Origin of the sequence: Enterococcus sp. DIV1094, from assembly GCF_017316305.2 — a bacterium.
GTDB classification, from domain to species: Bacteria; Bacillota; Bacilli; order Lactobacillales; family Enterococcaceae; genus Enterococcus_B; species Enterococcus_B mangumiae.
Genome location: NZ_CP147250.1, coordinates 2620758 through 2736100, shown reverse-complemented (window position 1 = coordinate 2736100; position 115343 = coordinate 2620758). Strand labels below are relative to the sequence as shown.

Here is a 115343-nt window from a genome sequence, read left to right as displayed (position 1 = left end):
ATAATAGCAAGAAATTGATTTTTTAAATTAGAGCTCTTTAGCTTTTTTAAATCTGCTTTAGCTGAGATTTTAACTACTACCTTATAACTTCCCATCAAAGGTCATCCCAATCAATCTCATCTACATTTGTAAATCCCGTATCGTCTTGTTCTCTTTTCTTTACGATATCAAGTGTACCCGTTTGTTCTAAAAGTAGCGTTTCTTTGATTGCTCGCCAATCTTCTAAACCAATCAAGACCGCGTTATTCTCACTACGCTCACTAATAATCTCGATTTCTGTATGATTTTCATTCACTTCTTTTAACAATTGATAAAATTTCTTACGGGCAGCACTCGGATTTAAAGTAGTATTAGACATTTTAATCCTCCTTTTTTGCATTTATCACCTACATTTTAACGTACTCAATTAAGTACGTCAATTATAAACCTATTCTTATAGCAAGCAAAATAAATTTACACCACAAAAAAGACTCTTCTAGAACTAAATGCTTCTAGAAAAGCCTTTTTAAAAATCAATGATCACTCACTCAAAAATTGTTCAATCTTTTCGCGGTTCATTTGTTTATCTAAGACGAGGATACTACCAGCGTAATCACTCTGTCCATAACTCCAAGTATTATCTGCTGGAACACTTAAACGATCGATTCCACCAGCACCACGTAAGATAGAAAAACTATTTTTGACTAAAAAAGTCATCGGTACATCTGTGGAAGTATAGCCGATTGCTTTTCCAGCGGCATACGGTGCACGGATCAAGTTCAATGGGTTTTTCAGTTGACCAAAAATCGCATCCATCACTTGTTGCTGTCTTCTGACACGACCGAAGTCCCCTTCTTCATCCATACGGAAACGTGCATATTGCAACAGCACGTGACCGTCCATCCGTTGTTTACCTTTGGCGATATCGACACCATCTAGATTCAAGTCTTTTTCAGCGTCGATCGACACACCATTCATGAACATCGCATCGATCACTTTTTCAAATGATTTGAAATCGACTTTCATATAGTATTGACAGTTCAACCCAAAGTTTTCTAATAAAGTCTGGCGAACCAACTCAGCGCCACCGTAGGCATACGCCGCATTGATTTTATTGTCTCCAACACCTGGGATCGTCACGAAGCTATCACGCATGAATGAGATCAATTTTGGTTTGCGGGCAGGCCCATCTAATTGTAGGACCATGATCGTATCTGCTCGCCCTGCGTCTTCGCCCCTTGTATCGCTACCTAAAATCAGGATGTTATGCGCGCCACTTGTTGATTGGGCACCATTGAATGTTTCTGAAGTCGCTGGTTCAAGTGACTGATCATTTTCGGCTACGAATTTCCCAACGAAAAATGAAATCAGCGAAAAGACAAATAAAATCAATAAGATCCCTAAGATGATCTTCCACCAAGAACGTTTTTTACGTGGCTTATTGGATGGTTTCTTTTTAAAGAACCCTTTTTTCTGTGGTTGTTGCCCTGAATGAACGTGTTCTTCGTAAGGTGTTGGTCTTCGAGGGTCACTGGTTCTTTCTTCGTAAGAACCTTCATACGAAGCGTTTGGTTCTTCTCCAAGATCTTCCTGTTTCTTATTGGTGCGTCGCCAAGATAACGGCGATGATTTTTCATTGATTGGTTTTGCTTTTTTATGGATGTTCTTATAACGATCCATCCGACTCATTGTAGTTCCTCCCTTTGTTCAACTCAGTAAAATCATACGATACTTCGTTATAAAAAACAGTAAGGTTAGCGTAAATTTAACTAAAAGCTAACGAATCCTCTGAGTATACGCTTATCATTCTTTTGAATCGAGTAAAGGTTGGATCTTTTCAATTGGCATTGTTTGGCCTGTCCATAGTTCAAAAGCGATTGCGCCTTGATATAGTAACATGCCTAAGCCATTTCTGGTCAAACATCCCTGTGCTTTGGCTTCTTTTAAAAAGCGTGTTTCTCTTGGAGAATAAATCAAATCAAACACTGCGATTTTGGGATGGAGCAACTGAGGATCGATCGGTACCATTTCTTTTTTCTCCCCCATGCCCATGTCGGTACCATTGATCAAAAGATCCGTGTCTTCTAGATCTTTTTTCAACTGTTCAGTGTCTGCATAATCCTTGATGGTGATGTGACAACCTGTTTGTTCGGCAATTTTTTGGAAAGTCGAAGCGACACTCGCAAAAGTTGCGTTCTTTCGTTTATAGATGACGATTTCTTTTGCTTGATCTAACGCTGCTTGAACAACGATTGCTTTTGCTGCACCACCAGCACCTAACATAGTCACTTTTTTATCTTTTATCGCTATTCCTGCTTCATTGACAGAACGCATAAACCCCATACCATCGGTGTTGTAACCTATCAAACGGTTGTCTCGATGCACGATCGTATTGACCGCGCCAATCAACTGCGCTTCTTGACTTAACTCGTCTAAATAAGGAATGACCGCTATTTTATTAGGCATTGAAAGATTGACGCCTAACATGTTGAATGTGCGAATGCTTTCGACTGCCTGCTTGAGATTCGTTTGATCGACTGTGAATGCCAAGTAAATGGCATCGATCGAACGAGCTTGAAAGGCTGTATTGTGCATCAATGGCGATAAGCTATGGGACACGGGAGATGCAAAAATCCCTGCTATTCTTGTTTTTCCTGAAATCATGAAAATCCTCCTACAATACGCTAAAAATGCCGCGTCCATTCGTAGAAACTACGAAAGAACAAGCGGCATCAATCATTTTTTATTAAATCTTGACTTTACAAATTTTGATTGTTATTATACCTGCTACCCACAAGTATAAAGTGAAGGAAACAAACTTGTCAAACACAGATGCATCAGCAAAATAACTAATCGATCACTTCTTCAAAGAAGTGTAGGAGATCATTCATTGATAATGCTTGTTTTTCTTCTTTTGCTAAGTCTTTGACGATCCGTCCTTTTTGTAAGACGATCAATCGATTCCCGTATTTTAACGCATCTTCCATCCGGTGTGTGATCATCAAACAGGTTAACTTTTGCTCAGTGATCCGTTGGTTTGTCAGTTCCATTAATAGCTTAGCTGTTTTTGGATCGAGTGCCGCCGTATGCTCATCAAGTAAAAGCAATTCTGGTGCTTTGATCGTTGCCATCAGTAAGCTTAATGCTTGTCGCTGCCCGCCAGATAATTCGCCAGCAGGGGTGTCTAAATGTTGTTCCAAGCCATTTCCTACTTCTTGACAAAGTTTATAAAAAACTTCTTTTTGATTTTTTAATTGGCGTAAACGAAGTGTTCGTTTTTCGCCGCGCTTTTGTGCTAACAATAGATTTTCTGCCACTGTCATCCGTGGGGCAGTTCCCATTTTCGGATCTTGGAACACCCGTGATAGAAATAAAGCTCGTGCTTCTTCTGACAGCTTAGTGATTGGCTGATCTTTGAAATACACGCCACCTTGACTTAATTGCAGTGTGCCCGCAATCGTATTGAACAAGGTACTTTTACCTGCGCCATTTCCGCCAAGTACAGTGATAAAATCCCCTTCATTGATGGTCAATTGGATCTCATCCAATAATACTTTTTCTTCGTGCATCCCATTATTGACTACTTTTCTACCATTTTTGATCGTTAAGATTGCTGTCATCATTAGACCTCCTTTTCAAATCCTGTTTTTAATTTCAATGCTTGTTTTACTTGAGGAATCATCAAGCAAGCCGCTAAGATGATCGCTGAGAATAATTTCAAGTAGGTTGTGTCAAAGCCTAATTTGATGACAGCTAAAATCAATAATTGATAAATGATACTTCCGACAACGATCGCTAATAATCGCTCGATCAATGTCAATTCTTGGAAAATCACTTCACCGATGATGATCGAAGCTAAACCGATCACGATCACGCCGATCCCTTTATTGACATCTGCATAGCCATCGTTTTGGGCGATCAATGCGCCTGATAATGCAATCACGCCATTGGATAACGTCAAGCCTAAGATCTTCATACGATCGGTCTTGATCCCTAACGAACGGGCCATTGTTTCGTTATCCCCTGTTGCGATATAACCTTGCCCTAGATCTGTATTAAAGAAGAAAATCAACACGCTGATCAATAATCCGAGAGATAAGAGTCCTAATAACACAGTATCAAAGTAATTCGGTAAATGAAGTCCGTGAAATACATCCTGTAAAACGGGATGATTCAACAACGAAAGATTCGGTGTGCGCATCACGAACAAGATCACTGAGTTCAATCCTGACATCACTAGGATGCCGGCTAAGATGACTGGGATTTTCCCTTTCGTATACAGCAAGCCAGTCACAAGTCCTGCGGCCATTCCTGCTAACACACCTAAAATCGTCGCAAGTATCGGACTAACACCATGCGTGATTGCTGTCACACAGACAGCACCACCGAGAGGAAACGAGCCTTCTGTTGTCATATCCGGAAAATCTAAGATCCGGTAAGTCATAAAAATTCCTAAACCTAAGATGGCCCATAACATGCCTTGAGAAATTGCGGATACGATCATTGTTCTTCCTCCTTGATCTCTGTCAGTACTTTTGCGTCTTTTTTGATTGATTCAGGGATCGTGATCCCTAATAATTCTGCTTGTTTTTCATTGACGATGATATCGCCTTTATCGAACACGTACACAGGTGTTATTGCTGGTTCTTTTCCATTTGCTAAAGCCGCTGCCATTTTACCTGTTTGAACACCTAGATCGTATTGATTGATTCCGATCGTCGCTAATCCTCCTTGTTCGACCATTGTGTCCACTGAAGGAATTACAGGGATATTTGCTTTATTTGCTTCTTTGATGACGGTTTGCATTGCATTGGCAATCGTATTATCTAAAGGTACATAGATAACATCCACCGACTGGCTCATCACTTGGACAGTCTGGGCGATCTCATTCGTAGAAGGAACAGCATATTTTACTGGTGTCAGTCCTTTTGCTTTCGCAGCTTCTTCTGCTTGGCTGACTTGATAGCGAGAATTATCTTCTGAAGAAGCATATAAAATTCCGATTGTTTTTGCCTCCGGTAATAGCTCTGTGGCTAATTGGATCTGTGCTTCAACAGGTGGTTGGTCAGAGACTCCTGTGATGTTTCCACCCGGTGCTTCTAAGCTTTGGACTAATCCTGCACCGACAGGATCAGTCACCGCACCTAAGGCGATTGGAATATCTTTGGTCGTGTTTGCTAATGCTTGTGCGGCTGGTGTTGCAATTCCTACGAGCGCATCAGGATTTCCTTGTACCAACTGCTGACTCATCGTTGCCAGTTTACTTTGGTCGGCTTGACCATTTTGGAATTGGATTTCTAAATTTCGTCCTTCTTCCAAGCCTGACTCTTTTAAGCCATCTTTGATACCTCGGTAGATCTCATCTAACGCAGGGTGGCTAACAAACTGTAAAACCCCCACTACTTTTTTATCAGTTGTGCGATTTCCTTCAACTGCTGGTTGATCATTGATTTTTTCATAAACGAACGTTCCGGTCAAGTATATAAGTATAAGTGCGATCACTGCAATCAAGCGTTTATTTTTCATTTTTATTTCCCCTTTTTTATTATGTAATTTTTAAAAATAAATCGGCTGTTTTGTAACTTCGAGCGAATGAACAAAAAAAGACAATCACCGCTTGTACGGTCATTGTCTTTTACCAACAAAAAACCGCATAGATGTCTCTATGCGGTCGTCAAATTCATGTCCAGCATAGATACAAACTTTAGAATCGTACATTGTTGTACTCTAAAAAGTTGTATCTACGAAAAAGTTCGCCCTTGATACAACTTATCTACGCCAGTTACGCCAATTATTTTTATTTTCTGATAAAAATTGTTTTGATAAGTTCATCTTGGACCATCCTTTCCTTCAAGTGTTATCCTAAGTCTAATCGAATTTTATTTATCCGTCAACTGATTTTTTTATTATTTTCTTTTTTGTTATTTTTCACTAAGCTCAACTTGTTACTTACTCTGTCGTACTCAACGTGGTACGATCTGTGGATTGTGCCGTTTCTTCCTCATTTGCTAACTCTTTTTCCAGTTGCTTGATATTGATCAATGGCAAACGATTCAGTGCAGGAATCAATGTTCTTTCCAGGTCTTCTTTGTTTTCATCAGAAAGGACTAAACGATTCCTTTCTTCTCCTCTTTCAAAGAAAACGATAGTGATTTCATCTTTGTTGATCCCGTATTGTTGTTCTAATTCTGACGTGTCATAAACCAACGGATAAAAAAAGATCGTTCGATTCAATTCACTGCTTTGTTGTGGGTCTTCGAAGATATCGATCACTTGTTGGTAAAGCTCTCCTTTTGGCAGAGTGAACATCACAGAGACTGCCCGACTGTCGGTGATCTCCTGATGCGCAGATGAAAATGGTAAAGGCTGAAGCTTTTCAGAATCAATCGAAGAATAGATCAACGTATCCACTTGTGCTTCTTTGATTTTACTCGGCAAAAAGAACATCGCAGCCGTCAAAAGTAAGGAACACACTAAAAGAAGTCCGATCCGTCTGAAATATTTTTGAGGATGTTGCTCAAAATCCTCTGATAAATTAGTGTAACTTCTGATGATTTTATCCTTTATCTCTACGATCAATCGCTGCATCCTCTATTCCCCCACGTGTCCTTTATCTAATTATACCTAAAATCAATCGAAAGAACGAAATAAAACACTAGTTTTTCATGGAATTCCTGCATTTTTTCTCTATTTAACGAAAGAAATCATCTGGTCCATTGGTCTTTCCTTTCTTTTTTCGTTATAATAAGTGTACTTATGAATAGAAAAGAGGAATGAATCATGTCCTTTGATGGTGTATTTACCCATGCAATGATCCATGAATTGCGCGAAACACTATTATCTGGTCGAATCTCAAAGATCCACCAGCCTTATGAAAATGAAATCATTTTGGTGATTCGTTCTCGTGGAAAGAACCACCGATTGTTGTTATCTGCTCATCCGAGCTATGCCCGTGTCCAGATCACAGAAATCGATTATCAAAATCCAGAAAATCCTCCAAACTTTGTGATGATGTTACGTAAACATCTTGATGGTGCGATTTTGGAAAGTATCGAACAAATCAAAAATGACCGTGTGATCCACTTTCATTTCTCAAAAAGAGATGAATTAGGTGATTTACAAAATATCGTCTTGATCGTTGAGTTGATGGGTCGCCATAGCACCATCGTCTTAGTGAATCAACAATCCCAAAAGATTTTAGATGCGATCAAACACATCGGCAGCTCACAAAATACGTACCGTTCCTTACTTCCTGGAGTCGAATACGTGGCGCCACCTGAACAAGCTGTGCTTAATCCTTTTCAAGCAACAAAAGAGCAAGTTTTTGAACGTCTATCAAAAGTCGAGCCAAATGCTAAAGCCATACAGCAAGTATTCCAAGGACTGGGTCACGACACAGCATTGGAATTGAGCGAACGGATCAACCAGCGCCCAAATGAAAAAATGGCTGTCTGGGAAGAATTCTTTGCGGCTGTTGACCAACCGCTACCTACACACTATGAATTAGGTACAAAAGAATACTTCACACCGTTTGCTTATCAATCGTTTGCAAAACAAGCTGCTTCTATGCAGGAGTACCCTACTTTGAGTGCATTGCTAGATGCGTTTTATCAAGAGAAAGCGGAAAAAGATCGTGCCAAACAACAAGGGGGCGAATTGATCCGTAAAATCGAAAATGAATTGAAACGCAATCGCAATAAGTTGAAAAAACGCGAACAGACATTGCTTGACTCTGAAAATGCGGAAGAGTTTCGCCGAAATGGGGAGTTATTGACGACATTCATGACCCAAGTACCCCGTGGTGCGACCGAAGTGACCTTGGCGAACTACTATGAAGAAAACCAGCCTGTCCGTATTGCCCTTGATCCGGCATTGACACCGAATCAAAATGCTCAAAAATACTTTCATCGTTACCAAAAGCTTAAAAATGCAGTCAAATTGATTGGCAAGCAAATCGAAGAAGCAAAAAGTGAGATCGACTACCTTGAATCGGTTCTTTCACAATTGGAGATTGCGGGACCAATGGATATTGAAGTGATCAAAGAAGAACTGTTAGCAGAAGGCTATTTGAAAAAGAAAACAAGTAAAAAGCAAAAGAAAGCAAAACCTTCGCAACCTGACCGCTACATTTCTTCTGACGGCACTGAGATCTTAGTTGGTAAAAACAATCTACAAAATGATCAATTGACGATGAAGACTGCTAGAAAAACCGATCACTGGCTTCATGCGCAAAACATCCCAGGCTCTCACGTGATTATCAAAAGTGACCAACCTTCTGATGAAACCATCACAGAAGCTGCTGAATTGGCTGCTTACTATTCGAAATATCGTCATTCAGCCCAAGTACCTGTGGATCTAGTGCAAGTCAAACATATCCGTAAACCGAATGGCGCAAAACCTGGGTATGTGATTTACGAAAACCAAAAAACGATCATTGTAACACCAGAAGAAGAGAAAATCCAAGCAATGAAAAAGGAATAATCTTTTTTCGTTAAAAAACCGATCGCCAAGAAGTGATTACTTCTTGGCGATCGGTTTATTTTTTGATGATAAAAATGGCTTGAATTAAAATTGATAGCCTGTCGCAATGATTTCTTTTGTTCCAGTTGTGCGGTCGAAGGCTTCTAAAACAAACCCTGAACCATAATCGACACGATAAGTGCCTCCGCCCATTCTACGACCAGTTACATTGGCGTCAACTCGTCTCCAGTTATTACGGCTTTCAGAGATGTAACGGTTCCAATAGCTATCCGAGAGTACTTGGCGATCACCGACGACCGTCCCTACGCCATATGTATGGATACGTCCAGCAGCATCTTTTTTATATGGGATATCTGCTCGGATCTGTTGCTCTAAATTGACCGTCCCTGTTGCTTCTCCGGTATAGAATACCCAATTGACTTCAACAGTATGACCAGGCCTTACATTGATTGCTTGACCGGGAACCGTCCAATTTTTTTGTACTTCTCGCGTCTGTGAAGTGGTTGAACTAAAGTTGTAATTCAGTTCGACACCCATCGTTGCAGAACCAAACATGGGTACACGGATCTCTGCGCTAGTGGATGTTGCTACTCCAGCGGACTGTGTAGTCGAAGTTGTTGTTGAGTCGATATACGTTTCCGAATATGAAGGTGTCGTAAACGTTTGATCTTGGTTCGTACTATTATGGAAAACACTTGTGTTGACAGTTCTTGAACGCTGTCTAGTGCCCATATCATTATTGACACCTACCGAATATGCTTGACTAGAAACATTTCTTGGATTGTATTCATCCCCAGTAAGTCTTTCATTCACACCAATATCTCCCCATTGATACATTTGATAGGATAAAGCGTACGAAATGGTACTCATCCGATCGATCGTGCTTTGGTTGACCGATTTTAGATATCCTTCTCCGATTGGCGGAAGCGACTCACCGGCTTCTACCATCGGTTCTCCTGTAAATAAGCCTAAACTCGCCGCTCCGACGACACCCAACATCACCTTTGTTACTTTTTTCATTTTCTTACCCCCTTTTTTTCCAATCGTTGAGCGAATATATTCCTCAAACGATTGGCTACTTTTAGTATGAAACATTTCTTTTGATCCATCTCATTGTGTACCTTACTGCAACAATTTTTTATCTGCATATTGATCTGCGTAAAAATAAGCCTGAAAACCAATTATTTGGCATTCAAGCTTACCTTTTGTTCATTTCTATTGGATATTACTTCCTCTGCTCCATCACTCGTTGGATACTTGCGATAAACTTCTTGCCGATCTCACTTAACGGCTGTTTTGCGGAATAAATCACGTAAAGCTCATTCAGCGGACTATCCGCCAATGGGATCAATCGTAAATATTCTTTGATTTCACCAATTACGATACCCGATCCTGAGGCATAGGCGTCTGTCTCTAACACAATATTCATCAGTGTGCCTCGATCACTTGTATAAATCACTGATTCTTGTTCAGGGATCTCAATCAAGTCTTCATAAAAATAAGGAAAATTATTACCATCCTGAGTAAAACGAACTTGCGGAAAAGCAGCGAGTTCTTCAATATTTATTTCTTCTTGTTGCGCGAGTGGATGCCGCTGTCTTAGAAAAATATGTGTTTTGAATGTCCCTAGAGATTGAGCGATCAACTCTCCTTGTTCTAAGTAGCGCTTGATCCCTGTGCGATTATGGTCATTCATATATAAAATCCCTAATTCGCTTTGTTGTTGTTGCACCTCTTCGATCACGTTTGCAGTCGTCGTTTCCATGATACGAAATTGTTTGACTTCTGCTTTGAACGTCTCGATCAGTTGTGCAGTTAGCGGACCTAAGAAATCATAGTGCTGGGAAGCAATCGAAAAGCTCTCTCGTTTTTCACTTTTTTGATAATAATTCTCCAATGAATCTAATTGAACTAAGATCCGTTCCGCACGCTTTAAAAAAATCTGTCCTTCTTCTGTTAGATAGGCTCCTCGATTCGTGCGGGTAAATAAATTGATACTCAACTCATTTTCCAATTCTTTGATCGCTGCAGAAAGGCTCGGCTGAGAAACAAATAACTTTTTCGCCGCTTTTCGAAAGCTTCCGTTATTCGCTACTGCAGTGACATATTTCAATTGTTGGATATTCATTTCGTCCCCTTGTAATAATAAATTTTTCGATTCTTCACTGGTTGTAACGGACGATTATTGGGTTGTGCGTATTGTCCTTTGAACGGAATCAAGAAATCTCGATTCAATCGACCAACTTGGTCCATGACGAACCATTGGATCGGACCACTTGTTGGTGGTGTTGTTAAGGAACCAACATAGTGATAATGACTCTTTTGTTCAGGGAAAAAGACAGATGCATCTGTCCAATGCTCATGTGCATCAAGATCCCACTCATCACCATTCTGGCGGTCGTATAACCAGCCTTCTTCTTTTGTTAAATGATACATGACACCAACGACTAAGTTTTCTTGTCGTTCATTGGTGTGTACAAAATGAAATTCGATATCTTCTTGTTTTCCATTGATGATATGTTCTGATGGCATATGAAAATGGATGTCGGTCAAATAGTATGTTTCTTCATTGAAAAGGACATAACTGATTTGATCATATGGCACAAGATGGATCGTATTCTTGAACTCCTTATCCGTGAATCGTTGTTTCTGATAGTGAAAAGAAAGCGTCTCTTTCGTATTACTGCTCTCTTCACATGTTGTCAGAGGAATGGGCGATTGTAATTCAAACTCGGCTCCTTTTGCAAACCAATCACATAATCCTGCCCAATGTTCCGGTCCTCTTTCACCAGAATAACCCCATTCAACATCCATATTCTTCTTCAACTAAAATTCCTCCTGAACCAGTTACCTACACGGCACCTCGACTATTCTTTTTCTTTTTTGACAATGCTTGAAACAGCTGCTAAGAAATCTTCTTTTCCATAGAATTCTTGATTGAGTAATTCTGGAAAAATCTCTTTGAAAAAATATTGGACGGATGGACGATGGTCAAAACCTTTGATCGTTGTGACCGCCTCAATAAACATTTCTTTATAGACTTTCTCCGGATTATTTTTACTGATCTCATCAAATGATTCATACAAAAGATCGATTTTATCTGAAACAGCGAGTAATTCACCTTCGACTGTATCGTCTTTGCCTTCGAACAAACGCCGGCGATAAACGTCTTGTAAAGCTTCAGGGATTTCTTGATTGATAAACTCATCCGTCATCTTTTCTTCGACGGTCTGCAGCATCCCTCTCAACTCTTTACTTGCATATTTCACTGGTGTTTTGATGTCACCGATAAAACGTTCGGTATAATCATGGTTCAAGGCTTTTTCATATAAGAGCTTCCAGTCGATCGTTTGTCCGTGGAGTTCTTCAATGTCACCCAATACTTGTGCAATCGAAGCTACACGATAAGAGTGCGCGGCGACGGTATGTTCCGTGTGTTTGAAAAATCCCGGAGCTCTGGTGATTCTTTCCAAGTTATTTAACCCTAAAATAAATTCATTCAATCCCATAAAGAATCCTCCTCTTTGAGATGACTTTTCCGATAATCTTATCATTAAATAACTGGAATTCGCAAATTTTCAGCTTATTATCTTAACAAGTTTTCATGTGCAAAAGAATAGTTGTCGCTATGTATCTTCAGGTTTTCACTATATCTCAAACAGAAAAAGGGCTGAAACAACATCCGTTTTTCCGCCCTTTTTAATCTGATCTCTAAGCTGTTGCCCAGTTCTCAGGATCTTTTTTCCATTCTTTCAACAAAGCAAGCTCTTCTTCGTTGATTGTTTTATTTTCTAATGCAAATTCGATCAATACAGAATAATTCGTCAAGGTGATCAATGGTAGACCCGCTTGTTCAAAGTTCGCTTTTCCTTTTGGCAACTCATACGTAAAGATTGCTGCAACACCTAAAACGTCCGCACCTTCTCTTTTAGCTGCTTCAGCCGCTTCTAATACACTTCCGCCTGTTGAGATCAAATCTTCGATGACGACCATTTTTTGACCTTCAAAGATGCGCCCTTCGATTTGATTCCCTTTACCGTGTGCTTTCGCTTTACTGCGAATATACACCATCGGTAAGTCTAGGATTTCTGCTACCCAAGCGGCATGAGGAATACCAGCAGTTGCTGTACCGGCGATCACTTCAACATCTGGGAATTCTTGTTTGATTTTTTCAGCTAATCCTTGAGCGATTTCTTTTCTGACTTTGGGATAGCTCATCGTAATACGGTTATCGCAATAGATCGGGCTTTTGATTCCACTTGCCCAAGTGAAAGGTTGGCTTGGACTTAAGAAAACAGCTTCGATTTCTAGCAAGTCTTTAGCAATAGTTTGTTCAATGTTCATAGATTAACGACTCCATTCTGCTTTGATTGTTTGGTACGCTTGGTAAGGATCTTCTGCTTGTGTGATTGGTCGTCCAACAACGATGAAGGTCGAACCGATTTCTTTTGCCCGCGCTGGTGTCACGATCCTTGTTTGGTCGCCTGCGACTGTTCCCTCTGGACGAATACCAGGGGTCAAACAAACAAATTCTTCCCCCGCTTTTTCTTTGATCGATGAGACTTCTAAAGCAGAAGAAACGACACCGTCTAACCCTGCTGCTTTGGCACAAGCGGCATAGTGGATCACACTTTGCTCCAATGGTACTTCGATCAGTTGGTCATGATGCATTTCTTCTTCGCTCGTTGAAGTCAGCTGAGTGATTGCTAAGAGTAAAGGACGTTTCTTTCCTTCTGGTGTGCCATCAGTCAATCCACGCATGGCTGCTTCCATCATACGGATTCCGCCAGCCGCATGCACACAGGTAATATCTACACCTAATTTTGCCAAACCGCCCATGGCTTTTTCGACAGTATTCGGAATGTCATGCAATTTCAAATCTAAGAAAACATCGTGACCGGCATCTTTTAGCCAGCGGACAATGATTGGTCCTTCTTGGTAAAAGAGTTCCATGCCGATCTTAACAAATAACTTTTCGTCTTCTGGGAAACGTTGCATAAATGTTTCTACTTCTTCCCATGATGAAAAATCTAAAGCAATAATTGGTCGTTGATTCATTGATTTCTACCTTCTCTCACTTCTTTGATCAGTTGCTCTAAAGACTCGATGCCTAATTCATTCATTCGTTCGGGTAACTCAGCGATCAGTTTCGGACAAATGTAAGGATCCGTAAAGTTCGCCGTTCCGACAGCGACTGCGCTAGCACCTGCCATATACATTTCTAGTACATCATCCACGGTTTGCACTCCGCCCATCCCGATGATCGGTAGATTGGAGACACCCGCAACTTGGTGGATCAAGCGGATCGCTACTGGTTTGATTGCCGGTCCTGAAAGACCGCCTGTTTGATTGGCAAGGATCGGTTTTCTTGTTTTCAGATCGATACGCATCCCTAATAAGGTATTGATCATCGTGAAACCATCCGCACCGCCTGCCTCGATGGCTTGCGCCACTGGAATGATATCCGTGACATTCGGTGACAACTTGACATAGACAGGTACGTTCGCTACCTTTTTCACCGATTGGGTCAACTGGAAAGCAACGTCTGGATCGGTACCAAAAGCAATCCCTCCGTGTTTGACATTCGGACATGAGATATTTAATTCGATGGCGTGGACATTCGGAGCATCTCCGATTTTGCCACAGACTTCGACATAATCTTCTTCGCAAGCACCTGCCACATTCGCAATGATCGGCAAATCTTTGTACACAGCTAATTCAGGTAACGTTTTGTCTAAGACTACTTCCATCCCAGGATTTTGTAACCCGATCGCATTAAGCATGCCAGAAGGCGTTTCGGCTACACGTGGTGTAGGATTTCCAAAGCGGGCTTTAGGGGTTGTCGCCTTGATCATGATCGCACCTAGCTGATTCAGATCATAATATTTTCCGTATTCTTTTCCAAAGCCGAAGCAGCCACTTGCTGGCATGATTGGATTCTTCAAGTTCAATCCCGGAAGATTGACGGCTAAACGATTACTCATAAAATCACCTCTCCTGCTTGGAAAATCGGTCCTTCATCGCAGACTTTCAAGCTTTTCGTTCCTGTTTCATCGCCTGGGACATGGCAGACACAAGCGTAACATGCGCCAACGCCACATGCCATGCGAGACTCTAATGACAATTGGACATTCGGATGACCTGCAAAAAGCTGTTCCACTGTCTTTAGTAACCCGTTTGAACCACACGCAAAAACGGCTGTCGGCTTTTCTTTTGTCGCAAGTAAAAGATTTCCAACATTGCCATGGATCCCATAGGTGCCATCATCGGTTGCGATCCTCGTATCGCCCAACTCTAGGAATTCCTCTTCGTAATACATCACTTCTTGTGAGGCAAATCCTAAGAAGTGAATCGTTTTGACGCCTCGTTGTTTCAATTGCTTAGATAATTCGTAGAGGGGCGGAACACCGATCCCTCCACCAACGATGAACACTTCATCTTCTTCCTTCAATCCAGAAAGATCGAAGCCATTTCCTAATGGCCCCAAGACATCTAAAGAATCGCCAGCAGTCAACGCTGCGAAATGCTTTGTTCCGTCACCTTCAACACGGTAGATGATACGACAAGTTTGTTGTGATTGATCGATCTGGTTGATACTGATTGGTCGGCGCAACAACAAATCTGCTCGGGGTGCCCGAATATGAAGGAATTGTCCAGGTTGTTTCATTTCTTTGACCAACTCACCTGTTAGTGTCATTTCATAGATTCGTGGTGCTAGTTGCCGCTGTTGAACGATTTTCATTACTTCTTGCTTCATCTCTACACTCCTATTTTTGGGACTTTCCGCTATTTCGTTATACTGCTAACTACTTCTTTTTGTGGGTCATGTCATCAAACATCAGTTCCAAGCCACCACAGGGACTAACTAGAAAAAAATCTTTTTTCATTTATTTATTGGAGGGCAAATTGCCCTCCTCTTGTATTTAGATTGCTTGTGTTGAAAAGGCGCGTGATTCCATCACACGAACGATTGCATCCGCCGTATCAAGTGAAGTGAACAGTGGCGTGCCATGCTCAACTGCTTCGCGTCGAATGATAAAGCCGTCTTTTGAAGCATTTCCTCGGTCTTTATCGATCGTATTGACGACCACTTGTGCTTTGCCTTCTCGGATCAGGTCAACCACGTTTTTCTCTGTTGCTTCTTCGGAGATCTTAGCGACTGGCGTTACTACAAGGCCATGTTTCTCAAAGAATGCCGCGGTATTTTTTGTTGCTAGCAAGCTATAGCCGATTTCTGCAAAGCGTTTCGCTAAGCCTAATGCTTCTTCTTTAGTTTCATCGGCGATCGTGAACAAGACAGCGCCATAATCAGGCAAACGTAAGCCAGAAGCTTCAAACGCTTTGTACAACGCTTTGTCTAGGTTTTGATCTGAACCCATGACTTCTCCTGTTGATTTCATTTCAGGTCCAAGATATGTGTCAACTTTGTGCAGCTTAGTAAATGAAAAGACCGGTGCTTTGACATGGACGTTTGCTGTTTCTGGATATAAGCCATCTTCATAGCCTAAATCTTTTAATTTTTCGCCTAAGATGGCCTTCGTTGCGATCTGCGCCATTGGGATATTCGTGACTTTGCTCAAGAAAGGAACCGTACGACTTGCGCGCGGATTCACTTCGATCACGTATACTTGATTTTCATGGATCACGAATTGGATGTTCATCATCCCGACACAATTCAAGCCACGTGCTAAACGAATCGTATAATCTTCGATCGTTTGCTTGATTTCGTCAGAAAGAGCTTGCGGCGGATAAACTGCCATCGAGTCTCCTGAATGGACACCCGCACGTTCGATGTGTTCCATGATTCCTGGGATCAAGACTGTTTCCCCATCACAGATCGCATCGACTTCGCACTCACTACCGATCAAATAGCGATCGACTAACACTGGATGTTCTGGTGAAGCTTTCACCGCATTCTCCATATAGTCTTCTAAGTCACGTTGGTTTTCGACGATCTCCATCGCACGTCCGCCTAAAACATAGCTTGGACGGACTAACACTGGATAACCGATTTTATTTGCGACAGCAACTGCTTCTTCTTTGCTTGTTGCGGTATCTCCTAGTGGTTGAGGAACACCTAATTCTTGTAAAGCTTGTTCGAATAAGTCACGGTTTTCTGCACGATCAAGGTCTTCGATCGTTGTTCCTAAGATTTTTACGCCTGCTTTTGCTAAAGGTTCAGCGAGATTGATGGCCGTTTGTCCACCAAATTGGACAATGACACCGATCGGCTGCTCTAATTCGATGACATTCATGACATCTTCAAAAGTTAACGGCTCAAAGTAAAGTTTATCAGAAATCGAGAAATCTGTCGAAACGGTTTCAGGATTACTATTCATAATGATTGCTTCATAGCCTGCTTGTTGGATCGCTTTGACGGAGTGGACAGTCGCATAGTCAAATTCGACCCCTTGTCCGATGCGGATCGGGCCAGAGCCTAGGACTAACACAGACGGTTTTTCTGAACGATGACTTTCGTTTTCGATTTCATATGTGCTATAGAAATAAGGCGTATGCGATTCAAATTCTGCTGCACAAGTATCGACCATTTTGTATACTGGTTGGATACTGTTTTCTGTACGAAGTTGGCGAATCGCATCAGGTGTCGTTTTCCACATTTCAGCGATTTTTCGATCAGTAAACCCATTTTGTTTCACAAAATGAAGGATGTCCAATTGATTTGGATTTTCGGAAAGCTCCTTTTCAAGCTCAATGATATGCAATAATTTGTCTAAGAAGAACAAATCGATTTTCGTCAAGTCTGCTAATTCTTGGATTGGGTAGCTGCGACGGATTGCTTCGGCTAAGTAGAATAACCGATCATCTTGCGCACGAACGATTTTCTCCATTAAAAGTTCTTCACTGACTTCTTTCAATTCAGGCAATTCAAGGTGGTGCGCACCGATTTCTAATGAGCGGACTGCTTTAAGTAAAGATTCTTCGATGTTACGGCCGATCGCCATGACTTCTCCTGTCGCCTTCATCTGTGTCCCTAAAACACGTTCCCCGTTTTCAAATTTATCAAACGGCCAGCGTGGGATTTTTGCTACCACATAGTCCAATGCTGGTTCAAATTCAGCGTAAGTTGTTCCTGTGACTGGATTTTTCATTTCATCCAATGTCAAACCTAATGCGATTTTAGCGGCTAGTTTCGCAATTGGATAACCGGTCGCTTTACTTGCTAAGGCAGAGGAGCGTGAAACACGAGGATTCACTTCGATGACATAGTAGTTGAAGCTATGAGGATCAAGTGCTAATTGAACATTACAACCACCTTCGATTTTCAATGCGCGAATGATCGACAGTGACGCATCTCTTAACATCTGGTATTCATGGTCTGCTAAGGTTTGACTTGGAGCAAAAACGATCGAATCTCCTGTATGGATACCCACTGGATCGAAGTTTTCCATGTTACAAACAACGATTGCATTGTCTGCCGAGTCACGCATCACTTCGTATTCGATTTCTTTGAAACCTGCAATACTGCGCTCGATCAAACATTGTGTCACTGGGGATAAACTCAAGCCATTTTCCGCGATTTGACGCAGCTCTGCTTCGTTATCACACATCCCACCGCCAGTACCGCCTAATGTGAAGGCTGGTCGTACGATGATTGGATAACCGATTTTGTTGGCAAAAGTCACTGCTTCTTCCACCGTCGTCACGATTTCTGATTCGGGGATTGGTTGATCCAACTCTTCCATCAATTTTTTGAACAAGTCGCGATCTTCTGCTTGGTCGATCGCACTTAATTTCGTCCCTAATAATTCGATCCCTAATTCGTCTAAGATTCCTGACTCAGCTAATTCCATCGCCATATTCAGACCTGTTTGCCCACCTAAAGTTGGTAAGATCGCATCCGGACGTTCTTTTCGTAGAATGCGTGAAACAAATTCTAATGTGATCGGCTCAAGGTATACTTGATCAGCAATTTCTTTATCGGTCATGATCGTTGCTGGATTAGAATTGACTAAAACGACCTCATAGCCTTCTTCCTTTAAAGCAAGACAAGCCTGTGTGCCTGCGTAGTCAAACTCTGCAGCTTGACCAATGATGATCGGACCAGAGCCGATCACCATGATTTTGTTGATATCTGTGCGTTTTGGCATTAGAATTGCTCCTTTCCAGCATCCATCATTTCCATAAATTCATCGAACAAATGTAGCGCATCATGCGGCCCAGGAGCAGCATCCGGATGGAATTGGACACTGAACGCTGGATAGCGACGATGTCTAACCCCTTCAACAGTGCCATCATTGACTTCCACATGTGTGACTAGTAAGTGTTCTGGATCGATCGTTTGTTCATCGACCGCATAGCCATGATTTTGGGAGGTAAAATCGATTCTTCCAGTAGCTACCTCACGAACAGGATGGTTCAACCCGCGGTGTCCAAATTTCATCTTGTAAGTGTCAGCGCCATTTGCTAGGGCAAACAGTTGATGGCCTAAACAGATGCCAAAAATCGGAATCTTTCCTTGGATTTGTCGGATCATTTCAATGGCTTCTGGTACATCTTTCGGATCACCAGGGCCGTTCGTCAACATGACACCGTCTGGCGATAACGAAAGGATCGTTTCCGCATCCGTATTATATGGTAACACGGTCAAGTTACAGTCACGCTTACTCAATTCACGTAAAATACTGTGCTTCAACCCGAAATCAATGACTGCTACATTTCTGCCTGTTCCTGGACTAGGGTATGGTTTGTTTGTTGAAACTTGTTGTACTTGGTTTGTTGCCAAGACGGTTGCTTTTAGTTGGTCGTAAGCATGTTCAAATGAATCACCTGCATCCACGATACTTGCTTTCATTGTACCGACTTCACGGATCTTACGTGTCAATGCCCGTGTATCGATACCTGAGATACCAGGGATTCCCTTTTGTTTCAAGAATTCGTCTAATGTCATTTGATTGCGCCAGTTAGATGCCACACGTGCATGTTCTTTGACGACTACCCCTTTACACGTTGGTGCAATTGATTCGTAATCATCACGATTGACGCCGTAGTTTCCTACCATCGGATAAGTAAATGTGATGATTTGACCGTTAAAACTTTGGTCTGTGATCGTTTCTTGATACCCTGTCATACTTGTAGTAAAGACGATTTCTCCAAACACATTGCCTGTCGCGCCAAATGATTTTCCTTTAAATACTGTGCCATCTTCTAAAATCAGCAACCGTTCCATCCAGTTATTCCCCCTTATGCCAAACAAGTTTCCCGTCGACAAATGTCATTAATGTTTCTCCTTTGATCTCCCAACCAACAAAAGGTGTGTTTTCGCCTTTTGATAAGAAATCTTTTTTGTCGATCACCGCTGTATGCGCGATGTCATACACTGCCAAATCTGCTGGCGCACCGATCGTTAACGTGCCCACTTCTAACCCGAAAATTTCAGCTGGTTTGACTGCCATCCAATCGATGACTTGCTCTAGCGTGAATTTTCCTGTTTCAACAAAATGGGTATACACTAATTGGAAAGCTGTTTCACTTCCAACGATCCCAAATGGTGATTGTAAGAAACTTTGACTTTTCTCTTCTAAGCCATGTGGTGCATGATCAGTTGCGATACAATCGATCGTGCCATCAAGCAACCCTTCGATCAGTGCTTCACGATCGGCTTTTCCTCTCAACGGCGGATTCATTTTCCAAAAACCAAAATCTTCTGGAATATCTTCATCGATCAAGATCAGATGATGGGGAGAAACTTCTGCAGTGACATGGATGCCGGCTTTCTTAGCATCGCGGATCACTCGCACACTTTCTTTTGTTGATACATGGCAGACATGATAATGAACACCTGTCGCTTCTGCTAACAGAAGGTCACGCGCAATCTGTGAAGATTCAGTCACACTCAAAATACCTGGTAGTCCTAACTCTTCCGCTTTTTCTCCCGCATGCATCACACCGCCAAATAATAATGACTCGTCTTCCGTATGAGCAACGAGCGCTTTCTTGTTTTTTGCTGCTTCTTTCATCGCTAAGTACATCGTGCCAGCTGTTTGGACACCCACACCATCATTGGTGAATGCAAATGCGCCCTCGTTGATCAAGGCTTTTTGATCAACTAATTCTTCACTTCGTAGATTTTCAGTGATCGGTGCATATTGTAAGACTTTCACCACTGCATCACGTTTGATGATGTCGTAGATATTTTTTAATTTTTCAGGAGTATCTGGAACTGGGTCCAGATTTGGCATCGCACAAACAGTAGTAAAGCCGCCACGTGCTGCGGCTTTCGTTCCTGCTTCGATCGTTTCTTTATAAGTAAATCCAGGTTCTCTCAAATGGACATGTACATCGACTAAACCAGGAGTGATCAGTTGTCCTTTTGCATCAAACACTTCATCAAATTCGATCTCAGGAAAACCTGTGCCGATTGCTTTGATCTTTCCTTCTTCGATCCAAATTTCTGCTGGGATTGTTTCATTTCTTTTTGTGTTGATTTGACCGTTTTTAATGAGTGTTTTCATGTTTCTTCCTCCTCTTATGTTTATGCTTTTCCACTTAATACAGCTTCTAAGATCGCCATTCGTACAAATACACCGTTGCTCATTTGTTGTACGATCCGTGATTGTAATCCTTCAACTAATGAATCTGCCAGTTCGACATCGCGATTTACTGGAGCTGGGTGCATGATGATTGCATGCTTTTGCATTTTCTTCGCGCGTTCTACCGTCAATCCGTATTCTTGGTGATAACCTTCTTTTGAAAAACTTTCTTTTCCATCATGACGCTCATGTTGTACACGCAACATCATCATGACATCGACTTGATCCAGTAACTCATCTAGTGGTAGATAGTGACCGTAAACTTCAAATTCGTCGTCATACCATTCTCTTGGTCCAGAGAAGAAGACTTGGGCACCAAGACGTTTCAACATTTGCATGTTTGATTTTGCGACACGAGAATGTGTGATGTCGCCGACGATCGCAATTTTCAACCCGTCGAAATGTCCAAATTCTTCATAGATCGTCATCAAATCAAGTAAGCACTGTGTTGGGTGTTGTCCGCTACCGTCACCACCATTGATAATCGAGCATTGGATCGTTTTACTTTGGATCAGTTCATCGTAGTAGTTCTCGTCTCCATGACGGATCACAGCTACATCTACACCAAGTGCAGACATCGTTAAAACAGTATCGTATAATGTTTCGCCTTTTGTGACCGAGCTTGTACTTGCTTCAAACTCGATGACTTCAAGCCCAAGTTTCTTTTCTGCTACGTCAAAGCTTTTATGGGTTCTCGTGCTGTTTTCAAAGAACAGATTCGTGGCAAAATACTGAGGTTTTTGCGGTGTCCAGTTAGCTCCTTGCTTAAATTCTTGCCCGCGACGGATCAACCCCATTACTTCTTGGTCCGTCAATGCTTCTACCGTTAATAAGTGTTTTAAACTGATGCGTTCTGATTTGATGATCATGCGATGTCCTCCTTAATTTTCTTCGCTTCGTGAAGTTTCTGGTAAGATAAGATTCAAAATAATTCCTAAGACTGTTGCGAGTGCCATTGCAGATAAGGTGAATGTTCCTACTTCAAGGACTAATCCCCCGATACCTACGACTAAGATGACTGAAGCAATCAATAGATTTTTCTTTTTGTCAAAATCGATTTTGTTTTCGACTAAGATTTTCATTCCGCTTGCGGCGATTACACCGAACAAGATGAAACTGATACCTGAAATAACAGGGCCAGGGATACTTAAAATCAGAGCGCTTAGTTTGCCAACGAAGCCAAGAACGACTGCGAAAACCGCTGCGCCTCCGATGACGAACACACTGTGTACGCGTGTGATTGCCAAGACACCGATATTTTCACCATAACTTGTTACTGGAGGTCCACCGACAAAAGCGGCAACTAATTGCGCCAATCCATCCCCTGTCAATGTGCGATGCAATCCTGGGTCTTCGAAGAAATTCCGTCTAGTCAATTTGTTCAAGACCATCAAGTGCCCGATATGTTCGGTCATCGTGACAAAAGCGATTGGTGCCATGGTAGTGATTGCTCCGATATAAAGTTTTGGTTGATACTGTACAAATGGAATCTCAAAGTTCGGTAGTGCGAACCACGGTGCGTCAATGATCGGTTGTGTGTCGACGATCCCAAAGAGCAGAGCGACGATGTAACCTGAAACGATCCCTAACAAGATCGGTAATAATCCTAAGAAACCACGTAGGAACATGTTGAAGAAAATCGTCAATCCTAAAGTGATCAGAGCAACTAGCAGATATTTGAAATCATAGTTGTCTTGATTGAACATCGCGTTGTTTGCTGCATTTGCGGCTAAACCTAATCCGATCACCATAATGACTGGTCCCACGACGATTGGCGGTAAGATCTTGTCCAACCAAGCTGAACCGATTTTTTTGATGATCCAAGCGACGATCAGATAGACCAGAGCGGTTGTCATCGCCCCTTGTGCGATTGCTGGAAAGCCATCTGTTTTCATCAGCATTTGCATCGCTGCGATAAAAGCAAAGCTGCTTCCTAAATATGCTGGGATCTTTCCTTTTGTCGTGATCAGATAAACCAGTGTACCTAACCCTGAGCTGACTAAGGCAATCCCTGGGTCGATCCCGACTAAGATCGGTACTAAGACGGTTGCGCCAAACATCGTGAACAGATGCTGTAAACTCAATCCGACCCAGTGTCCAATGGTTGGTCGATCATGGATGTCTAATACCACGCTATCGTTGTGAAACTTTTTTTCTTCTGACATATTGCCTTACCCCTCTACTTTTCCTCTTTTAAGATCATGATGCGATCTTGTCCATCTAATTCTTGCATCTCTACTAAGATTTCTTCTTTTTTGGCAGTTGGGATGTTCTTCCCTACATAATCTGCGCGGATCGGTAATTCGCGGTGTCCGCGATCAACGAGTACTGCTAATGAGATTTTTCTTGGACGACCAAAGTCCATGACCGCATCCATTGCCGCACGGATCGTGCGTCCTGTGTAGAGTACGTCGTCGATCAAGATGACTTCTTTTCCTTCTAGGTTGACCGGAATATCTGACGAATGTAATTCTGGTTCTTGGGCGATTTCTTTTTTGTCATCTCGGTACAAGGTAATATCAAGTTCTCCCACAGGTACTTCAATGTTTTCTAGTTGTTTCAACCGTTCGGCGATTCGAGCAGCAATATAGATCCCTCTCGTTTTGATACCGACTAAAACGATCTCCTCAATGCTTTGGTTTCTTTCAATGATTTCATAGGTGATACGCGTAAGAGCTCGTTTCATCGTTACTTGATCCACTACTTCTTTAGCTTGCATCTTTTTCCCTCCAATTTTTTACACAAAAAAACTCCTGCCCTAAGAGGACAGGAGGAATGTTTTAGACTGAGTGTATACTGCTACACTGGTCGCTTTGAGTATGCGACGTCATTGAGTAAGACTCGCTATGGCGCACCACAGGTCTTCTTACTCACACCCTTCTTAGCCTCACGGGACTAAACTTAAAGGACTTCTATTAAGTTTTTCTTTTATTGGTTATAACTATACCGTTAAGTGTTTTAAAAAGCAACATCTTTTCTCAACTTCTCTAAAGTTTTTTCAAAAACTTCTGGCAGTGGGGCTTCAAACACTAGATTTTCTTTTGTTACAGGATGTGTAAAACCTAACAGCTTAGCATGTAGGAACTGTCCATTTCCCTTCAACGTTTTCTTCGGTCCATAGACAGGGTCTCCTGCTAATGGATAACCGATGTACTTCATGTGGACACGGATCTGATGCGTACGACCAGTTTCCAGTTGTAATTCCACTAACGTAAAGTTTTCAAAACGTTCTAAAACAGTAAAATGAGTGACAGCGGGTTTTCCGTCTTCACGGATGGCTTGCATTTTTCGATCGACTTTGGAACGACCGATCGGTGCATTGATCGTTCCTTTCTCGTGAGGAATGACACCATGAACTAAAGCAACGTATTTTCTAAGAGAAGTTTTATCTTTTAATTGTTGTGCTAGAGATTCATGGGCTTGATCATTTTTAGCGATCATCAATAAGCCAGAAGTATCTTTATCGATACGATGAACGATACCGGGTCTAATCACTCCATTGATCGATGACAGACTTTTCATGTGATACATCAATGCGTTGACAAGTGTGCCGTGCGTATGCCCCGCCGAAGGATGAACGACCATTCCTTGTGGTTTATTGACGACAGCGACATCATCATCTTCATAGACGATCTCAATCGGTAAATCTTCAGCCAAAATCTCAAGCTCTTCAGGCTCTGGTACTTCCACGACAATCTCATCAGCCGATTTTACTTTATAATTTGCTTTGACAGGTTCACCATTTACAGCTACCGCACCGTCTTTTAACCATTGTTGGACTTGCGAACGACTGTAATCAGCAAATAAATTCGTGAGGACTTTGTCGATCCGTCCTGTTTCTTGTTGGATAGTTGCTTTTAATTGTGTCATTTTTTTCGTTGTTCCTTTTCATCTAAAATAATGTAAATCAATACGCAGATCACACCGATCACCAATGAAACATCGGCTACGTTGAAAATCGGGAAATTCATGAAATCAGTTTGGAACATGTCGACCACATACCCTAAGCGGACACGATCGATAAAGTTGCCGATTGCGCCAGCTAGGATCAATGTCAGACCGACCATGAACCAACGGCTCCCATTGTTACGGTTTTTGATCATCAACGTCAAGACCACGACAACGGCAATGATCGTCACGACAGTAAAGAACCACATTTTTCCTTCTAACAAACTCCATGCTGCGCCAAAATTACGAATATGATTCAGCGATAAGATGCCAGGAATCACGGACTTTGTTTCGCCTAAAGCAAAGTTCTCGACGATCAACCATTTTACCCATTGATCCAAACCGACGATCAATGCACTTATAATCCAATATATCACTAACAAATAATCATTCCTTTTCTACTTCATGATAAATATCTCTCGGGCGAATGATCCCCAACAAGTTTCCGTTAGGGTCACCATTTTTGGTGATCAGCACGGCTTCGAGTGTTCCTTGCTCACCAAACATTCTTTCTACTTCAGCAATCGTTGTCTGAGCTGAGACAAAGTGGTAATTGGTGTATTTACCATCTTGTATGATCAGATCTGCGGCAGTTTTTCCTTGTAGATCGATCACACCTTGATGGCTTTCTTTTGCCAACCAAAAGCCTAACATCCGCAAAGTTACGAGCCCCTTGAACGTTCCTTTGTGATAAAGCGGAAATTGAGAATAGCGCTTTTGTGCCACTGTCTCCAACAAACGAGGCAACGGGATATCCCATTCAAAACCAGTCACATGCTTTGCGAAACGTGGCAACACGGTTTCAGGGCGAATCAGTTCTTGCTCGATTTTCTGGATGCGATTTGTCGCCCAGTCATTGGGTTCAGCAATAATGAAGTCTACCGCGATGCGGTCATGCACGATCGCATTACGCAATTGCGCCAATTGTAAGAGGTCATCTTCGTATTTACGCACACTTTGATGTTGTTTTTGTGCTAACCGTCGAACGAGTTCGGTAAATCCCATGTTTCGTGGATTCCCCATCTCTTCTTGGAGCCATTTTTCGATTCGATTAAAGCTGCTTAAAAAAAGATCAGAATTCTTCATCAACAGTCTCCTTGATTGTATATGCTTTATTTTTGATGAACAAAAAGAAGCCGATCATCATGAATACGATCATGACACTATAGCCTATATTCTGGAAAAATACCGCACTGATCCCTGAGAATAAAAAAAGGAAAGGATAGAGTTGAATCAACAGAATATTCATGGTGATCGTATATCCTTTCTTTGGCTCAGTAATAACGTACTTAGGACTTTTCAGCCAAAAAAAGGAAGCTTGCATCGTAAATGGGGATTGGACAGTCACTTTAGTTGACTGATTATGAGACAAACTGATTTTTCGGTCGTCGATACGCAAGGTGATCGGACTACCCATTCCGTAAAAACCAGTATTTCTAGTGAATTTTACTTCCATTTTTGCTCCTCCTATTATGCGGTAGTCTCTCTTAAAATACAAGCGGAATCTGTAGGACCAACGAGTGTTAGGTAAAAACATTTGTTAGCTTTGTCGTGGCTCATTCCAGATCATCATCGATCTTATTTTCTAACCTTTTCTGACTCAAGCGATTGACAGAAAAAACAACAAACAATAATCCAGCCATAAAAATGACCGATGATAAAAAGGTAATCCCTACTACAGCTAACAAGTGAGGATCTAGGTAGCCAGAGTAAAGATGTTGATATAAGGAATAGTTTCTGATACCGGTCCCTAAAGCAACGAGGAGACTCCCACCAACAATCGATACGGCTTGTAATATTTTAGCATGTTTCGAAGTATCGATGATCTCATGTCCGATCAATGCCCCACGAATCAATAAATAAAGGACTGCGGCTCCTAAGATAAGAAGCTCGGCAAGAGAATCAGACACAGGCAGATCCAACAGATAACTCTTTACAAATAAAGAGATACCTAATAGCACTAATAGCAGTAAAAAGGCTTCACTTTGTATTTTATTATTTATTTGGATGATACGCTCATCTTTAGGCTTATTCTTTTTCATCTTGATCCTCCCAAAATAGTTCATCTAGTGTTTGATTCAATTCATGGCAGATCGCCAGACATAGCTTAAGCGTAGGATTGTACTTTCCCGCTTCGATCAACCCGATTGTTTGACGTGTGACACCCACACGCTGGGCTAACTCTTCTTGGCTCAATTCACTTGCTAAACGTGCCAATTTCATTCGAATATTTTTCACGTTGATGGCTACCCTCCATTCTCAGCTCTTATCGATAGTGTAAACTATAAATTGCTTTATGTAAAATATATATTGCAAAAAATCGTTAGAATAATTACTCAAAAGAACCAATCGTCGAAAAAAAAAGCAATAGCCACAAATATTGAAGAACAATTTTTGTGGCTATCCCTTTATTTCTAATGGTTAAATACTTCTATTTTTACTTTTCAACGATATTGCAAATTCAACTCACTTCGTTTTTGTTTCACTGGTGTTGTTCTCTGTCCTTCATTCAGGAAGATACTCGCTTTCGTGCTAAAACCGACAAGTTTCTGGATACGCGGTTTCCCTTTTTTCGACTTGCTCTGATTTTTCTTGCTTTGTTTTGGCGTTGCCGGCTTAAGATTCGCCTTTTTGGTATTTACCTGTTGAGTCTTGGTTGTAGAATCAGGAGAGAGAGTTGTGCTATCTGGCTGTTTTTGCGGGACTTTCAACTCCGGACTCTTTTCTACCGTATAGAATGACCCTGATTTCATCAATGCGACCGCAATGAATGTTTCTCCAGTTATTTTTATTTCACTCTGTTCACTACTTACATCTCGTTTAAACACTTTTGGCCGTTGATTGAATTTATTCCCCTTTGCCACATCTCTAATCATGATCATCAATGTTTCTGCATCAAGCATTTGGATATTCATGCTTAGCATTGCATCCGTTTTTTCTGCAAGGATCACTGCCTCATTCGATAACATGGGCGATCCTTGAACATCGGCTAATTGATCGACATAACTGTCAAAGTATCTTGTTTTGAAAAAACCTTCAAATCTTCTGAAATATTGATCGCGAACATCTTGTCCACATTTTGAAAAACCTTTGGCTACATAGGGATACCCTGATACAACATCATATGCCATTGAAACGACATGGGCTGTTTCATGCATCAAGGTTTCTTTGGGATCTATCGCTAACTGAAGGTTCGGTAGATGATCTGGATCAATATGGTTCGTATCAGCAATAAAGATGATTCGACATTCTGGATCACGAGTCATCATGAATGCACTGGTACGGGGGATAGCTTCAACCTTTGTATAATAAGCTTGTCTCGCTTCATTTTTTTCTAATTTTGTAGAGACGATCCAAATATTCTCAAATCCCCAATCCGCTGACTGTCGGAGGAACCGTTCCCCTTTTTCTGATACAGACAATAAGCGTTTAAAGATTTCTCTTAAATATGGCTCTCGATTTTTGATCTGATACATGTCAAACATCTCAACTGCGTACTGTCCTTCCGGCGTTCCAGCAATCTTGTCTAGTTTCAACAACTCAATACATCGTTCTTTTGTACGTTGGAAATACTCGATCGCTTCATAGAACGCTTCTGAAACTTTCTTAAAAAACGGTTGTAGATACTCTGGCGCCTTGTTCGGATTCAAACCAGAAAAAGTTTGGTAATCAACTGGCTGCAAATGATACATGTGTGCAATCGCCTCAGAAATTCCTTTTCTCTCTTTTTCTTCATCCAGTGAGACTACGATTTTTGGCTCTGGGATAAAAGTAGAGAGTTTCTTGCATACGACATTTCGATCGACCGGCCTTTTTAGGGGTTCAACAACTAATATTTCTGCTTGTCGAAACTCATTCCACTCTTTCCATCTTGCTGGCGTATTTGGAAGCGGGGGATAGGACTTCGTTTCGCGGGATGTTCCAGCACTACCACTTGAGGTTCCTGGAATCAAGTCGTCACTTGTACCGGCTCTTCTGATATGGCTTTGCAACTCAAACGCCAGCTTCTCTCTCTCAGTCTCGAATCTAAACGAACGTTCATTCAAATCAAATCGTAAAACCGTCAGCGGTTCAAGGATATCCTTTTTAACTAAATGGTACCGATTCTCTTCTTTATTCAGTAAGATCAGCGGGATATAGCGATCATTGATTTTTATATAAGACCGACCTTCAGCACTCCACATCAAGCCTCTTTCATCGGGAGCCGAAAGCGTAGCCACATCCCACAAAGTTTCAAATTGATTGAGGCGATGTGTCACTTCGGTTTCGACAGATTTCGAAATCACTGGTGAGGTCACTGGTTCAAAATACCATTCAATCCCGTTGAAATTGACAGGTAAAAGCTTCTCTCCATCAAAAATATCGTAGCGAACACCATGTTTTTCGAGTACCTGTATGTGAACAGGAACGATCTGTCCATCCATTTTGATCGCGGAAATTCGTTGTCCATCCTTTTTTTTGTAGGTATATACTTTTCCCTCTCCATAAAGTTTTGGATATAAGTTGGGTTCTTCTACAAATATCTGATCGACATCTAAGCTCCTGGACAGTCGCTGGATCACGACTTTTTGTCTTGGAGTAAAAGTTGCTGGTCCTTCAAACTCTCGTAGCTGCTCACCGCGCAAAGTAAAGTACTTTCCGGACACATCCCCATTTTTAAGATCGTTCACTTTTAAATACAAGTTATTTTGCATACGTTTCACTCGAACTTCTGGACCGTCTTTCGACAAGCGAGCAGTCACAAAATTTTGCGTCACATCAGGCTGTTGTTTTTTTAATAGGTCGAGCTTTGTCAACACTGCTTTTAGTTCTTTACTTACAAATTCTTCATTTTTTAAAGCCACTAAGCGTTTCAAAATGAATTGCCCGCCTCCTATGATCATTTCCACTCCAGGATCAAAAGTACGTATCGCAGTTGCGAACAGCCCTCTAAGCTCTGGCAACGTAGGGAGAAAGCGAGTGCCTGTTTTCAACGTCGTACTTAACCCACTTTTAACAACCGACTTTGCGACTCCTAAGGCAAATCTCATACTAAAAGATGTGACTTGTCCTAAAACTGGAATGAGTGATACAGCATCGAGCAGACAATTAGGGACCGCTTCTTCTGCATTATGTGCCGAAACACCAACAACGCAATCATAAAAAGGAATCACATGTTTTAAGACATCCCAAACTTTCGTCGCTACTGTCTGTTCATTTCCTGATGCATATAGTTGTCGATAGAGCACATCCTTATGCTCCAAACTGATTTGATTGGCTAGCGTTGTATTTCCTTCGCCATGAGAATACTCTTTGTCCATATGCACTTGGGTTGTAAACGTGTAATCCTTTTTCCCGATGCGGATCTTATCTCCATTTTTTCGGAATTGTCCGTCCCAAAGATCTTTGCGATCCATCAGACCATAGATAAGATACAAAAAAGGATCTTGATCGACTCGATAAAATTTATATCCTCCTTCATCCAGACGCTTCAGCGCATACCATCGTTCCTCATTTCCATTTTTAGCGACGAACAGATCCGTTTGATTCAAGTTAAGTTTCGTATCTAATAGCTCCTCTTGTTTATATAATAAAAAGGGCGGGACTGAGCGCATATTTTTAGGAGGATCATACTGACGAACTTCACTTTTGAATTGAGCAGAAGCTGCGTAAATGTGACTATTGGGAGAAAATAGAAAAGCGAGTTCCTGTTGCGGGATCGATTGGATCGAAAGCTGGATCAAAAATTGATTGAGCAAGTGATAGGATTCTGCGACATCTTTTGTTAGCCGAGTATACCACCTTTCAAGATCCGGTGGCGTCCATTGTCCAGGACAAGGATTGCCCCCAGCTAAATACACTTGCCCTGCCGCCATGCTGACCCTGATTCCCAATCGATTGCACTCTGCCAGTACCTCATCAACTAGCGCTAGTTTTCGCCGCCAGTCAATGACTGCTTGTTGATAGGTAGCGGTCAGGTCATTAAGGATCGCTTGTGTTTTCATCAGCTGGAAATACCCTCTTTGTGAATAGCTGATAAAGGTCGTGAGTGCGACTTCGATATAGTTGTCATTCACAAGAGCCGCTCGCATTTTATCAGGTTCAAGTTGTGCGACAGTCACTAATGCTGGTGTCAAAAGAAACGATAACTCTTCAAAGTGGTGGACGCCTTTGAGACTGAGCGTCTCTAAAAAAAATTCTCCTAGTAAACGAGTCTCAGTTTGGTTAAACTTTTTAGAAAATCCTAGATCTGCCAATAAGCTCGCACCTGTTAATTGTGTCAGTGAACTATAGTCAGAAATCAATAAATTGTCTGGGAGATTACTTGATTTCAGCAAGTAATGAGGCAATGCTCGGTTAGATAAGGTTGCCCAAAGCCGTTTCAAATTTCGTTCTGCGTCTATGGATGCCTTGCTATCCTGTTGGGAAGAAAAATTGATCCGCCCAGTTTTTTTCAATTCTTCAAATGTAAACAAGCGCCTGAGATGACCAAGCGTAAAAGCGGATGGGTCAGGTACATCAACGATATTTTTTGCAATATATGCTTCAATCGAACTGCCCAACACATTTTCAAATGCCCACTTCATCACTGTTTTTTCGGCACTCGCATCTGAAAGCACTTCTTCTGGTGCACCACCATACAGTTTCAATTCTTTTAAAATCACAGAAGCGACTGCTTGGATCTTTTCAGGCATCACACTCGTTCGTTCACCCGACTCGATGAACCATTTTCCCATCGCACTTAAAACATCTTCTTTCGTCACCTCGCCAACGAGCAAGCCTTTCTCTCGAAAAAAAGCTTCGACTTGTTTCATTACTTTCGCACTACGCCACTGCTCGTTGTTTGTTGTATTTTTAGCTTCTTCTCCTATTGTGGTTTCTGTTTGGTTCATTACGTTCATCATAGGCGCCGGAGAAGTTGGCATGCTTGTGATGATCTGTTCGTCGCTCACAGGACGTGGCACGACAGTCAATAAGGATTCGTCGGTTTCAATCAGATCCCACAACCATTTGACAAAAGTGATTTCAGCATGTTCATTTGAAATGACGCCATCGAGTTTTTCATCAAGGATCACTTGGGCAATTTGTTTTACTTTGACCATATCGATGATTTTTTGGGTCGCTCCTTCAAGTAACACCCAGTTGGAAACAGCCTCAGCAAAAAGATTCGGATTTGTCGTATTACACGCAATCCCCTTGTCAGTTAAAAAATTTGCCACTCTTTGCTGTATGATTTCTTGATTTTCAATTGTTGTCTGTTGTTCTGGCGTTTTTTCTGGTTGGAAAGGTGTCTTTATCGAAGAAGACAAGCCATTTTCACGTAGGAACAATTCAATTTTTTGTTTTACTTGTTTTTCTCGTTCCTTCTCTTGCTCTTTTTTGATTTTATTGATATCGATGCCCCAATTTTTTTTCTTTGTTTTCTGGTATACATACCCGAGCTGTGCATTATTTTCTTCCCATTGCAACAAAATCGCTCGTGCCTCACTCACTGTCAAGGGTTTCTCTGTCGCTCCATGTGCTTGCCGTAACATCGTTGCTGCGGTTATCTGTCTTCGAACGATTTCTTCATATCGTTTTCCATTTAAGATCCATTTACGCATCTCGATGACTAGCTGAGCTGGTGTCGGTTGATCCAAATAGATTCGTTGCTTGCTTAAAAAATCTTGGGCGACATTATTCACTTCTACAGTTTTTGCTCGCATGTTAAAAAGTTGTTTCTGGTGATAGATCGGTGGAATCTTTGTATTCTTGGAAATACTCGCCGGGCGCTCATGGATAAAATCTTTATAGATTTGCTTATTTACCTTCATTTGTTGCAAAAAACGAGTAACTGAGGGAGTTTCTGCTGGAGACAGATGATATATGTGAGATTGCTCGTTCACCTCTTTGTATGGATACCCCATTAGTAGCGTATTTGTTTTCCATTGCTTATAGATTGCTTGCAATTGGCTGTTCGACAAAAACTCCCCTATCCGAACATCTTCTACCCCATAACTTTCCAATATGAGATAAGCGAGGTATTGTGCTCTTTGAGATTGTGTATTATCTTCATTCCCCCAATTTCTACCCGCCCATCTTTGGACCACTTCAATCAGTTCGAGGTCATTTGCTGACGACTGAAGTAAATTTTGGTCAACGAAAAAGGTTTTAAGCATCACATTGGCAGAAGCAGTCTGATTTTTTCTATCATAAAGCAACTCGTCATAACGAAAATTAGGTAATACAGACAAATTTCCCGCAGGTCTTTTATTTTGAGAAATGGCATCAATGATCTGAATAACTTGTTCATATTCTGAATCCTTAGCGAAAATAACTGGTGAACTCTGAAGATGTTCAGCGGCGGCCGAACGATCTGGTTGGCTATTCACCGGCGCCGCCTCTGCACCCCTTCCAACTAATGGATCATATTTTTTAATGAAATCATCGAATTTTTTTGACAATCTGTTGCCTAATTCCAATAGTTTAGCCAGCGCTCCTGGTTCAATTTCAGTGATGTCTGGTTTGTCTGCCGCCGACTCTGTTGTTAATGGATCGAAAGGAGTTGTCACTCTCGGGTTGTTGAAGTGCTCATTGGTTTGCTTGTCCGTTGAGTCATACGTGTCAAGATTGACCGAAAACGTTTGACCCATCCATTCAAAAAAATGATCCATTACTGAATAGCCATTTTTATCCGCTTGTTGTTCTGTAAAGGTAGTATTTTCTGGTTGGCTAAAAAATGATGTAAAAAGCTCAGTCATTTCATTCCAAAAAGCTTCAATAATAGGAGTGTCTTGCTGATCCACTTGTTTTCTTGCTTGATTTATCGTCGTGAGATTTACGGGCTGATCAAAATCACCCATTGTTGCTTGAAACATCTTTCTCATCTTTACCGCTGCTTCTTCAGCGGTGAAAAGGTGTGTGCTATTTTTGTTTTGACGATGCGTAAAATGGAATTTTTGAAAACCTGCAGGTACCTTTATCGGCTGTTCATTCTTTTTTTGTGCTTTTGCTACAGCAATCTGACAAACGGTTTTAAAGTGGGCTTGTGTCTGATTCGCACCGTTAAAAAGTCCTAGTGAGTTTTGATGAAACACCTCACTTGTGGTCGTACAATTCTCTAAATGTGAAATACTGTACGCCATTTTATGTATTCCTATGCTCCATTGGTGTGCCTTTTCAACCAAGTAAATGAGTGGATTTGAAGGCAGTGGTGCCTGAATCGTTTGAGTCATGTTCCTAGGAGTATTCTGCGGTAGAGGTTGTACAAACCGGCGTGGATTAGCAGTTGAGCTTGACGCTAAAGATTGCACGCTGATTTCTTCGCCTTGCTGTCGTGCTTCCACAAAAGTATCCACTTCAAAAGCAGCTTTCGTTTCTTGTACCGCACGTTGACGATTCGGCAGATTCGCATCAACTATTCGGAAATTTTGCCCAATACTTAACAGGTACAGCATTCCTGCTGGCGTCCATATGCCTCGTCCAACAGGGTAATGCCCAAGTATTTGAGCAAGCAGATGTAGTCTCCTTTGTTGCTCTTTTTGAGTGAGGTGCTTTCGGGATTTGCTGTTGAATAGACCGGTTTTTTTTCGATGTTCTTCTATAGGCATCTTCAAACTCCTTTATTAAAATTTGTACAGGTCCACTAAAAGATTGATCAGATGTGTGCTTGATTTAGCACTTTTTTAATTCAGCTAGCTAGTATTCAATTTTAAATATTCAACCCAACTAATTTCTTTTGTTTCTGTCGCTTTGTCTGAGACACATTTTGTGCCTTGCTTCTACCAATACCTTTATTGACAAGCGTAGTGAAACTTTGCAAAAGTGACGGATTAGGACTTGTTGGCTTAGAAACTCCAGTTGATGGATTTGCTTGTTCCAATCGACTATTTTTAGCAGGTCCTAGACTGACTTCCCCTTCTTGTAAGTTCAAGTCACTTCGTTTCATTCTTGGGTGTTGTGGAGGCTTCATCTCTTGCGGTTGATCCAAGCGCATTTCTGTATTACTTCCTGATTGCATATCTACAGGAACGGAAAATGCGGTTGTCGTAGCTATAGACTCAAGCGTGCTTCCTAAAGTAGTTTCTTTCGTCACTTCCAACTCAATATGTCTTCCTATCGTTGCAAAATCGCCGCTTGCTACCAATGACATGCTTATGAGGAAATTGCCATCTCCAAGTTTCTCAATTGGTTCATCGGTCGAACGTTTTTGGCGTAAGATTGCTTGTTCAAAACTATAGCCATAGGCAATATCTCTTAGAAGTGTAGCAACGTATTCCGCGTCAGTCATCAAATAATTCGCAAACAACATCGGATCCTTGCCTAAATTTTCAAAAACCGTCATCATCGATAAGCCTTCTATTTTTAGATCATCGGCCACCGCATAACCGAACTTATAAAAACCATCCGATCCGAAATCCTTAAAATAACGAGAAAAGAAGTCTATTTGTGCATCCTTCCCTCTTTTTCTAAATCCACGAGCAGCCATTCCATAAGAAATAATATCATTAGCCATTGAAGAAAGATGAGATGCCTCATGCAACAAAGTTTCTGATACAGGTGGGGCTAATTCAGCTTCTGGCCAAACATTAGGATTCTTATTGAAAGAATCAGCCATGATGATGATTCGATTTTCAGCATCTTGTCTAATGACAAATCCATACGTTGAAGAACGTTGCTTATTTGCTGAATAGAATACCTGTGTAACCGGATCTTTTTGAAAGTCCGTGGAAGCAATCAAAATATTCTTAAATCCCCAATCTGCTGATTGTTGAAGAAACAATTTGTTTCTTTCTGCAATCGTCAAAAGCCTTTTGACTACTTCTCTCAATACTGCCTGTTCCTCTGGCTTCCCATATAATACAAACATATTCGATAAGTAAGTCCCTCGCTCTGTACTACTTATTTGCTTTAACTTCAGCATTTTCTTACATTCTTTGATGACATTATCTAAAATTTCCAAAGACACAGTATACTCTTTTGCAAGTGTCTTTTGAAACTGTTTGAGATGTTCAGGCATCTTATTAGCATCTAAACCAGCATAAACACGCACTTTATTTTTCAGATCATCCGGTAAACAATGCTGGATACCTTGCGTGATACTTTTTAAGGTCTCAGCTTCATTTGTCATGATTTTTTTCCGTTCTATCGGAATAAACTTAGTCAATCGAGGAAGTATAACTTGATTCGATTCTGCTCGATAGTTGATGCTAAGGTCAGTGATTTCGATGGCATTCATTCTCGCTTTCCATTCCTGCCATCGATTAGGTGATCTTGGTAACCAGAGATATGGTGGGTATAAGGGATTATTTATGGTCTGGTAAACTAGCGCAGTTTGGGCAGAACCTGTTCCTCCTCTTGATCCTCTTGATGTACTCGCTCCTTCATCGAAACCACCAGCCATCAACATGCCCTCGGGACGTTCAACAATCTTTTTCTCCAAATCAGTTTCAAAACGAAATTGATTGATTTCCGGATCAAATCGCAAGATTGTCTTTTCCAAAAATATATCTTTTTTCACTAATTGATATTGGTTAGTCTCTTTATCTACTAAAACTAAAGGAATATAACGATTTTGAAATTTAATGTATGATCGCCCTTCCTTACTCCACATCAAACCTTTTGCATCTGGGGCCGAAAGAGTCGCCGGGTCAGTCAATGCCTCATAGTGTGACTGCCATTTCGCAAGGTTACGTCCCACAGCTTCATGAAGTCTTGGAGATATCTCTCCTTCAAAATACCATTCGATTCCATTATAGTTTACCGGTAATACATGATTGCCAGCTAATACATCATACCGCGCACCATGTTTTTCTATCACTTGGGTTCTAACAGGAACAAGTTTTCCGTTCATTTCAATTGCCGTCTTTTGTTGTCTCATACCGTTTTTCAGTATATCCATGACTGCGCCTTCGCCATAGCCTTTAGGGTAGTAATTCATTTTCTTAAAAATCGTTTCGTCTGGCTGGAGTTCGATCTTTACAGAATCAATAAGTTCCTTTTCTCTCTCTGTAAACGAAACAGAACCTTCAAACTCCCTCAATTGGTCGCCTCTCAAAGTAAAGTATCTTCCATAAACATCGCCTTTTTTATAATCTGATACTTTGACATATAAATCATTCTTTATTTTTTTCACCAGAACTTGCGGACCATTTTCTGGTAAACGTGCTTCGATCGTTGATTTCGATAGTTGGGGCACTGGTTCCGCCCTGACATGTATTTCTAATTTTTCTAACACTTGCTTGAACTGGATGTTTTTTGTGATAGCAGGCAAATTTTTTAGTTTCACTAAATTATGGATGACTATGCGTCCACCACCTATGGCTAAATCGATCCCTGGGTCAATGTAACGTACGCCACTCATTAAAAGACTTCTAACTTCAGAAAGTTTGGGCATTATTTTCGCACTATTTTTTACTAACCCTGTTAATCCACCTCTTGCGAGAACTCTTGCTAATCCTAAAGCAAATCGGGCACTCATGGAACTGATTTGACCTAATACTGGGAAAGCTAAAATAGCATCAATACTACAATTAAAAGCCGCACTTTCCGTATCTTTGTTGATGATCCCAACGACACAATCATAAAATGGGATGATATGGCTAACAACATTCCAGGTTTTACTTGCCATCGTCTGGTCATTACCTGATTCATATAATTGGGTATATAATGCATCTTTATGTTTCATGCTAATAAGATTGCATAAGTCTTCCCTCTGATCACCATGGGATAATTGATTATCTTGATTGATTTGTAGCATAAAAGAATAGGAATAATCACCGATTCGAACCTTCTCCCCTTCTTTTCTATACTTCTTCCACCAAAGTGATTTTAGATCGATTAAATCGTTCTTTAAAAATAGAAGGGGATCTCTATCCACACGATAAACAGTGTAACCACCGTCTTTATCTAACCTCTTCAACGCATACACCCGTTCTTCATTGCCACGAATGGCGACAAAGATATCTGTTTGTTTTTGGGTTAAGATCAAATCATCCCTTGTTTCTTTTCTCTTGGCTATCAGAAGGGACGGAAGTGATCCGATCGGTTTTGAGGCAAGAGCCGCTTCATCTCTAAACTCAGCCTTTCCTTCATAGATTCGAGTCTCAGGAGAAAACATAAAATCTAACTCTGCTTGACCAATCGAATGAACGGATAAACTGATCAATTTTCGATTAAATAAATGATAAGACTCCGCCACATCACTTGTTAACTCTCTGTACCACGGTTCAATGCTACGAGGAATCCACGGTCCTGGACAGGGATTCCCTCCAGCTAAATATATTTCTCCTGCCAATGGAGGAATTCTTATCCCGAGTCTTTCACATTCCTTTAGCACCTCTTTCACTAACGCCTGTTTTCGGCGAAAGTTGATCACTGCTGTCTGGTAGCCTCCATAGAATCGATTGACTTCTTCTTGATGTTCCATGATCGCAAAATAACCTCTCTGGAAATAACCAATGAACATACTGATCGCGACTTCCTTATAGTTTCCTTCCGCCATAGCTGTTCTCAAGGCTGGTGCATCCAACTGAGCAGTAGTAAATAGTGCCGGTAGTAAAAGATGATTATATTCTTCTATATCTTTCACCCCGCGTTCACTGACTGACTCAAAGAAAAGTTGGCCCAACGTACGTACCTCTTTTTGCTCGAATTTTTTGAGAATACCTGAAGCTGCCAATATTCTTGAACCTGCCAGATGTAGCAACGAACGATAATTGGAAATCAACAGATCGTCAGGCATTTCACTGGATTGGAGAAAATAATTTGGCAGTATTTGGTCCAAAGAAACATTCCATAAATAACCTATTTTAGACTCAAATTCTCTTTGTTTGCTCGGATCACTATATTTGTGAAGAGTGAGTTGCCCGTCCTTCACCAACTCATTCAGACTGAATGATTTTCTAAGCTGACCGATCGTAAAACTCGCAGGATTAGGATGGTCAATAATTTTTTTCGCTGCATACGCATCAATTGAACTACCCAAGACAGTCTCCAACACCCATTTCATCACTGTTTTTTTTGCATTATAATCCGAGATCAGCTCATCCTCTGCTCCGCCGTATAATTTCGACTCTTTCAAGATGATCGTTGCTACAGCTTGAAATTTTTCGGGTCTGATTTCTCCCTTTTCTTTGTTTTCCACAAACCATTTTGCCAAACCACTTATGATCTCTTCTTTTGTTGTGTGATCGATCACTATTTTGTTTTCACGTAAATGTTCTTTCATTTTCTCAAACACTTGCTGACTGATCAAAATATTTTCTTTATCTTTTAAACTAAGATTTTCAATTTTTGGTTGCTTATCAGGCACACTGGTTACATCTTGCTTTTCCAAATCTTGTTTTTCTATTTTTTTCTCTAGCCATCCTGTAAAGGTTAGTTCTGCTTCCTCGTTTGAAATAAGTCCGTTATTTTCCTCGCCAAGCATCGCTTGAGCAATTTGCTTTAATTTGACCGGGTCGACTACTTTTTGATTTGCTCCCTCAAGCATCGTCCAATTAGAAACTTTATCAACAAACGCTTGAGGTTTTGTTGGATCACAAACGATTCCTTTTGTTTTCAAAAAAGCGACAATACGTTTATCAATCACTTCTTCTCGTTCGCTAAGAATACTTGGTTTCGTTCCTTCTTCAACTACACTAGTGGTTTCATTCGAATGAACGATCCGATTTTCTTTAAGAAAAGATAGGACCTTTTGTTCCTCTGTCCGGTCTGATTTATCTTTGAGAGTATCTGGTGAAATCGCATCGATGGTAGTATCTTTGTAGTTATATCCTACTTGTGCATTATTGTTCTCCCACTGAAGTATGACTGCTCGTGCATCGTTTGTTCCCAAAATCGTCATATTCGATCCAAATGCTGTTAGCAACTCCTTAGCGGCTAATGCTTCTCTACTTACGATCTCTTCATATTTTTGCGTTTTAAATAGCCATTTTCTCATCCATCTCACCAGTTCACTCGGAGTTGGGTCTTTTAACGTACTGTCTTGTGTTTGCGCAAATTTGGTCATCTCTTGATTTACTTTTTCTGTTTTCTCCCGATCATTAAAAAGATCGCGATTGTAAATAATAGATGTGATCGTTTGATTTTTTGGCACAGTGGCAGCAACATCATTTAAGAAGTCCGCAAAAATTTGATTACACACCATTGTTTCTGTCCGATAATAAGAACCAACAGGTGTTTCCTTCTCGGAGAACTGAATGGGTTTTGACTTATCTTCATAGGTATAATTTTCCAAGTGTACATTGGCTTTTAACTGCATGAAAGTTGCTTGTAGTTGTGCCGTAGTTAACGCATCCCCTAGTCTGACATTTTTTAAGCCATAGTACCTTCGAATGAGATAGACAGCAAATTGGTTTTTAGACGAGTCTTGCGAAATATCATTTTTATGACGGATTCCTGCCCAATTCTCTAGTGCTGTGATGACTTCCATATCACTAGCAGTTCGATCAAGAACTTTTTGTTTTACTAAAAATACTTTCAATTTATTGATGACGTCTTCTGTTTTATGTTTATTTCTATACAAAGAAAGATCGTAAAAAAAATTTGGTAAAGGTTCTTGATAGCGTTCAGCTGGGACACGATTTTGTTCAATATCTTCCGCGATCTTTCTTGCTACCGCTAGCTTGGAAGAATCAGAAGCCTTCTTGTTGCTTGGCACTGGTTGATTTTCTGTGACTGCTTTACTCCCTTCTCCCCCTCTATTATTGAAACGAGGATCATTGATTGGCCTTGCCTCAGCTCCACGTATAGTCAATGGGTCCCTTTTCTTGATAAAGTCAGTAACTATCTCGTCCAATTTACTAAACAACTGCCAAAATTGGGTCGCAAATCCTACCTCTTCTTTATTTAAAATAGAGGCTTCACTTGAAAACTCAGTCGATTGAAAAGAAGGTGGAATATTGGTATTGATCGAAGACTTTCCTGGATAATCTGCTTCTTTTTCATAGATCATACTGCGGGCAACCTTGTCTAAAAAGCGGCTGATCACTGAATCGCCATTTAAACTTTCTTGTTTTTCTGTATAGATTGGTTGGTCAAATTGCCTGAAAAACGTAGTAAAAGCGTTCGTTAATCCGCCAAAAAAGTCGGCTTCCTCTGGACGGGTATTTGTTGTATTTCCTGTCGTCTGTTGACTCGTCTGATTCACTGTTTTTTCATATGCTTGTTGAAAAATATTTTTCAGCTTTACCGCTGAATCTTCAAATGAGAATTGGTTTTCGGAACTTCCGTCGCTATTTCTTTTGAACGAAAATTGTTGGATATTATTCGGGTGAGCTATTCGTTGTTGATTGATTTCTTGGGATTCAGCAATGGCAACTTTACAAACGGTTTTAAAATGAGCTTGGGTATGGTCAGGTGATTCCCAAAACCTCAATTTTGGGAGGGAGGAAACAGTTTTATTAGTTGTACAGTCATAAACTTCCGCAATTTGGTGTGCTTTTTTATGGATATTCAAACTCCAGTCATGAACAATATCAACTAAATCAATCGTCATATTTTGGGGATGAACGGGTAGTTGAAGTGGAAAAATTGCAGTGCTATTTTCCGGCAAAGCCGGACTGATCAACGTAGTATCAACAGTCGAGTTCGAAGCAAGTGCATAGAGCATTTCCGGACGCATGCCTTGTTGTTTTACTTCAACAGTGGTTTCTGCCTCAAAGACAGCTCTGTGATCATGTGGTGCTTGCTTCAGGTCGGGCGTTTCTCCAATCATGGCTTGCCTTTTTTTTGGCGCTTCTCCTTGGACGACTACATTTCCTAAGATACTAGAAACATATAAAGATAATAACAATGGCGAGTGAAGAATATCTGGGGTAGGACCACGACCAGTCACCCAACGAGAAATCTCATTGACCTCCTCTTGAAAAATCCGCTGATTCTCTTTCTCATTCTGCTTATTGTTGAATTGACCATTCCGTTGTCGATTACTTTGATTATCAATTGGCATAGCTCTCTCTCCTTCTTTATATCCCTTCGATTTCACCCTACAGACATCAACAAAATTTTATGCCACCATTATACATGTCACTTCATTAGCCTTCGTGACTAGTTTTTTTAAAATAATAAAAACTTGAACTTTTAATCTTTTTGGTATATATCGACAATATAAAAAAAGACGTATCATCTAAAAAATAGTGGATCTATTTTTTAGGTGATACGTCTTCGGATAGAAATAATTTTAGTAATGACTATTTCAAATTTTTATGTTTCTTGACTAGAATAAACCGATGACTTCCCCTTCGTTCGTCACGTTCATATTCAATGCTGCTGGTTTTTTTGGCAAGCCTGGCATTGTCATCACATCACCAGTCAAGGCCACTAAAAAGCCCGCACCTAGCTTAGGTACAAATTCACGAATCGTGATCGTGAAATCTTCTGGAGCACCGAGTAAAGCCGGATCATCAGAAAAAGAATACTGGGTTTTCGCCATACAGATCGGTAAATCAGACCAACCATGTTTTTCAAACTCAGCCATTTGATTTTCTGCTTTCTTACTAAAAGAAACATCCTTGCCACCGTAGATTTTTTGTACGACTGCTTTTGCTTTTGTTTGGATCGAATCGTTCTTTTGGTAGAGCGGTACATAGTTAGACTCTTGTGTTTCAATCAGTTCCACAACACTTTGTGCTAATTCGACACCGCCTTTTGCACCATTCGCCCATACACTTGCACGTTTTGCTACGACTCCTTCTTTTTCACACAGATCGGTCAATAACGCTAATTCCGCTTCTGTATCAGTGACGAACTCGTTGACTGCGACAATCACTGGAATATTGTAGCTTTGCATGTTACGGATATGCCTTTTTAAGTTAGCAAAGCCTTTTTCTAACGCAAGCAAGTTTTCTGTTTGTAATTCCCCTTTATCTAGTCCTCCATGCATCTTCAAAGCACGGATCGTTGCGACGATCACGATGGCATCTGGTGCGCTGTTCAAATTAGGTACTTTGATATCCAGGAATTTTTCGCCACCTAGATCTGCCCCAAAACCAGCTTCAGTCACTACATAATCACCAAGTTTTAATGCTGTTTTGGTTGCGAGTACACTATTACAGCCATGAGCGATATTGGCAAAAGGTCCTCCATGGATCAGTGCTGGCGTACCGTAGATCGTTTGTACGAGATTAGGTTTGATTGCATCTTTTAATAACAATGCCAATGAACCTTCTGCATGCAAGTCACCGGCTGTCACAGGACGGCGATCATAGGTATAGCCAACCACGATCCGTGCCAAGCGTGCTTTCAAATCATCTAGATCCGCAGCTAAACATAGGATCGCCATGATCTCGCTGGCTACGGTAATATCAAACCCGTCTTCTCTTGGTACTCCTTGAACAGGGCCGCCTAAGCCGACGATCACATTTCTTAAAGCACGATCATTTAAATCGACTACACGCTTCCAAATGACACGTCTAGGATCGATCCCAAGCTCATTCCCTTGATGAATATGATTATCTAATAAAGCAGATAACGCATTATTGGCAGATGTGATCGCATGCATATCCCCAGTAAAATGCAAATTAATATCTTCCATTGGTAAGACTTGCGCATAACCACCGCCAGCTGCACCTCCTTTGATACCCATCACAGGTCCTAAAGATGGTTCACGTAAAGCGATAACTGCTTTTTTATCCAACTGGTTCAATGCATCCCCTAACCCGACTGTCACCGTCGACTTGCCTTCGCCAGCTGGTGTTGGATTGATTGAAGTGACTAAAATCAGATGGCCATCTTCTTTTTCCGAAAAGTCCTTGATTGCCGAAAAATTGATTTTAGCCTTATATTTTCCGTATAATTCTAGTGCATCTTCAGCGATCCCAATGCTACCTGCTACCTCAATTATCGGTTTTAGCTGTGTTTCTTGTGAAATTTCTAAATCACTTTTCATTAAAACGCTCCTTTTCACGAACTATTCGCGCAAATAATTATTTTTCGTTAAGTTATATTCATTATACTCGTTTTTATTCCAAAAAAAAACAAAAAAAGCCGATTTTTAATTTATTTGACGTACTTGCTAATTCTCTTTATAATATAGGCTATGATCAGACATAGAAAGGTCGTGAGTGTTTTGACCACAGGAATGGTGAAATGGTTCGATAACAAAAAAGGATATGGCTTTATTAGTTATGATGAAACAGAAGAGATCTTCGTACATTTTACTGCGATCGAAGAAGAAGGATTCAAAACACTTGAGGAAAACCAAGTGGTAGAATTTACCGTCATTGAAGGTAATCGAGGTGCTCAAGCGGCCCATGTCAAAAAGATCAATGAGCAAGTATAGCCAAACAAATAAGCTATCCCGATATACTTTTATCGGAATAGCTTTTTTATTTTTTGCAAGTGATCTTAGAAATAAGAAGCTATTTGCACGCTTGCCATTGCTTTTTACTCAACTAGATCTTTCGTCTTGTTTAGTAATGAAGAAGGTTTGATTGCTTCTTCCATCGGGTGTTTCAAGTGTTCAAGCAACTTCTGTTGTGCTTTCCGATTGACGAAAATCACAAACGGCTCTTTACCCGTGGCAAATGATAAAGATACTTTACGCTTTTGTACGCGGACTTCTTTGATTTCATCGATCGATATATCACGATCTCTCCAAAAAGCAGCATATTTTATTCTTATGGCGTCTTTCTTTAAAACAAATGAGCGTCTCAGTCCTAACAATAGGAAAACAAAGAATACACCCATTATGATATTGCTTTTCCAATAGGGCCTTGTATTTTCTAACGATAAAATCAAACTTAAAAACAAAATAATAAATGTTGATGACCAATAGATGATCGACTGTGCCGTTTCCGGCTGCCAGCGAATATTTTTTTTCATTCTTCAACCTCGTGTCTTTATCTGTAATGGTATAATAAGTCGAACCTACTATCTATTTTGAAGGGAGTATTTTTCCTTATGTTAAAAGTATACATTGACGCATCAACAAAAGGCAACCCTGGACCTAGTGGTGGAGGAATATTGATCGTCTCTGATCAGCAACAAGAACAGTTATCTATCCCTTTATCCTTTGGTTCCAACCATCAAGCCGAGTTTGAAGTCTTTTTAAAAACTTTAGAAATTCTAAAGAATAGACAGCTGACCGAAGAAATCATTCTCTGCTATTCCGATAGTAAAGTGTTAGTTTCAACGATTGATAAAGATCATACTTCCAACAAAGATTTTTTGCCTTATTTAGAAAAAATACAAAGTCTATTAAAAGATTTTTCAATGTTGATCATTCAGTGGATTCCTGAAAGTAAAAATAAAGGCGCAGACAATTTAGCAAGACAAGCTTTACAAAAAGCTTTATAATTAAAAAAGATTTTTAAAGCCCACTTGGAAAAAATCGTTCAGATTTTCTCCAAGTGGGCTTTTTTAAATGTTTAAAAAAGCAAATAGTTATGATCGAATGTGATATCTAACTGATACTCGCCGATCCTCTTTTCGATTTGGATACGCATCGTTCGTTCTAGTTCCTCATCGGACAATCGTATCCCTTCAGGAATAACGACATCGAATTGGAGAATCTGTCCTTTGTGGATCATGCGAAAATCATGGATTTTCAAGCCTTCTGCTGTCTCATGGATAATTTTCTTCAGTTCATTAAGGATCTCTTGATAGTTCTCATTGCCAACTGGCACAGGATCTAAGTGACAGACTAACTCGACACCTAAAGACTTTTTAAAATCTTTCTCGATGATGTCCATGATCTTGTGCGCTTCATTCAGATCCAGTCGATCATCGACTTCGACATGCACAGAGGCAAAGCGCTGATTTGGTCCATAGTTATGCACTAATAAGTCATGATAACCGAGTATTTTCTTATACCCGTTCAGTTGCTCCTCCATCGCCTGGATCTGCTCGACAGTTGGCCGACTACCTAATAACTCATATACGAATTCTTTTAACATCATCACTCCGCTATATAAAATATAGAGTGCTAATAAGAAACCGATATAGCCATCGACACGCCAATTTGTCAGCCACTCAACAGAAGCGGAAAGCAAAACAGCGAATGTCGTATACACATCATTGTAACTGTCCTTGGCAGTCGCATGTAGCGTTTCCGAATCGATCGTGGTTGCAGTTCTCTTATACATACGTCCTTGAATAAATTTCAAAGCGATCGAAAAGACTAAGACTAAAAAAATCACTGGTGATAACGCAATATTTTCAGGGTGGATGATTTTCTCGATCGAAGAATGCAAGAACTGAAACCCAACATACGTGATGATGAGAGAGACAAATAGTCCACTGATATATTCAAATCGTTCATGACCGTAAGGATGTTCAGGATCTGCTGGTTTCGCTGCGATCTTGAACCCAATCAAGGTCAAGACAGAAGAAGCTGTATCTGACAAACTATTGATGGCGTCTGCCATGATCGAAACACTTCCAGAGAGCAGTCCGATCATCAATTTCGCCACGAATAAGATCACATTTGTCAGTAGTCCCCATATCCCTGCCATCAATGCTTTTTTTGTACGTTCTTTTGCTGTGAGTGTTTCTTGTTTCTTTACCAAGTTTGTGACTCCTTTTATCTGTGATTGCTCGACCTCATTCAGGTTTCAAAGGTGTGGCTGCAAATAATGCTTTAGCGAGTAAAGGTGTGATGATCCCAGCTCCGATTGCTTCTGGAATCCCATTGATCGCTGCAATCCCAGCAAGTGTATTGAATAAAACGGAAGAATCGACACCATATGCTTGAGCTGTGGCATTGGTATAGAACAAGCCCATAAAGCCTAAGACAAGGACGGTATTGACTAATGAGCCTAAAACACCTGCCACAATGGATGGCATAACGATCTTAGCTGTTCGTTTGTACAACCAATGGAATACCAAGCCAGCAACCAGACCTACCAAGACTCTTGGTAAGACTGAAATGATTGGATTCGTGAAAACTAATGTATCAAACGGGGTCGTTGGCATGGCATACGCACGAATGATTGTCGCAATTCCCCAAAACAAACCGATCAACATGCCATCTTTCGGGCCTAATACGACGGCTGCTACGATCACAGTGATATGGATGATCGTCAGACTGATAAAACCTAATGGAATAAAACCTAACCATGGAACCATTGATTGGACAATAATGATAGCTAATAAAATGGCACGAAGTACTAGCCGAAATGTTTTGTTTTTACTGTTCATTGTATCTCCCCCTGTTTGCTTTACTCTAATCCTATAGCGTTTTACTGATTTGTCAATAAATGTGTATATCGTGTCAAAAAGCTGGCTCGATGAAAAATAAGCAACGAGCTTAGGATCTTGTCCCAAACTCGTTTGCCTATCTATACTAATTGAAATGCATGGTTGATCTTATTTGTTTTCCAACCATGATTTTGCTTCATCCAAAGCATCAGGGATACCAGCAGGGTTTTTCCCACCTGCTTGTGCCATATCTGGACGACCACCGCCGCCACCGCCCACTTTCGGTGCGATTGCTTTGATTAGATCGCCGGCTTTCAAACCTTCTGCATTTGCTTCAGGTGTCATTGCAGCCAACAAGCTGACTTTGCCTTCTTGTTCATTTGCCAATACAAGAATATCTGAAACAGCTTTTTGTTTCCATTGGTCTGCCAATTGACGCAATTGATTCATATCTTTGACTTTTACTTGTGCAGTAATGATCGTTTTTCCATTGATCGTCTCTGGATTTTTGAAAATATCCCCTGCTTGTTGGTTTGCTAGTTTGCTTGCCAACTGCTCATTTTCTTTTTGAAGTTCTTTCAATTGCTGTTGCAATTGTTCTGTTTTTGCCACAACTTCTTTCAATTGCGGTGATTTCACGATTGCCGCAACTTCTTTTAGTTGTTGTTCTTCACTTTCCAACAATTCATACGCTTCTTTGCTTGTTACAGCTTCGATACGACGAACGCCTGCACCGATCCCAGATTCGGAAACGATTTTAAAGATCCCGATATTTTCAGTATTGCCAACGTGCGTACCACCACATAATTCGATTGACCAACCGCCGATGTTCACCACGCGGACTTCATTGCCATATTTTTCACCAAATAAAGCCATCGCGCCCATGTTTTTCGCCGTATCAATGTCTGTCTCAATTGTTTCGACAGGGATCGCTTCCCAGATTTTTTCATTCACGATTTTTTCCATTTGTGCTAACTCATCGCTCGTGATTTGACCAAAATGCGTAAAGTCAAAACGTAAGTGACCTGGTGCAACTAATGACCCTGCTTGATTTGCGTGATCGCCTAGTACTTCTTTTAATGCTTTATGCAATAAGTGTGTTGCTGTATGGTTTTTGATGATTCGATTACGTCTAGGTTCGTCGATCAATAAATGATATGTGTTTCCTTCTTTGATACTTGAAAGAATTTCCACTGTATGCAAGAATTGTCCATTTGGTGCTTTACGAACGTCAGTAACATTTGCAACTGTCTCACCAGAGGCATCGATGATCCAACCTTGGTCCGCTACTTGTCCACCCATTTCAGCATAGAAAGGTGTTTGGTCAAAAATCAGTTGTGCTTCACCTTCAGAAAGTTCATTGACGATTGCTTCGTTTTGAATAAGCACTAATAATTCACTGTCTGATTCGATATGATCATAACCGATAAATTTGCTTTCGACTTTAATATCTGTCAATAGAGCAGATTGTACGCCCATAGATGTTTCTGTATGACGAGCTGCACGCGCACGATCTCGTTGTGCTTGCATTTCTGTTTCAAAGCCTTCATGATCGACAGTCAAGCCTTCGTCTTCGGCTACTTCTTCTGTCAATTCAACCGGGAATCCATAAGTATCATATAGCTTAAAGATATCTTTTCCGGCAAGCGTTGTGCCATTTGCTTGTTTCACGTCCTTGATCACTTGATTCAAGATTTCAAGACCTTCATTGATCGTTTCGTTGAAACGTTCTTCTTCTGTACGAACTACTTTTTCAATAAATTCTTTTTGTTCCAACACTTCTGGATAATAGCTTTCCATGATTTCACCAACAACTGGTACTAAACGATACAAGAAAGCTTGTTCAATGCCTAGTTTTTTACCATGCATCACTGCTCGGCGCAACAAGCGACGTAACACATAGCCACGACCTTCATTTGAAGGTAATGCACCGTCACCGATAGCAAAAGATAATGCACGAATATGGTCAGCGATCACCTTGTATGAAATATCAGTCAACGCATCTTCCCCGTATTTCACTTTATTGCTCAATTGCTCAACTGCATGGATGATCGGCATAAATAGATCTGTTTCAAAGTTCGTTGGTGCATCTTGAACGATCGAAACCATCCGTTCTAAGCCCATGCCCGTATCAATGTTTTTATGTGGAAGAGGTTCAAACGTATTATCTGGTTTGTGATTGAACTCTGAAAATACTAAGTTCCAGATTTCAAGGTATCGTTCGTTTTCGCCACCAGGGTAATTTTCAGGATCGTCCTCTGCTAAGTCGTTGTATGCTTCGCCACGATCGTAAAAAATCTCTGTATCTGGTCCACATGGTCCAGCACCGATATCCCAAAAGTTGTCTTCCACATCCACGATATGATCAAGTGATAATCCAACTTCTTCATGCCAGATCCGTTTTGCTTCTGTATCTTTTGGATAAACAGTTACATATAATTTTTCTGGATCAAACGCCATCCATTTTGGACTAGTCAAAAATTCCCATGCCCAATGGATTGCTTCTTCTTTGAAATAATCACCGATCGAAAAGTTCCCTAGCATTTCAAACATTGTATGGTGACGAGCAGTTTTCCCTACATTTTCGATGTCATTCGTACGAATCGATTTTTGTGCATTCGTGATTCTTGGATTGTCTGGTACAACTGATCCATCAAAATATTTTTTTAACGTTGCTACGCCTGAATTGATCCATAATAAAGTAGGATCATTGACTGGTACTAGTGAAGCACTCGGTTCGATCGTATGTCCTTTTTCTTGGAAAAAATCCAGAAACATTTGACGTACTTCAGCACTACTTAATTTTTTCATTCCTTTTACCTTCTTTCTAAATGATAAACGACAAAAAACATCATTACAGCCAAGGACGAAAACTCGCGGTACCACCTTGATTGCAATGATGTTTACTCATTACCTCTTAAACTCGTTAACGCTGAGTCGCGTTGATATTTCTATCAAAGAAAAAAGGGAGCAGTTTGAACAGTGACTATTCTTTTTTCAGCCTAGAAAGAATTTTCTGTGAGTCTGTCTAAAACAAACTATGTCCTTTTTTGTACTTTATTAGTATACGTATTCTTGATGAAGGTGTCAATCCTCCTTTTTTATTTTTTGGTTGTTTGCTCCTTGATTTTTCCTTGGTATAATCAAAAAAGAGAGAACGAGGAGGCAAACGAATGGAATCTTATTTTGGGACAGAGGAATGGATAAAAGCTGCTAGTTACACGTTACGTTATGCCATCTTCGTTTTAGAACAAGAAATACCTGCACATTTAGAATTTGACGGCAAAGATGCGTATTACCCTAACCTTGTACGATTTCATCAAGAACAACCGATCGCTACCTTACGTTATCAAAAACTAAACGATGCGAAAGTCCAATTTGACCGTTTCTGTGTCGCAAAAGATTGGCGTAAACGCGGTATTGGTCGAGAAATGCTCCAAACGGCAGAAAAACGAACAAAAAGTGATGCTTTTCAGGAAGTTTATCTAGTTGCAGAAATGGCGGCAGTTCCTTTTTATGAAAAGCAAGGGTATCAGCCTTTCTCAGACCCACTGATCGAAGACGGCATCCTTTGCCAACAAATGCGAAAAAAGCTTCATCACTAACAAAAAAGCGTCAAAAACCAAGAAATAGTTTTTCTATTTCGGTTTTTGACGCTTATAGTCATTCGTTTGATTGGACCAAGACTACTTTTATTGATTTGAGTTCTTTTTGTTTTTTCTGGCTGTACGCGTTTGTTGACGTCTTTCAATCTTGCGGTCTTTTTTATTTTTCTCCGCAATCGCCCAGTCAATTTTTTTCTTATAACCAGGTTTGATTTTTTTCTTTTTCTTCTTCACTAAACCAATCAATGTTGGATCAAGTGTGTCTTTTGATTTTTCACGTTTTGTCCGACGGTTACGGTCATACGTTTTAACGATCTCGCCATTTTTGATTTCCATTGGCTCGAAGACGACACCGATTTTTTCGATTCCTGCGATCAATTCTTCATCACTTGGTGAATACAACGTGATTGCTGTTCCTTTTAAGCCATTTCTGCCGGTACGACCGACACGATGGATAAAGAAGTCAAGATCTTCTGGGATCTCCGCATTGATGACATGAGAAACGCCTTCAATATCGATCCCACGAGCAGCTAAGTCAGTCGCAACGACATATTGATATTCTAAGTTTTGGACTTGACGCATCACACGCTTGCGTTCACGAGGGGTGATGTCTCCATGGATCTTCGCAACTTTCAATCCTTGATTTTTCAAGTAATCCGCGATTTCATCAACATGTTGCTTCGTATTTGCAAACACGATCGCTAAATAAGGATGGCCAATCGTCAAAAGTTGATAGATTGTTTGATTCTTGTCTTTCCCTTTTGTTGAAACTAACCAATTCTCAATATCTTCAGAAATCACAGCTTTTGGTTTGATTTCTTCGATGATCGGATTTTCCATATATTTACGTAAGAATGGGCGTAATTTTTCTGGGATCGTTGCTGAGAAAACTAAAAACTGTAATTTTTCAGGCAAGCGGCTAGCGATTTGATCGACTTCATTCAAGAAGCCCATATCTAAAGTCATATCCGCCTCATCTACGATAAAAGCAAACGCAGTATGGATCTTCAACGCTTGCTCATTCATCATATCAAGGATACGTCCTGGTGTACCTACGACGATTTGTGGTTGTTGGTGGTTCAAGCGACTTAATTGACGTTGTTTGTCTGTTCCGCCGACAAAATTCGATACACGGATCTCTGGATCAGAAAATTTTGCGATTTGAACAGCAGCTTCATAGATCTGTGTGGCTAATTCACGACTTGGCGCAGTGATGACCACTTGGACTTCTTCTTTGGTTGCATTGATTTTTTGAAATAGAGGCAAAAGAAACGTATGCGTTTTTCCTGAACCAGTTTGTGATTGCCCAATAATATTTTTCCCTTTTAAAATCAAAGGAATCAAACGTTCCTGTACTTCTGTTGGTTCTTGGAAACCTTTTTCTGCTAACGCTTCGTTGATAAACGGTTGAAAATTGAATTGTTTAAAATGACTCATTTCGACACCTCTTCTCTTTGTATTTTTCACGACTTTGGAATTATAACATAAATTTGCTTATTTTGCTTGAAAAGGTCAAGCTTTTCTCTCTTTGATCGTACTGATCGTATAGGTGTGACTTGCTTTTTCATAGAATAAAACGCGCTTCTTACGAATAAATGATAAAAATAGATTCAGACCGAAAACGATTTGTGCAACAAAGATACATAAGAAAATAAATACCGCGCTCATCTGTGTGACACCAGTCGCTTCATTGATGACTGGCCCAACAACTTGCCCTAACCAACTCAAACCGAAAAATAAGAAATAGAGATACGCGTACCTGATGAACAACGCGCGAAAACTGATCCGTTCCTTGCCTTCTTCGACTAATTTGATCCGTACGATTTTCTTCCCAAGTGTCCGTCCATTTGTTAAAAAAGGAAGAATCATGAAATACAAGAAAACTTGGATGAATACCCACCAACTGTATGAGGTAAATTCGCCACTCCCAATCGATAGACGGCCCACCACTCCTAGGATCGACGTACAAATGGACAGAACGAACCAATCGATCAAATAGGCAACTAAGCGACGTGTCAATGAAACTGTCTTTCCTTTTTCATATGATACTTCATCCATCCTTGCTCGTGTAGGCAACATAAACGTGAAAATCGGTGTCACGATGAAGCCAAGCATCCCTCCAAAGGTGTTTGTCAGTAAATCATTGACATCAAACAAACGATATGGGCGTGGATAAATAAAATATAACCCGGTTAATTGTGTCAATTCAAAAAAGAGCGAAAGACAAAAGCTTGCGATGACTGTTTTCACAAAAGACAGTCGAAAATAATATCTTAAATAGATCCCAAAAGGTAAAAGTAAAAAGACATTGAATAATGGCTCTAAAAAAACACTTTGTCTCATAGCCGGTAAATACGTACTTGGATCAGACAACACAAGAACAGTATTCGCTCTGAAATTGTACCAAGTTGCAAACAACTGCAATTCCATTTTCGGACCAGTCATTTGCGCCACTGCTTCTTTGGTCGGCAACGGTAAAATCACTAAAAAGTACGCACACAATAGATAAAAAACAAATGAATACAAAATCACTGCTCTTGTCAGGAGAAATGTCCCGTATTTTCGGTATTCATAAATAAAAAAGACAGCAGAAATCGCTAATGCGAGAAATGGAAATACGAGTAACGCAAAACGAATCGGCTCGATATAGCTTGCCATAAATATAAATCCTCCTTTGAATACAGTCATATTATCAGCATTGCTTCAAGAAACGCAAGTATTGACTAAATTATTTTTAAATTTCATCCACTTGAAGTATGATTGATATAAGGAGGCGATCTATTATGCTTAACATTTATTTTGTATTCGGTGTTCCAGCATTCCTACTCATTCTATATTTATTATTTGCTTTGATCCGCAAACGGACATCGATCCACTATTTGGGTTTTATCCTATTGATCATTGCCGGTTTTATGCTGGTTTTCAATTTACAGACATGGCAACAAGCACTTACTGAGCTTGCGCATACATCAAGCACAGAACTTTCCGCAGAACTTGGCTATTCTGTGTATTTGATTTGGGTGCCTATCACTATTGCGGGCTGTTTAGTCCTACTAAATGTCATCCGAGCTTGGCTACGTATCCAACAATTGCGAAAAAAAGAACGTTGAACTACATTACTGATGACAAATATAACTGAACGATCATCTAGCTTGCTTCCATCAAAGAAAATAAGGCGAAGAATCCAGGAAATAGCAACTATTTCTGGATCCTTCACCTTATTTTTATCTCGTTGATCGTATGGACAACTTTTTAGACAAAATGTCTAGCCTATCAATACCCAGACACTGTTCGTACTTGGATTTGCATTGACATTCCACCATCTTGCTTCATAAATCTTCCCTTGATAACGCACTCGTTCCCCACCAACATAACTGCGGCTGCTATTCCATTCAACCATTGATAGTGGACTTGTTCTTTCCCATGCCGCCGAAGTATCCGGGCGATCACCTCGAACCCACCATTTTGCACGATACTCGATTCCTTGATAGATAACTGTATCTCCAGCAACGTAGATTTGGTCACTTCTCCAAGTATCTTGGCTCGCTGCTTCTTCATTTGTTTTTACTGCTAATGGCTGGCTTTTTCCTGACTCATTCCCAGCTGCATCATAAGCACTCACTTGATAGGTATAAGTGGTATTGCTCGTCAAAGATTGATCGGTAAATGATGTGCCACTGATCGATTGGATACGGACACCATCACGATAAATGTGATAGCCCGTCACTGCTACGTTATCTGTAGCTGTTTGCCAGTTCAGCTGGATGCTATTCGTTGTGATCGTACCAGCTGTCAGACTACTCGGAACAGTTGGTGCCTGTGTATCAGCTTGCTCTTCACGTCTAGTGACGACCGTTAAAAATTGGCTTCTGCCCGATTCATTCCCTGCTTCATCAAACGCACTCACTTGATAAGCATAAGCTGTATTACTCACTAACTGTAAATCTAAATGTTCTAAACGATCGACAGTCGCTACTCTCACTGTATTACGATAAATATGGTAACCTTTCACGCCCACATCATCCGTTGCTTGGTTCCATTTCAGTTTCACTGAATTCGTCGTCACTTCTTCGGCGACCAACCCATTTGGTACACTTGGTGCTTGCGTATCCGTACTTTCGCCTTTTGTACGTAAAGTCATTGCATTACTTTTTGCTGACTCATTGCCTGCTTCATCGTAGGCGCTGACTTCGTAGGAATAAGCGGTGTCACTTGCTAAGTTTTGATCGGTAAATTCTGTTCCTTCAACAGAAGTAACTTTTTTCCCATCACGATAGATATGGTAGCCTTTAACTTTGATATTATCTGAGGCTTGATTCCATCTGATCGTTGCAGAATTCGTTGTGACTTCACTTGCTGTTAATCCTGTTGGAACCGTTGGTGCTTGGGTATCTTTGTTCTCTTCACCATCGATATTTCCGACTTCACCAGTCATTTCATCCCGGTACTCCCAAATCTTTTTGGTCAAGTTGGGTAGTTTCTCTAATTCTGCACGACTCTCTGGTGTGACTTCAATTCCCCAAGCCTCAAAGAACGGTAATAAGTTCTTGCCGCTTATTTTTGAAGCGGACGTAACGAAATATTGGCGTTTCGCTTGTTCAGATGGAAGAGAACGGGCTTCTTCTCGATAAAATTTATGTAAATTGGGATAAAAATCTTCTCCAAAAGCTAATTCTAATTGCCAGAACATTCCTAATCTAGTCCATATTCCTTGATTATCAAAATGCTTTTGCCCTGAACTATTCAAGTAATTAAAAATCGTAGAATACGTGTTTTCTTGTTCTAATCGACTGCGCACACCAAGTGCTTTTTGAGCCCTCAACGAAAAAATATTGACAGTGACTTCATCCAAACCTCGCCAATCCATGCGTGTCATTTGATAAATGTGTCCTAATTCATGCCAAATTCCCCATTGGTTTGCATTTAATGGATCAAGAACAACTTGCATCCCACCTTGTTGATGGTAACCAGTATGTTGGAAAAAAGCGTACATATACCAGCTATCTTGTGCTGTTTCACGCATATGTTGACCTAGATTGATTGGTAAACGATGTTGAGGGCCGCTGCCATCTAATCCGGATGTTTGATCGTGCAACTCAATTACTTTCAGATGACTTCTCAAAATCAGTTCAGGATCCTTCACCAAATTGATTGTTCGGTTTGAGCCTGTCAAGATAAGGCGATCAGCTACTAATTCATATCCTTGTGCATCTGGATGATTGGCTAAAATCGATGCCCATTCTTGTGTCGTAGTTTCGCCCAAAATAAACCGAGGGATCGTGACTCCTCCTCTAATCTCTACACTTAATTTTCCTTGAGCAGTTCTAGCTGTCTCATTTCTAAGATGAATGACACCTTCTTGATTTGTTGCAATGACATTTCTTCCTCTGCGCAATTGACCAATTTGATTCCAACCTTCAAAATTATCTTTTAATGCGGTACCAGAAATCGAATAAATAGGCAGTGCTGTCTGATCAGTCGTTTCATCAACATAGATCTCAATCGTATCCCCTGCACGTTTATAAATACCTGTTGATTGATTCGAACTCGGACCAAATTTGTTATCTAATACTGACATACGATAACTCATTAAATTTTCTGATTGTTTCAATTCTAACTTTCGAGAAACATTCTGGTTTTTATGTAAAGTTGAATAAAGTTCAGTTTTTATTTATACTGAATCATCCATCACAGACTCCACCGTATTAACATCTGATAAAATAACCATACTAAACAACAAACTACTTAAAATTATTGCTTTACCCTTTTTCAAAATAACACCTCTTCATTATTTTCTATTAATAACATAACTATAACACGTTGGATAAAAAGGTTTATTTTAGTTATTTCTCATGTAAGGAAAAATTGAAACCACAAAAATAATATTCTGTGCTTTGTTAACGAAATATATAGATTTTTTGATAATATAAATAAAAAAAGACTGAAACGTCTTCGGGAAAACGTTCCAGTCATGTATCATTCCATTAGCGATCACGCCAAGTTTGACGATCAGGTGAGTCAACTTCAACAAACCACTCTTCGTAAAACTCCTTCAAAAAGTCACGCATGAAGGCTTCACGTCGCTTCGCTTCTTGTTTAGCATACCTTGTATTCATTTGATCTGACAGTAACAACAATTTTTCGTAAAAGTGATTGATGACTGTCGATCCTTTCCGATAATCTTGTTTCTTCGTATAATTGATCGGTTGGATCGCAGGATCGAAAATCGGATGTCCGTGAAAGCCACCATAGTAGGCGGTTCGTAAGATGCCTATTGCTCCCAGAGCTTCTAAACGATCTGCATCTTGCACGATTTTCCCTTCTAAGGACAAATCGACCTGACCAGACAACCCTTTTGAAAAAGACATATTCTCGATGATATGAAAGATATGTTGGATCTCTGATTCTGCTAGTTCAATACTCGTTAAAAATCCTTTAAGATGTGCTTTTGCTTGTTCTTCATCTTCGACCACCTTGTCATCGATCGTATCGTGTAAATAGGCGGAAGCAATAGTGATAAAAGAATCAGCTTGCGGTTCTGTTTCTAAGATTTGACGAGCCAATTCAACGACTCGTTTTGTATGATCGACCCCATGCCCTGAATGATCCAAGGACAGTTGTTCCATACTATAGTTTGCTATTTTACTTAATTTATCCACTTCCGCATCCACCTTTTACTAGGAAATTTCTTAGGCTTCTTCGATACCGTATACGCTAAAATAAAGTTTTCTCATAAAATCGATCAAGTATTGCGGATTCAACGGTTCTCCTGTTGCATCTAAAATCAATTGATTTGGTTTTCTTGACGCGCCGTACTGATGGATTTTCTCTGTCATCCACTCTTTGATTGGAGAATAATCGTCAGAAGCAAGAATCTCATCGACTGAGAGATCTTTTTTCATCGCATGCACTAATTGTGCAGCATACATGAATCCTAACGCATAGGAAGGGAAGTAACCAAAACTTGCACCTGACCAATGGACATCTTGTAAGATTCCTTCTAAATCATTTGTCGGACGGATACCTAGATATTCTTCATATTTTTGATTCCATACTTCTGGTAATTTCTCAACTGCTAATCCTTCGTTGAAGATCATTTTTTCAATCTCATAACGAATGATGATATGCAATGGATACGTCAAGCTGTCCGCCTCAATTCGGATCAAGCTTGCTTTTGTGTGTTGTAGTGAACGATAGAAATCATCAAAAGAGATATCATCAAATGTGCCTTCTGCGCATTCTTGGAAGAATGGATATTGTTTCTCCCAGAAACTGCGGTTGCTACCAACGATGATCTCATTGAATAGTGATTGCGATTCATGGATACCCATTGACGTGCCTTCGCCCACTGGTGTATATAGATATTTTTCATCGATATTTTGTTCATACATCCCGTGGCCAGCTTCATGGATGCCCCCAAATGTCGCCATCTTGAAGTCTTCTTCATTCCAACGAGTCGTGATTCGCACGTCGTTACGGTTAACACCGATCATAAATGGATGGATCGTATCATCTAAGCGACCTCTAGAAAAATCATACCCTAATTGTTCAATGACGCTGACAACAAAGCGTTTTTGCTGTTCCTTTGTCATTTTACGTGAAAGGAAATCTGTTGCGGGCGCTGTTCCTTTTTCAACTAACGCCTGGCGGATGGAAATGATTCCCTCTTTTACTTGATCGAACACTTGATCCAAGATCTCTACTGTCATTCCTGGTTCATATTGGTTCAATAAAACATCATAGTCTGTTTTTTCATCCTTACGCCAGTAAGGAATCAACTGTTTTGTGATCTCGATATTTCTAGTCAACGCTGCTTCAAAATCAGCAAATTGTTTCGACTCACGAGATTCTTGCCATTTTGAATGAGCTTTTGACGTCGCAGAAGTCAATTCTTTCATTAATTCTTCAGGTACTTTGTGCTCTAATTCATAGTCTTCTTTGACTTTCTCAAAGACATCTCGACCAACTTCAGATAATTCGTCAGGGTGTGCTGAAAAATACTCGATTGCTTCGGCGATTTTAGGGCCTACTTTTTTTGAGAAGTAAAGTCCGTATAGATAGCTGTTGACTTCACTACGGTCTTCACTTGATTTTTCTGGCATGCCTGTTTGAATATCCCAATCAAGTACTGTTAGTGCTTGACTCATTAAATCGATCTCTTTAACTTCTTTCAAAAATTCCTTTTCGTTCATCCAAAAAATCCTCCAACTTATCCTAATTATCATTTATCCAATTGTTATATCTTACTTATATTTCCTTGCATCGATTAATTCAAACCGTTCAACAGCAAGGGGCATCTCTTCATAAAATTCTTTTCCAATTTGAGGCATCAACTCTTTAAAAAACTTTTTATGCACTTGATACCAGTAATCATAGCTCAAATCACCCTCACCCTCAGCACGGGCAATTTCTTCTGTTACTTCATTCATCGGCATTATCGTCATATCTGTATATTTTATGATACCTACAGGCTCGTCTTTACGATTTAAAACAATGGTATAACTGCCGATTTTAGACAGAGGGTCTTCACCGTAATACAGGCATTCATCGTAGGATGAACATGACGCTGTTTTGATCCCTTTTAAAATCAAGGCCGCCAACTCATCTGCCATCGGTGTTCCCTCCCAGCCCCACTGCTCTGCTGTCACATGTGTTGGAGGGGTTTCACCTTGCCAAAATTCTTCCCAATACTTTTTTGCTTGTTCATTCATTTTTATATCCTCCAAAAATCATCGGTTTTAAAGATTTTAAAGTCCCTAACCCGATTTTTCGGTGTCCATACTTATACCTTAGTTATTCGTTTTCTGTTCGTTCTTTTCTTGGTAGTCGCGTTCCCCAATATTGGAATAGATCCGTGCGCAAAGCACCATTGTATAACTTGCGTTTCTTTGTTGCTTTTTGTCCATAAAACTCTTCAAATGCCAGATCACTTGTCAAGATGTACTTGCTCCAAGTCTTCAATGGACGGAAAACTTCGCCCATTTCTTTGTACAAACGACGAACGGATTCTTCTTCACCTAAACGCTCACCGTAAGGAGGATTCGCAACGATCACACCGTATTCTTTTTCTGTTTTGAAGTCTTTCACTGCCCTTTGTTGGAAAGTGATGGAATCGCCCAAACCGATCTCTTCAGCGTTGGCTCTTGCGATACCGATCATTTGACCATTGATATCCGAACCAGTGATGTCTAATTCGATATCATAATCTGCCTGTTCTTCCGCTGCTGCACGAACAGCTTCCATTACAGACGCATCGAACCAATCCCATGTTTCACAAACGAACTCACGGTTGAATCCAGGAGCGATATTATGCCCGATAAGTGCCGCTTCAATACAAAGCGTTCCTGAACCACAAACTGGATCATAAAACGGGCGATCTTTTCGCCAATTTGTCAACATCACTAAAGCCGCTGCCATATTTTCTTTCAATGGTGCCCCACCTTTTTCTAAACGATAGCCACGTTTAAATAAGCTTGGGCCAGTAGTGTCAAGGGTAACTAACACATGATCTTTTAGCAAAGCAACTTCTAATTGGAAATGCGCGCCTGTTTCCGTCAACGGAACAGTTGCCGGACGATGATAATAAGTCCGCAGTCTTTCAACGATTGCTTTTTTAGTGATCGCTTGACAGTCTGGTGTACTATAAAGCGTCGATTTGATCGATTTCCCAGCTACAGGGAATGACGCATCTAAAGGAAGATAATCTTCCCATGGTAACGCTTTGACTTGCTCGAATAGTTCGTCAAAAGTCCGTGCATCAAATTCACCAACAACGATCTTGATGCGATCAGCTGTTCTTAACCATAGATTGACTGTTGCGATCGTTTCCATTGTTCCTTTAAAACGCGCACGTCCATTTTCTACTTGGCATTCGATCCCTAAGTCTCTTAGTTCTTTGCCGACTAATGCTTCTAAGCCGCTTGCCGCTGTCGCGATTAAATTAAATTCTCTATTTTTATCCATTTTACTCTCCTTATATCAAAAAAGAGTCTGGGAAATGAGTAAAATCCCAGACTTCCAATCCCCTAAATCCAACCTTTTCTATTTAAAAGCCACGATCTAGGAAAAAATATTTTAACGCTGATTTTTGAAGGCAAATCGCCTATCGCTTTGTTCCCTGAATATCGTGGTTTTCTATAAGCCATGTTCTGTACTTTGTTTTTCCAGGGAGAAAAAACAAAGCGGTAACCATCTATCTGCAGATCAACTGCCCTTTTGTCTCGTTCTGATTCCCCGACAAAAAGCGCCCCTACCGTTGTTTGGGTTGCTCGCTCGAGGGGTTTACCGCGTTCCACCGAACAAGTTTCCTCGTTCGCTTCGTCACTGTGGCACTTTCAAGGATACTGAAGCATAGCCTAAGCCTTAGCTTGTTTTCCTGCCGTTACTCTAAAAGAGTACCTTAGCTTATTTTTTCGCTAAGCACGAACACTACAGGCATCACAGCCTGTGCGAGCATGGACTTTCCTCAGCCTGGTCAAAGCCAGACCGCGATTACCCGAAAACCACAATCTATTCATTGTTTAGAACTGACGTGTTGCTTCGTTGTCATGTTCATTTGTTGATGTGTAATTGTTTGGATTAGGTGTTGCTGGTGGAACATTTCCTGCTTGTGCATCTAGTTTTTTACCAAATACTTCACGTTCAAGATTTGATAGACGTTTTAAAATATCAAAATTCGTTACTGCCGCACTTTTCGGTGTTTCTGCTTGTTGTGTGCGTGTTGGAGCTGCTCCTTGGTTTTTAGATAATTGAGCGACTTTTGCACTTAATTTATCGTTTTCTTCTTGTAAAGCAAGGAGTTGTTTGCTGTAAGTCTCGTAATCTTTGATGATATTGTCTAAGAATTCATCCACTTCGATCGGATCATATCCGCGCATTTTTGTTTTGAATTCTTGTTGTAAAATGTCTTTAGGACTATAAATCAAATTCGCCATATTTACACCTCTAGTTCTCATTTACGTATTCACGTTTCTACTTTTTTATTGTATCGGAAAAGACTTGATAAATCAAACACTATATTATTTATTCACTAAAATTTTGCAAATCGTCCATACTGACTGTTCGAATCTCATAAGGATGACCTTCTTGATATTTTAGTGCATCCTTCAAAAAATAGTCCGTTTTCCCAGGATATTCGGGGTCATAGATCAACAACGTTCCATCCGTATGCTGCAAAAGAAATTGCGTATGATTTCTCAATTGACTAGGCGATTGATACGGTTGATGACTGACCGCTTCACGATAGTCAGAAAGCTGTTCTACCAACCTTTTCTTTTCCTGATTATTCTCATTCCAACCACTTCCAAACTCTGCAAACGGGTAGATGATCCCCAGCTTCAAATCAGGGTAATCCATCTTCATTTCGGCAACGACTTCACCTGTCCATAATTCAACGCCAAGATTCCCGCTAATGATCACCCATTCCAATCCTTCCTCCACTAATTGAGTCAATTCATTTTTTAAAACTTTTTTAATAACTGTCATTTTAGGGTCATTATCTTTGAATATTCCTAATTCAAAACTTCGATAACCAGAGATATACATCACTTTTATACTATCCATTCCAGTTTCCTTTTCTTTCTCTGTGCTTTTTTGCTATAATGTGGCCTAGGAGAGTGATTCGATCATGGTGTTACGCTATCCAAATGGCCGTCCTTATATCAAGGATGCCTCGTCCAAAGAAAAAAAACAAGCAAAAAGGAACCCAAACACGGAGTTTGGCAATCGTGGGATGCGATTTGAAGAAGCCATCAATGAAAGCAACGAGTATTATCTGGCACATCAAATGGCAGTCATCCATAAGAAGCCAACACCGGTTCAAATCGTAAAAGTTGATTACCCTCGACGAAGTGCCGCTGTGATCAAAGAAGCTTATTTCGCTCAAGCCTCAACAACTGATTATAATGGTGTCTATCGAGGTTTCTATTTGGATTTTGAAGCAAAAGAGACGAAAAACAAGACTTCGTTTCCATTTAAAAATTTTCATCCCCATCAAATCTCACATATGGAAGCTTGCCAAAAACAAGGAGGAATCTGTTTTGTTCTATTATGGTTTTCTACCTTGCATCGTTGTTTCTACTTAGATAGTACTTATTTAGTACACTATTGGCATGAACAACAGGCACAAGGAAGGAAATCCTTGCCGCTTTCATTGATCGAAAAACTAGGTATCGAGATTCCAACTGGTTACGCCCCTCGCGTACCTTATTTGCAAGCAATCGATCAGTACTTAGAATCTAATGAAGGAGAACCAACGAATGCCAACTAATCAAACGAGATCTTCTAAACGAAGTACCTCCTCTTCTTCTGCAAAAAATGCAAAGAAAAGAGGAAAACAACCGACAAAAAAAGGCACTGGAAAAGATCGTAAAGGATTGATCACACGTATCCTTTTGATAGGTCTTTCCTTAATATGTGTCGCTTTTCTTGCAGGCGTCGGACTTTTTTGGTTTTATGCCAAAGATGCCCCTGAGTTGACCGATGAAAAACTGGATGCCACGGTTTCATCAAAACTGTTTACTAAAGATGGTGAACTCTTTGAAGATCTAGGGGCAGAAAAACGAGAAAAGATTTCTGCCAATGAACTACCAAAAACACTTGAAGATGCCATCGTTTCAGTCGAAGACCGACGATTTTATAAACATATCGGTGTTGACCCTGTTCGGATCATCGGTGCCGCATTATCAAACTTTACTTCTGGCGGGCTACAAGGTGGTAGTACATTGACACAGCAGCTGATCAAGCTCTCATTCTTCTCTACCAGTACCGAAGACCAAACGATCAGACGTAAAGCCCAAGAAGCTTGGATGGCTGTCAGACTGGAACAAACGAAATCAAAACAAGAAATACTGACTTATTACGTCAATAAAGTCTATATGTCTAACGGTCTTTACGGGATGGAAACAGCCGCTCAATCCTATTTCGGAAAAAGCTTAGGAGAATTGGATCTACCGCAAACCGCTCTTTTAGCAGGAATGCCTCAAGCTCCTTCTGCCTATGATCCTTATCAGTTTCCAGAGCAAGCCAAAAAACGCCGTGACACAGTATTGTATACGATGCTCCAAAACGAAAAAATCTCTCAAACAGAATATGACACAGCAATCAATACACCGATCACAGACGGGTTACAAGAATTAACACAAGAAGACTCCAATGCACGAATCGTTGACAATTACGTCAAAGAGGTCATCAATGAAGTCCATGCGAAAACAGATAAGAATGTTTATACTGACGGTTTAGATATTTACACAAACCTAGACTTAAATGCACAAAAACACTTATACGATGTTGTGAATACTGATCAATACGTGACTTTCCCTGACGATCAAATGCAAGTTGCGACTACGTTGATCGATGTCAATACCGGACAAGTCAAAGCACAGATCGGTGGACGAAACATCCCAGATGATGTCGCTTTAGGAAACAACTTAGCTGTCAATACTTCTCGTGACTTTGGGTCTACGATGAAGCCAATCACTGACTATGCACCAGCATTTGAAGAATTGAACTATTCAACAGGTAAATTGATCGCCGATGCACCTTACAATTATGAAGGAACCACGATTCCTGTCTCCAACTGGGACAATCGTTACATGGGCATGATCACTTTACGTCAAGCACTATACCTCTCAAGAAACGTTCCTGCTGTCAAACTTTTCAATGAAGTAGGCGCAGATAAAGTTGCTGAATTCTTGAGTAATTTAGGGATCGAATACAGCACGATCCACCAATCAAATGCGATTTCAAGTAATACAGAACAACAAGATGGGACAAAATACGGTGCTTCTTCTGAAAAAATGGCTGCGGCCTACGCTGCTTTGGCAAACGGTGGTACTTATTATAAACCACAATACGTCAATCGGATCGTCTTCCAAGATGGCACAGAAGAAACCTTCGAACCAGAAGGAACAAGAGCCATGTCCGAAGAAACAGCGTATATGGTTACCGACATCTTGAAGGACACGATCACTCGCGGAACCGGTACGAATGCCGCAATTCCAGGATTGATCCAAGCAGGTAAAACAGGTACATCTAATTATACAGACGAGGAATATGCAAAATTAGGTACGACAACTGGTGTTTATCCTGATATTTTATTTGCAGGTTATACACCGAACTATGCGATCTCCGTTTGGACAGGCTATAACGACAAAATGACACCGATCACTTCCAATGCAACAGATGTCGCTTCCGATGTCTATCGTGAGTTGATGCAGTTTGTCTCGGCAAATGTAACAAATACGGATTGGACGATGCCAAGTGGCTTGTACCGTTCTGGTGGCGAACTATTCTTTAGAAATCAATCGTCATCATCTGGTAATACAAACGCTACTGTGCCATCTGTAACGATTCCTTCTTCATCTGAAGTCGTTCCAGTAAGCCCGGTTCCTGAGTCTTCAACTAGTGAAACCGTTCCTGAGACATCAACAAGCTCAACGACTCAACCTAGCACTGAAGAATCGACACCACCAAGCAGTGAACCAACAGAACCTAGCAGCGAACCATCAACAGAACCACCAGCATCTTCTAGCGAGGAAACACCACCACCTGAATCCTCTGCTACGCCGCCAAGTTCTGAAGATGCGAATGCTGCTGGTGATAGTGGAACGCGAACATCCCGTTCTTCTCGAGCTTCATCCAGAAGTAGTAGTGATTGATCAATAGAAAAAGCCATCCGGAAAGGATGGCTTTTTTTCTCGTATTCGGTCATTTTTCAACGATTACTTTTCTGCTATCTTTATCATTTCATTCATTTAATATGATACTTTTGTTTTTTACAAAACAAGATAACTCCTCCGCAAATACAAATGATTAGATAGCCTAAGAAAACGATTCGTTGATCACCTATTGTTCCTGTTTCAGGTAGTTTTTTTTGACTTACCCCAGAAAGATCGGCGACTAAAGTCTTATGTTCGTTTGCTTCGTTTTGCTCTTCAAAGGTCGTCCCAATCGTACCAGATACGCTAATCGTATGATCGGATTGCACTGCTTCTGCCTTGACTATGGTCGAAAATGATAAGCTGATAATAAGAAGCATGTTTAGTATACATAAAACTTGCCATTTTTTATTTCTAGTCTTCCCCATCTTACTATCTGATAGTAGATTTTCCATTCACTTTATGCCTCTACCGCAAAATTTAATACGAGGTTAAAACTCGGATTACTTTCTACAGATGCGTTTTTTGGTGTCGCATCTCCAATAAACTGGAAGTTTCCTACTGTATTACTCCCCTGATTACCTGACAGGGTAAATAAAGGCGTAGCTGTCACTGTCGAAACTCCTTTGTTAAATAATTCGATCGTGTTGATCGTCAGTCGATCCACTTCACTCATCTCTTTGATTTCTGTGACATTCGAGACTGTTGCCCGCACACTTAGCGCAGAATGATTTGTCACTTGGTAAGAAGGAGAAGTAATCTTTTTATGCTCAGATTCTTCTGTTGTATGGAAAATGGCTGTTGTTGGTATTGTCACATTGATCCATCGATCTAAATTTTCTGGGTTCGGACCTGGCTTTGTATTATCAAATTCACCAATAATCCCCTTTATAGTGATATCTCCCGAGGTTGTACCCTCTCGACCATCGATTGTTTGGAGTGGATTAGCAAAAGCGGTAGCTCCACTCATACATACTCCCGTAACTGTTAGAATACTTAATACTAATTTTGTTGCTCTCTTCATTTTGGTAGCCTCACTTAAATTGGATTAGTTATTGATTAATATAGTTATTTCTGCTTCAGTTATTCCTTGCTTTTCTTTGGTTTCTGGATCATAGATATTGACTGTCGCTGTCGCTGGATATTCTCCTTTTTCTAATGGCCTCTTCAAATAGACAGATTCAACCAATTGATTGGGATAGATAGCGCCAGAAGAATAAATCACTTCTTTCGTGTCAGCGAGCATAATATCGACCGCAATCGGATAAACATTCGTACCAGGATTGACGATTTCGATCGATCCACGACTCCTGCCATTTTCAAAAACTGCTTCTGGGTTGATCTGCAAAGTGAAATAATTAGCATCTGCTACTTCTTGTGCACGCTTAGAGATCCGTTGATCACTCGCATCACTAATTTCAGGTAGTAATTCTGCACTGATAACAGGGACGGGATCTTTTTGACTGAACCAATACCAACTACCAATAACAAGAATAGTCAAAGAAATAAGTAACAAGGTAACAACTTTCTTTCGTTGTTTTTTCTGCCGATTGGCACGTTTTGGTTCTTTCATTGATTAAATGTCTCCTAGTCATTTTTATTCACTTACAGGATTGATCTCAGATATTTTTCTTGGGACAAATCGTAAAATGAGACGATAAATTGGAACTAACGAGTCTTCATAATAGCCACCTTGTTCATATTCATTGTCCGAGATCCATTTAGGGTATGGGCCATAATATCGACCAGTTAAATAGAAAGGTACGCTTGTATTTGGCGCGACTTGAGCTAAGCGCTGCTCACTTGTTCGTTCATACAAAGGAATGTTCGTTCCATTAGAGCTCACCTGTAATTCCATCAGTGGTTGCTTGATATCAGAGAGTTTTTTCATTTGTCCATCTTGCAGATAAGCGTGATCTAAAGGATTTTCATTTTCCTTTAGCAAGGTGATCCCTGCATCCTCCTCAACAATAAATTGATTGACATACGTATCGACCGAAAGTTCCGAATGATTACGTATCTCGTAATCTGGACTAGTAAATTCCCGATTGGTTTCTTCTCCTTGATAGAGTGATTCAAACATCATTTTAGTTGGAATCGAAACTTTTAGATGATGGATCTTTGAACTTACATCAATGCCTAGTGAAAACTGATAGGCTTTGTTCCCTACTTCCAAGGTGGCAAAATATGTCCCATCTTCTACTTCGCCATTTGTTAAATCTGTAGCCACTATTTTAATTTCCTGACTTTGATCGGCCTGTGATAAAACATCGTGTGCTGATGCTTGACTTTCTTTCAGAATCAATTCATGCAGTTCTGCTTCACTGGTTAGCCCTTCTAATTTAGAACGATCTAATGTGAAGTTATTTGCAGTATAGTCGATTCCTTTGATTACCTTTTCATCAATAGTCAGATCACCTGTCGTTTCTACGGAAGGTTTAGATAGACTGAGTGTTACCTGTGTATCTGTTGCTAACCGCTCATTTTCTTCCAAGGGTATCTCAAACTGACGAATCTGTTGATCCGGATCTTGGTATTCTCCCCACTTGATCCTTGGCGATTCGTTAGTCACAGTCATTGTTTGTCCCGCTGTATTTTGATAGGTGATTGTTCGCATATCTGTTACTTCTGTCATCCAGCCAGTGATTGCAGTTGATTGATCACTAATTGGGTCTAATCCTGCCACTAATTCTTCCGGACGAAAACGCTCCCACACATAAGTTCCTGGATGATTTCCGTCATAATTTTCCATAAATTCATTTGAATTCTCAAACGTGATTGTTCGAACGGAACTATCCAAACTTTCTTCAAGGACCCATCGGCCTGTATACTCCGCTGTAGGAACGATATTTCGTAAGCTGGTATTTCCGATAACTGATTCTTCTCCTAATTTAAGGGATGAAAGTCTTGATGCAAGATAGAACATGCCCCTAATATCTTTATTTCTTGTGTTCCAATTACTCAAATCTAATTCAGTTAGTGAAGAGGAAGACATAAATAAATTCGTCATACTGGTCACATTCTCAACATTCCATTGACTGACATCGATATCCTCCAAGTTGTATGTCCAAGCAAATGCGTGGCTCATATTCGTCACATTAGACACATTCCATTGACTAACATCTAACTTTATTAAATTGCTCATCCAAGCAAATGTAAAATTCATACTGGTAACATTTGAGACATCCCACTGACTGATATCTAACTCTTTTAGAGCCGAAGTATGTGCAAACATCTCATCCATATTCGTTACCCTAGATGTATTAAAGTTTCCTGTACCTTCAATACTTGCCAACTGCCTTGCCTCGCTAAAAAGAAATGCGCTATTTTCCGGTAAAAGTACCTCGTTGGTGACAGCGATAATTTCAACTTCTGAATGGACTTTCCAAGGTGCTTCTGGGACTGATCCAGCTATCCCGCCATATAAGTGGATGGTTTTCGTTGCCTCGTCGTATTCCCATGGGACGGTTCCCCATAACTGCTGATTCTTCCGATAGATATAAGTGACTGTCTGCTCAACATTTGTGAAAACACCTGTTGCATTTTCTGGGGTAGCAACCAACTCCCAACCTTCGATTTCTTTTGCTTCTGTGCGATATGATTCACCGCTAAATCCTGATAAAATATCACTTTGTGCTAACTCATTCCCTGCTTCATCCAAATAACGTACAACGACACTACCTTGTTGCAAGCGTTCATAGTTAGCTTGGATGATCACAGGACCCGTCCCCATCCGTAAACTGGTATTGGCAAGATTACTGTTCGTGATTATTGCGCCATTTTGTGTTTGAAACTGCCAATTGATAAACCGATATCCGACCGCTGGATTCGCGTTCAAATTGATGGTTGCTCCTTGTACACCAGATGAGGCTGAAGCCGTGGGATTGCCACCAATCGCCGGGTTGGCTTGCACGCTCAAACTATGGGTGATTTGTTCGTAAACTGCTCGAATCGTCGTATCTCCTGCCCCCATCGTAATAGACGTACTTGGACTCGTTCGGTTAGCGATAGTCGTGTTTCCAGAAACAGGTTCCCACTGAACAAAGCGATATCCATTCGAAACATTGGCATGGATCGTGGTCGTTTCACCTTGCGAAAGTATTGTTTGATCCGCTCTTGGATTTCCTCCAGCATTTGGAGAAGATTGGAAATTTAAGTTGTAAACCCTCTCATATATTGCTCGTATCGTTACCGTCTCATGCACTGGTGGTCCTATAGGGCCTCCTGTAGCAATATTAAGACTTGTTGTTTCTGCATTTAGATTGCTTATCGAAGCACTCCCTCCATTGATTAGCTCCCATCGAACAAAACGAAACCCTTGGTTCGGATTTGCACTGATAGTGTATAATAAACTTCCCCCTGGCGGAGTTATATGAGGCATAGAAATAGGTCTACCACCTTCTGAAGGACTTGCTTCAAATGTGATTGTTGCATTTCTCTCTATTCCTAAACCTAGATCGTTTTGGTTTTCAGGAGCGGATTCACTAGTTTCTGATCCATAGGCAAAATGAAAAGGCAGATGGGTCAAAAGAACAACAATTACGGTCATTAAGATGATTGTTTTATTACTATTAATTTTGCTTTTCATTGGTACTCCTTAACTTTTAGCTATTGCAATAAGCGAATATTTTTTCTTTGTTAGAGTTCTTATAATTAAACAACGTGACGATTCGTCAGACAATTAATCATTGGTATCCCTAATTGATAAAATTTTTATCAATTAGAGATACTTTTTTATACACGTTGCTCTTTAGGGGAAGAACTACGTAATTTCTCTGAACTCTTGCGTTGCATGATTTCTGCTGATTTGCTTATGCTTGCCTCCATTTTGTTTTGTAGCTTACTAGGACTAGGAATACTTGTGGCTAAGGAAGGGGGTAAAGTTTTTTGAGTCAGTCTTCGTTGCTTCACTTCATGTGAAGTCCTCGTGCGATCACTCACATTGAATAAAGCCTCTGCTTTTGCATGATCTCCTTTCATAGCTAACGATCGAGCTTTCTGTACAATATCTAAATCATTTTTCAATTCATTGATCTGATTTTTTAATTGGCGATATTTTTGCCGGTTAAAAATATACTTACTAAAAAAATTGATTCGTTGTTTTTTACTTTTTAATTCGGCTAATTCATTTTGTTTCGTATTGAGTTTCATACTGTACTTTTCTAAGTTATGATTTTTTACGATGTTTTCTTTTAACTCATGAATTTTTTCAAAAACGGAATGAGTATTTCGATAGTAAGCTTGATCTTCTTTCCAGTTTTCGATAAAGTTATTAAGCGCTAATTCACTTTGTTTTTCATGTTGCTTGAACTTGCCATAGAAACTCGCGTCATTAAAACTAGAATCCATCTTAAAGTCATATCTTTTTTTATGCATTTCGATTTTATTACCTAATTCCTTGATGTTTTTTTCATCCTTTGATGAACCATACTGATCAAAAAAAACAGATAATTTTTCAAATTGCTCGTCAAGATCACGATGGATCATTTTTTTTGCTTTTTTTAAATCTGCTCGAACGGTTGGCGACATCTCTTTCATTTGGCTAGACAAATCTGTACTTTTTTTCAATTTACTACTTTTACCAATTTTAATTCTTTCTGCTTCTCTTTCTCTGATTAACTTTGCTTTTTCTGCTTCATATTCATCATAGCGGAAATCGCTCATATCTTTGAGGCGATCTATTTTCGCTTGTATCTCTGAAATTTTTTCTGTTAATTTCTCAATCTTCTCAGGATCATTTTTTACTTCAGTATCTCTCGATGCACTTGATGAAGCAATCGGCTGTATTTGATCTCGTGCAGCGATCAGCTGTCGCACGTTATTTCTCTCTGCTACTAAGCGATCGTACTCAGGATCATTTATATCTTTTATACGTTCAATTCTTTGATTTAATTTTACGAGTTGTTCATCCATTGTCATTCCCACTTTCTTAAAGAAATCCTTTAACTATCTTCGTGATATTATCCATGAACAAAATGACTTATTTCCTATTTTTTATTCTTCTTTTGTAACGAACGTTTGAACCCCTCTGATGATCGGACACTCTCTAAATAGACACGTTCTTGTTCTCTCTTGTTTTCTTCTATCCTCTTCATTGTTTGGATTCGCTTGGCTTCGCGGCCTACTCTTCGTTGTTCATCACGCATACGATCATGTTCCATTATTTCTCCTCCAATCGTGATGTCCCAAAATGATACTTAAAAATTCTTTATGATCGCTGCAACGACGGTCTTCTTGTTAATTGATTATTTTTAGACAACTGATTGATTTTATTACTTTTACTGATTGCCTCTTTTTTTACTGAAGCAAAACTTAATTTTTTGATTTTAGAAACAGATTGTTGTTTGGCCGCCTTCACCGTTTTAGCTTCGGCAGATTTAATTCTTCGTTGTTGAGATGTTGCGCTGATACCCAATGTTTTTATACTTTTCAAAAGATCAAACTTCATGAAGTTCGCTCCTAATTTGTATAAAAACTGAAAAAGGTTCCGATTGGTTTTTGTTGCAATATTTTTTACAACAGGAGCTTTTTCTTTTGAAGCTTCCATTTTGACAGGTTGTTTTTTTGCTGACTTCGTCGTATTCGCAGATGCTTCTATTGGTGATTGCTCTTTTTCTTTCTTTTTTGTGATTCTATTTTTGATCATCTTCGTTACTTTGACGACAAATCTTCCTAAATACTTCAGTCCCATAAAACCAATTTTGGGTGATTTCAGGGATGTTTTTTGTAGCATCTTTACCTCTGGATCTGGCTGTTCATTTGTGATCATCGAATTCCTCCTTTAAACTAGTAGAGTGTCATCATTGGTTTTTAAATTTAGTTTGCTTTTTTTAGCTTTTTCCATAGGACAAAGGCGACGATAGATGTTCCTACTATAGTTAAATAAATGTCTGCTTGACCATTTAACTTTGGTAATGAACGATTCTCTTGCTTTCTTCTGGTTTTGACCCCATCATTTTTTTCGATTGATGGTTTCTTGTTATTTACCTCTTTCCCTGGTTTTGTTTCAGGTTTTGTTTCAGGTTTTGTTTCAGGTTTTGTTTCAGGTTCTTTATCATTGGGTTTACCCTCCTCTTTTTCTGAGGTCTCTTCATTTTTGACATAGATGAATTTTATTTCTTGCTCATCATCAGTAAACACACCAGTAGGTTGCCCGATGATTTCTTTGACTTCCCAACCATCTATTTCCATTGGCTCTGCCTTAAAAGCTTCTCCCCATTTTCCAAGTAGAATTTCCATTCGATTTTTTTCAGGTGCTTCCTCAAAAATATGATTAACGGCTACTTGACCACCGACTTTACGCTCGTATTGGATCGTCACCGCTTGTGCTTGTTCCGTCACCGTCACTTGTGGCAACTCACCTTTTACTCGCCACCCGGCTTCTGTTCGTGGCGTCAATTCAAACCGATCACCCACATTCCCAACATCTGTAATCACTTCGCTCGTATTCAGAGAAGAATCGCCTATGAATTCATGATTTACGGTGATTGCACCTCCAGTTTGTCGCTCGTATTGGATTGTCACCGTTTGGGCTTGTTCTGTCACCGTCACTTGTGGCAACTCACCTTTTACTCGCCACCCTGCTTCTGTTCGTGGCGTCAATTCAAACCGATCACCCACATTCCCAACATCTGTAATCACTTCGCTCGTATTCAGTGAGGAATCGCCTATGAATTCATGATTTACGGTGATTGCACCTCCAGTTTGTCGCTCGTATTGGATTGTCACCGTTTGTGCTTGTTCTGTCACCGTCACTTGTGGCAACTCACCTTTTACTCGCCATCCGGCTTCTGTTCGTGGCGTCAATTCAAACCGATCACCCACATTCCCAACATCTGTAATCACTTCGCTCGTATTCAGAGAAGAATCGCCTATGAATTCATGATTTACGGTGATTGCACCTCCAGTTTGTCGCTCGTATTGGATTGTCACCGTTTGTGCTTGTTCTGTCACCGTCACTTGTGGCAACTCACCTTTTACTCGCCATCCGGCTTCTGTTCGTGGCGTCAATTCAAACCGATCACCCACATTCCCAACATCTGTAATCACTTCGCTCGTATTCAGAGAAGAATCGCCTATGAATTCATGATTTACGGTGATTGCACCTCCAGTTTGTCGCTCGTATTGGATTGTCACCGTTTGGGCTTGTTCTGTCACCGTCACTTGTGGCAACTCACCTTTTACTCGCCATCCGGCTTCTGTTCGTGGTGTCAATTCAAACCGATCGCCCACGTTTCCTACATTTGTGAATGTCTCACTTGTATTCAAAGTGGTGTCACCAATAAATTCATGATTCACCGTGATCGCTCCGCCTGTTTCACGTTCATAAGTGATCGTTACGGTTTGCGCTTGTTCTGTTACTGTCACTTGTGGCAAATCTTTTACTCGCCAACCGGCTTCTGTTCTAGGCGTCAATTCAAACCGATCGCCCACGTTTCCTACATTTGTGAATGTCTCACTTGTATTCAGAGTAGAATTGCCGATAAATTCATGATTTACTGTGATCGCTCCACCTGCTGTTGGATTCTTTGTATAAACAAACTCAACAACCGTTTCAGTCCCAGCTGCCATCTGACCAGAAGCACTTGCGCTTCCAGATGATAATCTGCTAAAGGTATATCCCGGAATGGCTGGTGGTGTATACGCATAGTTTTGTCCAACCTCCATTTGTTCTATTAACGGATCTCGGAGTTCATTACCTGCCTCATCGATATATCTCACTCTGATTGAATTTTTTGTCCGCAGTGACAATGTGCCCAAATTAAGATCAGTAAGTGTAATGCCCCCTACATTAATCGGATTGTTTCCAAAAAAATCAGCAGTTGTTGGATCAATTGCCCATGTATCTAAATAAAGCGAACTCAAGTTAAGATTGATTGAGTTAGTATGACCATTTGTAGCACTCATCTGTGTCCTAGTAACTGTCACATCAACTCTTGTAAGATTTCCCGTGGTCGGGCCAATTACCCTACTAATGGTCACTCCCGAAGGAAGATTTGTCGCAGTCACCTCACCTATGCTAAAATTACCTGACAGATTAGGTGCCTTTCCATAACGCATCTGAGTATAAAAGTAATTGGGTACAGGCGTATTTCCACTCTTACCTCCCGTAAGTGCTGGAATCCAACCACCTTGATCTGTTACAAGGGCATAGGTAGGAATATTAATCGAAAAACTTACACTATCCCCCACATTAACCCCTAAAGAACTATCTACTTGTGGTGTAGCACTGATCTGTTGAGAGATTGCGTTTTCTCCTTCGTCATACAACCATGCACGTAAGCTCTTTCCTTGATGTATCTCATCGAGCATATAATCATTAAAAGTAGCATAAACACTCACTGGAAAATACAAGAGCAACAAGATGACGCTAAATATGCTCATTAGTTTGATTTTATTCATTGAATCTCTCTCCGTATTTTTTATTTTTCAAAAGATATTTGACCTTTCAGTAGGGGCTTGCCACTGACATTATTACTCTTTGAAATTGCTTTTTGTTTGATTGAATCAAATGCTTCTTTGACGGCCGGCTGACGATTGATTCCTTTATTCTGTTCAGCAATCTGTGGATTACTTTCAGATTTTGTATTATCCGACCGATGTCTTGCGGCTTCACCTAATTGATTTTTCGTACGGTTTTCACAAGATGATTGTGATGGTGGCTCATGAATATCCGCTTTCACATGAAGTGTTTCATGAGTATTGAACGAATTCGACCGACTTGAACGATTCGATTCATTTGGGGTTTTATTTTCTGTCTCTTGACCATAGACCCATGCATATGGACTTTTTTCTAGTGATTTCGTTTCAGTACTAGCAATTTTTATTCCATCTTCTTTGAATCCAGCACTTTTTATTGAAGAATTATCATGGGTAGGTGCACGATCATCCTTATCTACTTTTTCATAGGATTTATCAAAATTCTTGTCTACCTCTATAGAATTTTTTTCGATTGTTTCTTTTTGTGTCGTCGTTTCTAATGATTGATCTTCTTTTTTATAAAACTTCCTTTGTAGTGCATGCAGTCCTTTACTCAAGGCAGTCACACCAAAGGAAACAGCAAGTGCCATTGCAATAATCGAAGTTACTTTGTACATAAACAAAGGAGTTGAGGTGGCTATCGCAAATATATATGGTGCTACTACTGGTGTCAGTGCGACACCCACCCCTGCTACAACTATCCCAACACCAAAGATGATGGCGAGAGATTTCCAATTTCTTTTAAAATAGCCCTTTACAGATTTGTCTTTTTCTGGATTTTCAGGACTAACTTTTTCTGATGAGTGATTCTGTTGTTTTGTTTTTGCCGATTCTTTCTTATGAACGTCGGGCTCTCTTTGAATCGATTTTTCTTTTGGCTCAATCACTCGACCTTCTAAGTTTCTGTGTCGATTTCGTTCTGCCTGGCGATAGGTTTGTATTCTAGAACGAAGTTTACGAATATAGTTGATGAGTTTTGGCCCATAAACGGCAGTCAAAATAGTCCCGTAAATAAATAGAGTTAGTGGTAGTCCATACATAGCAAGGTAAGCTGGAACGATACCTAAAATACCAGTTACCCACATACTGATCAACGGCCAAGATGCTAATGGCAGTAAGTTCAACAAAATTCTTCCGATTTGAATAGCTCGGCTTTTTTTTGTGTGGATTTTCTTTTTTTCTGTAAGCGGTCCTGAACCTGGCAACTCTACATCGTCATCCATAAAATTGGTTTCTGTACCTTTATCCGCTTTTTCTGAAACATTCTCATTTAAACCAAAAGTATCACTACTCGCATCCATTCCAAGTTTATCTAAAGGATCATTTGCATTTTGCGACTGCTTTTTATCCATTCCTCGAGTTGCTATACTCGCTTCATCCAGTTTCGTTGGTTTCGGTTCCCCACCTTCACTCATCCGATTTCTCATTTGGCTGTTTTGAGTGTCTGAGGAAGATTCCTCTACTGGCACGTTCGAACTATCTGTTTGAGTATTTGTTTCAGGTGGTGCTTTCTCTATTGGATTAAATTTGAGTTTATCAGCTAACAATTCACGGATTTTTTTTGTGTTACCAGCAACGATACCTGTTTGATCTGTTTGAGGAGTATAGGGAGCAGTAGATTGGTTGCTTGTTTCATTTCTACGAGCTAGCTGATCGGCTGTCACAGTTTCTTCCGATTTTTGCCCATCACTACTTGTTACAGCAGGATTTTCAACTTGGGCTCGGCGTTGACGAATTGTCTTATTAGCCAAGCTATTTTGTTGCTGTAATGTTCCGTTAGATATACTAGCTTCAGTTTCTCTCCCAATTCTGGACTCGTACTGCCTTCGCATCGCTTCAACTTGACCCGTTGATTCTGGCACTGGTCGTTCGGTTGGAGGGTTACTTGCATTTTCAAACTGGTCCCTCGCTGCCTTCACTCGTCCCGTTGATTCTGGTACTGGTCGTTCATTGGGAAGCTCATTCACATGTTCAAACTGGTCTCTCGCTGCCTTCACTCGTCCCGTTGATTCTGGCACTGGTCGTTCGATTGGAGGGTTAATTGCATTTTCAAACCGGTCCCTCGCTGCCTTCACTCGTCCCGTTGATTCTGGCACTGGTCGTTCGATTGGAGGGTTAATTGCATTTTCAAACCGGTCCCTCGCTGCCTTCACTCGTCCCGTTGATTCTGGCACTGGTCGTTCGATTGGAGGGTTAATTGCATTTTCAAACCGGTCCCTCGCTGCCTTCACTCGTCCCGTTGATTCTGGTACTGGTCGTTCGATTGGAGGGTTAATTGCATTTTCAAACCGGTCCCTCGCTGCCTTCACTCGTCCCGTTGATTCTGGCACTGGTCGTTCGATTGGAGGGTTAATTGCATTTTCAAACCGGTCCCTCGCTGCCTTCACTCGTCCCGTTGATTCTGGTACTGGTCGTTCATTAGAAAGCTCATTTGCTTTTTCAAACTGATCTCTCGCTGCCTTCACTCGTCCCGTTGATTCTGGTACTGGTCGTTCATTGGGAAGCTCATTCGCATGTTCAAACTGGTCTCTCGCTGCCTTCACTCGTCCCGTTGATTCTGGTACTGGTCGTTCATTGGGAAGCTCATTCGCATGTTCAAACTGGTCTCTCGCTGCCTTCACTCGTCCCGTTGATTCTGGTACTGGTCGTTCATTAGAATGCACATTCGTTTTTTCAAACTGGTCTCTCACTGACTTCACTCGACCCGTTGATTCTGGTGCAAGACGGTTATCACTTTTTACACTAGGATTTTCAAATCGAGCGCGACGCTTTTGGAATTCTTCATTCGTCAAGCCGGTTTGATTCAATTTTGTTTTATTTGCAAGCGATGGTTCCTTACTTGTACTAGTCATGTTTTCGAATCGAGCATGACGTTTTTGAAATTCTTCATCCGCCCTACCAGTTTGACTCAATCCTGCATTGTCTACCCTTAATCCAATATTATCTATCGTACTAGCTTTGCTTTCTTGGACTAGCTCACTACTTCGTTGTTGCCTAGGTGGATTTTGATAAGTAGCAGTCTGATAATTATCCGGTTCTCTTTGCTTTGTTCTTTCTGTGACTGGTGGTTCATTACTTGGTCCAGGCATATTTTCAAATTGGTCTCGTCGTCTTTGAAATTCTTCGTTCGCCCTACCAGTTTCACTCAATCCTGCATTGTCTGCCCTTAATCCAATATTATCTATCGTACTAGCTTTGCTTTCTTGGACTAGCTCACTACTTCGTTGCTGCCTAGGTGGATTTTGATAAGCAGCTGTCTGGTAATTATCCGGTTCTCTTCGGTTTGTTCTTTCTGTGACTGGTGGTTCGTTACTTGGTCCAGGCATATTTTCAAATTGGTCTCGTCGCCTTTGAAATTCTTCTTTCGTCATGCCGTCTTGATGGGACTCTGCTTTATTTGTGGTTGATAAATTATTTGTATAAACTGTGCTTTCATTTCCTCTACGTACAAATTCGCTAGTGCTTTTTAATGGAGGAGCTTTTTGGTAGGACGATGCCCCTTCATTTCTTTGTCTCTGTCGATCTATCGATTGATTTTTCCTATTTTGAACGGTCGCCGAATGATTTGATTGCGAGGCTCTCCATCTAGGCGACTTTCGAGTTTCTCTTTCTAATGGTGAATGATTCAGACCTTCATAGTATTGTCGCAATCGATTGACTGTTCCTGATGGTACTTCAGCTGAATACGGTTCTTTATTATAAGAAGGTTCTTTTTCAAATTGTGCTTTTAAATCACTCACTTTAAGACTTTTATGCGACTCTACTTTTGTCGATTGATTCGTAGTTTGTACATAATTTTCGTGCATAGTGACATTCTCTTCGATTTGCTGATTTGAAAAACCCTCCTGCTTCACATTGCCTCTCTTATTTTGCATTGTTTGTTCTGCAAATCTTTTTTCCTGTTCCCCCACTAACTTAGGTCTTGCTAATTCATCGGATGCTTGTAAAGGTATGTTTGACGTAAAAGTAGGTTGCGCATCATTTGTCCTTGTTTCTTGCTCACGTCTATTTTCTTTTAAAACGATCATCCTCGATTTATAAATTGAAAACCTCAATGCATCATAAGCCGATGGATCGATGTCTTGGAGCATCGTTTCAAATGATTTTTTTAAATCATCTGATTTATCTTTAGCCACTTCTTTTCTCGAAGAAATCAAATCTAGTACAAAGTGAAATTCTTCTCTTAATGTCTCTGGATTGTTGTTTGATACTGTCTGTGAACGAAAATCATTGAATATTTTTTCTTCATGAGGTTTTACTGATTTTATTGAAATATCTTTGTTTATATATTCTTTAAGATATTCTTCATATTTTTTATAAAACATCGGTCTCCTCCATTCAATGAAGAATTTTTTAAGAGTCGATTAGCCATTTAAGCGATTTTCAAGTAAATGATCTAAAGATGAATTATTTTCTCTAAAAACTCCTGTTTGAGTTAACCGCACGGCTTGCTGAGGTTTTTCATAATCATTTACCCATAGAAACATTCCTGGAAGAGAATACATGCGATAGCCAAATGGAGTTTCTTCTAATGTGATCTCAAATTTATTGACTGCTGAATGCTCATCTATGACAGATAATTCCAACACACATAAAGTCTCAGAAACATCTTCAGAAATGATTCGATAGGAAAAAATTTTAGTTATTTCTTTTCCATCTTCCATTTTTCTTTGGACGTATGTGTCTTCTGTGAAATCGATCAACACATGACTATTCATCGTTGTATTGGACCAGCTACCTTGAATTAACACATCCGACCATTTTTGACTGATCATTTCATGTGTTTCTTCTCCTCCAGAATCAGCCATCTCTTTCGCTTTTTCTCTCAAGTCAACATTAGGATAGAAATAGGTCGTATTTCTGTCATTATCTTCGTAAAAGAAAATCGTTTCGCCAAATCTTGTCATCAGCTCAAAAGAGACTTCCTCTTTCTCTTTGTCCGTTAGAACAAGTTTTGTATCTACTAAGCGATACTGACCTGTTGTGAGCCAACTGGTACTTTGATAAGTTCCGTCACTTTTTAATTCCAGAACCATGCCATCCGCTCGATCAGAATACCAAATTCCTCGATAAACTAAAGCTTCGTTTTTTTCTACTAAATTCAGTTCTTCTTCTCTTTGTTCACTTAAAGATAAACGCTCACTACTCGCAGTAGTTTCTGAATTTCCATTTATCCCACGGTGAAAAAATATCGAGTAGAAAATAAAACTGAACATTGTGATGAAAATGACACTAGCTATTATCACGATTCTTTTTCCTTCTTTTGACTCAACTATATTTTTTAATCGTTTCATTGTTTCATTGTTCGCCCTTTTCTTTTTTATTGGAGAATACCATAACCCGAAATGCTTGGATCATTGAGGAAATAGGTTCTTCTGGCTACTTTATTGGAAGTATTCCCCTCGACGGTTTGTATGATATTTCCGTCTGTAAATTCCACGATTCCTACATGATCTTTCCCTGTACCACCTCCATTCCAGTCAAAGAAAATCAAATCACCTGGTTGCGGATGGTAACTCTCTGAAGTTTTCCTATAGTTTCCTTTTTCCGTTAACCAGTTGATCATCTCTAAACAATTTGCTGATTTTATTATTTTTTCTTGGTTCAGGTAACCGACTTGATCTGCTACCCAGCTCACAAAAATCGCACACCATTCAACCCGTCCTTCAAAACCGTACCATCTCCAATACTTCTCTCCATGAAAAGTACCAATCTCGTTGATCGCTGTCTCAAGAAATCTTGAATTTTCAAGCCAGAGATAATTAGTAACAATAGGTACATAGAACATATTTCCATAGGCATATCGCCAGGAAAATCCATGAGCAATCGCTACTGGATGTGTGTAACGCACAGTCTGTCTGTTACTTTTCTCTCTAGCATATAACTCTGCATGAAGTAGATTATATTGTTTATTCGTATTAGCTAACCAATCTAAAAAGCCTTCTCCATAGTTATACGCTTGAAGAGCCGCACGATCATCCAAATGCAATGTTCTGGCTTTGTTCAATAATTGAGCAAAATAATGAGTTCCTCGATCAATAGAAGTTACTGGATCATCGATCGTATTTGGTGGCATACCTTGCGATTCACTGGCTTGCATAATATCTGGAAATCTTTCTGCATCACCACCAGACTCTACTCGGATGATTGCCAAGATCATATTGACATATTCTGGAATACCGTATTTTTCACAGGCTTCTCGAACAAGATGTTCCCATTGTAAAATCATTTGTCCTGGGTTTTTAAGACTTCCTGAAATTGATCTTGACGAATTATTTGTAAATCCATCTATCTCAGACGGATATTGAAATATCAAATCAAAAATATAAGCAGACGGATAAATATTGCGATTTGGCCGAAGGGTTCGACGTTCAATGACTTCAACCCTCAAATTCCCAGTCGTTTCTCCTATCAGTGTATCGGCATCGACCCAATCTCTATTTCTCACTTTGATATTTTTTAATGGAGATAAAACAACTCTTTTATTTAAGGAAGTATTGATAGTGACAGAATTATTCCCAACTGCATGAACTCTTCCTGAGCCAGAATTGTCAAGTCCATAAACTGGTGTACCAGCTTCAGCTAGTAATTCAATATAATTGTGTTTATTTCTTTCATTTAATCCACGATAGCCATATTTTTCAACAACGATTGCATCTTGACTCATACCAAAAGGACTTTGTAAAAACACTTTATTTTCAAACCGATCTAATTCCTGTATCGGTCCAAACTTATCTAGTTCTTCTTCTGAGAGAGTATCTGAGTTTTCATCAATAAACTGACTGATTGTCTTGATTTCAATATTGATCAATGCCACTTTGATTGTTCGATGAGTTGGCCGATCTTCTTCAATCGGCGGATCAACTGGCTGTTCCTCACTTGGGTCTCTATTTGTTTGCGGCTCATCTATTAAGACTTCCTCTTCATTCTCTGATTCTTCGATTTCTTCTTCTGGATTGTTTGTTTCTTCCAGTGTTCCATCATCTACTTCTGATTCCTCTGATTCTACCTCGTTCCCACTTTCTCCTTCTGGTACTTCTTCGATTCCGTCATCTTCTTCCGATTCTTCTGGCTCTTCCTCGGTTCCGCCATTTTCTTCTGATTCATCTGGCTCTTCCTCGGTTCCATCATCTTCTTCTGATTCATCTGGCTCTTCCTCGGTTCCATCACCTTCTTCTGGTTCTTCTGGCTCTTCCTCGGTTCCATCGCCTTCTTCTGGTTCTTCTGGCTCTTCCTCGGTTCCATCGCCTTCTTCTGGTTCTTCTGGCTCTTCCTCGGTTCCATCGCCTTCTTCTGGTTCTTCTGGCTCTTCCTCGGTTCCATCGTCTTCTTCTGGTTCTTCAGGATAAATGATCGGAACTTCTCTTGTTTCGATTTCTGTCGTGTAACTAAAGGTATATCTATGGATGCCTTCTAATTCTCCACGAACTCTTGTTGCACCAAAAAGATTACTGTCTGCTGAAATTCGTTGATCGATATCATAGTTTTCATATTTTGCATTCAAATAGTAAAGATACGTATCTGCATCAGAACTATACAAAAAATTATTATCTGGTCTTGCTACACCATTTACAACGAAATAAACCTCTTCAATTTCAGAATCTTCAGAAAAATCTTCAAAAACTTGTTGAACTTCTTTATTCTTCCTAGCATCTAAAAACGTGACATGCTCGTATGCCTCTGCCAGAGCCATATCTTCTGTTTTTATCGTAAATATACTGGCAATAAAATTAAAGATAGCGACGATTACAACTACCACTACGATGACAACCGCCAAAATCATCATTACTTTGACGGATAGCAACATCAGAATCAACTTTAGAATAATAAACAAGACTAAAAGAACACCAAGTATATTTAATTCACCATCTTTATTTCTGCCAACTGTATCGATTGCTGTTTGTGCTAGATTTTTTTTAAAATTAGGTTTGAACTTTTTTTTCGATGGAATCTTTGTCTTCTTTTTTAATCGCTTGATTTTTTTAGAGTTACTCAACACCTGATGTTTATGCTCAAGTTTGTCTTTGATACCAAATAGTTTTTCTTCAAGCTTCTTTGCTCTGGTTTGTTTATTTGCTGTAAGTGTATTTTTTATTCCAGCTAGATTGAGGCCATTGTTATCTAGTTTTTCTTGTTTCTTATGGTAGAATTTTTTTGATTCTAGTTTTTGTTTATTGATTGTTTCCGAAGAGAGCTTATTTCGTCGACTCGTTCCACTATTATTAGGGAAAATTTGCCTTTTTTTTATTCCAAGAAGCGCATGATCGATTTCTTTAGGAGATCTATGTTTATTCTTTATGAAATATGCTTTTTCTCTAGTTGTACTATGTTTTTCGTTTCGATTTACTTTGTTTAGCTGATTTTTTCTTGTGATAAGCTGGCGCTTTTTAAAGTGACTAATTTTCTTTGAATATTTGTTTGTTGCGCCCTTACCTAATGGTGCTTTTCTTACCTGGCTATTCACCATGTGTTGTTTGAAGTCAATGATATTTCTATTTTTCAGCTGTAAGTTATTACTTTTTTTTCTAGCTAAATTTTGTTGATGTTTTTTTAGACGGATTCGTTTTTTTAGTGCTTTCTTTTCTTGTTCTTTCGTGCTGACATGTTTCAATTTAATCGATAACAACTCTTGCTGCTTGTTGTTTTCTTGTTTATTCCCCTCATATGTCTCATTCATAATCTTGCTTTGTCTTTACCTCTTCACCAGGTTTAGTCGTCATGATTTGATAGAGATTCGTCTCTTTCGGAAGTCTGTCTTCAAATGGGATGATCGTGTCGCCAAACACCATCAATCCAGTCCCTTCACTCCCATTTAATACATACTTTTCCTGTTCTTCCGATATATCGAATAAACGAGTCAACTCTGAACGGTCCGATTTTGCTTGATTGAACATAACAACAAAGTCACTATTAGAAAGCATTCTTCTGGCTAGATCAGATAGTAATAATGTCTCGACATTTTGCGTGATTCCTGTTGGTATAGCCCCCCATTTTCTTGCTCTACTCCACAATTCAAAGAAATAATTTTCGGAATATTCATTTGTAAACAGTAGCTGTAATTCATCGATATATAACCATGTACGGATCCCTGATTCTCGATTTAGCGTGATACGATTCCAAATTTGATCTAAGACAACTAACATTCCAAACGGTTTTAGCTGTTTTCCTAGATCTTTGATATCAAAAATAATCAAACGTTTATTCAAATCAACATTCGTCTGTTTCGAAAATAGTGCTAGACTACCTTCTGTATAAAGCTCCAATTCAATCGCCAATTGCTTTGCATCTTCTTCGGGCTGTTCATTTAGCGCCATATAAAATTCTTTCAATGTGGGTACTTGTTTAGGTTCGTGGTAAATGTTACGGCATACTCGGTCGATAATCGTCTTTTGTTGCGAAGACAGCCCTAAGATACCGCCTGTGATCAACTCGCATAGTGAAATCAAAAATTGGGTTTTTAGAGCAATCGGGTTTGAGTCATCGCCATAGTTACTATTGATATCCATGGGATTGATACAGGTGGTTGAATTCCCCGCCAATCGAACCATCTGACCATCAAATTCATTGCAAATATGAAGATATTCTGACTCTGGATCAATGACGATCACCTCATCTTTGGGGTTTCTTAGCAAAACATTGACAATCTCTCGTTTTACAGAAAAACTCTTACCAGATCCTGGTGTTCCTAAGACAAATCCATTTGGAGCCATTAGTTTCTTGCGGTCAAGAATCGTCAGATTTTTTGTCACAGAATTGATTCCATAATAATTTCCATTCTCATGGAGCATTTCAGAAACCGAAAATGGCATCAATGCGGAAACTGCCGATGTTGCTAATAAACGATTTAATGGAATATGGTTTTTCCCTATTGGTAAAGCCGTGTTTAAGGCTAATTTCTGCAAATAAGCTATTTCAATGATCGTACAGCCAAATCTCCGACCTACTGACTTGATTTTACTTGCGATTTTTTTTAACTTTCCTTGGTCCTCTGCATAAAAATTGATCAAGACGGTTACTTCAAATAGTTTTTGACTTTTGCTTTGTAACGAATCCAATAGCTCTTTTGCTTCGTCAAGTGAATAGGATAGATCGTATGGAAGCATCTCGTAATCATAACCACTATTCAACGCTTTTCGTTGCTCATCCACTTTTTGCTGATCCATATAGGCCATTTTAGTCTTTACTAGATCGAAGCTATTTGCGATCGGTATTGGTCGACAACTGACAGTCAACGTGATTTCTTCATCAATCTCCATTAGACCTGTTAAACATTCATCTGAAAGTTCAGCAGGATATCCGCTCAAATAGAGTGTTTGATTCAACTTGTTTTCGATCTTGATCAACTGTTTATCCGCTTTAAAGTCGATTCGCTTTGGAAGTAATTCGTTATTTTCATTTTTAATAACTTGACCAATCAACTCTTTGCGTTCCTCACCATTCAAAATATGGATCGTAGAACCGATCTTTCTAGCGAATAATTCTACTTGATCGGCAATCAAAAATAGTTCTCTTTCCGCGAATGCTTGATTCTCATGTTTCTGTGTGAATGTTAAAAAAATCCTTTTCGCAAAAGCATTCTTTTTTTCATTGATTTTCGTCTTTAAATAATCATTCATTTCCTGGCGGTATTTATCATCATATCGCTCATTTTTTTCTTTAAAAAGGACATGATCCAATTCTTCAACTGTTTTTTTCTTTTTTACTAACGTAACCTTATAATCAATGGAAGCGTCTAAAGAATTTAGAAATTCACAATATTTAATGAATATCTGCATGCGTTGTTCCTCTGAACAAAGTTGATAACTGATATCTTCGATGTTGATCGTTAGCGAGTATTCATTTTCGTCAATTAGACAAATGCCATTGTCATAGATTTTTTCAAAAAGCAAAAAAGATTTCTTTTCCTCTTGCCTGTTTTTTTTATTCTTTTTCTGTCTGAAGTTGACCTTCATCAAGTTGGGACGTATCAGATTCTTCATACACAACTACTCCTTGATCAAGATGGTAAATAAAAAAATATTTTAAATAACGTTCAAAAGGAAGTCCCTCTTTTTTTAGCCAACCGAATGCGACGATTGGCATTGAAACAAGAATCATCAGCCAACTGATCACATCCATGGAATAACCAAAAAAGCGAACAAACACAATACTGATCACAATGTTAGTCAACATCGCGATAGATAAAAAACCTAATTGTCGCACACTCATGCCTGCAACGATTCGTTCTTTATATTCCCGTACATCTTTATGGACTTTCACTTCAATTGCCATAGCTTCCTCCTTTCTATGAGGCGGATACAATCATTTTTGCCCACCCTTTTGTTTTATTTATCGCAAACAACAAAGCGATCATATAGATCGTTAAACCAAAAATAAGCGACCACATCCCTCTTCTATGGGATTCGAGGAAATTTACAAAAATCAAGGGATAGATGGTCAATACTAATGCAATCATTACAGCATGTAATGAGGATGCGGCAAAATTTTTGAAGAACCCCTTAGCCATAGAAGAAAATTCTTGACTAGGTAGAGCTGCCATTGAAATAGGAGCAATCGCACTAAAGATATATAATTCAAAAAATCTTAGATAGACGATGACATTGATGAAAACTCCTACAACTAAAGAAACTAAAAATAGAACAACAAAAATCATCAATACGACCATTACTTCCCACCATGAAAGACTACTTACGACCGAATCGACTACATTGTAATAAGAATCTAAAAGATCGTTTTGGCTGTAGGCCATTATTTGCCCAGCTAACATTGATCCTAATGCAACAATGGCATCAAGAATAACTTGGATTCTTAAAATGACGATATAGCAAATAATAAATTTTACGAATGCTTTCATGATCATTTCAAATCCTAAAGTAGGTGCACCACCTGCATTTTCTACTTTTAAAGAAATTTTTTGAAATTCAAATAAGATAAATATTGCCAAAATGGAAAATGCGACTGGAGCAATAATCGTTTGTTGGATTTCTACTGCTACTTTATAGGCAGAGGCCATGTAATCTTGTAATCCACGACTTAAGGTCTCTGCAATATTGTCTCCATTTAAATACTCCATCATTCGAGTGAAAAGCATCATTATTGCTGCGCGCACGGATGAACCTTCTTTCTAAATATATTTTGATCTGTATCTTTTTGCCTATCTCAAAAGTGAAGCAACATCAAATGCGGTCACAAACCACACTGCAGCTACTAAGATCAATGCGCCACCAACGACTTGCCAAATCCCTTGTTGTAGTTGCGGGCCATTTTTATCTTTTAATGCTCCGGCTAGAATAACTGTTCCCCAAATAATCCATAATCCTCCGCCAACCATTGTAAATCTTGAAATCAGATTAAATACATCTTGTAGTAATTGTTGATTGTTGTTCATTTCAATCCATTCTCCTCTTCATTTTTCGGTGATTGATTTCGTTCATACCAATTCTTTGGAGTCACATCTCCAAGTTTTTTATAATTTTTATGTTTAGTTATATCGTATTTTTCTGATATAAATGGAACTATTCCACGAATCTTTAAAATCGCTTGTGTTCCACTTAGATTCGCCACTTCATCTACATCCAATAAATTCCGACCCATTTTTTGATAGTTCTCGCTGAAATTTCCATTACTACCTTTGGTGATACTGATATTCTTATGTTGGATCGTTTTCTTTCCTAGTAATTTGGAGATATACTCATGTGTGCTTAACTCCATTCCACCTAAATATAGAAACACGTCACTGGTCCCGATAATTGTCTCCCAAGTTTCTTTATATAAATTTTTGAGCTGACTGATATTTTGTAAGATTACATTTACCGATATCTCTCGACTTCGAATCACTGAAATCACTTTTTCAAAGTCTGGTATTTGGCCAATATTAGCAAATTCATCCAAAACACATCGTACGTGATGCGGAAGCCGGCCTTTATATACATTATCTGCTTTATAAACTAAACTATCGAATAATTGTTGGTATAGCATGCTTGCTAAGAAATTGAAACTCGTATCTGTATCTGATAATAGAATATAGATAATTGTTTTCTTGTCACCAACAGTGTCTAGTGCTAATGTATCTTTACTTACGATTTTTTTGATATTCGGAATATCAAATGGCGATAATCTGACGCCTAAGCTGACTAAGATACTTTTTGCGGTGCGATCCCCTGCTAACTTAAAAATCTTGTATTGTGCGACTGCAAAGTTGGCAGGATCTTTTTCTTCAAGTTCATTGAAAATCACATCCAGAGGTGAGACGTAATCTGGAACATCTTCTGGACAGTTTGCTAAACGAACCATTTCAACGACATTCGTCAATGTTTGGTCCTCCTCGTCGACTTCTTGCAAAAGGTAACTAAACGTAGCCATTAATAAGGCTGTCTCAGCTTTCTCCCAAAAATCATCGCCACCCTTTTTTTCTGGATCTGAAGTGTTTTTGATCAAATTGTTGACGACCTTTAAAATATCATCTTCGGAACGGATATAAGTAAACGGGTTATAAAAGTCCGTATTTTCCCGTGTGATCAAGTCAAAAACCTTGATTTCATATCCGGCCTCTTTAAACATCGTTGCTGTTTCGCTTAGCAAGAGTCCTTTCGAATCACTGACGACATAGGAAGAATGCAGTTGCATCAAATTAGGTTTTACATAGAATCTTGTTTTACCTGATCCAGCTCCTCCCACTACGATGACATTCTTATTCCGATTAAAGTTATTGGATTTAGTAATCTTCATGCGTCCAGACATAGATAGCGATTCACTTTTTGTGAGAATGATATTGTTGTCTTTTTTTTTATCCATCAACGGCTTAATATCTTTTTTGTTGCCCCATCTGGCACTTCCATATTCATACTCTGTATGTTTCGGCATACCAGAGTGATACAAGATACCTAGAGCAATCCCCCCTACGATCGTGCCTGTCCCGAGAATACTTGCTAAATTATAGCTAAAATGAAATTCAAAACGACTGATCTCAAGTCCAAATTGGTCGATTGTACGAACAAGGACTTGTGCGATATCTTCGGTCTGTTGTCGGAAATTTCCGTAGAGTAGGATGGTCCGGTTTGCCGTATACGCAAATACAAGAAATAAAAATAGTAAAAGTAATTTGTAAACCCATGTTTTTGAACTTTTCAACTTTCCCTCCTAAGCGACATAAAGCTATCTTTTTTATTATCTAAAATCCGTGACAAGCAAATCTGAAACGACGTCCATCGTTCGGTCGATATCTGCTTTTTCTGGTAGATAAAACATCTTTGTCTTATCACCAACTTGATACGGAAATGGCAGAATATTTGTCACTAAGATATCTGCCTCAAGTGGACTTTCGATTGTTTCCAGTTGTTCCTGGTACAAGATGCTTGCTCTTGTGTGTAAATATCTTTCAATTACTTCATTTAAAGCAAAATCTGCTAAAAAACCTCTTTTCAGTGCGACAACAACCGTACTTAACACTTCACATGCCTTATTCGTATATAAAAAAAGCAATAAGTCAGAAGTAAATGATGCGTCACATCTTTCTTGTAGAAAATTCTTCTGAATATTTTTGTTTCTTTTTATCGCTGTATTCATTTCTTTATATAGACGGCGATTGATGGAGTCAATCAGCATTGCCGATTCTTCATCGTTATATGAAAAATCTATTTCAAGATCTTGTTTGATTTTTTCTTGAAATAAAAAGCAGTTGACGATTGAATACAGTTGCTCGTTATCGACTTGGATTCGATTACCGAGAACACTCTTCAAATCTGAAACCAAATGTTTAACTGTTTCAGAAAAACCAAAATATTCAGCAAATCCTTTATTGTGCTTTTCTATTTCTGTGTAATGACATTCATGTAAGTGGATCATACAAGCAATAAAACAACATTCTTCGAAAATGACTTCTTTAGAATAAGTCTTGAAACAATCTAATTGAATAAATTCATTGAATAATTGATTTACTAAGGGATTGTTTCTAAACCAATGTAACAGTCGTGAATGCATCCATAATTTATCTTTTCCAAATCGTATAAAAGTTAAAGCAAGTATTTTTTTGGTAAGTGATTGGGAAACATCTGAACATAAAGTTTGAACAATTTTTGCTATTTCTTCCATTTCATTTTTATAGGGACAATAATCTTCAATTTCTAGATAAGCTGATTTAATATAAAGATCGATGAATAATTTTCTGATTTTAATTTCTTTTCCTATAAATTCAACTGGAGAAAGCTTTAGATTTAAACCATATTGATAACAGAATTTTTTTAGCTTTCGCATTTTCTGTGCCACCGTCTTCTCGCAATAGTTCAATTCCCAACTCCAATCAATCACAGGCTTTAATTCGCCTTTAAGAATACTTGTCGTTACTTTTACTAAATCTTCATTCATATAATATGACTTTTTTTTCTCAAATAACTTAAAATGATTCAATACATACATGCTGACTCCCTTATAGGAAGTCAAGATTTCAATTGTGTCGGAAAATTCATCTTGAATCGTTTTTAAATCATTGGTAATCGTTCTTCTAGTTACTTTAAGACTTTTTGCAAGGTACTGAACGGTCACATTTTTTCTTCTCTCTAAAGTATTCAGAATAAATACAACACGTTTTTTGTACTCATTAGATATTAATCGTTCAAGAATCTCTTCCACTTACCTTCCCCCTTTCACATAACAACTTCACTATAAACAATATATTTTTTCATTTCGAGGTATCTTATTTCCTGACATAGCGAAAAAAAATTCCGATGAATATCAAGACTTTTAAGAGTCTTTTTATAGTTTTTATCATTCTAGAGATAACACTAAAAAAGAGGCTATACAGATTGTATAGCCTCTTTAAGGCGTAATTAATAATGGTATATTGATATATTTATCTACTCAATATACGCTTCTTTAATTATCCATAAATCTTACAACATTTAATTTCAAGGAATATCCCTGAGCATGATAAAACCCAAAAAACTTTTAAAAGTTATTTAACTCTAAACAAAGTAATCGCGCTATCTGGTGCCCACGATGGATCTCCATAATTAAAGTGAGTAACTAATGTCGTATATAGTTTCCCATTATGAAAGATGATTTCATCTTTTGTGTATAGTACGGGGTTAGTTAAACTTCCCAACTCAAATTGTCGATATTCACCCGGCGGTGTGATTTCATTGGTTTTAGTTGAAATCACCAATCGATTACTTGCTTCTGAGCGAATCGAATCATTACTCACTGCTCTGATCGTATACGTATACTGAGTACCAGGATTCAATCCTGAATCTAGATACGTTGTTTTCGTAGTTTCGCCAACTAATTGACCATCTCTGTAAATTTCATATGTTTTTATACCGGCAGAATGACTAGATGGGTTCCACATCAATGAAATAGAGTCATCTGTTTCACCCATTGAATGTAAGTTTCCTGGTGTTGTTGGTACTTCCACTTCGTTATCTGCTAAAGTTGTCACATAAAGCGCATCACTCTTTTCAGAGCTTATCCCTGAAAATGAAACTGCTTCAATTTCATACTTATATTTTGTGTTTGCTGTTAATTTGTCATCTTGATAATTATTTGAAGAGGTTGTAGCTATCAGTTGTCCATCACGGTATACATTATATTTTTCAACTGTTGCTTGCGCATCCCAAGAAAGCGAGATAGAATTTTTTGTTGTATTCACCGCTCTGACATTTGTTGGTTTATTTGGAACTACTGGTATAGCACCGTTATTTTTGATATTCGCATCGATCACATTATAAAAAGCATTTGCGGTATCGCCAATATCCCAAATAGCTAAAATAACGTGATAACCCATCCGATCTTCTGGAATATTGACCGTATGTGTCGCACTGATATTCGCAGAAGATTGTCCGCCACCATCGATTTCAGACAATAGCTCTAGATCCTGACGTGCTAACGGTTTGTTTTGATCCCAGCCATTTTTTGTCATGTAGTAATGATATTTAGCAGTGCTATGATTTGCAGTGAAATGCCAAGTAAAATTATTTGGACCGGTATTGATATCTTGCTTTGTCCATAACGTGGATGTTTGTTGATCTAACTGGAAACCCAATGCACCATTCGCAGAGGCAATTCGTCCGTCTGCAGGACCTGCTGCCGGGAAGCCTTTCAACGCTTCTAATGATTGTGGTTCATTGATGACTGCCCCATACTTCTGGAAAGCGGCTGTCCAGTTTGTGCGAGCATCTAATGCACCTTGGTATCCTCGACTAATTGGCTCTCTCACATAACCATGTGCAGAAACATCCTTTGTTGCGCCAAAAAGTATTCCGCCTAGACTTAAAACAACTACAACACTACCCAATATTCTTTTTTTCATACAATACCTTCCTTCCAATATTTTTTTGTTACACTATTTTTATAACACAATTAATTAATTACAAATAGAGTGCTAGATTTTGTTCAAATAATCACAATTTAACGAAAAAAATTATTTTTTTCTTCATATATAAGTATTTTATATTGTGAAATATATAACTATTATTCATTTGATGTTCAATTAAACCAAGAGACGATAAAACAATCATAGGAGTTGTTCAAAATTTATACGTATTTACGATGATTTTATTAAAATAAGATCCCAATCTTGTCCACGACTCTTTGTCTAGTATATGTTTAAAATAAAATAATTCTTTGTCTTCATATCCATGTGTATCAGAAATAACAATATCAGCGTGATGATAAGACTCAACAATTTTTATCCTTTTACTATTGTAATAGTGGGTAATGATGTTTTCGACTATATTTTTAGATTCTGGAAGGTTGAAAAATTCTACATACACTTTATGTTCGGATTTAAGACTGTTAGAGGCTAAGCTTCCTAGGACGACTTGTACGAAACTATTTTTAATATGATTAAAAGAATGTTGATTTTGGTAAGATTTCAAACTTTTATCGATGCAACGCTCAATGTAGGTTCCATAATTATTTTTGGGTAGCGCATCATGATATATAGGCATAAATTTATATAATTCCAGGTGATGGATGGTAACTAATTTATTGGTTAAATAATAAAGCAATCGATAAAAAATAGTTTCTGGTATATGAAAGTACTCAATCATACACATGAGTAGTTTTTTGCAACTGCTAACAATCGAATTCTTCTTTAGCTCTGCCAACTTTCTTCCAAGTTTTTCTTTTTCTTCTTTCGTATGCAAATCTTGTGCAAAATAGTTGGATAGAAATGCAAAGTGAATACATTCATTTCGTGAGTTCGCTGCATCCATCACTTTTTTGACAGTTAGCTGATCTAAACAAGCATCTATCTCCTCATTATAGATTGTTACCCCTAATTCCACGAGTTCTAGAGGTAGATCATCGATTTGGTAACCATTTTTCAATGATATAAGACCAACTGCTAATAGATAGTTGATACGCTTTTTCCCTAATGGAGATAGGTTTTCGTAATGGTCAAAGTTGATTGACAATCGTAAATCGTTTACTTCTTCTTGCGTGATCGTTTTGAATAACCAATAGTTACCTTTTGAAATGACAGCAATACCTAAATAATGCAACATGCGTATAGTAGATTCACTACCTGTCAACTCAATCAACGTTTCGTTGATTTTCGTCAACCTTAAATCGATTTTTAATAATCGGAACAATTCTTTCAACTTTCCTAAAAGTTTATATACATGAGACTCACTATAGATTAAATATTTTGCGATATCTGAAACACTGAATTTTCTTTTTTCCAATACATATAATAATGTTTGATATAGGTTGGACTCTGCAAAATATCTTTCTTGGAAAATATTGATTAGTTCTAGATATTCCGTATCTGTTAGTTGAGGAATACATAACAATTTATCTTTATCTAAAATCAAGGATGTCTGATATTTCTTAGAAAAACCACTTTCTTCATATTCATTCATCAAATTTTGAATGATTTTTCTTACTTGTCTTTTTGTTAGATCCATTTCATCTTCCAGTTTTTTTATTGAGACTGCTCCATCTTTTATTTCTTTCAACACTTTCATTTGTTGAAATTGTGTTTTTGTAATGAATAATAATGTTAATTTGTCTGGCAGCATATTTATTCTCTCCTCGATCTATAGTTGAAATTTAATGTTCAATTATTAATAACATCACCTCAATCCTTGTTTTTATTTCTGAATAGTAAAAATATTCTTACTATTCAAAAGACAATATATAGTTGCTTATTTATAGTAATTATTTAAAATAAACATAGTTTATTTCTTTATGTTTGCCATTGATAACCTAAAATAACTATTATAAAAAAACAAATACAATTTAATAGTAAGTTATTTTGAGAAAAAATTCCAATAATTATATATACAACTTCATTTTTCTTCGAATTAATTTAAAAGAACTTTATGGCCTGATTCCAAATAAAAAACATAACAAAAACTGGGTGATAAAATTTAGTTTTTGAACACCCAGTTTTCTTACATATAGTTTAAATTTGTTTAAACCAATGCGCATATTCAATTTGCTTTTACATCAGTTAGACTATCCTGCACTATGTAACAATCTTAAATGGTGGAAGTGTTAAAAGATCAAGCAGGATAGTCGATCATTGAGATGTTATCTCAATACCTACATCTGTCGTTTAGCCGAATGGAACGCTTGAGTGGTGTAACTGGATTTTCAAGTCGCCGTCTTCATCCATGATATAGCCAAAAGTATACTCCACTTTCACTTCCTCATTAGTTTCTCCTGAAGTAAAGTAATATACACCTGATGAAATCGCTGTGTTGCCATTAAGGATCGTGTCGTGATTATCAAAACGGATGTCTGTCCAAGGCTCTAAGGCAAACCCACCGTCTTCTTCGATATCCCCACCGACAAAGTAAGATAATGCGTCATCTTTTGTTCCTCGGAATGGCACTTCTGCTGCTTTAGTTGGTTTGAATAATACTTGACCATCATCATACGCATACAGGTTCTCAAGCGTCTCAAGCGCTTTTTCTTCAGCTTCCTCATGACTTTCTAAGCTTGCTGCCCCAATCGCAATGATGTTTTCTGCCCATTCTTGTTGTGCCTCTTCGACATCCGAAAGGGTAATGACCGGTGTTTCCTCTTGTACTTCATTTGTGGTACTTGTCGTATCTTCTCCTTGAGCAGCTGTTGCGCATCCTGCCATTGTTAAAACTAAAGTTGATAAAAGTAATGTTTTTTTAATCATATAATTCCTCCTCTATAATTAAACTCTAACAGAAACCTTTGTTTTTTAAAATATTAAATATAACAAAATTTAAATAAAATAAATAAATACTAAAAGTTATCTAATCACCGTTTAACAAGAAAAAAATTTTAATAAATGACAATATAAAAAAATATAAAATAATTTATAAAATTTGTTTAAGAAAAATCACTTGTCATATAATTTATACGAACGAAGAAAAATGGATGATTCATTTAAGGACACATGCAACTGTTATCTGTCCATACAAAAAAACGTCGAAGTCCTCCCGACTTTCGACGTTCTTAGTTCATTTCAATTTTTTGTTCGCCGGATCTTTCATCCGCATTTTCCCATCTTGGCACATATCCAATAGTGGGCAGACCTCACAACGTGGGCTTCTAGCTGTACAATGATAACGACCAAAGAATATCAATGTATGATGCGTTTTGACCCATAATTCTTCCGGCACCTTTTTCATCAATGTTTGTTCAACTTCTTGGACTGATGCATCTAATTTGCAGATCCTAAGACGTTTCGTCACTCTTTCTACGTGAGTATCGACAGCTATTGCTGGCACACCGAATGCATCTCCTAGTACGACGTTCGCCGTTTTTCTGCCTACACCGGGTAATGAAACAAGTTCATCTCTTGTTTGAGGGACTTCGCCACCGAAATGGTCAATCAACTGTTGGGCGCAAGCTTTGATATTTTTTGCCTTGTTCCGATACAACCCGATCGTTTTGATTTTAGGAATGATCTCTTCCAGTGGGGCTTCAGCTAACGCCTCTGGTGTCGGAAAAGCTTCAAATAAAGCAGGTGTCGCCTTATTGACGGAAACGTCTGTCGCTTGTGCGCTTAAAATGACGGCAATCAATAATTCGTATGGATTTTTATGCTGTAATTCTCCATGAGCTTCTGGAAACATCTCGTACATTTTTTCAAAAGCTTCCATTGTCCGTTGTTTACCTAACATATTACTCCCATTCTTCCAGCCAATTCTTCAGTGACACTTTAGGCAGCTCTGCTTGTTGGGCTGGCTGATCGATTTCTTTTTGAAGCAGTTGCTGCTTTCTGCGCTTTTGATCTTCTTCTACTTGTTGTTTTGTTTTTAGGTTTTTCCGTTCCCATGACAAGAGAATACGGTCGATATAGTTAAAGCTATACGCTTGGTTCAAGACAGCCTCACGCAAAGCTAATTTCAAGATTTCAGGATGATAATGATCGTCTTCTAACCATTGACCGATTCGTTGGAACTCAATCGAGGATAACGGGCGTCCAAATTCTTGCTCAAAGAGTTGATAAACTGATCGTGTCACTTTTTCTTGAACTTCTTCTTCTTGCTTTTGTGTATCTTTTTCTAATAATCTTTCCAAATGTGCATAAGTAGGTGTCAAATCATAGCGATCTGCTTTCCGTCCATCAATCAGGGTTGTTTCGATTGAAATAAAATGACCACTAACTAGACGGTTCAAGATTTGAAAAACCTTGTCTTGCTTAACACCCATGTCTTGGGCAATAGCCATCAGATCTGGAAAGGAATCACCCTCTGATTGTGCCATATGCAATTGCAAAATAAACAAAAATTCATCCGCTTCTAAGCCGATGCGATGATAATTTTTCAGCAAAAGATTGGAAACGATCGTTTGACCCGCTTTTAAATAGTTTTCTAAATTCAACATTATTATCCCTCGCTTTAAATTTAGTATACGTAAAAATAAGAGTTGAAGCAAGAAAGGATTGGTTGAATTTTTTAAAATAGTTTTGGTTTGTTTTCGTTCTGCTATTCACTTTTCGGAATATATTTATGTCAGGAGAATAGCTGCTTGTACGTTTGCACTTCTCCCACCTATCAAGGAAAGCGCGCACGCATTACAAGCAGCTCTGACAGCTTATTCACGATACTTTCGTCGACTATATTATTCCGTCTCGTCATCCGTCCGTAATTCGTACGGTTGTCCTTCGTACGTATATTCTGTATTCAATGTGCCGTCATTTTCATCGGTATAGATTCGTCGACTAAATGGAAATTGATGTTCTTCCCCCGTCTTCGTATCCTCACCAGATAAGACGAATTCCTCAGCTTGTGTTTCATTTAACTGATTGATCACTTTATCCGCTAAAGCATCAATATCGACCGTTTCAGATCCTGTTACTTTTTTATAATCTTCGATAAAGTTGTCTTGTTGTAAGAAATACTCTTTTTCCATAATGATCCTCCTCTATTCCAACTTTCTTTATTACTTAGTCAGAAATTAATTACATCTATTATTTTGACAAAAATATCAGTGAAAAACAACTAATTGCAACTGGTGAAATTTGATACAATCCGCTACCCTCTCGTGAGAATCAAAACAAAAGACTTTGAATTTGAACAAATAGATGTAGAAAAATCACAAAAAAAGATCATCCAGAAACACTACTGTTTCCAGATGATCCATTTTATCCAATCAGCTATGTGTCTTATGACACCCAGTCAAATTATTGCGCTGTTTCGATTTCTCCTAGCGCTGCTTGAGCAAGAAGGTTCAAGTAGTTCCAAGGACGGTCAAAATGAGGTTGGAAGAAGAAGTCAGAAAGAGCTAAATCTTCGACAGTCATTTTATTTTGAACAGCTAATGACATTGTATTCGCAGATTGAGTGATGTCGTATTTAGACATGAATTGTGCTCCTACGATACGATTTGTTCCTTTTTCATAAACAAGTTCCATCATGACTTTTTCAGTAGTTGGCATGAATTCTGGACGATAGTTGTCTTCGAATAATGTTGCTTGGACATCCAAGTTATTCATTGGCGCACTTTCTTTTGTAACACCGGTTGACCCGATCGTCCAACCGAACAAGTACAAACCAGAAGTCCCTTGTGTACCACGATAAGCCATTTTTTGTTCTGTCAAGTTGTTCCCTACTAATAAACCTTGACGGACAGCGTTTGTCGCTAAAGGAATATAGTTTTGAGTACCACTTGGGTTATAGTTGACAACTGCTGAATCTCCAGCTGCAAAAATATCTGGATCACTTGTTTGCATGTACTCATTTACTTTGATTGCGCCGTTTGGTAATGTTTCTACTTTACCTTCGATCAATTTTGTATTTGGTCTGAAACCAACACATAAGATGACCATATCCGCATCAAATGTTTGACTAGCGGTAGTTACTTGTTTCACTTTACCGTTTTCGTCTGGAATGAATTCAGAAACGTTTTCACCTAAAGCTAAATTCACACCACGGTCAACTAATTCTTTTTCTAATACGTCTGTAAATGGTTTATCTAAATATTTATTCAAAATACGATCTAAACCATCGATCAACGTTACTTGTTTGCCTGATTCAACAAACGCTTCAACTAATTCGATTCCGATGTATCCACCACCAACGATGACTACTTTTTTCGCATCTTCTGCTTTTGCAATGATTTCGTTTGCTTGGTTATAGTTTTTACATAAAAGAATGTTTTCAGATTCAATCCCTTTGATTGGTGGGATGATTGGCCATGAACCAGTTGTCATCACTAATTTGTCGTAAGAAACTGTTTCAGTTTCGCCAGTTTTTAAGTCTTTCGCTGTCACTTGTTTGTTTTCCGTATCAACATCAGTCACATCATGCTCCATTTTCACTTTCGCGCCTAGAGAAGCTAATTCTTCAGGGTTTGAATAAAATAGGCCTGCTGGGTCTTTTACGACGCCTCCGACATACAATGCGATCCCACAAGATAAAAATGAGACATTGTCATTACGCTCATAAACAGTTACATCTGCTTCTGGGTTGTTTTTTAAGATACTTTTTACTGCCGCTGTTCCTGCATGGGTACAGCCGATTACTACTACTTTCATGTGTGTCCCTCCGATAAACGTTTTGTCCTTTGACATTTTTAACTATAGCAAAATTAAAACGGCTTCAACAGTTTTATGCTTGTGAATTCACAAGAAGACGCTTGTCGTTTCTTGCGCATTCGTGTTTCAAAAAGCTGATAAATAAACGTTCTTTTTGTGATTTTAGTAACGAATAACCAATCGCTTGTGAAGGAATAAGAAATCTTAAAAAAATAGAATAAAATTTTTGGGATTTTTCTTAATTATAAGACACTTTTTCTAAAACGCATTCGTTATCGAAGTATTTCTTTAGATAGGAAAGAAAAAGACAAAAGCATCGACAAAGTCTCTCGACCTTAGCGATGCTTCTATTGACTATCCAATTTATTTTTTACAATTCGGGCATAATCCATATAATTCTAATCGATGATCATGGATCTCAAAATCAGTCAAGCGTCCCGCGGCCATTTCAATATCTTCTAAACCAGGATAATGAAAATCAACAATCGTCTCGCAATTTTGACAAATCACATGATAATGTCTTTGCGAACTAAAATCAAATCGGCTTGAAGCATCACCATACTTCATTTCCTGAACAAAGCCGATCGATGTAAATAACCGTAGATTATTGTAAACCGTAGCAACACTCATATTAGGAAATCGATGTTCTAGCGCTTTGTAGATTTCATCTGCAGTCGGATGTGAGCGATGTTCGATCAGATACTGTAAAACTGCATATCTTTGCGGCGTAATGCGAATATTTTCTTTTTTTAATTGCTCGATTGCCGCTTCTACTTTTTTATTTTCCATATAAACAAAACCCCACCTTATTGTTCTTGTATTATCATACTATTTTTATTTTTTTAAATCTACATATTATGGAGAGAAAAAGGAAAGAATTTTATAATTTAACCAATTTTAGACAAAAAAAGTGTAAAATAACGGATGTTACACCATTATTTTACACTTTTTATTCATATTTTTCGATTATTCTTTTACATTTCTTGATATAGAGGAGTAGACAAATAACGTTCTCCGTTGTCTGGAATAACAGCTAAAACTTTTTTCCCAGCGCCCAACTCTTTGGCTACATTCAAGGCTGCTTCCACTGCGGCTCCACCTGAAACGCCGACTAAGATCCCTTCTTCTTGACCCATTCGGCGAGCAGTGATCATTGCTTGCTCACTTGATACTGATACGACTTGATCGTATACATTCGTATCTAACGTATCCGGTACAAAGCCAGTACCAATACCTTGGATTTTATGTGGCCCAGGTTCTTTTCCTTCTAAGACAGCAGATTCTGCTGGTTCAACCCCCACGATTTTAAGTGATGGATTGATTCGTTTCAATTCGTGCCCTGCTCCAGTGATCGTACCGCCAGTACCGATACCTGCGACAAATGCATCTAAACCGTTTACACCAAATGCTTCTTGGATTTCTGGACCTGTCGTTTTTTCATGAACCATTGGATTCGCCGGGTTTTCAAATTGCAGAGGTAAGAAATAGCCGTTTTCTTCTGCTAAACGTTTGGCTTCTTTGATTGAACCACTGATTCCTTCAGTTCCTGGAGTCAAAACAAGCTCAGCGCCATAGCCTTTCATCAATAAACGGCGTTCAATACTCATCGTTTCAGGCATCACAAGCTTCACATGATATCCCTTGGCTACACCAACCATTGCTAATCCGATACCAGTATTACCTGAAGTCGGTTCAATGATCGTATCGCCTGGTTTTAATAAACCGTCATGTTCTGCTTTTTCAATCATATTCAATGCAATCCGGTCTTTCACACTACCACCTGGATTGAAAAATTCTAATTTAACAAAAACATCCGCAGCTCCTTCTGGAACCATATTGTTTAATCGAACGATAGGTGTTTTACCGATCAATTCTGTGATCGACTGATAAATCTGTGTCATGTTTTTTCCCCCTTCATTTGCTTCTCTATTCATCATAATACAAAAGTCTTGTGTCTGCGAGTGTTTATTCCTAAATCATGCAAAAAAAAAGGTCAAAAATGAATAACGCAAATTATTATGGCTCTATAATAAAGTGGACTGATGAATCAATTCTGATTCGTCAGCCCACTTTTTCTTTTTGGGTATTAAAAAACATATCGTTCTCTAGTATGATTAAATCACCACAAAATAAACAACTGAGAGGACGATATGCTCTATGGAAAATTCTATCAAAAAAATGCTCCGATTAACAGATAAATATTTAACCATCCAAGATGTTTCTTACGAAACGTTCCATCAAACCAATACTTTAGTTATTGACGCAGTGTTAGCTCCTCCTACTTCTGCTTGTTTGACTTGTGGCTCTGCCGTGAGAGATTCGAAGGGGAAAACGGTCATTGTCAAAAATGGCAAGAAAATGACCTGCATTCGTTTCGATCAATTCAACCATTTACCGCTAATCATGCGGCTGAAGAAACAACGTTATCACTGTAGAAACTGCCATACCCATTGGACAGCCCAAAGCTATTTTGTTCGGCCAAATCATTCGATTGCCGAGCATGTAAAAATGAAAATCATTGCTTTACTCACCGAAAAGGTCTCCTTATCTTTTATCGCAAAGCATTGCCAGGTGTCTATTCCAACGGTGACGCGTATTTTGAAGTCGTTAAAAACCTATTTACCAAAACAAGCCAAGCGCCACCTGCCCAAAGTATTGATGGTCGATGAATTTCGTTCCCATGTATCCTCAGAAGATAAGATGAGTTTTATTTGTGCCGATGGGGAAACCGGGCAATTAGTTGATATCTTACCCACTCGAAAATTGTCTCGGTTGACCACTTATTTCCAGACATGTGTGAATCCATCTGACGTCAACTATTTAGTTACTGATATGAATGCGGCGTATTTTCAACTAACAAAAAAAGTATTTCCTCATGCCAAACTGGTCATTGATCGTTTTCATGTGGTCAAACACATGAATCAAGCGTTCCAAGATTTTCGTGTCCGTGAAATGAAACGCCTGATTGCTTCGGGCAATCGGACAATGCCAAGGAAATTAAAAAGCCATTGGCGCTTACTCACCAAAATCGGAAGAATATCAACCACACAGAATATAAAACTTGGCGTAGCTTTCGTGCCCCAAAGTATCCTTACCTGACAGAAGCCATGGTGCTTGACCGTTTATTAAGTGCTTCAACTGCCTTGAAAGTCGCCTATCAAGCGTTCCATGAACTAGCGGATGCCTTTCGTGACAAAGACCACGAGTCATTTTTCACTCTCTTGCATCAGTTACCAGAAACATTAGATAAAGAATTTCGGCTAAAACTACAAAATCTTCTGAGCTATGAAGAAGGGATTCGTCATTCTTTTATTTATCCTTACTCTAATGGGAAAATTGAAGCAAAAAACACCCACATCAAAACACTCAAACGAGTGTCTTATGGCTTTAAATCATTTGAGAACATGCGCATCCGAATCTTTTTGACGAATCAAGTCATTCACGTCAAATAACGAAGAAAATCCGGAGAAGAAGTGTTCACTTCTTCTTCCGGATTTCACTTGATTGCACTCATCAGTCCTTATTGACAAAGAGCCATTATTATTTTTTTGATCTATCAACTGACTAAATGATACAAGACAAACGCGACGAAATAAAAGAAACCCCGCGAAAATACGAGAAGCGATTTTCGCGGGGTTTACTTTATTATTAAGAGAGCCAGAATCGTTCCTACCCTCTTGTTTTATACTCGGTCTAATGCTTAGACGTTGATTTCTTGACCAACTAATAATGAATAATTAGACATCGTCATGCCATTCTTCGCCATAAGGTCATCGACGGACATGCCGAATTTTTGGGCAATATCCCAAAGTGTATCACCAGAAACAACTGTATAAGTCTGGCTGCTGCTTGTCGTCGTTGTCGTTGAGGTTGTTGTACTTGTCGTTGTGGTGCTTGTCGTACTAGTTGTTGTTGATCCAGTCGATGGTGTATCAAAACGAGTCAGATCATACGTGCTGATCAATTCATTTAGTTTACTGCCATAATTTGGGTCTGTTGCATATCTCCCAGTTAAGTACGCTGTGGCATCGTAATAGCTTGTTGTATTACTTTTCCATACACCTGAGTAATGGTAATCTCCTGTAGAAAAACTTGTTGAGCGTAAAACATTTGCATGGTCTTGGAAAGATTCCCAATAAGATGAATAGCGACGGAACGGTTCATTCATCGTCACCCATTGACCATTCAAAAATTCTTTCGTATTCATATACACCACAGATTGACCTGCACTACCTTTTACTCCAAAGAGATTATAATATGGAGCACTTGATAATCCAGACGTTCCATAAGCACTTTCTAGTAATGCTTGTGCAATCATGACCGATGCGTATAAGTCATTACTTGCTGCAACTTCAGACGCCGCCCAGCCAATTTGATTGATAAAGGCTTGTGGATTGGCAGAAGATGCTACCTCTAGTTCATCTGCTCGTACTGTTTGTGGTGTTGCTGTGACCAACATTGGCCCAACTAATAGGCTTGTACCCACTAAGGGTGCAATGGCTTTTTTATTAATGATCATTTTCCTTTTCGGCCTATGATGTCGGGCACTACGGGTTCTCAGCTCTTGCATTCAAATTCCTCCTCAAATGAAACGGTGAATAAAACTTCCTCTTAAACGAAACTTAATCATTTAAATTATACGTTTTATTTTATTGAAACTCAAATAAATCTTATATAATTCCGCTTTTGTAATATCTACGTAATAAAAAAGTAATATAAAAGCAACAAAAATAAGTCTCTTTTCATTCGGTTTAGTCGAAAAAAATAGAAAATTGGAGGCTTGGAAAAAATCTCCAAGCACTCCAATCGAACTGCTTTTATTATTTGATTAAAATTGATTGTAGACATTAACAACATTATCCACGGTATAACCAAATTCTTCAAGTATTTTGTTTCCAGGTGCAGAAGCGCCGAAGTGATCGAATGTGATCATCTTCCCTTCTGTACCTACGTAACGTTCCCAGCCGAACGAAGCCGCTGCTTCAATGGCCACACGTTTTGTCACTGCTTTTGGCAAGACACTTTCTTTGTATTCAGCTGATTGTTTTTCAAACAAATCAAAACTTGGCATTGAAACGACAGAAACGTCTTTGCCTTGTTCTGCCAATACTTTTTGTGCATCGACAGCTAAAGCTACTTCTGAACCAGTGGCGATCAAGATGCCTTCTGGTTGCTCTCCTTTTGCTGGTGATAAGACGTAAGCGCCTTTTTTGACCATGTCATCTGCCACTTCTTTTGTTGATGGCAAAACAGGCAAGTTTTGACGACTTAGTACTAAGATCGTCGGTGTATCTGTTGATTCCATAGCTACTTTCCATGCGGCACGTGTTTCGTTGCCGTCTGCTGGACGTAGGACATGAACCCCTGGCATACTTCGAACAGAAGCCAATTGTTCTACTGGCTCATGCGTTGGCCCGTCTTCACCGACCGCTACCGAGTCATGGGTCAACACATAAATGACTGGTGTATTTTGGATCGCTGCTAAACGGACAGCTGGTCGCAAGTAATCGACAAAGACAAAGAATGTCCCGCCATAGATGCGTGTACCGCCATGTAATTGGATCCCATTCATCGCAGATGCCATTGCGAACTCACGAACACCAAACCAAATGTTGCGGCCTTCATAATGTTCAGGAGTGAAGTCTTTATCCGCTGTCACCATGGTATTGTTTGAGCCGGATAAATCAGCTGAACCACCCCAGAAACTTGGGATCGCTTTTGATAATTCTTGGATGACTTCTTTACTAGACACACGACTTGCTTGGCTTTCGCCTTCTTCGTATGTTGGTAATTCCGCATCCCAATTTTCTGGTAATTTGCCAGCAAACGCATCTTCAAATTGTTGCGCTAATTCTGGATAAGCTTCTTTGTACGCAGCGAACATGTCATGCCACGCATTTTCAGCTTTTTCGCCTTCTTCGACCATCGTTTGACGGAAACGTTCCGCTACTTCTTCTGGTACGGCAAAGTCTGGATATTCCCAGCCATAGATTTCTTTGGCTTTTTGAATCCCTTCTATACCGATCGGCGCACCGTGGACCGCAGAAGTTCCTTGGTTAGGTGCGCCAAAACCGATCACTGTTTTCACTTCGATCAATGTCGGTTTGTCTGTTTCCGCTTTTGCTTCTTCGATCGCTTTTGAGATTGCTTCTAAATCTGTACCGTCTTTGACTAAAAGATGTTGCCAGCCATAAGCTTCATAACGTGCGCCAACATTTTCCGTGAAGGCTTTTGAGGTTGGTCCGTCTAAAGAAATATCATTTGAATCGTACAACACGATCAATTTGCCAAGTTTCATATGGCCAGCCATTGAACTTGCTTCTTGAGAAACGCCTTCCATCAAGTCGCCATCGCCACATAACGCATACGTGTAATGATCCACGACATCAAAGTTTTCTTTGTTGTACGTCGCTGCCAAATGTGCCTCTGCCATCGCCATACCGACTGCCATTGCGATTCCTTGACCGAGTGGGCCAGTTGTCGCTTCCACACCGTCTGTATGGTTGACTTCAGGGTGTCCTGGTGTTTTTGATTCCCATTGACGGAATTGTTTCAAGTCATCGATCGTCACTTGGTACCCTGCTAAGTGTAACAAGCTGTAGAGCATCGCTGAACCGTGTCCTGCAGACAAGACAAAGCGGTCGCGATCGACCCAATTTTTAGATGTTTTAGGATTTACTTTCAAATGTTTCGTCCACAGCGCATAAGCCATTGGTGCGGCACCCATTGGTAACCCCGGATGTCCTGAATTTGCTTTTTGTACTGCGTCGATACTCAATGTACGGATCGTATTCACACCAAGCTGATCAATTTTATCAAACAATGTAACCCCTCCTGTAATTTAGGTTTTTTTTACCTATATTTCTCATTCTTATTTTATAGCAATTTCCATGAAAAAGCAACGACTTTTAGTTTTTTTTACTAAAAGTTGTCATTTCTATTATGGATACCTTTTTGCTTCTGGATTTCTTTCAATTTGTCAGGTGTAACATCATTTCCTTCAGGATCTACGACTTTCATTCCTTCGATATGATGTCTCATACCAGAACGAAAAGATGCTAGATATTCTTCACGTAACTTCGCTTGCTCTTTGACTTCAGCAGGTGTCAATCCTTCTGCTTTCTTTTTTTTAGCTAACTGATTGATACGTTCGATTTTATCAGGTGATAACAACAATATCCCTCCTTGCTTTTGCTTCTCCTACATCTTATATAAAAAATGAAAAAAAAACAACTACATCAATAGGTTTTAATGCGAACATTTGTTTGAAATCAAGCATTTTCTATGGTACTATTTACTTATCAAGTGAAAGAAGGTGTACCTTGTGGCCCGACAAACTGAAACAAGACAAATCGAAGTCTTACGATATATTCACGAACAAGTGACCCAAAAAGGCTATCCACCAACTGTCCGTGAGATTGGAGAAGCCGTTCAGCTCTCTTCTACCTCGACAGTCCATGGTCATCTTGCCCGATTAGAGAAAAAAGGCTTTATTCAAAGAGACCCTACGAAACCACGTGCGATCGAATTGACGCAACAAGGATTATCAAAAATCGGTATCCGTCCCTCAACGATACCAGTACTAGGTGTAGTAACTGCCGGAGAACCGATATTAGCTGTCGAAGAAGCTTCTGACTTCTTTCCAGTGCCACCAAATCTTTCGTCCGAAGAAGGTAGTTTGTTCATGTTGACGATCCGCGGAGAAAGTATGATCAACGCAGGGATCTTAGATGGTGACAATGTCATTGTCCGCAAACAAGAAACTGCTCAAAATGGCGATATCGTGATTGCGATGACTGCTGAAGACGAAGCAACGTGCAAACGTTTCTACAAAGAAAGAGACCATTTCCGTCTACAACCGGAAAATGACCTGTTAGAACCGATCATCTTAGATGAGGTATCGATCTTAGGTCGTGTCGTTGGTCTTTACCGAAGCCATATTTATTGATTAGAAAAAACAATACAACCGATGAGCATTTATGTGCGAGCTTGAGATCATGATCTCAAGCTCTTCTTTTCCTCTTTCACGGAATATTTTGCTCTTTTTAAACTTCCCTCTTTACAAACCGAACAAAAGTTCGTATACTAATAGTACGAACTTTTGTTCGTATTCTATAAAGAGGTGAATGTCATGAAATCAATGAGACGTTTTGGTTTAGTGTTGATCGTTTTGTTTTTAGGTATTATTATTGGTAATTTCGGGCTGCGTACAGCACTTTTGGTTTTTGTTCCTTTGTTTACATTGTGGTTCATGTTGTGGGATGAAAAAAAATACCGTCAATCACAACGTCGTCAGACACATGAAGACTCCTTCTACCATGAAACCTATTACAGCTCCAGGCACACGTAAAAAGTAAGTAGTTAAGCTTTTATGAATAACCCCTTCCAAGCAAACGATCGATGGTCGTTTGCTTTTTTTTTCGACCAATTTGCTACAGTTTTTTTCTCTTACTTTGAACAATTGAAGCTCTCCACCTCCACACAAGTAACAAACATCCTTACCACGAACCTTCAGTGTGTTCGTGGTAAGGATGTTTGTTAAGTTTGTTCAATTGTTCGATTCTCTGATCAATACTCCATTAAAGTGATCATATCATAGCCTTCGATTTTGTCACGGCCATTCAAGTCCATCAACTCGATCAAAAAGGCACAGCCTACGACAACTCCACCAAGTTCTTCGATCAATTCGATCGTCGCTTTGATCGTTCCGCCTGTCGCTAACAGGTCATCACAAATCAAGACTCTTTGTCCTGGTTGGATCGCATCTTTGTGTAATGTCAATGTATCTGTCCCGTATTCAAGTCCGTAAGTCACTTCGATCGTTTCACGAGGCAACTTCCCTTTCTTACGTACAGGCGCAAAACCGACACCCAACTCATATGCTACTGGGCAGCCTACGATAAATCCACGTGCTTCAGGTCCGACAACCATATCGATCCGTTTTTCTTTGGCATAATCAACGATTTGCTTTGTTGCTTCACGATAAGCATCTCCATCAGCCATCAACGGAGAGATGTCTCTAAATATAATTCCTTTTGACGGATAGTCTGGAATACTAGCAATATAATTTTTTAAATCCACTTTTTCGTTTCCTCCTAGGTTGTTAACCATTTTTTTATTGTGGGAATGTCACTTAATAGTAAAAATTCCTCTGATTTGATTTTCTTCAACCGCTTTTGATAGTGAAGACTATCTGTCAACGGATGATTCGCTGGATCTGCGACTTTCTCTAAAACACCATTGTTTATTGTAACAAACTTCAACTCAAAAAACACCTGTATCATAAAAATTAATAATTTTTGTGGGATTTTTAAATAGTTTGAGATCGCACCTAATTTATGCCTGATGTCGATCCGTTCTTGTGCATGGATCAATTTAAAGAGTCTAGCATACTGTTCCCTCGTCCCTACGCCATTCAAGTACGCTTCATCGACTGAAATACCTAAGAAGTATACACGACTGAACGTACCAAGAGCTAAGATCTCTTTTAAGACATGTAATTCAGCCGGACAATCGATCACGACAAGCGCACTCGGATCATTTTCCTCGATCCATGCTTGGACTGTCTCTTTCTCTGACCAAAGAATGATTTGTTCCTGTAAAGAGGCGTTTAATTCTTTGATCGATGCTTCATCAAATGCTAAATAGAGCGGACGCTCGATTTCATTTGCCAATGTTCGATAGCGTTTTGCTCGCCAATCAAACACTTGTAACCCTTCTACTGCAAAATCGGAAACCATCAACTGCGGTTTTTTACGACCATTCCACTCATTGATCGATAATTGCCCTACGATATCGAGAGAATCATCCAAAAACTCGTTTTCTTGTGCTCCAAAACCAAACGCGACTGCATCTAGCTGACTCTCTTCATCGACTAAAGAAAGTTTCAAGTGCTGTTGACTTGAGCCAATTCGTTTCACATTTTGGACAGCGACCTGTTTAAACAAGAAATTCGGGACAGGATTATCGGTTCCGAAAGGTGCGAGTAATTTCAACGTATCGATTTGTTCAACGGTCACGTCTTTTGGCGAGACGATTTCATCGATCGCCAATACTGGTCCTTTTGATAAATCGATTGCCTTCTCTTTCACATAGGCATTCATCCGCTCTTGTAACTGCGGGATATTTTCTGCAGGCATCGTCAAGCCGACTGCTGCGTGATGGCCGCCAAAAAATGTAAACAGTTCGCTCATCTCATTTAGCATCTCATAAAGGTTCAATGCTTCGATACTGCGACCTGATCCTTTTGCGACAGTTTGATCTTTGATTCCTAGAACGATCGTTGGTTTGCCTGTTTGATTCATGATCTTTCCTGCCACGATCCCCAAAACACCTTCATGCCAACCTGGATGTGCCAATAAATGGATCTGATTCTCTTCATTGATCATCGCTAATGCTTCAGTGGTGATCTGCTCCACGATTGCTTTACGCTCTTCATTGACTGTTTGTAGCTGTTCCGCTAATGTTTGCGCTTGGCTTTCATCAAATGTGGCTAATAAATCGACTGCTGGATTAGGATCACCCATGCGGCCGATGGCATTTAAACGTGGGGCAATAGAAAAACCGATCATTGTTTCATCTGCTTCATTCGCACGCACACTACTTTGCGCAAACAATGCTTGTAAGCCGACACGCTCCGTTTGACGTATTGCCTGTAATCCTAACGCTACGAGCGTTCGATTTTCATCCGTCATCGAAACCAAGTCAGCAATCGTTCCAATCGCTACTAGATCAAGAAACTCTGCGGGTGGTTCTTCCAACAAAGCAGTCGCTACCTTGAATGCTACGCCGACACCGGCTAATTCGCCAAAGGGATAATTGCCTTGCGGATGACGAGGATGGATGATCGCATAAGCTGCCGGCAACTCATTTGGCAACTCATGGTGATCTGTCACGATCACATCTACTCCTTGTTGTTGGGCATAGGCGATAGCTTCATGCCCCGCTACTCCATTATCAACAGTGACGATCAGTTGCGTTCCAGCAGCTATTTTCTCTTGGTACACCGTTGGATTAGGTCCATACCCATGTTCAAAACGATTGGGCAAAAAGACTTCTACTTGGGCACCAAGCAACTCCAACGTTTCTTTCATCACAGTCGCACTAGTGATTCCATCTGCATCATAATCCCCATAGACTAAAATTTGTTCGCCATTGATCACCGCTTCTTGGATACGGCTGATTGCTTTGTCCATGTCAAACATCAAATATGGATCGTGCAGTTTTTGTTCTTTTGGATGTAAAAACTTATGGATACTTTCTTGTTCTCGGTATCCTCTTTGCCACAACAATTGTCCGATCATCGAAGATAATCGTTGTTCTTTGATTATTTGGATAAAGGATTCAGAAGGTGTTGTTTCATTGACCTTCCAATCAAAATTTGCTCGTCTCACATGCTCACCCCTAACTTAGTCATTATAGCAAACGTCACCTCTAAAAAAAAGAATTTCAGTAGACGCGCGAATGGAATAGAAATAAAAATCATTTCCGTTTTTAACCTTAAAAACGAAGAAACGGTATTCCAACAGCAATTCCTTCAAAAATAGGCTCTATAATAAAGTGGACTGATGAATCAATTCTGATTCGTCAGTCCACTTTTTCTTTTTGGGTATTAAAAAACATATCGTTCTCTAGTATGATTAAATCACCACAAAATAAACAACTGAGAGGACGATATGCTCTATGGAAAATTCTATCAAAAAAATGCTCCGATTAACAGATAAATATTTAACCATCCAAGATGTTTCTTACGAAACGTTCCATCAAACCAATACTTTAGTTATTGACGCAGTGTTAGCTCCTCCTACTTCTGCTTGTTTGACTTGTGGCTCTGCCGTGAGAGATTCGAAGGGGAAAACGGTCATTGTCAAAAATGGCAAGAAAATGACCTGCATTCGTTTCGATCAATTCAACCATTTACCGCTAATCATGCGGCTGAAGAAACAACGTTATCACTGTAGAAACTGCCATACCCATTGGACAGCCCAAAGCTATTTTGTTCGGCCAAATCATTCGATTGCCGAGCATGTAAAAATGAAAATCATTGCTTTACTCACCGAAAAGGTCTCCTTATCTTTTATCGCAAAGCATTGCCAGGTGTCTATTCCAACGGTGACGCGTATTTTGAAGTCGTTAAAAACCTATTTACCAAAACAAGCCAAGCGCCACCTGCCCAAAGTATTGATGGTCGATGAATTTCGTTCCCATGTATCCTCAGAAGATAAGATGAGTTTTATTTGTGCCGATGGGGAAACCGGGCAATTAGTTGATATCTTACCCACTCGAAAATTGTCTCGGTTGACCACTTATTTCCAGACATGTGTGAATCCATCTGACGTCGACTATTTAGTTACTGATATGAATGCGGCGTATTTTCAACTAACAAAAAAAGTATTTCCTCATGCCAAACTGGTCATTGATCGTTTTCATGTGATCAAACACATGAATCAAGCGTTCCAAGATTTTCGTGTCCGTGAAATGAAACGCCTGATTGCTTCGGGCAATCGGACAATGCCAAGGAAATTAAAAAGCCATTGGCGCTTACTCACCAAAAATCGGAAGAATATCAACCACACAGAATATAAAACTTGGCGTAGCTTTCGTGCCCCAAAGTATCCTTACCTGACAGAAGCCATGGTGCTTGACCGTTTATTAAGTGCTTCAACTGCCTTGAAAGTCGCCTATCAAGCGTTCCATGAACTAGCGGATGCCTTTCGTGACAAAGACCACGAGTCATTTTTCACTCTCTTGCATCAGTTACCAGAAACATTAGATAAAGAATTTCGGCTAAAACTACAAAATCTTCTGAGCTATGAAGAAGGGATTCGTCATTCTTTGATTTATCCTTACTCTAATGGGAAAATTGAAGCAAAAAACACCCACATCAAAACACTCAAACGAGTGTCTTATGGCTTTAAATCATTTGAGAACATGCGCATCCGAATCTTTTTGACGAATCAAGTCATTCACGTCAAATAACGAAGAAAATCCGGAGAAGAAGTGTTCACTTCTTCTTCCGGATTTCACTTGATTGCACTCATCAGTCCTTATTGACAAAGAGCCCAAAAATAAGCCGTGAGAACCAAAATTTGACGATCAAATTTCGGGTCTCACGGCTTATTTCTCGGAGCTAAACATTTCTACGAAAGTGGTTCGCTTGCCTACTTTGGCAATCGCTCATGATCAATCAAAGTAATTGACACTTTGTCTTGGTGTTTGAGAAGGGGACTCAGATGGAGTTTTCATTTGTTCGATCTGTGCTTGCTTTGCTTGTAATTCTGCTTGATAGGCAGCTTCAAGCTCCGCACGTTCATTGCGAAATTCTCTTTTTTGTTCTTCTGTTGCCTCTTCGATTTTCTTTTGGATATCCGCTTGATTCTCTGCTAGTTCTTTTCTTAATTGTTTCAGTTGTTTCTTTTGTTGCCATAATGTTGTAAATGCTGTTAAAAAGATGATCAATGCACCGATCAACGCCGAACCGATGATCACTAAGATCAATGGGGCGTTAAAAGAAGCAAAACCAAAGCTTACAGGAACATTTTGATTATTCAATACAGCAAACACAACAATGACCAATACTAATAAAAAACCAACAATCACACTACCTTGCTTTTTCATTTACTTCACCTACTTTTTATTAAAAATTCCACCTGCAAAGTAATCTCCAATGGTTGGGAAAAGAGTATAAAATTTTGATGCGATCTCAAGTAATAATGGTTGGTTGATCTCACGTTTAGGATGCTTCATCGCTCGCACGATCGTTTGAGCTAATTTCCCTGAATCTAAAACGAGGTGTCCGACTTTTTCCAAGTAACTGCCACTTGGATCAGCTTTATCGAAAAATTCTGTTTCGATCGGTCCAGGATTAACAGTCGTAACAGCTACTCCTAATGGTTTCAACTCTAAGCGTAGCGCGTTAGAGAAACCTAAAACAGCAAATTTAGTCGCTGAATAGATCGTTGATTTGGCTGTCGCCATCTTTCCAGCCATAGACGCCACATTGATGATATGGCCTTCACGTCTTTCTGCCATATCGATCGCAAATTTTTGCGTCAAGACCATCATACCTAAGACATTCACCTCGAACATATCATAGGCTTTGCCTAAATCAAACGATAAAAAGTCTTCAAAAATACCGAATCCAGCATTATTGACTAAAATATCGACACGTCCGACCTCAGCCATCACTTTCGTATATAGTTCGTCGACGCTGTCAGGGTTGCTGACATCTAATTGGAACGCATAAGCTGGTTTTCCGCTCAATTCTTGACAAACTGCCTTCACTTCACCGATTTGTTGGATCCGTCTGGCACAAGTGACAACGATTGCCCCTTGTTTGGCTGCTTCATAACAGATTTGCGCACCTAAACCACCGGAGCCACCAGTGACTAAAACGACTTTATTTTCTAATTTCATCCTGTTTCTCCTCCTGAAATGGAACATCCACAATCTCAAAATCCTTCATGACTTTTGTATTTGGAAAGATTTCTTGTGCTTCTTGTTCAAGTTCTACTGTTGCTTTTCCTAAATATCTTGCACTGATATGAGTCAATAGTAACCTTTTTACATTCGCTTCTTTGGCCACTTCTGCGGCTTGATGAGTCGTTGAATGGAAATAATTATGCGCCATTCTTGCTTCATTTTTATTGAAGGTACTTTCGTGGACCAACACATCAGCATCTTTCGCTAACAAAACGGAATTCGTCGTTTTACGAGTATCACCTAAAATCGTCACGATCCGTCCTTTTTTATCGGGTCCGACAAAATCACGGCCGTTGATGACCTGTCCATTTTCTAATTGAACGGTCTCACCTTTTTTCAGCTTACCATAAATGGGACCAGCGGGAATGTTCAATTCCTTGAGTTTTTCAACTTGCAATTCGCCTTTATGATCATGCTCAACGACCCGATACCCATAACTATCGATGCCATGATTCAATTTTTTGGTATAAACAGAAAAATGGGCATCTTCAAAGATTGCCTGCTCTTCATTTAATTCGATAAAGACGAGTGGATAGCCTAGTTTCGTTTGAGAAATCGTCAATGCATTACGCACAAATGCTTCTGTACCTTTAGGGCCATAGATTTCTAAAGGTGTTTCACCACCTTGAAAAGAACGACTACTGATCAACCCTGGCAAACCAAAAATATGATCGCCATGAAGGTGAGTGATAAAGATTTTTTCTATTTTTCTTGGGCGGATGTTCGTTCGCAGGATCTGCATCTGTGTGCCTTCACCGCAATCAAACAACCAAATCTCATTTCGCTCGTCTAATAGTTTCAATGCGATGCTTGAGACATTGCGATGTTTTGCAGGAACGCCTGCACCTGTACCTAAAAATTCTAGTTCCATAATTTACCTGACTTTCTATTCATTCTTATTAATTTTAGGGGAAAATCAACTGACAATCAACCGAAAGTCGTAGGATATTTGTTCATAGAAAGATTTTCCCTGAACCAAAAGATTGAATAAATACTACTCTCGATGCTTTCTTCTTATTCAGAAGGTGTAGAATCCTCTGAGCCAGCGGTTGGCTTTTGATGTTTTTCATCCCAATTTTTCTGCGCTGTTTCTTTTGCATGTTTTTCAACTTCTGTTGCATCATGAACGTCTTGCTCTACTTCTTCATAATCCAAACGAGTGATTTCTCCACCTAATTCCATCATCACAAGTTGATTCAATGGTCGGTTATCCTCTTCTTCCGCAATTAATATCAGACCTGTTGCACCTTCACCGATCTTATTGCCCACAAAATCAAACACAGTTTGTGCATCTTTGATTTCTTTTGCGTCTTGGCTCGCACCAATCATCCCACCGGCAAACCAGCCTAACAAAATCCCTAATGGTCCGCCTAAAACACCTACTAACATTCCGATAAGGCCGCCTTTAGAAGATTTATTGTTTCCAGTAAAATCTAAAAAGTCTTCGATTTTAAATTGATGTGCCCCATTTGAAACATGGCTGATGACCGCCATTTGTTCGCCTTTGATTGCTCTTGTCATGTGAAGCTTTTTGATTTCAGAAAATGCTTGATAAGCTTGACTTTCCAACTCAAAATTTAATATGATCACTCGTTTGCTCATAGAGATCGCCTCTTTCTCATTTTCTTTTAGTGTACCTTGGAATAACCAAAAATAAAAGGGAAACCCTTCAAAAAATAACGCAGTATACAAAAAAAGGAGTATGACATCCGTCATCTCCTAAAATCGAATAAACAGTAAGCAAAAACCAACTCTTATGTGAGTAAGACAAAATCCGCAAAATATGGTGTATTTCTTTCTCCGATCTTGCCTTACTACCTAGAGTGGAATGTTTTCTTATGCTGTCTTTCATTGCAATCGTTATTGTCTAAAAAGAGCTTACTCTACAAATTCAAACTCAAATTCGCCAATGCGTACTAAATCGCCGTCTTTCGCTCCTCGGGCACGTAATGCTTCATCGACACCCATACCACGTAATTGACGTGCAAAACGCATAACTGTTTCATCATGGTCGAAGTTGGTCATTTGGAATAACTTCTCGATCTTCTCACCTGACAATACCCATGTTGCATCCGGCTCACGATCGATCGTAAATTCA

General features: G+C 39.5%; 90 protein-coding genes, 1 other RNA gene and 1 pseudogene (2 of these 92 cut by a window edge). 11 read left to right on the top strand and 81 right to left on the bottom strand.

Translation table 11 applies throughout. The features are described 5' to 3' along the window. The 8 genes from DOK79_RS12980 to DOK79_RS12945 form a co-directional block, all read right to left on the bottom strand. On the bottom strand, positions 1 to 95 hold the 5' portion of the coding sequence (locus DOK79_RS12980) for a Txe/YoeB family addiction module toxin (RefSeq protein WP_206857298.1). 172 nt of this gene lie to the left of the window's left edge; 95 of the gene's 267 nt are visible here — the first part of the coding sequence; it begins with the start codon at positions 93 to 95; its stop codon lies off the left edge, out of view. Further along, positions 95 to 358 carry a type II toxin-antitoxin system Phd/YefM family antitoxin gene (locus DOK79_RS12975; protein ID WP_206857299.1) on the bottom strand — a complete coding sequence of 88 codons (264 nt, stop codon included), beginning with the start codon at positions 356 to 358 and terminating at the stop codon, positions 95 to 97. The genes DOK79_RS12980 and DOK79_RS12975 overlap by 1 nt, the downstream gene beginning before the upstream one ends. Positions 359 to 519: 161 nt before the next feature. After that, positions 520 to 1668, bottom strand: coding sequence for an LCP family protein (locus tag DOK79_RS12970; protein ID WP_206857300.1), 1149 nt, complete (start codon positions 1666 to 1668; stop codon positions 520 to 522). 114 nt (positions 1669 to 1782) lie between these two features. Continuing rightward, positions 1783 to 2643 (bottom strand): shikimate dehydrogenase, encoded by an 861-nt coding sequence (locus DOK79_RS12965; RefSeq protein ID WP_206857301.1) that lies wholly within the window; start codon positions 2641 to 2643, stop codon positions 1783 to 1785. 185 nt (positions 2644 to 2828) lie between these two features. Next, positions 2829 to 3599, bottom strand: coding sequence for an ABC transporter ATP-binding protein (locus DOK79_RS12960; RefSeq protein WP_206857304.1), 771 nt, complete (start codon positions 3597 to 3599; stop codon positions 2829 to 2831). 2 nt (positions 3600 to 3601) lie between these two features. After that, positions 3602 to 4483: an ABC transporter permease gene (locus DOK79_RS12955; RefSeq protein WP_206857305.1), complete on the bottom strand. Its 882-nt coding sequence runs from the start codon at positions 4481 to 4483 to the stop codon at positions 3602 to 3604. Then, the gene (trpX, locus tag DOK79_RS12950; protein ID WP_206857306.1) at positions 4480 to 5505 is read right to left on the bottom strand and encodes a tryptophan ABC transporter substrate-binding protein; all 1026 of its coding nucleotides are present in this window, start codon (positions 5503 to 5505) and stop codon (positions 4480 to 4482) included. The genes DOK79_RS12955 and trpX overlap by 4 nt, the downstream gene beginning before the upstream one ends. A 423-nt stretch (positions 5506 to 5928) precedes the next feature. Next, entirely contained in the window at positions 5929 to 6567 is a 639-nt protein-coding gene (locus DOK79_RS12945) for a hypothetical protein (protein WP_206857307.1), read from the bottom strand. Positions 6568 to 6759: 192 nt separating this feature from the next. Here DOK79_RS12945 and efbA point away from each other — a divergent pair, with 192 nt between their 5' ends. Continuing rightward, a complete protein-coding gene (gene efbA / locus DOK79_RS12940) occupies positions 6760 to 8460 on the top strand; it encodes a fibronectin-binding protein EfbA (RefSeq protein ID WP_206857312.1) in 1701 nt (566 codons plus the stop codon). A gap of 84 nt (positions 8461 to 8544) precedes the next feature. On the opposite strand, the gene DOK79_RS12935 is transcribed toward efbA, so the two are convergent. From DOK79_RS12935 to DOK79_RS12825, 23 genes are all read right to left on the bottom strand, one after another. Continuing rightward, the gene (locus tag DOK79_RS12935) at positions 8545 to 9480 is read right to left on the bottom strand and encodes an ETX/MTX2 family pore-forming toxin (RefSeq protein WP_206857318.1); all 936 of its coding nucleotides are present in this window, start codon (positions 9478 to 9480) and stop codon (positions 8545 to 8547) included. Positions 9481 to 9685: 205 nt separating this feature from the next. Beyond that, positions 9686 to 10588 carry a LysR family transcriptional regulator gene (locus DOK79_RS12930; RefSeq protein ID WP_206857319.1) on the bottom strand — a complete coding sequence of 301 codons (903 nt, stop codon included), beginning with the start codon at positions 10586 to 10588 and terminating at the stop codon, positions 9686 to 9688. Then, the gene (locus DOK79_RS12925) at positions 10585 to 11286 is read right to left on the bottom strand and encodes a carbonic anhydrase family protein (protein ID WP_206857320.1); all 702 of its coding nucleotides are present in this window, start codon (positions 11284 to 11286) and stop codon (positions 10585 to 10587) included. The genes DOK79_RS12930 and DOK79_RS12925 overlap by 4 nt, the downstream gene beginning before the upstream one ends. A 41-nt stretch (positions 11287 to 11327) precedes the next feature. After that, positions 11328 to 11969 (bottom strand): YfbR-like 5'-deoxynucleotidase, encoded by a 642-nt coding sequence (locus DOK79_RS12920; RefSeq protein WP_206857321.1) that lies wholly within the window; start codon positions 11967 to 11969, stop codon positions 11328 to 11330. A gap of 202 nt (positions 11970 to 12171) precedes the next feature. Then, positions 12172 to 12804 carry an orotate phosphoribosyltransferase gene (pyrE, locus tag DOK79_RS12915; RefSeq protein WP_242543314.1) on the bottom strand — a complete coding sequence of 211 codons (633 nt, stop codon included), beginning with the start codon at positions 12802 to 12804 and terminating at the stop codon, positions 12172 to 12174. 3 nt (positions 12805 to 12807) lie between these two features. After that, positions 12808 to 13518: an orotidine-5'-phosphate decarboxylase gene (pyrF, locus tag DOK79_RS12910; RefSeq protein WP_207115471.1), complete on the bottom strand. Its 711-nt coding sequence runs from the start codon at positions 13516 to 13518 to the stop codon at positions 12808 to 12810. Continuing rightward, on the bottom strand, positions 13515 to 14444 hold the full coding sequence (locus DOK79_RS12905; protein ID WP_206857327.1) for a dihydroorotate dehydrogenase: 930 nt from the start codon (positions 14442 to 14444) through the stop codon (positions 13515 to 13517). The genes pyrF and DOK79_RS12905 overlap by 4 nt, the downstream gene beginning before the upstream one ends. After that, a complete protein-coding gene (locus tag DOK79_RS12900) occupies positions 14441 to 15217 on the bottom strand; it encodes a dihydroorotate dehydrogenase electron transfer subunit (RefSeq protein ID WP_206857328.1) in 777 nt (258 codons plus the stop codon). Before DOK79_RS12900 ends, DOK79_RS12905 begins: the two co-directional genes overlap by 4 nt. A gap of 166 nt (positions 15218 to 15383) precedes the next feature. Then, positions 15384 to 18569, bottom strand: coding sequence for a carbamoyl-phosphate synthase large subunit (gene carB, locus DOK79_RS12895; protein WP_206857329.1), 3186 nt, complete (start codon positions 18567 to 18569; stop codon positions 15384 to 15386). Next, a complete protein-coding gene (locus DOK79_RS12890) occupies positions 18569 to 19648 on the bottom strand; it encodes a carbamoyl phosphate synthase small subunit (RefSeq protein WP_206857337.1) in 1080 nt (359 codons plus the stop codon). The genes carB and DOK79_RS12890 overlap by 1 nt, the downstream gene beginning before the upstream one ends. A gap of 4 nt (positions 19649 to 19652) precedes the next feature. Further along, positions 19653 to 20933, bottom strand: a complete 1281-nt coding sequence (locus tag DOK79_RS12885; protein ID WP_206857339.1) for a dihydroorotase — start codon at positions 20931 to 20933, stop codon at positions 19653 to 19655. A gap of 20 nt (positions 20934 to 20953) precedes the next feature. After that, entirely contained in the window at positions 20954 to 21880 is a 927-nt protein-coding gene (locus tag DOK79_RS12880; protein WP_206857341.1) for an aspartate carbamoyltransferase catalytic subunit, read from the bottom strand. A gap of 12 nt (positions 21881 to 21892) precedes the next feature. Beyond that, positions 21893 to 23176, bottom strand: coding sequence for a solute carrier family 23 protein (locus DOK79_RS12875; protein ID WP_206857342.1), 1284 nt, complete (start codon positions 23174 to 23176; stop codon positions 21893 to 21895). 14 nt (positions 23177 to 23190) lie between these two features. Then, the gene (gene pyrR / locus DOK79_RS12870) at positions 23191 to 23730 is read right to left on the bottom strand and encodes a bifunctional pyr operon transcriptional regulator/uracil phosphoribosyltransferase PyrR (protein WP_206857343.1); all 540 of its coding nucleotides are present in this window, start codon (positions 23728 to 23730) and stop codon (positions 23191 to 23193) included. 239 nt (positions 23731 to 23969) lie between these two features. Further along, a complete protein-coding gene (locus tag DOK79_RS12865; protein ID WP_206857344.1) occupies positions 23970 to 24881 on the bottom strand; it encodes an RluA family pseudouridine synthase in 912 nt (303 codons plus the stop codon). Next, positions 24878 to 25342 (bottom strand): signal peptidase II, encoded by a 465-nt coding sequence (lspA, locus tag DOK79_RS12860; RefSeq protein ID WP_206857345.1) that lies wholly within the window; start codon positions 25340 to 25342, stop codon positions 24878 to 24880. The genes DOK79_RS12865 and lspA overlap by 4 nt, the downstream gene beginning before the upstream one ends. Before the next feature lie 4 nt (positions 25343 to 25346). Further along, positions 25347 to 26045, bottom strand: a complete 699-nt coding sequence (locus tag DOK79_RS12855; RefSeq protein ID WP_206857347.1) for a CBS domain-containing protein — start codon at positions 26043 to 26045, stop codon at positions 25347 to 25349. Beyond that, on the bottom strand, positions 26032 to 26415 hold the full coding sequence (locus tag DOK79_RS12850) for a hypothetical protein (protein ID WP_206857348.1): 384 nt from the start codon (positions 26413 to 26415) through the stop codon (positions 26032 to 26034). Before DOK79_RS12850 ends, DOK79_RS12855 begins: the two co-directional genes overlap by 14 nt. Before the next feature lie 100 nt (positions 26416 to 26515). Continuing rightward, positions 26516 to 27001, bottom strand: coding sequence for a DUF6773 family protein (locus DOK79_RS12845; RefSeq protein WP_206857349.1), 486 nt, complete (start codon positions 26999 to 27001; stop codon positions 26516 to 26518). Next, positions 26988 to 27197: a helix-turn-helix domain-containing protein gene (locus tag DOK79_RS12840; protein WP_206857350.1), complete on the bottom strand. Its 210-nt coding sequence runs from the start codon at positions 27195 to 27197 to the stop codon at positions 26988 to 26990. Before DOK79_RS12840 ends, DOK79_RS12845 begins: the two co-directional genes overlap by 14 nt. 206 nt (positions 27198 to 27403) lie before the next feature. Next, positions 27404 to 34528 carry a QWxxN domain gene (locus DOK79_RS12835; protein ID WP_206857352.1) on the bottom strand — a complete coding sequence of 2375 codons (7125 nt, stop codon included), beginning with the start codon at positions 34526 to 34528 and terminating at the stop codon, positions 27404 to 27406. Positions 34529 to 34629: 101 nt separating this feature from the next. Next, a complete protein-coding gene (locus tag DOK79_RS12830; RefSeq protein ID WP_206857354.1) occupies positions 34630 to 41871 on the bottom strand; it encodes a QWxxN domain in 7242 nt (2413 codons plus the stop codon). A 267-nt stretch (positions 41872 to 42138) separates the two neighbouring features. Continuing rightward, the gene (locus DOK79_RS12825) at positions 42139 to 43809 is read right to left on the bottom strand and encodes a formate--tetrahydrofolate ligase (RefSeq protein WP_206857356.1); all 1671 of its coding nucleotides are present in this window, start codon (positions 43807 to 43809) and stop codon (positions 42139 to 42141) included. A gap of 180 nt (positions 43810 to 43989) precedes the next feature. Here DOK79_RS12825 and DOK79_RS12820 point away from each other — a divergent pair, with 180 nt between their 5' ends. Continuing rightward, positions 43990 to 44202 (top strand): cold-shock protein, encoded by a 213-nt coding sequence (locus DOK79_RS12820; RefSeq protein ID WP_242542644.1) that lies wholly within the window; start codon positions 43990 to 43992, stop codon positions 44200 to 44202. A 104-nt stretch (positions 44203 to 44306) separates the two neighbouring features. On the opposite strand, the gene DOK79_RS12815 is transcribed toward DOK79_RS12820, so the two are convergent. Continuing rightward, positions 44307 to 44744, bottom strand: coding sequence for an EbsA family protein (locus DOK79_RS12815; RefSeq protein WP_206857360.1), 438 nt, complete (start codon positions 44742 to 44744; stop codon positions 44307 to 44309). Between the two features lie 78 nt (positions 44745 to 44822). On the opposite strand from DOK79_RS12815, the gene DOK79_RS12810 reads away from it, so the two are divergent. Next, the gene (locus DOK79_RS12810; RefSeq protein ID WP_206857362.1) at positions 44823 to 45218 is read left to right on the top strand and encodes a ribonuclease HI family protein; all 396 of its coding nucleotides are present in this window, start codon (positions 44823 to 44825) and stop codon (positions 45216 to 45218) included. A 71-nt stretch (positions 45219 to 45289) separates the two neighbouring features. Here the strand turns inward: DOK79_RS12810 and DOK79_RS12805 are convergent, their stop codons facing one another. The 3 genes from DOK79_RS12805 to alaS all read right to left on the bottom strand — a co-directional run bounded on the left by DOK79_RS12805 (position 45290) and on the right by alaS (position 49871). Beyond that, positions 45290 to 46429: a cation diffusion facilitator family transporter gene (locus tag DOK79_RS12805; protein WP_206857364.1), complete on the bottom strand. Its 1140-nt coding sequence runs from the start codon at positions 46427 to 46429 to the stop codon at positions 45290 to 45292. A gap of 34 nt (positions 46430 to 46463) precedes the next feature. Then, positions 46464 to 47060, bottom strand: a complete 597-nt coding sequence (locus DOK79_RS12800) for an ECF transporter S component (RefSeq protein ID WP_206857365.1) — start codon at positions 47058 to 47060, stop codon at positions 46464 to 46466. A gap of 168 nt (positions 47061 to 47228) precedes the next feature. Beyond that, positions 47229 to 49871, bottom strand: coding sequence for an alanine--tRNA ligase (alaS, locus tag DOK79_RS12795; protein WP_206857372.1), 2643 nt, complete (start codon positions 49869 to 49871; stop codon positions 47229 to 47231). 362 nt (positions 49872 to 50233) lie between these two features. Here alaS and DOK79_RS12790 point away from each other — a divergent pair, with 362 nt between their 5' ends. Next, positions 50234 to 50665, top strand: coding sequence for a GNAT family N-acetyltransferase (locus DOK79_RS12790; protein WP_206857373.1), 432 nt, complete (start codon positions 50234 to 50236; stop codon positions 50663 to 50665). 87 nt (positions 50666 to 50752) lie between these two features. Here the strand turns inward: DOK79_RS12790 and DOK79_RS12785 are convergent, their stop codons facing one another. Together DOK79_RS12785 and DOK79_RS12780 are read right to left on the bottom strand one after the other, a co-directional pair. Beyond that, a complete protein-coding gene (locus DOK79_RS12785; protein WP_206857375.1) occupies positions 50753 to 52102 on the bottom strand; it encodes a DEAD/DEAH box helicase in 1350 nt (449 codons plus the stop codon). A gap of 75 nt (positions 52103 to 52177) precedes the next feature. Next, positions 52178 to 53323: a VanZ family protein gene (locus tag DOK79_RS12780; RefSeq protein WP_206857377.1), complete on the bottom strand. Its 1146-nt coding sequence runs from the start codon at positions 53321 to 53323 to the stop codon at positions 52178 to 52180. A gap of 125 nt (positions 53324 to 53448) precedes the next feature. Here DOK79_RS12780 and DOK79_RS12775 point away from each other — a divergent pair, with 125 nt between their 5' ends. Beyond that, positions 53449 to 53775 carry a hypothetical protein gene (locus DOK79_RS12775; protein WP_206857380.1) on the top strand — a complete coding sequence of 109 codons (327 nt, stop codon included), beginning with the start codon at positions 53449 to 53451 and terminating at the stop codon, positions 53773 to 53775. A 155-nt stretch (positions 53776 to 53930) separates the two neighbouring features. Here the strand turns inward: DOK79_RS12775 and DOK79_RS12770 are convergent, their stop codons facing one another. From DOK79_RS12770 to DOK79_RS12735, 8 genes are all read right to left on the bottom strand, one after another. Next, complete coding sequence (locus tag DOK79_RS12770) at positions 53931 to 56243, bottom strand: M60 family metallopeptidase (RefSeq protein WP_242543315.1); 2313 nt, start codon at positions 56241 to 56243, stop codon at positions 53931 to 53933. Positions 56244 to 56649: 406 nt separating this feature from the next. After that, on the bottom strand, positions 56650 to 57324 hold the full coding sequence (locus tag DOK79_RS12765) for an HD domain-containing protein (protein ID WP_206857381.1): 675 nt from the start codon (positions 57322 to 57324) through the stop codon (positions 56650 to 56652). Between the two features lie 30 nt (positions 57325 to 57354). Continuing rightward, the gene (locus DOK79_RS12760; protein WP_206857382.1) at positions 57355 to 58857 is read right to left on the bottom strand and encodes a carboxypeptidase M32; all 1503 of its coding nucleotides are present in this window, start codon (positions 58855 to 58857) and stop codon (positions 57355 to 57357) included. Between the two features lie 51 nt (positions 58858 to 58908). Beyond that, positions 58909 to 59376: an ASCH domain-containing protein gene (locus DOK79_RS12755; protein ID WP_206857383.1), complete on the bottom strand. Its 468-nt coding sequence runs from the start codon at positions 59374 to 59376 to the stop codon at positions 58909 to 58911. Positions 59377 to 59458: 82 nt separating this feature from the next. Next, positions 59459 to 60628, bottom strand: a complete 1170-nt coding sequence (locus tag DOK79_RS12750; RefSeq protein ID WP_206857384.1) for a THUMP domain-containing class I SAM-dependent RNA methyltransferase — start codon at positions 60626 to 60628, stop codon at positions 59459 to 59461. Positions 60629 to 60797: 169 nt separating this feature from the next. Further along, an RNA gene (gene rnpB / locus DOK79_RS12745) (RNase P RNA component class B) lies at positions 60798 to 61168 on the bottom strand. 17 nt (positions 61169 to 61185) lie between these two features. Then, positions 61186 to 61599 (bottom strand): cell division regulator GpsB, encoded by a 414-nt coding sequence (gene gpsB, locus DOK79_RS12740; protein ID WP_206857386.1) that lies wholly within the window; start codon positions 61597 to 61599, stop codon positions 61186 to 61188. Positions 61600 to 61687: 88 nt separating this feature from the next. After that, the gene (locus DOK79_RS12735) at positions 61688 to 62227 is read right to left on the bottom strand and encodes a DUF1273 domain-containing protein (protein ID WP_206857387.1); all 540 of its coding nucleotides are present in this window, start codon (positions 62225 to 62227) and stop codon (positions 61688 to 61690) included. Between the two features lie 64 nt (positions 62228 to 62291). On the opposite strand from DOK79_RS12735, the gene recU reads away from it, so the two are divergent. Both recU and DOK79_RS12725 read left to right on the top strand, forming a co-directional pair. Further along, entirely contained in the window at positions 62292 to 62933 is a 642-nt protein-coding gene (gene recU, locus DOK79_RS12730; protein ID WP_206857393.1) for a Holliday junction resolvase RecU, read from the top strand. Continuing rightward, the gene (locus DOK79_RS12725; RefSeq protein ID WP_206857394.1) at positions 62923 to 65322 is read left to right on the top strand and encodes a PBP1A family penicillin-binding protein; all 2400 of its coding nucleotides are present in this window, start codon (positions 62923 to 62925) and stop codon (positions 65320 to 65322) included. Before recU ends, DOK79_RS12725 begins: the two co-directional genes overlap by 11 nt. Positions 65323 to 65414: 92 nt before the next feature. Here the strand turns inward: DOK79_RS12725 and DOK79_RS12720 are convergent, their stop codons facing one another. The 26 genes from DOK79_RS12720 to cysK form a co-directional block, all read right to left on the bottom strand. Further along, complete coding sequence (locus DOK79_RS12720; RefSeq protein WP_206857395.1) at positions 65415 to 65777, bottom strand: hypothetical protein; 363 nt, start codon at positions 65775 to 65777, stop codon at positions 65415 to 65417. 5 nt (positions 65778 to 65782) lie between these two features. Further along, complete coding sequence (locus DOK79_RS12715) at positions 65783 to 66346, bottom strand: hypothetical protein (RefSeq protein WP_206857396.1); 564 nt, start codon at positions 66344 to 66346, stop codon at positions 65783 to 65785. Between the two features lie 24 nt (positions 66347 to 66370). After that, entirely contained in the window at positions 66371 to 66895 is a 525-nt protein-coding gene (locus DOK79_RS12710; protein WP_206857397.1) for a hypothetical protein, read from the bottom strand. A 24-nt stretch (positions 66896 to 66919) separates the two neighbouring features. Beyond that, positions 66920 to 69910 (bottom strand): BspA family leucine-rich repeat surface protein, encoded by a 2991-nt coding sequence (locus tag DOK79_RS12705; protein WP_206857398.1) that lies wholly within the window; start codon positions 69908 to 69910, stop codon positions 66920 to 66922. Between the two features lie 146 nt (positions 69911 to 70056). After that, positions 70057 to 71235 (bottom strand): hypothetical protein, encoded by a 1179-nt coding sequence (locus DOK79_RS12700; RefSeq protein ID WP_206857399.1) that lies wholly within the window; start codon positions 71233 to 71235, stop codon positions 70057 to 70059. A 74-nt stretch (positions 71236 to 71309) separates the two neighbouring features. Then, positions 71310 to 71483, bottom strand: a complete 174-nt coding sequence (locus tag DOK79_RS12695; RefSeq protein ID WP_206857400.1) for a hypothetical protein — start codon at positions 71481 to 71483, stop codon at positions 71310 to 71312. Positions 71484 to 71530: 47 nt separating this feature from the next. Next, positions 71531 to 72091, bottom strand: a complete 561-nt coding sequence (locus tag DOK79_RS12690; RefSeq protein WP_206857401.1) for a hypothetical protein — start codon at positions 72089 to 72091, stop codon at positions 71531 to 71533. A 47-nt stretch (positions 72092 to 72138) separates the two neighbouring features. Then, on the bottom strand, positions 72139 to 74724 hold the full coding sequence (locus tag DOK79_RS12685; RefSeq protein ID WP_339092263.1) for a MucBP domain-containing protein: 2586 nt from the start codon (positions 74722 to 74724) through the stop codon (positions 72139 to 72141). 20 nt (positions 74725 to 74744) lie between these two features. Beyond that, positions 74745 to 79127: a hypothetical protein gene (locus tag DOK79_RS12680; RefSeq protein WP_339092261.1), complete on the bottom strand. Its 4383-nt coding sequence runs from the start codon at positions 79125 to 79127 to the stop codon at positions 74745 to 74747. A gap of 39 nt (positions 79128 to 79166) precedes the next feature. After that, positions 79167 to 80096 carry a hypothetical protein gene (locus DOK79_RS12675; RefSeq protein ID WP_206859644.1) on the bottom strand — a complete coding sequence of 310 codons (930 nt, stop codon included), beginning with the start codon at positions 80094 to 80096 and terminating at the stop codon, positions 79167 to 79169. A 26-nt stretch (positions 80097 to 80122) separates the two neighbouring features. Then, positions 80123 to 83479 (bottom strand): lysozyme family protein, encoded by a 3357-nt coding sequence (locus DOK79_RS12670; protein WP_339092257.1) that lies wholly within the window; start codon positions 83477 to 83479, stop codon positions 80123 to 80125. Continuing rightward, a complete protein-coding gene (locus tag DOK79_RS12665; RefSeq protein ID WP_206859307.1) occupies positions 83472 to 85781 on the bottom strand; it encodes a VirB4-like conjugal transfer ATPase, CD1110 family in 2310 nt (769 codons plus the stop codon). The genes DOK79_RS12670 and DOK79_RS12665 overlap by 8 nt, the downstream gene beginning before the upstream one ends. After that, positions 85723 to 86073: a PrgI family protein gene (locus DOK79_RS12660; protein ID WP_206859305.1), complete on the bottom strand. Its 351-nt coding sequence runs from the start codon at positions 86071 to 86073 to the stop codon at positions 85723 to 85725. The genes DOK79_RS12665 and DOK79_RS12660 overlap by 59 nt, the downstream gene beginning before the upstream one ends. 13 nt (positions 86074 to 86086) lie before the next feature. After that, positions 86087 to 86911, bottom strand: a complete 825-nt coding sequence (locus DOK79_RS12655; RefSeq protein WP_206859303.1) for a type IV secretion system protein — start codon at positions 86909 to 86911, stop codon at positions 86087 to 86089. Between the two features lie 45 nt (positions 86912 to 86956). Next, positions 86957 to 87190, bottom strand: coding sequence for a hypothetical protein (locus DOK79_RS12650; RefSeq protein ID WP_206859300.1), 234 nt, complete (start codon positions 87188 to 87190; stop codon positions 86957 to 86959). Further along, positions 87187 to 88932, bottom strand: coding sequence for a VirD4-like conjugal transfer protein, CD1115 family (locus DOK79_RS12645; protein ID WP_242543356.1), 1746 nt, complete (start codon positions 88930 to 88932; stop codon positions 87187 to 87189). The genes DOK79_RS12650 and DOK79_RS12645 overlap by 4 nt, the downstream gene beginning before the upstream one ends. Before the next feature lie 36 nt (positions 88933 to 88968). Continuing rightward, positions 88969 to 90429 (bottom strand): HTH domain-containing protein, encoded by a 1461-nt coding sequence (locus DOK79_RS12640; RefSeq protein ID WP_206859298.1) that lies wholly within the window; start codon positions 90427 to 90429, stop codon positions 88969 to 88971. A 322-nt stretch (positions 90430 to 90751) separates the two neighbouring features. Then, positions 90752 to 92104: a lytic polysaccharide monooxygenase gene (locus DOK79_RS12635; protein ID WP_206859296.1), complete on the bottom strand. Its 1353-nt coding sequence runs from the start codon at positions 92102 to 92104 to the stop codon at positions 90752 to 90754. 217 nt (positions 92105 to 92321) lie between these two features. Next, positions 92322 to 93818 (bottom strand): helix-turn-helix domain-containing protein, encoded by a 1497-nt coding sequence (locus DOK79_RS12630; RefSeq protein ID WP_206859294.1) that lies wholly within the window; start codon positions 93816 to 93818, stop codon positions 92322 to 92324. A gap of 539 nt (positions 93819 to 94357) precedes the next feature. Beyond that, complete coding sequence (locus tag DOK79_RS12625; protein WP_206859287.1) at positions 94358 to 94933, bottom strand: hypothetical protein; 576 nt, start codon at positions 94931 to 94933, stop codon at positions 94358 to 94360. A 307-nt stretch (positions 94934 to 95240) separates the two neighbouring features. Then, entirely contained in the window at positions 95241 to 95906 is a 666-nt protein-coding gene (gene nth / locus DOK79_RS12620; protein WP_206859286.1) for an endonuclease III, read from the bottom strand. A 1-nt stretch (position 95907) separates the two neighbouring features. Next, positions 95908 to 96612 (bottom strand): DnaD domain protein, encoded by a 705-nt coding sequence (locus DOK79_RS12615; protein WP_206859285.1) that lies wholly within the window; start codon positions 96610 to 96612, stop codon positions 95908 to 95910. Positions 96613 to 96849: 237 nt separating this feature from the next. Further along, the gene (locus DOK79_RS12610) at positions 96850 to 97140 is read right to left on the bottom strand and encodes a DUF5960 family protein (RefSeq protein WP_206859281.1); all 291 of its coding nucleotides are present in this window, start codon (positions 97138 to 97140) and stop codon (positions 96850 to 96852) included. Positions 97141 to 97411: 271 nt separating this feature from the next. After that, positions 97412 to 98764 (bottom strand): FAD-dependent oxidoreductase, encoded by a 1353-nt coding sequence (locus tag DOK79_RS12605; RefSeq protein WP_206859280.1) that lies wholly within the window; start codon positions 98762 to 98764, stop codon positions 97412 to 97414. Between the two features lie 363 nt (positions 98765 to 99127). Further along, positions 99128 to 99553 (bottom strand): Fur family transcriptional regulator, encoded by a 426-nt coding sequence (locus DOK79_RS12600; RefSeq protein ID WP_206859276.1) that lies wholly within the window; start codon positions 99551 to 99553, stop codon positions 99128 to 99130. Between the two features lie 185 nt (positions 99554 to 99738). Next, positions 99739 to 100665: a cysteine synthase A gene (gene cysK / locus DOK79_RS12595; RefSeq protein ID WP_206859274.1), complete on the bottom strand. Its 927-nt coding sequence runs from the start codon at positions 100663 to 100665 to the stop codon at positions 99739 to 99741. 256 nt (positions 100666 to 100921) lie between these two features. Here cysK and DOK79_RS12590 point away from each other — a divergent pair. Continuing rightward, a pseudogene (locus DOK79_RS12590) lies at positions 100922 to 102216 on the top strand (ISL3 family transposase). Positions 102217 to 102464: 248 nt separating this feature from the next. Here DOK79_RS12590 and DOK79_RS12585 read toward each other — a convergent pair. The 3 genes from DOK79_RS12585 to DOK79_RS12575 all read right to left on the bottom strand — a co-directional run bounded on the left by DOK79_RS12585 (position 102465) and on the right by DOK79_RS12575 (position 105937). Next, positions 102465 to 103334, bottom strand: a complete 870-nt coding sequence (locus tag DOK79_RS12585) for a glucosaminidase domain-containing protein (RefSeq protein WP_206859209.1) — start codon at positions 103332 to 103334, stop codon at positions 102465 to 102467. Between the two features lie 258 nt (positions 103335 to 103592). Further along, positions 103593 to 105587 (bottom strand): transketolase, encoded by a 1995-nt coding sequence (gene tkt, locus DOK79_RS12580; RefSeq protein WP_339092246.1) that lies wholly within the window; start codon positions 105585 to 105587, stop codon positions 103593 to 103595. Positions 105588 to 105685: 98 nt separating this feature from the next. Further along, entirely contained in the window at positions 105686 to 105937 is a 252-nt protein-coding gene (locus DOK79_RS12575; RefSeq protein WP_206853042.1) for a DUF896 family protein, read from the bottom strand. A 151-nt stretch (positions 105938 to 106088) separates the two neighbouring features. Between DOK79_RS12575 and lexA the strand changes: the two genes are divergently transcribed. Continuing rightward, positions 106089 to 106712, top strand: coding sequence for a transcriptional repressor LexA (gene lexA, locus DOK79_RS12570; protein WP_181055241.1), 624 nt, complete (start codon positions 106089 to 106091; stop codon positions 106710 to 106712). A gap of 183 nt (positions 106713 to 106895) precedes the next feature. Further along, positions 106896 to 107114 carry a hypothetical protein gene (locus DOK79_RS12565; RefSeq protein ID WP_206853040.1) on the top strand — a complete coding sequence of 73 codons (219 nt, stop codon included), beginning with the start codon at positions 106896 to 106898 and terminating at the stop codon, positions 107112 to 107114. A 218-nt stretch (positions 107115 to 107332) separates the two neighbouring features. Here the strand turns inward: DOK79_RS12565 and DOK79_RS12560 are convergent, their stop codons facing one another. Further along, positions 107333 to 107845 (bottom strand): adenine phosphoribosyltransferase, encoded by a 513-nt coding sequence (locus tag DOK79_RS12560; RefSeq protein WP_206859404.1) that lies wholly within the window; start codon positions 107843 to 107845, stop codon positions 107333 to 107335. A gap of 14 nt (positions 107846 to 107859) precedes the next feature. Next, positions 107860 to 110157 (bottom strand): single-stranded-DNA-specific exonuclease RecJ, encoded by a 2298-nt coding sequence (gene recJ, locus DOK79_RS12555; protein ID WP_206859402.1) that lies wholly within the window; start codon positions 110155 to 110157, stop codon positions 107860 to 107862. Positions 110158 to 110446: 289 nt separating this feature from the next. On the opposite strand from recJ, the gene DOK79_RS12550 reads away from it, so the two are divergent. Continuing rightward, positions 110447 to 111742: an ISL3 family transposase gene (locus tag DOK79_RS12550; RefSeq protein ID WP_206859623.1), complete on the top strand. Its 1296-nt coding sequence runs from the start codon at positions 110447 to 110449 to the stop codon at positions 111740 to 111742. 204 nt (positions 111743 to 111946) lie between these two features. On the opposite strand, the gene DOK79_RS12545 is transcribed toward DOK79_RS12550, so the two are convergent. The 5 genes from DOK79_RS12545 to obgE all read right to left on the bottom strand — a co-directional run. Next, positions 111947 to 112381, bottom strand: coding sequence for a LapA family protein (locus DOK79_RS12545; protein WP_206858817.1), 435 nt, complete (start codon positions 112379 to 112381; stop codon positions 111947 to 111949). A 9-nt stretch (positions 112382 to 112390) separates the two neighbouring features. Then, the gene (locus tag DOK79_RS12540; protein WP_206858813.1) at positions 112391 to 113179 is read right to left on the bottom strand and encodes an SDR family NAD(P)-dependent oxidoreductase; all 789 of its coding nucleotides are present in this window, start codon (positions 113177 to 113179) and stop codon (positions 112391 to 112393) included. Further along, positions 113163 to 114116, bottom strand: a complete 954-nt coding sequence (rnz, locus tag DOK79_RS12535) for a ribonuclease Z (protein ID WP_206858811.1) — start codon at positions 114114 to 114116, stop codon at positions 113163 to 113165. Before rnz ends, DOK79_RS12540 begins: the two co-directional genes overlap by 17 nt. A gap of 143 nt (positions 114117 to 114259) precedes the next feature. Continuing rightward, a complete protein-coding gene (locus tag DOK79_RS12530; protein ID WP_206858810.1) occupies positions 114260 to 114847 on the bottom strand; it encodes a DUF1269 domain-containing protein in 588 nt (195 codons plus the stop codon). A gap of 276 nt (positions 114848 to 115123) precedes the next feature. After that, positions 115124 to 115343 carry the 3' portion of a GTPase ObgE gene (obgE, locus tag DOK79_RS12525; protein ID WP_034689254.1) on the bottom strand. It continues 1094 nt past the right edge of the window, so the window shows 220 of its 1314 coding nt (coding positions 1095-1314); its start codon lies off the right edge, out of view; the stop codon is at positions 115124 to 115126.

Coding starts and splice junctions, on each gene's coding strand:
- DOK79_RS12975 (WP_206857299.1), bottom strand. CDS start 358: ATGTCTAATACTACTTTAAATCCGAGTGCTGCCCGTAAGAAATTTTAT.
- DOK79_RS12970 (WP_206857300.1), bottom strand. CDS start 1,668: ATGAGTCGGATGGATCGTTATAAGAACATCCATAAAAAAGCAAAACCA.
- DOK79_RS12965 (WP_206857301.1), bottom strand. CDS start 2,643: ATGATTTCAGGAAAAACAAGAATAGCAGGGATTTTTGCATCTCCCGTG.
- DOK79_RS12960 (WP_206857304.1), bottom strand. CDS start 3,599: ATGACAGCAATCTTAACGATCAAAAATGGTAGAAAAGTAGTCAATAAT.
- DOK79_RS12955 (WP_206857305.1), bottom strand. CDS start 4,483: ATGATCGTATCCGCAATTTCTCAAGGCATGTTATGGGCCATCTTAGGT.
- trpX (WP_206857306.1), bottom strand. CDS start 5,505: ATGAAAAATAAACGCTTGATTGCAGTGATCGCACTTATACTTATATAC.
- DOK79_RS12945 (WP_206857307.1), bottom strand. CDS start 6,567: ATGCAGCGATTGATCGTAGAGATAAAGGATAAAATCATCAGAAGTTAC.
- efbA (WP_206857312.1), top strand. CDS start 6,760: ATGTCCTTTGATGGTGTATTTACCCATGCAATGATCCATGAATTGCGC.
- DOK79_RS12935 (WP_206857318.1), bottom strand. CDS start 9,480: ATGAAAAAAGTAACAAAGGTGATGTTGGGTGTCGTCGGAGCGGCGAGT.
- DOK79_RS12930 (WP_206857319.1), bottom strand. CDS start 10,588: ATGAATATCCAACAATTGAAATATGTCACTGCAGTAGCGAATAACGGA.
- DOK79_RS12920 (WP_206857321.1), bottom strand. CDS start 11,969: ATGGGATTGAATGAATTTATTTTAGGGTTAAATAACTTGGAAAGAATC.
- pyrE (WP_242543314.1), bottom strand. CDS start 12,804: ATGAACATTGAACAAACTATTGCTAAAGACTTGCTAGAAATCGAAGCT.
- pyrF (WP_207115471.1), bottom strand. CDS start 13,518: ATGAATCAACGACCAATTATTGCTTTAGATTTTTCATCATGGGAAGAA.
- DOK79_RS12905 (WP_206857327.1), bottom strand. CDS start 14,444: ATGAGTAATCGTTTAGCCGTCAATCTTCCGGGATTGAACTTGAAGAAT.
- DOK79_RS12900 (WP_206857328.1), bottom strand. CDS start 15,217: ATGAAGCAAGAAGTAATGAAAATCGTTCAACAGCGGCAACTAGCACCA.
- carB (WP_206857329.1), bottom strand. CDS start 18,569: ATGCCAAAACGCACAGATATCAACAAAATCATGGTGATCGGCTCTGGT.
- DOK79_RS12890 (WP_206857337.1), bottom strand. CDS start 19,648: ATGGAACGGTTGCTGATTTTAGAAGATGGCACAGTATTTAAAGGAAAA.
- DOK79_RS12885 (WP_206857339.1), bottom strand. CDS start 20,933: ATGAAAACACTCATTAAAAACGGTCAAATCAACACAAAAAGAAATGAA.
- DOK79_RS12880 (WP_206857341.1), bottom strand. CDS start 21,880: ATGATCATCAAATCAGAACGCATCAGTTTAAAACACTTATTAACGGTA.
- DOK79_RS12875 (WP_206857342.1), bottom strand. CDS start 23,176: ATGTCAGAAGAAAAAAAGTTTCACAACGATAGCGTGGTATTAGACATC.
- pyrR (WP_206857343.1), bottom strand. CDS start 23,730: ATGCAAGCTAAAGAAGTAGTGGATCAAGTAACGATGAAACGAGCTCTT.
- DOK79_RS12865 (WP_206857344.1), bottom strand. CDS start 24,881: ATGACACAATTAAAAGCAACTATCCAACAAGAAACAGGACGGATCGAC.
- DOK79_RS12855 (WP_206857347.1), bottom strand. CDS start 26,045: ATGAAGAATTCTGATCTTTTTTTAAGCAGCTTTAATCGAATCGAAAAA.
- DOK79_RS12850 (WP_206857348.1), bottom strand. CDS start 26,415: ATGGAAGTAAAATTCACTAGAAATACTGGTTTTTACGGAATGGGTAGT.
- DOK79_RS12845 (WP_206857349.1), bottom strand. CDS start 27,001: ATGAAAAAGAATAAGCCTAAAGATGAGCGTATCATCCAAATAAATAAT.
- DOK79_RS12835 (WP_206857352.1), bottom strand. CDS start 34,528: ATGCCTATAGAAGAACATCGAAAAAAAACCGGTCTATTCAACAGCAAA.
- DOK79_RS12830 (WP_206857354.1), bottom strand. CDS start 41,871: ATGCCAATTGATAATCAAAGTAATCGACAACGGAATGGTCAATTCAAC.
- DOK79_RS12825 (WP_206857356.1), bottom strand. CDS start 43,809: ATGAAAAGTGATTTAGAAATTTCACAAGAAACACAGCTAAAACCGATA.
- DOK79_RS12815 (WP_206857360.1), bottom strand. CDS start 44,744: ATGAAAAAAAATATTCGCTGGCAGCCGGAAACGGCACAGTCGATCATC.
- DOK79_RS12810 (WP_206857362.1), top strand. CDS start 44,823: ATGTTAAAAGTATACATTGACGCATCAACAAAAGGCAACCCTGGACCT.
- DOK79_RS12800 (WP_206857365.1), bottom strand. CDS start 47,060: ATGAACAGTAAAAACAAAACATTTCGGCTAGTACTTCGTGCCATTTTA.
- alaS (WP_206857372.1), bottom strand. CDS start 49,871: ATGAAAAAATTAAGTAGTGCTGAAGTACGTCAAATGTTTCTGGATTTT.
- DOK79_RS12790 (WP_206857373.1), top strand. CDS start 50,234: ATGGAATCTTATTTTGGGACAGAGGAATGGATAAAAGCTGCTAGTTAC.
- DOK79_RS12785 (WP_206857375.1), bottom strand. CDS start 52,102: ATGAGTCATTTTAAACAATTCAATTTTCAACCGTTTATCAACGAAGCG.
- DOK79_RS12780 (WP_206857377.1), bottom strand. CDS start 53,323: ATGGCAAGCTATATCGAGCCGATTCGTTTTGCGTTACTCGTATTTCCA.
- DOK79_RS12775 (WP_206857380.1), top strand. CDS start 53,449: ATGCTTAACATTTATTTTGTATTCGGTGTTCCAGCATTCCTACTCATT.
- DOK79_RS12770 (WP_242543315.1), bottom strand. CDS start 56,243: ATGTCAGTATTAGATAACAAATTTGGTCCGAGTTCGAATCAATCAACA.
- DOK79_RS12760 (WP_206857382.1), bottom strand. CDS start 58,857: ATGAACGAAAAGGAATTTTTGAAAGAAGTTAAAGAGATCGATTTAATG.
- DOK79_RS12755 (WP_206857383.1), bottom strand. CDS start 59,376: ATGAATGAACAAGCAAAAAAGTATTGGGAAGAATTTTGGCAAGGTGAA.
- DOK79_RS12750 (WP_206857384.1), bottom strand. CDS start 60,628: ATGGATAAAAATAGAGAATTTAATTTAATCGCGACAGCGGCAAGCGGC.
- gpsB (WP_206857386.1), bottom strand. CDS start 61,599: ATGGCGAATTTGATTTATAGTCCTAAAGACATTTTACAACAAGAATTC.
- DOK79_RS12735 (WP_206857387.1), bottom strand. CDS start 62,227: ATGGATAGTATAAAAGTGATGTATATCTCTGGTTATCGAAGTTTTGAA.
- recU (WP_206857393.1), top strand. CDS start 62,292: ATGGTGTTACGCTATCCAAATGGCCGTCCTTATATCAAGGATGCCTCG.
- DOK79_RS12725 (WP_206857394.1), top strand. CDS start 62,923: ATGCCAACTAATCAAACGAGATCTTCTAAACGAAGTACCTCCTCTTCT.
- DOK79_RS12720 (WP_206857395.1), bottom strand. CDS start 65,777: ATGGAAAATCTACTATCAGATAGTAAGATGGGGAAGACTAGAAATAAA.
- DOK79_RS12715 (WP_206857396.1), bottom strand. CDS start 66,346: ATGAAGAGAGCAACAAAATTAGTATTAAGTATTCTAACAGTTACGGGA.
- DOK79_RS12710 (WP_206857397.1), bottom strand. CDS start 66,895: ATGAAAGAACCAAAACGTGCCAATCGGCAGAAAAAACAACGAAAGAAA.
- DOK79_RS12705 (WP_206857398.1), bottom strand. CDS start 69,910: ATGAAAAGCAAAATTAATAGTAATAAAACAATCATCTTAATGACCGTA.
- DOK79_RS12700 (WP_206857399.1), bottom strand. CDS start 71,235: ATGGATGAACAACTCGTAAAATTAAATCAAAGAATTGAACGTATAAAA.
- DOK79_RS12695 (WP_206857400.1), bottom strand. CDS start 71,483: ATGGAACATGATCGTATGCGTGATGAACAACGAAGAGTAGGCCGCGAA.
- DOK79_RS12690 (WP_206857401.1), bottom strand. CDS start 72,091: ATGATCACAAATGAACAGCCAGATCCAGAGGTAAAGATGCTACAAAAA.
- DOK79_RS12685 (WP_339092263.1), bottom strand. CDS start 74,724: ATGAATAAAATCAAACTAATGAGCATATTTAGCGTCATCTTGTTGCTC.
- DOK79_RS12680 (WP_339092261.1), bottom strand. CDS start 79,127: ATGTTTTATAAAAAATATGAAGAATATCTTAAAGAATATATAAACAAA.
- DOK79_RS12675 (WP_206859644.1), bottom strand. CDS start 80,096: ATGAAACGATTAAAAAATATAGTTGAGTCAAAAGAAGGAAAAAGAATC.
- DOK79_RS12670 (WP_339092257.1), bottom strand. CDS start 83,479: ATGAATGAGACATATGAGGGGAATAAACAAGAAAACAACAAGCAGCAA.
- DOK79_RS12665 (WP_206859307.1), bottom strand. CDS start 85,781: ATGAAGAATCTGATACGTCCCAACTTGATGAAGGTCAACTTCAGACAG.
- DOK79_RS12660 (WP_206859305.1), bottom strand. CDS start 86,073: ATGGCAATTGAAGTGAAAGTCCATAAAGATGTACGGGAATATAAAGAA.
- DOK79_RS12650 (WP_206859300.1), bottom strand. CDS start 87,190: ATGAACAACAATCAACAATTACTACAAGATGTATTTAATCTGATTTCA.
- DOK79_RS12635 (WP_206859296.1), bottom strand. CDS start 92,104: ATGAAAAAAAGAATATTGGGTAGTGTTGTAGTTGTTTTAAGTCTAGGC.
- DOK79_RS12630 (WP_206859294.1), bottom strand. CDS start 93,818: ATGCTGCCAGACAAATTAACATTATTATTCATTACAAAAACACAATTT.
- DOK79_RS12625 (WP_206859287.1), bottom strand. CDS start 94,933: ATGATTAAAAAAACATTACTTTTATCAACTTTAGTTTTAACAATGGCA.
- nth (WP_206859286.1), bottom strand. CDS start 95,906: ATGTTAGGTAAACAACGGACAATGGAAGCTTTTGAAAAAATGTACGAG.
- DOK79_RS12615 (WP_206859285.1), bottom strand. CDS start 96,612: ATGTTGAATTTAGAAAACTATTTAAAAGCGGGTCAAACGATCGTTTCC.
- DOK79_RS12610 (WP_206859281.1), bottom strand. CDS start 97,140: ATGGAAAAAGAGTATTTCTTACAACAAGACAACTTTATCGAAGATTAT.
- DOK79_RS12605 (WP_206859280.1), bottom strand. CDS start 98,764: ATGAAAGTAGTAGTAATCGGCTGTACCCATGCAGGAACAGCGGCAGTA.
- DOK79_RS12600 (WP_206859276.1), bottom strand. CDS start 99,553: ATGGAAAATAAAAAAGTAGAAGCGGCAATCGAGCAATTAAAAAAAGAA.
- cysK (WP_206859274.1), bottom strand. CDS start 100,665: ATGACACAGATTTATCAGTCGATCACAGAATTGATCGGTAAAACACCT.
- DOK79_RS12585 (WP_206859209.1), bottom strand. CDS start 103,334: ATGCAAGAGCTGAGAACCCGTAGTGCCCGACATCATAGGCCGAAAAGG.
- DOK79_RS12565 (WP_206853040.1), top strand. CDS start 106,896: ATGAAATCAATGAGACGTTTTGGTTTAGTGTTGATCGTTTTGTTTTTA.
- DOK79_RS12550 (WP_206859623.1), top strand. CDS start 110,447: ATGGAAAATTCTATCAAAAAAATGCTCCGATTAACAGATAAATATTTA.
- DOK79_RS12545 (WP_206858817.1), bottom strand. CDS start 112,381: ATGAAAAAGCAAGGTAGTGTGATTGTTGGTTTTTTATTAGTATTGGTC.
- DOK79_RS12540 (WP_206858813.1), bottom strand. CDS start 113,179: ATGAAATTAGAAAATAAAGTCGTTTTAGTCACTGGTGGCTCCGGTGGT.
- rnz (WP_206858811.1), bottom strand. CDS start 114,116: ATGGAACTAGAATTTTTAGGTACAGGTGCAGGCGTTCCTGCAAAACAT.
- DOK79_RS12530 (WP_206858810.1), bottom strand. CDS start 114,847: ATGAGCAAACGAGTGATCATATTAAATTTTGAGTTGGAAAGTCAAGCT.